We start from the raw sequence: 110,586 nt of genomic DNA on the forward strand, positions 1-110,586 counted from the left end.
TACCTCGAATCCCTGTGGATCGGCGCGGTGTACGCGTTCCCGTGGCCGACCAGCATCTGGCCCGAGGGACTGGCGATGGCGGTCCCCGTCGCGATCCTGACCGGCGGCTGCGGCGCGCTGGTCGGCATGGTGCTGACCGGACAGCGGCTCCCGAGCCGCGGGATCAGCATCGGCCTCGTCGTGCTCACGGTCCTGGCGATCGGCGGTGCCGCGGCCAACGGGCTGCGCTACGACGTGCCGCAGAACGCGTCCGCATCCGTCACCCTCACCGAGGCCCCGCCGGTCAACGGCGAACGCTTCGTGACCGCCGACGTGCGGTTCACCCCGCCGGACGTGATCAGCGAGGACCCCAACTGGGTCTCGGTGCTCGGCTGGCAGGGCGGGCTGCCCAACGACCGCGGGATGTTCCTCGACCACCTCGACGAGGTCGGCCCGGGCCACTTCCGCTCCACCGAACCCATGCCGGTGTCGGGAACGTGGAAGACGCTGCTGCGCGTGCACGACGGCAGCACGCTGACCGCCGTACCGATCTATCTGCACGGCGACCCGGGGATCGGCGCTGAGGAGGTGCCCGCCGAGGCACAGTTCACCCGGCCGTTCGTCTCGGAGATCACCATCCTGCAGCGCGAGCGCAGCCCCGACATCCCGCAGGCGCTGTGGCTGATCGGTTGCCTGGTGGTGCTGGTGTGCTCGCTGGCGATGATCGCCGGGATCACCTGGGGTGGTGGCCGGATCAACAACAGTGAGCCCTCCGGCAGCGAGGCCGAGTTCCAACCGTCCGCCCAGTCATGACCGCGTCAGCGCAGGAGGTGGTGATCCTCGCCGACCACCCCATCTGGCTGGCCGTACCGGCGTTCGCGCCGGCGCTGATCATCGCCGGCGTGATCGTCTACATCGCCGCCCGCAACCGGCGGCGTCCCGACCAGGAAAAGGAACAGTGACCCGTCTGCTCACCCTCGTCGCCGGCGTGGCCCTGCTCGCCGGCTGCGCGAGTTCCCCCGACAGCGCGACCCCCCCGAGCAGCTCCTCCGAGAGCCCGGCCGCATCCGGCGCGCACCAACCACCACCGGAGGGGCTGGTCATCGACGTCACGATCAAGGACGGCACGGTCACCCCGACCAACGAGCAACTGCGGGCCGGGCTCGACGAGCCGATCGTCATCCGCGTCGACAGCGACGCCGCCGACGAACTGCATGTGCACTCCTCACCGGAGCACAGCTTCCCGGTGGCCGTCGGGCCGGCGCAGTCGTTCGAATTCAGCGTCGCCGTGCCCGGCCGTGTCGACGTCGAACTCCACGAGACGCACACCACCATCGCGACGATCCAGGTGCAGTGACTGCGCAGATCCTCGCCCATGGTCTCGGCGGCTCCACGGACCTCCCCATCCCGTTCACCTACGCGCTGATCGGTGCCGCGTGGACGCTGACAGCCACCTTCGCGGTGGTCGCATTCGCCTGGCGCACGCCGAAGTTCGACGCCGCACGGCCCGGCCGCGCGCTGCCGCCATGGGTCACGCGGTCGGTGGACGCCCCGGCGACACGGTGGGTGCTGGCCGCGGCCGCGCTGGGGCTGACCGGATGGGTGGCCGTCGCAGCCGTCCGCGGACCGCAGACCTCGGAGAACCCGCTGCCCGGGGTGTTCTACGTCCTGCTGTGGGTCGGGGTGGTCGCGCTGTCGCTGGCGATCGGCCCGGTGTGGCGGGTGCTCTCGCCGGTGCGCGCACTGCACAGATTCCTCGGCGGCCGGAACCTGGGCCGCCGCTATCCCGACGCGCTGGGTTACTGGCCCGCTGCGGCGGGTCTGTTCGCGTTCGTCTGGCTCGAGCTCGCCAGTCCCGACCCCGGATCGCTGGGCGCGATCAAGATCTGGCTGGTCGTCTATCTCGCGGTGACGCTGGCCGGGGCGTTGTGGTGCGGACCGCGGTGGAATGCGCGGGCCGATCCGTTCGAGGTGTACAGCGTCGTCGCATCCCGCTTCTCGTTGTTCGGCCGAAACCCCGACGGCCGCATCGCGATCGGCAATCCGTTCAACCGCCTCCTGACGCTGCCGGTGCGGCCCGGCGTCGTCGCGGTGCTGTCGGTGCTGCTCGGGTCGACGGCGTTCGACAGCTTCTCGGCGATGCCGCAGATACGCCGGCTCGTCGACGAGCTGACCGACTCCGCGCTCGCCGCGACCGCGTTGCGCACCGTCGGACTGGTGCTGTTCGTGGGCATCGTCGCCGCGACGTTCACCCTGGCCGCGCGGTGCACCGGCGGAGTGGACGCGCGCACCCGCCGGGAACTGCCGGGGCTGCTTGCGCATTCGCTGATCCCGATCGTGCTCGGCTACGTGTTCGCCCACTACCTGACCTACCTGATCGAGCGGGGTCAGCAGACGGTGTACCGTCTCTTCGGGTCAGCGGACGCCGAAGTGGTGTATGTGCTTTCGATGCATCCAGGGCTGCTGGCCAGTCTTAAGGTCGGGTTCGTGCTGTTCGGCCATGTCGCAGGGGTGATCGCCGCGCACGACAGAGCGCTCGCCGTGTTGCCCCGGCAACACCAGCTCACCGGACAGCTCGCGATGATGCTCGTCATGGTCGGGTACACCTTCACCGGGTTGTACCTGCTCTTTGGCGGCTGAGGCGCCTGGGGGAGGCGGTTGTCGATGTCGACTGGGGATTCACCGGAGCGGACGGTCACCGGGAACGCGCCTGCGCGCGTCGGGTGGTTCCGGTACTACTTCGCCGATGACCGCTGGGAATGGTCGGACGAGGTCGCCATGCTGCACGGCTACGAGCCGGGCACGATCACCCCGACCACGGAGATCGTGCTCTCGCACCGGCATCCGGACGACCGCGAGGAAGTCGCGGACATGCTCGGACAGATCCAGCACACCGACGACGCCGACCGCGCCTACGCGACCCGGCACCGGATCATCGACACCCGGGGGCGCACGCACGAGATCGTGATCATCGGCGACAGGCTCCTCGACGACACCGGCCGCACGATCGGCGCGCGCGGGTTCTGCGTCGACATGACCCCCAGCGACACCCAGACGAAGGCCGCGATCTCGTCGGCGCTGGCCGAGATCACCGAGAACCGGGCAGCCATCGAGCAGGTCAAGGGCATGCTGATGCTGATCTACCGGGTCGATGACGACACGGCGTTCGAGCTGCTGCGCTGGCGGTCCCAGGAGGCGAACGTGAAGTTGCGCCTGCTCGCCGAACAGCTGATCCGCGACTACAACGAACTGGTCTACGACGAGATCCTGCCGAACCGCGCCACGTTCGATCATCTGCTGCTGACCGCCCACCAGCGGATGAGCCGCAGCGGCGATACCGTGGAGCAGTGAGCACCCCGGCGACCACTCGAGCCCTTGTCATCGTGGATGTGCAGAACGACTTCTGCGAGGGTGGATCGCTGGCGGTCGACGGCGGCGCGGCAGTCGCGCGCGGCATCAGCACCCTGCTCGGCTCCCGGGGGATCGACGGCAGCCACAGCTATAGCCATGTGGTGGCGACCAAGGATTTCCACATCGATCCGGGTGCTCATTTCTCCGACGAGCCGGACTACGTGGACTCCTGGCCCGTGCACTGCGTGGCCGGGTCCGAGGGCGCCGAGTTCCATCCCGACCTCGACACCGCGGCGGTGGACGCGGTGTTCTACAAGGGGCACTACTCGGCTGCCTACAGCGGGTTCGAGGGCACCGACGACGACGGCACCTCGCTGGCCGACTGGCTTCGTGAGCGGAACGTCGACGCGCTCGACGTCGTCGGCATCGCCACCGACCACTGTGTGAAGGCCACCGCGGCCGACGCGGTGACCGCCGGCTTCGCCACCCGTGTGCTGCTGGACCTGACCGCGGGGGTCTCGCCCTCGACGACCGGTGCCGCGATCGACGCGCTGCGCGCCGCCGGCGTGGTGATCTTGCCCTGACGTGGTTTGCGGGGTGCGTTAAACGGGCAGTTCAGCGTGCGCCCGATCAATAGGAAGGTGTCCCTTGACTACCGTCGTTCAGCCCACCACCACTCACGAACTGTGGCCCGGAAAGGCCTATCCGCTGGGGGCCACCTACGACGGCTCCGGCACCAACTTCGCCCTGTTCAGTGAAGCCGCGGAGAAGGTCGAGCTCTGCCTGTTCAGCGACGACGAATCCGGGCAGACCGTCGAGACCCGGGTGACCCTGCCCGAGGTCGACGGCTTCGTCTGGCACTGCTTCATCCCGAACATCGAGCCCGGTCAGCGTTACGGCTACCGCGTCCACGGCCCGTACGACCCGGCCAACGGGCAGCGGTGCAACCCGAACAAGCTGCTGCTGGACCCGTACTCGAAGGCCATCGACGGGAACTTCGACTGGAACCAGTCGCTGTTCTCGTACAACTTCGGCGACCCGGACAGCCGCAACGACGACGACTCGGCCGACAGCATGCCGAAGTCCGTCGTCATCAACCCGTACTTCGACTGGGGCGTGGACCGTCCTCCGGGCCACGAGTACGCCGACACCGTCATCTACGAGGCGCACGTCAAAGGGCTGACGCAGACCCATCCCGACATCCCCGAGCAGATCCGCGGCACGTACGCCGCGGTCGCGCACCCGGCGATCATCGACCATCTGACGGCGCTGGGTGTCAACGCGATCGAGCTGATGCCGGTGCACCACTTCGCCAACGACTCGACGCTGATCGACAAGGGCCTGTCGAACTACTGGGGCTACAACACGATCGGCTTCTTCGCCCCCGACTCGAAGTACAGCTCCAATGCGAACCCCGGCGGACAGGTCCAGGAGTTCAAGGCGATGGTCCGCGCGCTGCACGAGGCGGGCATCGAGGTGATCCTCGACGTGGTCTACAATCACACCGCCGAGGGCAACCACATGGGTCCGACGTTGTCGATGCGCGGTATCGACAACGCCGCGTACTACCACCTCGTCGACGACGACAAGCGGTACTACATGGACTACACCGGCACCGGCAACAGCCTCAACGTCAGCCACCCGCACTCGCTGCAGCTGTTGATGGACTCGCTGCGGTACTGGGTCACCGAGATGCACGTCGACGGGTTCCGCTTCGACCTGGCGTCCACGCTGGCGCGTGAGTTCTACGAGGTGGACCGGCTGGCGACGTTCTTCGAACTGGTGCAGCAGGACCCGACCGTCAGCCAGGTCAAGCTCATCGCCGAGCCGTGGGACGTCGGCCCGGGCGGCTATCAGGTGGGCAACTTCCCGCCGCAGTGGACGGAGTGGAACGGCAAGTACCGCGACACCGTGCGCGACTTCTGGCGCGGCGAGCCGGCGACGCTCGACGAGTTCGCGTACCGCCTGACCGGGTCGGCGGACCTCTACGAGCACACCGCGCGCCGTCCGGTCGCATCGATCAACTTCGTCATCGCCCACGACGGCTTCACGCTGCGCGACCTCGTCTCCTACAACGAGAAGCACAACGAGGACAACGGCGAGGACAACAACGACGGCGAGAGCCACAACCGGTCGTGGAACTGCGGGGTGGAGGGGCCGACCGACGACCCGGAGATCCTGGCGCTGAGGTCCCAGCAGGAACGCAACTTCCTGACCACCCTGTTGCTGTCCCAGGGCGTGCCGATGATGTGTCACGGCGACGAGCTCGGGCGCACCCAGGGCGGCAACAACAACGGGTACTGCCAGGACAACGAGATCACGTGGATCGACTGGAACAACGTCGACACCGGCCTGTTGGAGTTCACCCGCACGGTGTCGCAGCTGCGCGCCGCCCACCCGGTGTTCCGCAGGCGCCGGTTCTTCAGCGGTGAGCCGCTCGGCCGCCGCGGCCAGGAGGGCCTGCCCGACATCGCCTGGTTCACCCCGGACGGCGCGGAGATGACCGGCGAGGACTGGGGCTCGGGTTTCGCGAAGTCGGTGGGGGTCTTCCTCAACGGGCACGGCATCCCGGACATGGATCCCCGCGGCCAGCGGGTGATCGACGACTCGTTCCTGCTGTGCTTCAACGCCCACTACGAGCCGATCGACTTCACGCTGCCGGCAGCCGAATTCGGCAACGCGTGGCAGCCGGTGATCTACACGGTCGACGGAGCGGTCATGGAGGGATCGAGGCCGCTGCCCGCCGGGGCGAAGCTCACCGTCGAGGCGCGCGCGGTGATGGTGCTGCAGGCGACCACCACCTGAAAGTCGTTGTGCGGCATCATGCTTAACGGCCCGGTTACGCCCGTTTCGGCGTAACCGTGTGTTAACTTGATGACGCTGTTGCAACCGTGGCCGCCACTGGCCGGGCGGGCCGGGGCGTAGGAGCCGAAGAGCGGCGGCGACCTACCCGGGCGGTCACGGTTGCCAGCTCACGAGACGAGTCGCTGGATCGAGCGCATCGGAATCGGCAGCCACGACGGGCGGAAGCGCGCCTCGTAGGCGGCCTCGTACACGGCCTTGTCCAATTCGTAGGCGGCGAGCACGTCACCCGACGCGCGCGGATCTTCGCCCGCGACCGCGGCGTAGCCGGCGCAGAACGCGTCGACGTTGCGGTCCACCCAGGACCGGGCCCGTTCGGCCATCTGCGGGTCACCGCCGCCGGTCACCACCTGCTGGTATGCCGCGTACTCGAATGAGCGCAGCACGCCGGCGACATCGCGCAGGGGCGAGTCGGGGCGCCGGCGTTCCTCGAGCGGCTGGCCCGGTTCGCCTTCGAAGTCGATGAGCAGCCAGCTCTCGGGGGTCCGCAGCACCTGCCCGAGGTGCAGATCTCCGTGTATCCGGTGGACCCGGATCGGCCGGTCGGCGAGGCGGCGGAAGCGTTGTTCGATCTGCGGCGCGTACGGCGCCAGCTCGGGGGCAGCCCTGGTGGCCGATCGGAGTCGTTCCAGCACGGTGTCGATCGGGAACTGCGCGACGGATGTGCCGAGTGTGTCCGCGAGCGTCGCGTGGACCGACGCCACGGCCGCTCCGAGCCGACGGGATTCGTCGGCGAAGTCCCCGCCGACCTCGTTGGCGAACAGGTCGTGGACGCTGGCGGTCGCCATGTCCCAGCCCTCGGCGCTGTTGGCGGCGAACGCGGTCACCATGCCGAGCGCGCATGAGGACGTCTCGAACGAGCCGAGCAGGGTGGCGACGTGCGGGTTGCCCGCCCGCGCGAGCACCCGGTTGAGCTCGATGTCGGGGTTGACGCCCGGCGTGACGCGGCGAAAGACCTTGAGCATCGCATCTTTTCCGAAGATCACGCTGGTGTTGCTCTGCTCGGCGCCCGACACCTTCGCGGGCGCGTCGACGGGCAGCGTGACGTCGGGCTCTCTGCTGAACGTCAGTTCGCCGATCGTCTCCGACCTGTTGATCAGGCTCAGCAGCCGTCCCGCCGCTTCGGGATTGAACAGCGCGTCGTAGGCGACGCGGGTGCCGTCGGGACCGGATGCGGTGCCGATCAGCGCGGCCTCGCCGTAGCCGTCGACGGGCTCGCTCTCCCACTGGACCAGCACCTGATACCGCTCACTGGACCCGTCGGTGTAGGCGACGTCGAGGAGCACATGGTCGAGACCGCCTCCGAGTGCCGTCACGGCAGCCGGTTCGACCGAGGCGAGTTCCCGGGTGCGGCCGGCGTACCAGCGCCGGTGAATGATCCATTCGCCGAATGCCAGCGTCATGGTGTGGAACCTACCCAGGCGGGCGGGATAACAATCAGGCCAGGAAACGCTCGGCGCCGGTGGTGCGGATGAACCGGACGCTGTTGGCCTGCCGGTAGCCGATCATGCCGCCGCCCACGGTCAGGAACAGCAGGCCCGCGACGCCGGGCAGCGCGACGGCCGCGATCTCGGCGAGGGTCGCGTTCGCCGCACCCCCGCGGGCGAACAGGCCGGCGCGCGTCGACTGTCCGGCGGCCGGGCCGGACTGCAGCGGGACCGCCGCGCCGGGGGTGGACGCCACCGACCCGCGGATCGCCGGCGTGCGGACGCCGGCGACGCCGGGTTGGGTGATCGCCGGTGCCGCACCGCTCGCGGTCACCTCGGTCGGGATGCGGGTGGGTCGTCCTGCGACCGTCGTCGACCGCGGCACCGTCACCAGAGGCGCGCGGACCACGACGGGCTCGGACACCGCCGCGCCGCCACTCCCGTCGCCACCGCCGGTGGTGCCGGAGAACGCATCCGCGACGGGTGCCTCCTGCTGGGTCCGGAAAGCCGGGCCGGGCGGCGGGGGCGCGGGCAGGATGGCGACCCGTAACGCGCGCAGATACTCGCTGAGGCTCGGCACCGGAACGACCAGGGTGCCGTAGAAATTCGCCGCGCTCGGCCAACTGCCGGGGGCGATCTCGCCGGCCGCCGGCAGCCGGAACCAGGGGATTTCGATCGAATTGCTGTAGATGCTGTTCTGCGGCCCGGGTGCGAGGGGTCCGTAGCGCCCGTTGATGCGGGCGGTGGAACCCCCGCTGCGCACCGGCACGGGATCGCTGCGCTCCTCGTCGTCAGGAGTGCGTACGGGGAGCTCGTCGGGCTCTTCGTCGGTGACGCCGCCGCCGGTCTCGTCCGGGTCGGTCTCGTCAGAGCCGGTCTTCCCGGAGCCGGTCTCGTCCGGGTCGGTCTCGGCCGGGTCGGTCTCGGCCGGGTCGGTCTCGACGGAGCCGGACCCGCTGGGTTCGGATCCGGTGTCGGCGGTCGAACCGGTGTTGCCCGAGTCCTGACCCGATGTCTCAGAACCCGGATCGGCCCACACCGGGGCCGCCACGGCCGTCCCGCCGAAGACGAGCGAGAGTGCGAGCACACCGGCAACCGCAAAGGTGCGCTGTGTGGGCCCGTTCACGGTGCACTCAACTCCGGACGTTCGATGCTCGACAAGGGATGAGACCCCCAATTCTCGCACATCGGCACAAGTCCCCAGCTCTGAATGCCGACGCTTCACCTCAGCAGATAGGGTGCCGTCGTGACGACCGCAGGACCGACCCGTGACCACGGCGACCCGGGCGATGCACCCACGATCCCGCCGCCGCTGTCCGAGCCCGCGAACCCGGCACGCCCGTCGGCGGCCGAGGAGGCCCGCACCATCGCGGCCTCGACGAACAGCGGCACCCTCGCATCGCTGACGGCCGCCGGGGATCCGTGGGCGTCGTTCGTCACGTACGGCCTGTTGGGCGGTGCACCGGTGCTGTGCGTGTCCAACCTCGCCGAGCACGGCCGCAATCTCGCCGGCGACCCGCGGGCGAGCATCGCGATCGTGGCCCCGGCCATGGTGTCCAATCCATCAGCAACCGACCCGCTGGCCAACGCCCGCATCACGCTCGCCGGGCACGTCGAGGCCCCCACCGGCACGGAGCGCGACGCCGCCCGCGAGGCGCATCTGGCGGCGGTGCCGGCGGCCAGGTACTACATCGACTACAGCGACTTCACGCTGTGGGTGCTGCGGGTGTCGCGGGTGCGCTGGGTGGGCGGCTACGGCCGGATGGACTCGGCGACCGGCGAGGCGTACGCCGCGGCCGAGCCCGACCCGGTGGCCCCGGCGTCCGCGGGCGCGGTCGCCCATCTCAACGACGACCACGCCGACTCGCTGGCCGCGATGGCGCGCGCCCTCGGCGGCTACCCCGACACCGTCTCGGCCACCTGCGCGGGTGCCGACCGCTACGGACTCGATCTGCGGGTCGACACCGAGCGCGGCATGGCCTACACCCGGATCGGCTACGCCGCCCCGCTCGATTCCATCGACCAATTACGTTCGGCCGCTGTCGAGTTGACGCGTCGGGCTAGAGGAGACAACTAGGATGACCTCTGAAATGGACCATGTGCCCGACCGCCCCGACACCTGGCAGGCCGCGTTCGATCTGATCCGCACGCGCGGGCACGAACGTCGCGAGGAACCCTTCAAGCTGGCGAGCGGTCAGCTCAGCCACGACTACATCGACGGCAAGTACGCCGTCGACACCGGTGAACGGTTGACGATCGTGTCCCAGGCGGTCGCCGACCTGGCCGCGATGAAGGGCATCGAGTTCGACGCGGTCGGCGGGCTGACCATGGGCGCCGACCCACTGGCCCACGGTGTCGCGATGGTGACGGGCAAGGCGTGGTTCTCGGTGCGCAAGGAGCAGAAGAAGCGCGGCCGCGAGCAGTGGGTGGAGGGCACCCGTCTGGGACCCGGCACCCGGGTGCTCCTGGTCGACGACGTGATCAGCACGGGCGGGTCGACCGAGCTGGCGCTCGAGCGCATCGCCCCGCTCGGGGTCGTCGTCGTCGGGGTCATCCCGATGGTGGATCGCGGCGACGTCGCCGCGGCACGGTTCGCCAAGCGCAATGTCCCGTTCCACGCGCTGGTCACCTACCGCGACCTCGGCATAGAACCCGTCGCCGACGTCTAGGCCGCTAGAGGGGGCGGGTGACGAGCACCCCGCCCGGTTCGACCCCGACGGTCACCGGGTCACCGGGGGTGAGGGCGCGCGCCGCGGTGCTCGACATCTGGGCGCTGAGCAGCGATCCGTCGGGCACCGTGACGCCGACCCGGGTGATCGCGCCGAGGAACGACACGGTGGCGACCGTCGCCGTCCCGGCCGGATCGGCGGTCACGGTGACCGCTTCCGGGCGCACCATCGCCACGCCGTCACCGTCGACCGATCCGGGCAGCGCGGGCACCGAGACGCCGAGCAGGGTCGCCGTGCCGCCCGAAACAGACGCGGGCACTTTGTTGTTGAGGCCCACGAAGTCCGCGACGAACGGAGTCGCCGGGTGGGCGTAGAGGTCGGCGGGTGCGGCGAGCTGTTCGAGCCTGCCCTGGTTCATCACGCCGACCCGGTCGGCGACGGCCAGCGCCTCCTCCTGGTCGTGGGTGACGAACAGCGTCGTGGTGCCGACCTCCAGCTGCACCCGCCGGATCTCGTCACGTAACTGGGTGCGCACCTTGGCATCCAGTGCCGACAGCGGTTCGTCGAGCAGAAGCACTCGCGGCCGGATCGCCAGCGCGCGCGCCAGGGCCACGCGCTGCTGCTGACCACCCGAGAGCTCGTTGGCGTACCGGCCGCCGAGTTCGCCGAGGCCGACCAGGTCGAGCATGTCGGCGGCCCGGGACAGCCTGTCGCTCTTGCCTTTCCCGCGCATCTTCAAGCCGAACGCGACGTTGTCGAGCACGGTCAGGTGCGGGAACAGGCTGTACGCCTGGAACACCATGCCCATGTCACGCTTGTTGGCGGGCACCCTGCCGACGTCGACGCCGCCGACCGACACGGTGCCCGAGGTGGCCTCGTCCAGGCCGGCCAGGATGCGCAGCGCGGTGGTCTTCCCGCAGCCCGACGGGCCGAGCAGCGCGACCAGCTCCCCCGGCTCGATGTGCAGCGTCAACCCGTCCAGGGCCCGCGTCGCGCCGTACACCCGGGTCAGCTCGTCGAACTGCACACTGACACCCCGGTTGGTCATGTCGTCACTCCCACGTTGCGTCTTCCCCTGGTCACCAACGACAGGATCAGCAGCAGCGCGAAACCGAACAGCAGCGTCGCCAGCGAGGCCGCCACCGACGTCGGGCCGTCGCTCTTGCCGATCAGCACGATCTGCACCTGCAGCGTCTCGTAACCCGACAGCGACGCGATGGTGTACTCGCCGAGCACGACAGCGATGGAGATGAACGCGGCCGACAGGATGCCCGACCAGATGTTGGGCACCACCACGCGGGTGATGGTGGTGAACCAGCCCGCCCCCAGCGAGCGCGCGGCCTCCGACAACGTCTGCAGGTCGATCGCCGAGAGCGCCGCGTCGATCGCGCGGTAGGCGAACGGCAGCACCACGATGACGTACACGAACGTCAGCGTCAGCGCGGATTCACCGAGGAAATAGACCACCCAGAGGTAGACGTTGCGCAGCCCCACGACGATCACCAGCGCAGGGATCGTCAAGGGCAGCAGGCACAGAAACTCGACCAGACCCTTCGCCCATGGTGCGCGCAACCGCACCCAGATCATGGTCGGCACCAGCAGCACCAGCATCGCAACCACGGTCAGCACCGCGAGCAGCAGCGACACCACGATCGAGCGGTACAGCGCGTCGTCGGTGACCAGGTTGGCCCAGGCCTGCCAGGTGCGGCCGTCGGAGATCAGGTTGCGGGTGGAGAAGTCGGCCATCGCGTAGAGCGGGAACAGGAAGAACAATCCGAACATCACCCACAGGCAGCCCCGGACAAGCCTCATCACGTCAGCCACCGGGAGCTGCGGCGCACCAACAGGTTGTAGGCCACCATCACCACGGCGACCACGACGATCATCTCCAGCGCAAGCGCGTAGGCGAATCCCGCCTGCCCGAGGACCACCTCACTGACCAGTGAGGCACGGATCAGCAGCGGCAGAATCGGGCTGCCCTGGCTGACCAGCGCCGCCGCGGTCGCGTAGGCGGCGAAAGCGTTGGCGAACAACAACAGTGCCGAGCCCAGGAACGCCGGAGTCAGCAGCGGGATCGCGACCTCCCGCCAGTACGCCCACGTCGACGCGCCGAGGCTGACGGCCGCTTCCCGCCACTGCCCGCGCAGGCCTTCCAGCGCCGGGATGAACACGATCACCATCAACGGGATCTGGAAGTACGTGTAGACCAGCGTCAGACCGGCGAGGCTGTACAACCATCCCGAGCCGGCGAGGTTGAACCCGAACGCCTGCTGCACCCACAGGGTCAGCACCCCGTTGAGACCGACGGTGGCCAGGAACGCGAATGCCAGTGCGACACCGCCGAACTGGGCCAGCACGCTGCACAGCGAGAGCACCGCGCGGCGCAGCATCGACGCCGGCGGGCTGCTGACGATCAGCCACGCCATCACCGCTCCGAGGAACGCGCCGATCAGCGCGGTCGACCCGGACAGCAGCACGCTGTCGGCGAGCGCGCTGAGCGCGGTGCCGGTGAACAGCGCGGCGATACGGTCCAGTGAGAAGACCCCGTCGCTGTACACCGCGCCGATCACGACGGTGACCGTCGGGATGATCAGGAAGATCACCACGACGATCAGGAACGGCAGCAGCGGCAGCGAATCCCGCAGTCGGCGCGCCAGACTCATGGACGACACACCTCAGCCGACCGCGGACGCCCAGTTCTCGGCGAGGTACTTCGAGGCCTTCTCGGTCTGCTCGGGCGTCGGCACGGTCACGGGTCCGTCGATGACGGGCAGCGCGGCGGCCACCGCCGGATCCAGCGTGCCGTCGGTGAGCATGTTGTCGGCGCGCACCGGACGGACTCCGCCCTGGGCGTATAGGTTCTGGCCCTCGTCGCTGTAGAGGAACTCCTGCCACAGTCGCGCGGCCGCCGGATGCGGGGCGTCCTTGTTGATCGCCTGGTAGTAGTAGCCGGCCACCACGCCCTGCGGAGGCACCACGACCGTCCAGGACGGAAGCTTCCTGGTCTCGGTGGCATTCGTGTAGTTCCAGTCGATGACCACCGGGGTCTGGCCGGATTCGATGGTCGCCGGGGTCGGGTCGACCGGCAGGAAGTTGCCCGCCTCCTTGAGCTTGCGGAAGAACTCGACACCGGGGGCGATGTCGTCGGCCGAACCGCCCTGCGACAGCGCCGCCATCATGACCCCGGAGAATGCGGCTCCGGCCTGGGTCGGGTCCCCGTTGAGGGCGACCTTGCCCTGGTACTCGGGCTTGAGGAGGTCCTCGATGGTGGTGACCGGCGGCACCTTGGCCGAGTCGAAGCCGATGGACATGTAGCCGCCGTAGTCGTTGACCCAGGTGCCGTCGGGATCCTTGAACGCCTCCGGGATGTCGTCGAACTTCTCGACCTTGTACGGCGCGAACATCGAGGTGTTCGCCAGCGCCACCGACTGGCCGAGGTCGAAGACGTCGGGCGCGGTGCTGCGCCCCTTCTGCTGGTTGGCGGCGTTGATCTCGTCCTGGCTGGACGCGTCGGGCTGCGCCGAGTTCACCGTGATGCCGTACTTGTCGGAGAACGCCGAGATGATGGCCCCGTAGTTGGCCCAGTCCGGCGGCAGCGCGATGACGTTGAGCTCGCCCTCGGCCTTCGCGGCCTCGACGAGTCCTTCCATGCCGCCGAAGTCCTCGGCCGAGGTCGCCTGTGCGGCGTTGGTTCCGGACTCCGTCTCACCGCCCGAGCTGTCCTTCTCCGGCGGGGCGCACGCGACGGCGCCGAGGACGAGTAACGCGGCAGCGGTAGCGGTGAACTTCGAGGGAGTCTTTGAGGGCATGCCGAACCTTCCGATGAGCAGGAGGCTGCGCAGTGGCTCAGCGGTTACCGCCGCGCGACAGCGCAGTGAACGAATCCAACCAGCCGAGCTGACCCTACTCTGGAGGCGTGACGGATCCCGGGGCGTTCGATGCGCCGGGCGTGTTCGCCGAGGCTCCGGTGGCGATGCTGGCGACGGCGGGCACGGACGCGGTGCCGCATCTGGTTCCGGTGGTGTTCGCGCTTCCGGCGGGGCGCAGCGACGTGCTCTACACGGCGGTCGACGCGAAACCCAAGTCCACCCAGCGGCTGCGCCGGCTGCGCAACATCGAGGAGAACCCCTCCGTCAGCCTGCTGGTCGACCATTACGACGACGACTGGTCGAAACTGTGGTGGGTGCGCGCCGACGGCGTCGCGTCGATCCACCACAGCGGGGTGGAGATGGCCACCGGCTACGCGCTGCTGCGGGGCAAGTATCCGCAGTATCAGCGGGTCGAACTCGACGGCCCGGTGGTCACCGTCGAGATCCGGCGGTGGTCATCGTGGACCGGGGGTTAACCGGTAGTCCGGCGGCCGGATTTCCCGACGCAGCACGGAGGCCAGCCGGGCAGACGCGAGGTCGGCGAAGAACCAGGCTTGATTCATGCCCACCCTCCTTTTCGAACGCGATGTCATACCGCTCATCCGAGCCCTGTATCCGCACGCCTACCGGCTGACGCGCGAGCACGCCGACGCCGAGGATCTCCTCCAGGAGACCTCGGTCAAGGCGTACCGCGCATTCGGCAGCGCCGTACTCGTCGGTGAGGGAACCAACCTCGCCGGATGGCTGTACCGGATCATGCGCAACACCCACCTCAGCGCCTACCGCCGACGGCTCTGTCGTCCTGCGCTGCAGTTCACCGGTGAGGTCACCGGCGGCGTCGCGCGCTCCACCGAGGATGTCGTGCTCACCGCGGCCGGTGATCCGGCGGTCGCGGCGGCGATGCGCGCGCTGCCCGAGAAGTACCGCACCGCGGTCTACTACGCCGACGTCGAGGGCCGCACGTTCCGGGAGATCGCCGAGCTGGTCGACGTGCCGATCGGCACCGTGATGTCCCGCCTGCACCGCGGCCGCACGCGGCTTCGCGTCGCTCTCGCCGACGTCGCCAGAGACCGCGGCTACCCGCTCTTCGAGGCCGCCTGAGCCGTGCGCTGATCGGCTTCGAGCTGCTCCTCGTACGCGCCCTCCCCGCGGCCGAGGGCGACGGTCCCGGCCGCCATCGCGATGGTCGCCACCGCGATCGCGACCAGATCCCAGTGTCCTGCGTTCAGGTGCTCCCCCAGCACCACGGCCCCGAGGACCACGGCGATCACCGGCTCGAGCACGAGCATCGTCGGCACCGAGGTCTGCAGCGATCCCGCGTGGAACGCCGACTGCTGGATCAGCATCGCCACCACCCCGAGCAGGGCCAGCAGGTAGAGCACCGGTGCCGTCAGCACTGCGACGAGACCTTCGTGGACGAGCATGTGCATCACCAGCTTGGTCAGCACCGCGACGACCCCGAACAGCACACCGACGGCCACCGCGAGCAGGACCGCCCGGACCCATCCGACGAAGCGCGCGGCGACGATCACGCACGCCAGCACCGCGACCGTACAGACCACCGCGACCATGATCGACGTCGTCAGCGACGCTTCGTAGTCACCGGGGCTCGCCTTGGCCAGCACCACGAACACCGCGAGCGCGACGGTCAGCAGCACCGCCCAGGCCCACTCGCCGCGCGACACCTTGCGGTGCGCGAGCCGAGCGCTCAGCGGCAGGGCGAACAACAGCGCCGACACCAGGATCGGCTGCACGAGCAGCAACGAGCCGTTGGCCAGCGCGAGCGCCTGGAACACGAAGCCCGCGATCGCCGCCGCGGTCCCCGCCCACCACAGCGGGCGGCGGATCAGGGTCTGGAACATGACGGCGCTGATGCCGTCTTCTGCGGGGACGTCGAGCGTCGCGCGTTGCCGCACGACGATGCCCACAGCGAGAAAGACCGCGGCCAGAAACGCCAGCAGGACGGTCAGTCCGTGGCCGATCAGGACGCCGCCTCCTGACCGCGGATGACCCTCAGCCGGGGCGTGCCGGGTTCTGGAACCGGCGAGTCCGGACCGATCTTGTCGTTGACCCCCGCGACCACCGAATCGACCCTGCGGATCGCGCGATCGACCGCGGTGTCCACGTCATCGGCCGCGCTGAGCAGATGGGCGCGGACGTTGACGCGGAAGCGGTCGCCGACACGGCGCAGCCTGCGCCGCAGCCGGTCATCGATCTCGATGCTGACGTAGGGCAACACCCGGAGCTTCATCTGCGCGATTGTATGGGACCTGCGCGAGTGGCCGCCGGGCCGTTTCCCGCAGCGTCAGGACCGCGGCCAGCGAGACGGCGGCCGCCGCGATCAGATAGAACGCCGGTGCGATCGAGTTGCCGGTGGTGGCGGTCAACCAGGTGACGACGTACGGGGTCGTGCCGCCGAACACCGCGACGCAGATGTTGTAGCCGACCGAGAAGCCGCTGAAGCGCACCCGGGTCGCGAACAGTTCGACGCCGGCCGACACCGCACACGAGATGTAGACCGACTCGATCGCGGCCAGCAGGCAGTGCCCCGCGATCGCGGCAACCGGCGACCCGGAAGTGATCAGCAGAAACAGCGGATAGCCCAGCACGATGAACGCGACCGCTCCGCCGATCAGCAGCGGGCGCCGTCCGATCCGGTCCGACAGCGCGGCCAGCGGCAGGATCAGGATGAGCGCGACAAGGCAGGCCAAGGTGATCGACAGGAACGAGTAGGACTTGGTGAATCCCAGGGTCTTGATGAAATACGTTGGCAGGAACGTGAAGACGACGTAGTAGCCGATGTTGAAGACGATGAACAGGCCGACGACCTGCAGGATCTGACGCCAGGAGGTGGCGACCGCCTCGCGCAGCGGGGACTCGGCCTTCTTGTCCGCCTTGGCCAGCTCGGCGAACTGCGGGGTGTCTCCGAGGCGGAGCCGGATGTAGAGGCCGACCAGCCCCAGCGGCCCGGCGATCAGGAACGGGATGCGCCACCCGTAACTCTCCATCGCCTCCGCGGGCAGCAGTGCCTGCAGCAGCGTCACCGTAACCGATCCCAGCAGTAACCCGACGACCCCCGACCACGCCATGAACGTGATCGTCAGTCCGCGGCGCCGGTCGCTGGCGAACTCCGCGAGATAAACCGCGCCGCCGCCGTACTCGCCACCTGCCGAGAAACCCTGCAGGCAACGCAGAACCAGCAGCAGCAGCGGGGCCGCCACGCCGATCGCGTCGTAGGTCGGCAGCAACCCGATGCACAGGGTCGCGGCCGACATCAGCAGGATCACCACCGCCAGCACCTTCTGGCGGCCGATCCGGTCACCCAGCGGCCCGAAGAAGAAACCGCCCAGTGGACGCATGAAGAACGCGGCGGCGAAGATCGCGAACGTGTTCAGCAGCGCGGCGGTGTCGTTGCCCGCCGGGAAGAACTGCGCGGCGATGAACGTCGCGAGGAAACCGTAGATGGCGAAGTCGAACCACTCGACGGCGTTGCCGATCGAGGCTCCGGTGACCACCCGGCGGATGTCGGAATCCCGCTGAACTTCCATGGATCACTCCCGAAAATAAGCGTGGCGCTGAACATTTCGCTTACAAGCGGGCATCGTCACCGACGCCATGGGGACGATAGCGTGCCGCTAGCGACCCGCGGCGCGCTTGGCGGACTTCACGGCGTCCTCGGCCGCCTCCAGCGCCTGTTCGGCTTCGGCGAGCCGGCGCCGGGCGTTCTCGTGCTCGATCCTGGCTCTCGCGAGGTTGGACTGCAGTTCGGCGAGCGCCGCAATCTCTGCGGGGTCGGGCTCGGGCTTCGATCTGGGCTTGCTCACCGACGACACCGTGGCGCTGAAGCCGAAGTCCCCGAACCCCGACCACTGTTCGGCCTTGGTGAGCCTGCCCAGGCGGGCGGCGACGTCGGGATCGGCGATGGCGGCCTGCAGGGTCGCGGTGACGTCATCGTGCAGCGATGCCGACGGCGACGCCACTTCGCCCTCCCGGAAAGCAGTGCGGGTCAACCGTTCGACCAGAGTGCGCTGTTCAGCGGTCAACGCCCGGATCGCGTCCCCGTCCATGACCGAGTGCGCGTCACGGAGCCGTGATCTGAGGTCTTCCAACTCGCTACGGGCGTCTCCCGTCAGCGCCAGCCTGTTGACCAGCCACGCCGCCGTTGTCGGTTTGCGACAGTCCCGGATGCGGGGGGCCGTCTCCGCGTCGCCGTCCTTCTTGGCCGCGGCCGCGAGCTCCGCTCGCAGCGCGGTGAACTCCTCCGGCCTGGCGGTGTAGAGCTTGTCGAGGTCATCGCTTGAGATCTGCGCGCCGCCTTCGTAATTGGGGCTCCCGGCCCGGCGGTTGCTGCGGCGTGGGCAGCAGCGCCTTACGCGCCCGCACCGCGACCCGGGTGGCATCGTCGGTGGTGATCTCCAGCGGCTCGCCGGCGTGGCGGATCTCCAGTGCGCCGTGGGGTCCGTCCCGCAGCGTGTAGGTCACCGTGTCGTGGTCGGCCTCGACCGTGACGCGGAAACCCCGCCAGCGCAGGCGGAATCGTAGGCGGGTGATCCCCGTGGGCAGCTGCGGATCGAGGGAGAGGACCCCCTCGTCGTCGCGCAACCCACCGAAGCCGCCGACCAGCGCGGTCCAGGCGCCCGCCAGCGACGCCAGGTGCAGGCCGTCGCCGGTGTTGTGGTGCAGGTTGCGCAGGTCGATCAGCGCCGCTTCGTACGCATAGTCGTGACCCAGCTCGAGATGTCCGACCTCGGCGCACATCACCGCCTGTGTGCAGGCCGACAACGACGAGTCCCGGGTGGTCCGCCGTTCGTAGTAGTCGACATTGCGGGCCTTCTGCTCGTCGGTGAACGCGTGACTCTGCCACTGCATCGCCAGGACGAGATCGGCCTGCTTGACCACCTGCCTCGGATACAACCGGACGTACGGTTCGTTGAGCAGCAAGGGATATTCGGTGTTGGAATGGAAGTCCCATTCCCGCAACGTGGTGAACCCTTCGCATTGCGGGTGCACACCGAGTTCCTCGTCGTACGGGATGTGCACCGCATCGGCGGCGTCGCGCCACGCGGCGGTCTCCTCACTGTCGACCCCCATCGCTTCGGCGAGCTCGGGATGGCGTGTACACGCATCCGCCGCGTTACGCAGATTGGCGGCGGCCATCAGGTTGGTGAACACGTTGTCGCGTACGACCGCGGTGTACTCGTCGGGGCCGGTGACCCCGTCGATGCGCCAATTGCCGTGGCGGTCATGGTGACCCAGCGACAGCCACATCCGCGCGGTTTCGACGATGACCTCGAGCCCGCACTCCTTCTCCAGCGAGTCGTCCCCGGTGACCACGCGGTAGCGTTCGAACGCCATCGCGATGTCGGCGTTGACGTGGAATGCCGCGGTGCCCGCCGGCCAGTACGCCGAGCACTCCTCGCCCCTGATGGTGCGCCACGGAAAGCTCGCACCCTTCAGGTCCAGTTCGTCTGCCCGTTCGCGCGCCTTGTCGAGGGTGGAGGCCCGCCAGCGCAGCGCGTCGGCGGCGGCCCGCGGAGCGGTGTAGGTCAGCACCGGCAGGACGAAACCTTCTGTGTCCCAGAAGGCGTGGCCGTCATACCCGGTACCGGTCAGCCCCTTGCCGGCGATGGCGCGACGCTCGGCGCGGGCACTCGCCTGCAGCACGTGGAACAACCCGAAGCGCACCGCCTGCTGACAGTCCGGGTCTCCCTCGACCTCGACGTCGGCACAGTCCCAGTAGTCGTCGAGGTACTCGCGCTGGGCGTCGAGGAGCCCCTGCCAACCCGTGTACCGGGCACCGGCGATGGCGGCGGCGACCTGATCGCGCAGCGCCGGCCGCGATCGCAGGCTCGACCAGCCGTAGGCCAGATACTTGACCAGCCGAAGGCGCTCACCGGCTTTCAGCGCGCAGACGATGGTGGTCCGGGCCCAATCCTCGCCGGAGTCGCCGGAGACGTCGATGCGGCCGTCCGCCTCGACCACGTGGTCCATCGCGGCGGCCATGCTCAGCTCACTCGTGCGGGTGCGGTGGATCAGCACCGCCCCCCGTTCGCTGAGCTCGTGTTGTACCGCTTCGAGCGGATCATCGAGGGCCGAGGCCACCCGCGGATCGTCCGACGGCGTCGGTTGATCTTCGTTGGCGACGAGTTCGGACTGCACGGTCAGCAGTACGTCGTCGACCGCTTCCACGACGTACTCGATCGCGGCAAGCCCCCGCTGGGTCAGGGACACCAGCCGGGTCGAGTTGACCTTCACCCGCGTGCCCGACGGCGCCGTCCAGTCGACCTGCCGGGTGAGAACACCCGCGCGCATATCGAGAACCCTTTCATGCGAATGCAATTCGCCGTAGCGGACATCGAACGGTTCGTCGTCGACCAGCAGCCTGATGATCTTTCCGTTGGTGACGTTGACGATCGACTGCCCGTCCTCGGGGTAGCCGAATCCGGCCTCCGCATACGGCAGCGGGCGGATCTCGTAGAAGCCGTTCAGGTAGGTGCCGGGCAGGCTGTACGGCTCGCCCTCGTCGAGGTTGCCGCGCAGGCCGATGTGCCCGTTCGACAACGCGAACAGCGATTCGGTCTGGGCAAGCAGTTCGGTGCGTAAGGCGGTCTCGCGGATGCACCAGGGCTCGACGGGGAAGTCCTCGTCGGTCATCTCCATTATGTGAGCAACTCCCCCAGGTCGGTGATGACGATGTCGGCTCCTTTGTCCCGAAGTGCTTGTGCCTGCCCGGTGCGGTCCACGCCGACCACGAGTCCGAAATCTCCGGCGCGTCCCGCGGCGACACCAGAGAGCGCATCCTCGAACACCGCCGCTTCGGCGGGGTCGACGCCGAGGAGTTCGGCCGCCCTCAGGTAGGTGTCCGGGGCGGGCTTGCCGGGGAGGTTCTCCTCCCGCAGGGTGACGCCGTCCACCCGCACCTCGACGTAGCGGTCGAGGCCGGTCAGCTCCAGCACCTCCCGGGTGTTGGCGCTCGACGACACCACAGCGCGCCGGAGCCCGGCGTCGGCGGTCGCCTGCAGGTACCGGCGCGACCCGTCGAAGACCTCGATGCCGTCGGATTTCAGGGTCTTGCGGAACATCTCGTTCTTGCGGTCCCCCAGCCGGGTCACCGTCGCCTCGTCGACGTCGATCAGGCGGCTGCCGAGGAACGACCGGATGCCGTCGGCCCGCGGCTTGCCGTCGACATAGGTCTCATAGTCGGCGCCCGCGTCGAACGGGGTGTACCGGGCGTCGGGGTCCTCCGCGCCGTCGGCGATGTCGCTGAGGTATTCGTCGAACATCGCCTTCCAGGCGCGCCGGTGCACGCTCGCGGTGTCGGTCAGCACCCCGTCGAGGTCGAAAAGGCACGCGTGGATCCGGTCGGGTAGTCCCAGCATGCCCCCCTTCATACCCAGGATCAGCCCAGCCCCATCAGGGTCCGCAGTTCCGCCGTGCGCCAGACGATCAGCCCGACGAAGACGACGAGGATCGCCACCGTCGCGCCGGTCTGGACCAGGGTGCGTTGCGCGCGGGGCGCGTACACGAACGCCGCGGCGACGAGGGCTCCGGTGACCAGTCCTCCGATGTGGCCCTGCCAGCTGATGTTCTGACTGGTGAACAGCGGGATGAGGAACGTGAAGGCCAGGTTCAGCACGATGATCGCCATCACGCTGCGCACGTCCATGTTGAGCTTCCTGCCCACCACGAACGTCGCGCCGAACAAGCCGAACACCGCGCCTGACGCGCCCGCGGTGAGCGCGTTGAACGTCAGCAGGTACACCAGCACCGATCCACCGAGGGCACTGACGAGGTAGAGCGTGACGAACCGCGCCCGTCCCAGGGCGGCCTCCAGCGGCGGCCCCACGAAATACAGGGCCAGCATGTTGAACGCCAGATGCGTGAGGCCGAAATGCAGGAACGCCGACGTCAGCAGCCGGTACATCTCGCCGTCGGCGACCGCGGGTGACCACAACCCGAAGGCCCGTTGCAGTCCCGGCGAGGCCATCTGCAGGGCGAACGCCAGCAGGTTGATGCCGATCAGCGCGTAGGTCACCACCGGGGTCAGCTTCTTCACGGGCCGCACCGAGCGCATCCCCTCGCCGACGCAGTCGATGCACTGGTGCCCGACGGCCGCGTCGCGCATGCACTCGGGACAGATGAAGCGATTGCAGCGGGTGCACCGGACGTAGGTCTGCCGGTCGGGATGCCGGTAGCAGGTCGGTATCTGCTGGGCCGGGTACGGGTACGGGGAGTTCACCTCAGAGCGTCCCGAAGAGCTCGATGTGGTTGCCGTCGGGATCGGCGACGAACATCCATCCCATTCCCGGCACCGGGGCGAACTCGGTGACCGGTTCGACGACCTCGTACCCGGAGGTCTCGAAGGCCTCGCCGACCGCGCGCAGACCGTTCACCCCGATCGTGAAGTACCTCAGCCCGGCCTGGGCCCGGCCACCGCCGGGAGCGGCGGGCGCCGGCGGCGGCGTGGTGTAGGTGACGAGTTTGAGCACGCTGCCCCCGAGGGAGTAGCGCCGCTGGGTGCCGCCGTCGAACTCGATCTCACCCTGGGGTTCGAGCTCGAGGAAGTCTTCATAGAACGCGACCATCGGCGCGAGATCGGTGGTGACGAGCCCGACCTCGATGCCGGGCGAGAGCAGATCCAGTTTCACAGGCACCAAACTATCCGCAGAGCGGGCGGGCGCACCGATAACGATTACGCAACGACTCAGATCACGATCAATTAAGCATTCCCGGCAAATCCTGAGAGTCCTCACGAATGCGCCCGGGATATTTCGTTCACGGCGAACACCGGGAGTCATAGTGAGGCCGACATCACGGCCTCGGAATGTAACGTCCGCATGCTGCGGTAATTGACGCCTGCCGAGGACGTTTGAGCACGTCAGATCTCGGCTACCTTGGTTTTCGGGCGGGGAAAGCAGTAACTGATTCACCACGCGCCACAATGCGTGACGAATGCGAAGGACCAATCAATCATGAATTTCAGTGGTAACACCGTGCGCCGTTCCGTGGCTGGTGTCGGGGCGGCCTGTCTGTTCGGCGGCCTCGCCGCAGCAACCGCGATCGCTCCGGCGAGCGCACAACCGGCTCAGTGCACCGCGAGTGCGCTGACGGGCACCGTCAGCTCGGTGACCGCCGAGGCACGTCAGTACCTCGACGCCCATCCGGGCGCCAACCAGGCCGTCACCGCGGCGATGAACCAGCCGCGTCCGGAGGCCGAAGCCAACCTGCGCAACTACTTCACCGCGAACTCGGCGGAGTACTACGACCTGCGCGGAATCCTGGCACCGATCGGCAACGCCCAGCGCGATTGCAACGTCACCGTGCTGCCCGCCGACCTGCAGTCGGCGTACAACACGTTCATGGCCGGCTGATCTGTTCGGCTGAACTGATCGACGACATGACGGCGGCGGCGGGTTCACACCCGTCGCCGCTGTTTGTTGGTTCACGCCGTTTGTTGGTTCACGCCCCGGCAGGCATTTAGACTCGCTTCCTATGAGGCTGACCCGACCCGCCGCGCTCGGCGCGGCAGCAGCGGCGAGCTGCCTTCTCCTCGCCCCGGTGGCTTCGGCACAACCGGAGCCAACTCCCGCGCCTGACGCCGAGGGACCGAAGACGACGATCGACGCCAGCGGTTCGTATGCGGTCGGCACCGAGATCCTGCCCGGGGTGTACCAGTCGGCCGGGCCGGTCGACGACGGCGCCTGCTACTGGAAGCGCGTCGCGGGTGAGGAACTCGTCGACAACGCGCTGACCAAGAAGCCCGCGTTCGTGCAGATCATGCCGACGGACACGACCTTCACCACCAGTGACTGCCAGGCCTGGACGCTCACCAACGCCCCGATGCCCCCGCAGCCGTCGCCCGCATCCCTGCTGGGCGAGCTGACCAAGGCGATCGGCAGCGGCATGTTCTCCGGGGGTCCGCCGCCCTGATCGACGCGATCACCGCAACCGGCGCCGAGGATCACACCGGCGTCGAGCCGGCGGCTGTCGAACGCATCTGGCAGGCCGCCCGGCACTGGTATGCGGCGGGCATGCAACCGGCCATCCAGGTCTGTCTGCGCCGCGACGGCAGGGTGATCCTCGACCGGGCGATCGGGTACGCCGCAGACGACGTCCCGGTCAGGACCGACACACCGTTCTGCGTGTACTCGGCGGCCAAGGCGATCACCACGACCGTCACGCACATGCTCGTCGAACGCGGCGAGTTCTCCCTCGACGACCGGGTCTGCGAGTATCTGCCCGAGTACACCAGCCACGGCAAGGACCGCACGACCATCCGGCACGTGCTGACCCACAGCGCCGGCATCCCGTTCGCGACCGGACCCAAACCCGACCTCAAGCGCATGGACGACAGCGACTACACGCGCGCGATGCTGGCCCGGATGAAACCCGTGTATCGACCGGGCCTGATCCACGTCTACCACGGTGTGACGTGGGGCCCGTTGATGCGCGAGATCATCTCGGCCGCAACGGGTCGCAGCATCCGCGACATCCTCGCCGACGAGATCCTGACCCCGCTGGGTTTCCGCTGGACGAATTACGGCGTTGCGCCCGAAGATGTTCCGCTGGTCGCCCGCAGCCACGTCACCGGTAAACCGCTCCCCGCACCTGTCGCGAAAGCCTTCAAGACCGCGGTGGGCGGAACACCACAGCAGATCATCCCGTTCTCGAACACCCGGCAGTTCCTGACCGGTGTCATTCCGTCGTCGAACACGGTGTCCAACGCCCACGAACTGTCGCGCTTCGCCGAAATACTCTGTCGCGGTGGCGAGCTCGACGGGGTACGGGTGCTGTCGGCCGAGACGTTGCGAGCGGCGACGAAGGAGGCCCGCCGCCTGCGCCCCGATCTGGCGACCGGTCTGCAGCCGATGCGCTGGGGTACCGGATACATGTTGGGGTCCAAGCGCTTCGGGCCCTTCGGCCGCGATGCCGACGGCGCGTTCGGACACACGGGACTCACCGACATCGCGGTGTGGGCCGATCCGCAGCGGGCCCTGTCGGTCGCCGTGGTCAGCAGCGGCAAGCCAGGGCCGCACCGGGAGGCCAAGCGCTACCCCCGCCTGCTCGACCGCATCAACGCCGAGATCCCCCGGCTCTGACCCCGCGGTAGATCCCCCACCGCACGATCACCGGCATCAGCACGCGGTCGAAGGCCCACGCCGGGAACCGGAAGGCCCTCCCGTTGGGCGCGAAGACCTCCAGCCCGTCGGGCTGGATGCCCAACACCGATCCCCAACGCCGGGTCGGCGGACGATACGCCCGCAGCGGTTTCCCGTCGAAGAACGCGCGGATGTTGCCGGCGAGCAGGCCGTCGGCACGGTTGCGGGCCGAGCTGCGCAGCGGATCGGTGGCCGCGACGTCGCCGACGGCGAAGACCTCCGGCCGGCCCGGCACCTGCAGCTGCGGGGTGACCCGGACGAAACCGTCGGCGTCGAGCAGTTCGCCGGGCAGCCACCCGGTGTTGGGCCGGACCCGCCCGATCGCCCACAGCACGACGTCGGCGGTGGCGGGGTCCTGCCCGGTGGTCCACTGCACCGGGTCGGTGGTCAGCTCGGCGCCGGTGAATCCCGGGACCAGTTGCGCGCGGTGCCCCGGCCGCAGCACCACCCCGGCCTCGGTCAGCCTGCGCCGCACCGTCTTCCACGTGCGGGGGTGGTGTCCGGCGAGGGCGCGATCACCGGGGAAGTACAGCTCGACCCGCTTGTCCGGCCACGTGGTCGCGATCTGTGCGGCACTGCTGACGGCGGCGGCTCCGCCGCCCACGATCGCAACCGACTGTGCGGCAGAGAGCCTTTCATGCGGATTGCGCAGATCGGCATCGACCTGCTCCGAGGTCTGCAGTCCGGGGTGGCGCCAGAACCCGTTGCTGACACCGGTGGCGATGACGAGCACGTCGTAGGGCACCACCGTCGACTCGCCGTCGGCACACGACACCGCCACCGTCCGGGCGTCGAGATCCACCGCGGTCAGCGTGCCGTGCACCGTGCGGACCCTGTCGAGTCCGCGGAAGCGCGAGAACGGGATCCAGTTGTGCCGGGCCCAGTCTCCCGGCCGCGCGAGACGCCAACCGAGCTCCTGACCACTGACGAGTCCCGGTTTGGCGGAGATCCCGACGACATCGGCGTGCCGGGCGAGCTTGATCGCGGTGAGCACGCCGACGTCACCGAGACCGGCGATGACGACGCGGCGACCCTGCGTCATGCGGCGTCCAGCCGAACCCGGAACGTCTTCGGCCAGTACTTGCCCGTCACCAGGAACTCGGACCCGCCCACGTGGGCGATGCCGTTGAGAACCTGTGCGCTGGGCGGGATTCCACGCTCCCGCAACCCTGACGCGTCGACGACCAGACCGACCTCCCCGCTGCCCGGGTCGATCCGCACGATCTCGTTGGACGGCCACACGTTCGCCCACACCTGGCCGTCGACGCATTCGAGTTCGTTGAGACCCTCGACCCCGACGCCGTTGTGCGTCACCGCGACGCTGCCGGTTTCGGCCAGGTCGGCGGGATCGTGAAAGGTCAGCCGGTCGGATCCGTCGCTCTTGACCAGCCGGTTCCCGTCGTAACACAAGCCCCAGCCCTCGCCGGCCAGCGGGACTTCCCGGACCGGTGTCATCGTGGCCCTGTCCCACTCGACGGCCTTCTCGTCGCGGTAGGTCAGCTGCCAGATCCGGTCCCCCACCACGGTGATGCCCTCACCGAAGTAGTCGCCGGGCATCGCGACGGCCTGTGACACCGTGCCGGTGGCGGGGTCGAGGGTCCGCATCTGCGACGCCCCCGCCAGGCCCGTGCCCTCGTAGAGGATCCCGCCGTCGACCTCGAACCCCTGCGTGAAGGCTGCGGGGTCGTGCGGGATCTCCTCCAGCACCACCGGCTCGATCACCGGGGCCGGACCGGCCTGGGCATGCGGCGGCGTCGCGCATCCCGCGATCACCGCCAGAGTCAGCACGGCCACCAGGGGCGAGCGAGTCATACCGCGTTTCTACCGTGCGACGATGGCGGAATGAAAGCAGTCAGCTGTTTGGGTGGCGCCCTGGAGGTCGTCGACCTGCCCTCACCGCGGCCCGAGGCGGGCCAGCTGGTGCTCGACGTGCTGCGATGCGGCATCTGCGGGTCCGACATCCACGCCAAGGATCACGCCGACGAGCTGACCGAGGTGTTCGCCGAGGGCGGCTACCACGACTTCGTCCGCAGTGACACACCGGTGGTGATGGGCCACGAGTTCTGCGGTGTGGTCGCCGAGCGTGGCCGCGGGGTCGGCTCGGAGTTCAGGGAAGGCACCACCGTGGTGTCGTTCCCGCTGGTGAAGGCCGACGGCGGGGTGCATCTGACCGGCCTGTCGCCGAAGGCGCCCGGCGGGTATGCCGAGCAGGTGCTCGCCGAGGCGGCGCTGACGTTCGCGGTGCCCAACGGGCTGGATCCGGCCACCGCGGCGCTGACCGAGCCGATGGCGGTGGCCCACCACGCGGTCCGGCGCAGCGAGATCACGAACAAGGACGTCGCGATCGTGCTCGGCTGCGGACCCGTCGGTCTGGCCGTCATCTGCCATCTCAAGACCCGCGGTGTGCGCACGATCGTCGCCAGCGACTTCTCCCCCGGCCGGCGCGGGCTGGCCACCCAGTGCGGCGCCGACGTCGTCGTCGACCCGGCCGAGGAGTCGCCGTACGACGCGGTGCCCGCCAAGCAGCGGGGTCTGACGGAGCTGCCGGCACTGTACGAACTCGGCGTCGGATCGATGGAGAAGCTCCGCAGGATCCCGGGCTGGTCCCACGTGTACCGCGTCGCCGACCGTCTCGGCGGTACCGCACCGAAGCGGCCGGTGATCTTCGAGTGCGTCGGGGTGCCCGGCATGATCGACGGGGTCATCACCGCCGCACCGCTGGCGTCGCGCATCATCGTGGTCGGCGTCTGCATGGGTGACGACAAGATCCGACCGGCGATGGCGATCGGCAAGGAGGTCGATCTGCGTTTCGTGTTCGGTTACACCCCTTTGGAATTCCGGGACACCCTGCACATGCTCGCCGACGGGAAGCTCGACGCATCGGCTCTGGTGACCGGCACGGTCGGCCTCGACGGCGTCGCCGGGGCGTTCGAGGCGCTCGGCAACCCGGAGAGACACGCGAAGATCCTCATCGACCCGTCTGCGTGACGGCGAGCGAACCGAGCAGCGCCAGCGCCTCGGCGCTCACCGATCCCGCTTCGGCGTGGTAGACGACGAGCTCCTGACCCGGCGATGAGCGGACGTCGAAGGTCTGCATGGTCAGTTCCAGCGTCCCGACCTCGGGGTGACGAAACCCCTTGCTCCGCGCGGATTTGCGGCGGGCGTCGTGGCGCGTCCAGAGCTCCGCGAACTCGGGTGAGGCACCGAGCAGATCGGTCAGCACCGCGCGGATGCGCGGGTCATCGGGCGCCTGGCCGTAGCCGTGCCGGAATCCGGCCACCGCGTCCCGGGCCACCGCGGCCCAGTCGGTGTAGAAACTGCGCGCGCCGGGCTCGGTGAACACCACGTGCAGCAGGTTCTTCGAATGCTGCCACTGCGAGAACATCGCGTCCGCAATTTCATTGGAGGCGAGCACATCGTAGGCACGGTTGTAGACCAGCGCGGGGTTGTGCGGCCACATGCTCATCAGCTCCAGCAGGGCCGGGTCGACGCGCGCGCTGGTGCCGGCGTGACTGCGTGGGCTCAGACCTGCGAGCCGGAACAGATGCGCTCGGGCGTCCTCGGACAACCGAAGTGCCGCGGCCAGCGCGTCGACGACCTGGGCCGAGGGTGTGCGCTCCCTACCCTGCTCGAGACGGGTGTAGTAGTCGGCGCTCAGCCCCGCGAGCATCGCGACCTCTTCCCGCCGTAGACCGCTGACGCGCCGCAGCCCGATCGTCGGCAGCCCGGCCTCGGCAGGCGTCACCTGGCCGCGGCGTGCCCGCAGATAGTCGCCCAGCTCGGTGGCTGCCATGCCAGTGATCGTAGTGAGCAGTCGGGGTGCGTACCTGGGTGTGGCGCACCCAGGAACACCATGTCCTCCCGCGCCCGTGCCACGGTGGCGACACTGATGATCATGGACAACACACAGCGCAACGTCGCCATGGTCACCGGGGCGAGCAGTGGGATCGGCCGTGCCGTTGCGGTGCGGCTGGCGGCCGACGGATTCACCGTCGTCGCCGCCGCACGCCGTACCGACCGGCTGCGGGAACTGGCCGCAGGAACGGACGGGAGCATCGAAGCCTGCGAGCTCGACGTCACCGACGCCGATGCCGTACGTGCGGCAGCCGACGACATCGTGGCGCGCCACGGCCGGCTCGACGTCCTGGTCGCCAACGCCGGGGTGATGCCGCTGTCGCGGCTGGACACCGGACTGCTCGCCGAGTGGAACCAGATGATCGACGTGAACATCCGCGGGCTGTTGCACGGCATCCATGCCGCGCTGCCGCATTTCACCCGGCAAGAGCGCGGCCATGTGGTCACCGTGGCATCGGTCGGCGCCCACGAGGTCGTCGCCACCGGCGCGGTCTACTGCGGCACCAAACACGCCGCGTGGGCGATCACCGAAGGTCTGCGGCTCGAATCTCCGCCGTGGCTGCGGGTCACGACGATCTCGCCCGGAGTGGTGGAAAGCGAACTGGCCGACAGCATCAGCGATCCGATCGCCCGTGACGCGATGGCCGACTACCGGCGCGCAGCGATCGGTCCGGACGCCATCGCCGGTGCGGTCGCCTACGCGGTCGGCACCCCGGCGGACGTCGACGTCAACGAGATCGTCATCCGTCCCACCCGGCAGCGTTGAGCGCCCGATAGATCCGCTGCTCGCTGATCGGCCGCGCGGTGCCCAGTTGCTGGGCCCAGAGGCTCACCCGTAGCTCCTCGATCATCCAGGCGATGTCGACGACCTCCGGCGCGGCGGCGCGGGCAGGTGAGAGCGCGGCGCGCAGGTCGTCGTACGCGTCCTGCACCGCGGCGACGCGATCCATGCGCTCCCGGTCGGCGCCCAGCGCGTGCGGCAGCCGCTCGAGGCGGCGGTCGATCGCGGTCAGATAGCGGGTCAGGTCACCGAGCTTGGCCGCCCCGGTGGCGGTGACGAAACCCGTTGGCACCAGCCGCGACAGCTGCGCCCTGATGTCGGCGATCGCGTCGGCCTGCGCCGGGCTGGGCTGTTTCGGCACCGCCAGCTCGACCTCGTGCAGTGCGGCGAGCACCTTCTGTACCCGACGGACGATGTCGGCGGTCGTCTGTGCCAGGCCGGCGGCCAGCCGTTGGCGTGCCGCCGCGAACTCCTTCTTCGTCCACACCGGATCGGGCACGAGGATCTGGACCGCGGCCTGCGCGCAGTCCTCCAGCAGCGCCGACAGCGAGCCGTCCGGGTTGTTCCCCAGGAGCAGCCGGGTGCGGGTGTCGAGGCCACGCTCAACGGTTTTGGTGACCGAGGGGGCGGCGAGCAACAGCAGCCGCCGGCTCCCGCGGGCCATCACCGCATCCTGCTCGTCCTTGGTGGCGAAGACTTTGATGGCGACCGACGCGCCGGCCGGCACCAGTGCCGGATAGCCGCGCACGACGTGTCCCGAGGCGCCGGCACTCTCCACCACCCGGGGCAGCTCGTCGAGGTCGGCCGGCCAGTCGCGCAGGCCGGTGCGCTCCAGATCGCCTGCGACGGTGGCCGCCACGGCCTGCCGGGTCGGCGCCGCCAACTGCTGTTGCAGCTCGTCGAGGTTCTTACCGCGCGACACCACGGAACCGTCGGCGTCCTCGACGGCGAAGGTGACCCGCAGGTGCGGGGGCAGCTTGCTCAGATCGAAGGCATCGATCGGTACGAGAATGCCTGTGCGGCGGCGCAGTTCGCGTTGCACGGCGTCGAGCAGCGGACCGCTGTCGGGAGTGATCGCGTTCAGCAGTGCCCGTGCGGTGTCCGGTGCGGGCACGAAGTTGCGTCGCAGGTCCTTGGGCAGCGACTTGATCAGTGCGGTGAGAAGTTCTTCGCGCAGCGCGGGCACCTGCCAGGCGAAGTCGTCACCGCCGAGACGGGCCAGCACGTCGACGGGAACGTGCACGGTGACGCCGTCGTCGGACGATCCCGGATCGAACCGGTAGCTCAGCGGCAGGTTCAGGTCGCCGGCCTGCCAGGTGTCGGGCTTCTCGGTGTCGGTATGGGTATCGGAAACGTTGCGCAGCAGGTCTTCCCGGGTCAGCGTCAACAGGTCCGGGTTGCGGTGCCGCTCCTTGCGCCACCAGCCGTCGAAGTGCCGCGACGACACCACATCCGCCGGGATCCGCGCGTCGTAAAATGCGAAGATCTCGTCGTCGCCGACGAGCAGGTCGCGCCGCCGCGCCCGGTCCTCCAGGCCGGCGAGTTCCTCGCGCAGCCTGGCGTTGTCGCGGAAGAAGTGGTGCTTGGTTCTCCAGTCGCCCTCGACCAGGGCGTGCCGGATGAACAGGTCGCGCGACACCTCGGGGTCGACCTGTCCGTAGCCGATGCGGCGACGGGCCACCAGCGGCAGACCGTAGAGGGTGACCCGCTCGTAGGCCATCACGGCGCCGCGCTCGGCATCCCAGTGCGGCTCACTGTAGGTGCGCTGCAACACATGCCCGGCGACCCGCTCCACGGTGTCGGGTTCGATACGCGCGGCCGTCCTGCCGAACAGCCGACTGGTCTCGACGAGGTCGGCCACGACGACCCAGCGCGGCGGCCGCCGGGACAGCACAGACCCGGGGGCGAGCACGAACTTCGCGTTGCGGGCGCCGTCGTAGGCCCGGCCGTCGGTGTCGCGCATGCCGACATGGGACAGCAGTCCGGCGGTCAGCGCGGCGTGCACCGACCGCGGGTCCGCCGGTTCGTCCTGCTCCCTGATCCCGAGATCGCGGCAGATGCTGCGCAGCTGACCGACCAGGTCCTGCCACTCGCGGATACGCAGGTAGTGCAGGAACTCGTCGCGGCACATCCGGCGAAAGGAGCTGCCGGAGCGCTCTTTTCGCTGCTCGGTCAGGTACCACCAGAGGTTCAGGAACGAGGTGAAGTCGGAGTGCTCGTCGGCGAAGCGCGCATGCTTCTGCCGCGCGGCGTCCTCCCGGTCGGCGGGGCGCTCCCGCGGATCGGGGATCGACAGTGCGGCGGCCAGCACGAGCATCTCGCGCACGCAGCCCTCGTGGTCCGCCTGCAGGATCATGCGACCCAGCCGGGGGTCCACCGGTATCTGCGCGAGCCGACGCCCGATGTCGGTGAGCTCGCCCTGACGATCGAACGCGCCGAGTTCCTGCAGCAGCGCCACCCCGTCGCGGATGCTTCGCGCGTCGGGCGGGTCGAGGAAGCCGAAGGCCTCGATGTCGCCGAACCCGAGCGCGGCCATCTGCAGGATCACCGCGGCGAGGTTGGTGCGCAGGATCTCCGGATCGGTGTAGCGGGGCCGGGATTCGAAGTCCTGTTCGGAGTACAGCCGGATGCACACGCCGGGGGCGGTACGTCCGGACCGGCCCGCCCGCTGGGCCGCCGAGGCCTGCGAGATCGGTTCGATCGGCAGCCGCTGCACCTTGGTTCTGCGGCTGTACCGGGAGATGCGGGCGGTGCCGGGGTCGACGACGTACCGGATCCCCGGAACGGTCAGCGATGTCTCGGCGACGTTGGTGGCCAACACGATTCGCCGTGCCGCCCGGCTCGGCGAGAACACCTTCTGCTGCTCGGCCGTCGGCAGCCGCGCGTACAGCGGCAGCACCTCGGTGTGGCCCGGGTCGGTCACCGCCCTCAACGCCTCTGCGGTGTCGCGGATCTCGCGCTCGCCGGACAGGAACACCAGCACATCGCCGCGCGGTTCGCTCTCCAGTTCGGCGACGGCGTCGATGATCGCCTCGGTCGGATCGCGCAGTTCGGTGCGCACGACCTCGTGGTCCGGGTCATCGGGATCGTCGTCGTCTGCGGCTGATACGGCGACTTCCAGTGGCCGGTACCGGATCTCGACGGGGTAGGTGCGTCCCGACACCTCCACGATCGGTGCTCCGGCGCCGGATCCATGTTCGCCTCCGGCGAAGAACCGCGCGAAGCGTTCCGGTTCGATGGTCGCCGAGGTGACGATGACCTTCAGGTCGGGCCGCCGCGGCAGCAGCCGGCGCAGGTATCCGAGCAGGAAGTCGATGTTGAGGCTGCGTTCGTGCGCCTCGTCGATGATCAGCGTGTCGTAGCGCAGCAGCCGGCGGTCGCGCTGCACCTCGGCGAGCAGGATGCCGTCGGTCATCAACTTCACCAACGTGCGATCGCTCGCCTGGTCGGTGAAGCGCACGGTGTAGCCGACCGCCTCCCCCAGCGGGGTGCCCAGTTCTTCGGCGATGCGCGTCGCGACGGTGCGGGCCGCTAGCCGCCGCGGCTGGGTGTGGCCGATCGTGCCGCGGATCCCCCTGCCCATCTCGAGGCAGATCTTGGGCAGCTGGGTGGTCTTACCCGATCCGGTCTCCCCGGCCACGATGACGACCTGGTTGGCGGCGATCGCCGCCGCGATGTCGTCGCGGCGCTCCGAGACGGGAAGATCCGGATAGGTGATCTCGGGGACGGCGGCCAGCCGGGTGGCGACCAGCGCCTCGGCCGCGGTGAACCGTTCGGCGAGACGGGCGAGCGCCGCGGGGTCCGGCGTGCGCAGTTGCCGCAGCCGGCGGCCCAGCCTGGCGGCATCGCTGATCGTCAGTCCGTCGAGACGCGCGCGCAGGACGCGCACATCGGTACTGGACTGTTCAGGCACTGGGCCACGATAGGCGGGACGCCGTCATCGCGGCGCGCGGGTTCGGACGTACAGCACCGCCGCCGCGAACACGATCTCGGTGGCTGCGACCGCGGTGGCCAGCTGCATCGCCACGGCCATGTCCGTCGCCGCGGCGGTACCCGCATCGCCGTGCCGGTGGCCCGTCGCCGGCAGGTGAACGGCGATCATCGCGATGTTCATCACCGCGACCAGCAGCCAGCTGCGGATCGAGTCGAACCGCCACAGTTCGTAGGCGCAGTACAGGCAGACGGCGGCCATCACTGCCGTCAGGACCGTCGGTGACGACGCGTGCAGGACCGCCGAACTCACTGCCAGCGCCGCCCCGGCGCCGCGGACGAGGGCCATGCATCAGTAAACCGCAGATCAGGGCTTGTCGGGCGCCCAGTAGGCCAGCATCTCGGCCAGGGTCTCGAACGCGGCGGTGTTGACGCCGTAGGTGGCTTCGAAGTGCACGCTCAGCGGGAAGCCCAGATCGGCGACACCGTCGATGACCCGCTTGTACAGATCGACCATCATCTGACGGCGGGGGGCGGGCTCGGTGTCGGCCAGTCGGCGGACGAACTCCTGCTCCCGCGCGACGGCCTCGTTGCCCGGATCCTGGATGAGCCAGTTGATCAGGCCGACCCGGCTCTCCACCTTCGGCACGAAGCCGAAGGACAGCAGGATCTCGGGCCGGTGGTCGGTCTTGTCGGCGAACTCGGTGAGCATGCCGACGATCGCGTCGGAGTACAGCAGCTGAGTCATGCCGTAGGTGGCGCCGCGGTCGCACTTGAAGTTGAAGCGGCCGTGTTCGCCCTCGCGGGTGGGGATCAGGATGACGCCGCGGTTCTCGACGACGCCGTCGAAGATCGACAGCGCGTCGGTCGGGGCGACGCCGGTGCCTTCGCCGTCGTTGAGGGTGCGCGGGACGCCGACGAACGCGATGCCCTCGAAACCGCTGTCGCCGAGCAGGGCGAGCCGCCCACGCAGGGTCTCCTCGTCCATGAACGCGGTGACCTGCGTACACAGCCCTTTGACGTCGGGCAACTCGGGCTTGATCATCGACCAGAAGTCCAGGACGTCGAGCTTGGGCTTCATCTCGATCGGACGGTCACCGTCCTCCTCGATCATCCCCGGGATCATCACGTGGCGGATCCGCCCGGCCAGCCCGGCCTCGGCAGAACAGCGCAGCACCTTCTCGGCGTCCTCGAGGGCCTGCTCGCGGCCGCGCTCCACATTCGGCGGCACGAGTTCCAACGCGATGGTGTTCAGGCTCACAGCGGCACTCCACATCTGGACGACGACTTTTCCCCCGGACGACCTGCAGACGGGAAAAATCACCATACCTGGGGCGCCGCGGCACGCCTGAGTGAGCTTTCATGGGGTAGATCCCCATGACTCCTATGACTACTTCCACTCGCAGACTCGCCGCCCTGCTGACCATGATCGTCGTCCTGCTCGCCGCCTGCACCGGCGTCGAGCCCACGACCGGCTCGACGACCGGTGCGTCGGGGAGTTCGTCGGCGACCACGACGACGTCCCGCTCCCCCTTCGAGCCGACCACCACCCCGACTCCTCCCGACACCTCGATCCCGCTGCTGGCCTACCGCGCGGCCGACGAGATCGGTCTGGTCGAGGGCACCACCGTCGTCGCGTCGGTGAAGGGGTCCTTCGATCCGTCCAACGACCTGATCACCACCGAGGACGACAGGTTCGTGTTCGCCCGCACGTCCGACGGCCTGCTCGCGACGCTGGAGGTCGCCACCGGCAAAGGTGACACACGTGAGGTGCCGGTCGGGCCCAACGTGGGCACCGCGGGCGGTAGCGCGATCCTGTGGTGGGAACAGCCCAACCGGTTGATGCGTCTGGATCTCGCCGATTCAACGTCTGCGCCCGAGCTGCAGCAGGTGGTGGACCTGCCGCCGGTCGCCGGTGTCCGTCCGGGCGACCCGCGTCTGCTGATCGCGCGCGGCGGCACCGCGGTGGTGGCGCGGACGGAGGCACCGCCGTCGCCGTTCGGTGGACCGGACACCCTCTACGCGATCCGGGGGCCCGGCGCCCCGGCGCCGCTGGGCCAGGTCGACGCAAACAGCCCGGTGTCGGTCGCGCGTCTGAGCCCCGACGGCGCCCGGCTGTCCTATGCGCTCTACCAGGCCACCGACAACGCCTGCGGGACGGCCGCGGTGGTCACCTCGGATGCCGACGGTGCCCAGGAGACGTTCGACGTCGCCGGACCGGACGCCGATGCAGGGTCACGGATCACCAAGCTGTGGTGGCCCGCGACGGGCGCGCCGAAGCTGAGCCTGACCACGTGGACGTGCGGCCGGCCGCAGACGTATCCGCCGGTGGTGTGGCAGGTGTCCGGGGACCAGATCGCACAGACGAACCCGCCGACGTCGGCGCTGCAGACCGCCGAGGTGGCGCCGGGTCAGCGGGCGCTGATCCTGCCGAGCACCGCGGCGCCGGGTGAGCCCGCGGGTGCGCTGGTGGTCGAGGACAGCTCCCGGCGCATCTCGGTGAAGGGCTTGGAGCAAGGTGCTGTCGACGCCATCGCGGTGATCCCGCCGTCTCCGTAGTCTGGGTGGAGTGAGTATTGCGCTGGGAAGCCGGTTCGCCGGGGAGCTTTCGGAGCTGACGGTTCCGTGGAAGGCCGAGGAGGCTCCGCAACCGCGGCTGCTGGTGCTCAACGAGCCGCTGGCGACCGAGCTCGGACTGGACCCGGACTGGTTGCGCGGGCCCGACGGTCTCGGTCTGTTGACGGGGACGCGGGTTCCGGCGGAGGCGTCGCCGGTGGCTCAGGCCTATGCCGGGCACCAGTTCGGCGGGTTCCAGCCCCGGCTCGGCGACGGCCGGGCGTTGCTTCTCGGTGAGATCGAGGGGCCGGACGGACACCTGCACGATCTGCATCTGAAGGGCTCCGGACGGACGCCGTTCGCCCGGGGCGGCGACGGTCTCGCGGCTGTCGGACCGATGCTGCGCGAGTACGTCATCAGTGAAGCGATGCATGCCCTGGGTATTCCGACCACCCGCGCGCTGGCGGTGGTGGCGACCGGGAAGACGGTGTACCGGGAGTCGCCGCTGCCCGGTGCGGTGCTGGCCCGCGTCGCGTCCAGCCACCTGCGCGTCGGGACGTTCCAGTTCGCACCGCTGCTGATGCGCGCGAGCGGGAACACCGATCTGCTGCGGAGGCTGGCCGACCACGCGATCGCGCGTCACCACCCGGCGGCCGCGGACGCCGAGCAGCCCTACCTGGCGTTGCTGGAGGCGGTCAGCGCGGCGCAGGCCCGACTGGTGGCGCAGTGGATGTCGGTGGGCTTCATCCACGGGGTGATGAACACCGACAACATGACGATCTCGGGCGAGACCATCGATTACGGGCCGTGCGCGTTCATGGAGGCGTTCGATCCCGCCACGGTGTTCAGCTCGATCGACAGCTGGGGGCGCTACGCGTACGGCAATCAACCGTCGATCGCGCTGTGGAATCTGGCGCGCTTCGCCGAGGCCCTGCTGCCGCTGCTGGCCGACGACGCCGAGGCGGGCATCGCGGTGGCCGAGGCGTCGCTCGGCGAATTCCAGGGTCTCTACGAGGCGGCGTGGACCGACGCGATGGCCCGCAAGCTCGGTGTGGCCGGTGCGTCCGCGGACACCGTCGAGGCTCTGGTCGGGGATCTGCTGACGCAGTTGCAGCAGAGCGGGCTCGACTGGACGCTGTTCTTCCGGCGGCTGGCCGGGGCGGCGCGCGGGGACGCCGAGCCGGTGCGCGGCGAGTTCATCGACCTGGCGACGTTCGACGGCTGGTTGCAGCGCTGGCGCGATCTGGGCCCGGACGCCGACGCGATGGACCGGGTCAATCCCGTCTACATCCCGCGCAACCATCTCGTGGAGGAAGCGCTGACCGCTGCCACCGGTGGCGACCTGGGTCCGGTGGAGAAGCTGCTCGACGCGATCCGGTCGCCGTTCGACGTGCGCGCCGGTCTGGACCGGTACGCCGAACCGGGCCCACGGGAGTTCAGCGCCTCCTTCCAAACCTTCTGTGGAACATGACCGCGACGACTAGCGTGCAGCCGTGAGCGCCAACAGTGTCCGTCTCGGACTGCAAGACCTGATGTTCATCTATGGCGAGACATCGAGTTCGAAGATGCACGTCGGCGGGTTGCTGCCGTTCACTCCGCCGGCCGACGCCCCGCGCGACTACCTGCGGGGAATGATCGACGAGGCGCGTCGCCAGGAGGTCGTCGCGCCCTGGAACCGCAGGTTGGCGTATCCGCGTCTGCAGTTCAGCCCGTTGCACAGTTGGGTGACCGACGAGGACTTCGACTTCGACTACCACGTGCGTCGCTCCGCGCTCGCCAGCCCCGGTGACGAACGTGAGCTCGGCGTGCTGGTGTCCCGGTTGCACAGCAACCACCTCGATCTGACGCGGCCGCCGTGGGAACTGCACGTCATCGAGGGCCTCGAAGGCGGACGCTTCGCGTTGTACATGAAGATCCACCACGCACTGGTCGACGGTTACAGCGCGATGAGGATGCTCGGGCGCAGCCTGTCCACCGACCCGGCGTCGCGGGACACCCGGATGTTCTTCAACGTGCCGTCGCCGACGCGCAGCCGACGCGACCCGGGGGCGGCGGAGTCGTCGAACCCGTTGACGGCGACGCTGCGGGCACTCGGCGGGGTGAGTTCGGCGGTGACGGGCGGGGTCAGCTCGGCGGTCGACCTCACGAATGCGTTGGTGAACACGCAGATCCGACGCGACGGGGAGAACGCCCACATCGCGGGGTCCGTGTCCGCGCCGCACAGCATCCTCAACGCGCGGATCAGTCGCAATCGGCGCTTCGCGACGCAGCAGTACGAGTTCGATCGCCTCAAGAAGCTCAGCTCGCAGCACGGCGCGACGCTCAACGACGTGGCGCTCGCGATCATCGGTGGCGGATTGCGAAAGTTCCTGTCGGACTTCGACAAACTGCCCGACCGGTCGCTGATCGCGTTCCTGCCCGTCAATGTGCGTCCCAAAGGTGACGAGGGTGGCGGCAACGCGGTCGGTGCGATTCTGGCGCCGATGGGCACCGCCATCGAGGACCCCGTCGAGCGGCTCGACACGATCACCACGGCGACCCGCGCGGCGAAGGGACAACTGCAGTCGATGTCGCCCGCGGCGATCATCGCCTACAGCGCGGCATTGCTCGCCCCGGCCGGCAGCCAGATCGCCGGCGCCCTGACCGGTGTGCAGCCGCCGTGGCCGTACACGTTCAACCTGTGTGTGTCCAATGTTCCGGGGCCGCGGGAACCCCTGTACTTCAACGGTTCCCGCCTCGAGGCCACCTACCCGGTGTCGATCCCGATCCACGGTATGGCGCTCAACATCACCCTGCAGAGCTACGCGGACACCATGAACCTCGGGTTCGTCGGCTGCCGTGACCGCCTGCCGCATCTGCAGCGACTTGCGGTGTACACCGGCGATGCGCTCGCCGAACTCGAAGCCGCATCCCAGATCTGAGGTTCAGAACGGTGGGGGTTCATCGGGATCGGCGCGATCCTGCGGTGGCGGATGCCAGTCGGGTGGTAGGGATTCGGGTTCGAACGGGTCGTTGACGAAGCGGCCGAACGGACTCCGGCTGGGCGCGTTGTGGGCGAACTCTCCTTTGAAGAGGAGATAGCGCCCCCGGAAACCATTGCGCCAGCGTCGGTTCCGGACCTCATCCCGGGCCTGTTGATTGCGGTACCTGTTGTATGTGCTCGCGTCGCGGTGGCGGTGCAGACGCTGCCGGGCAGCGGCGACCCGCCGCCGCTCGGCGCTGTTACGCGCGCGACCCAACCCGGGGAACAGTCCCACTCCCGCAGGGACGGTGCGGTATTCGTGCCCGGTCGGCGCCGTCCAGATGATGGTGCCGTCGACGAGCTGTTGATCACGCCAGCCGGTGTCGAACGTCTTGTGGCGGTGGTGTTCCCGGCAGTAGCAGGCCAGATTCCACGGCACCGTCCACCCCCCGGCGGCGGGATCCTCCTGGTCGAACGGGGTGGTGTGGTCGATGTCGCAGCGCGTCGCGGGGACGGTGCATCCGGGGAACCGGCACGTCAGATCGCGGGCACGGACGAAGCGCGCCAGCGCATCCGACGGTCGGTAGGTCAGGGCCTGACGCTCTTCGAACCGGGGCGCCTCGACCAGCCGGCGGGTGGCGTCGCGGGCCAGCTCACGCACCAGCTCGGCGTCGATGACGCCATACCCCAGCAGATAGCCCGCAGCATTGCCGAGCCCGGTCACCGTCTCGGCCGAGGCGATCACGTTCAGCACCACCTGCCGGCCCATCGGCAGCGACTGCTGGGGCGGGGCCGCGGGAGTTGAAGCCACGGGAGATGAACCCACGGGAGTTGCAGCCACGGGAGTTGCAGCCACGGCGTCCGGGCAGTCGTTGCGGCCGCACATGCATCCGAACGGCTCTCCGAGAGTCAGTGCCTTGAACGCATCGGCGCGACGCTGGACGAGGCTTCGCGGATCGCAGGCACACACTTTCTTGGCGATCGCAGTCAGCCTGGTATCGAGCGCTGCCCCGTCCTCGGCCGACATGGTCCCGCGCACCACCGCCATACCGTCCGCTCCGGCGGCCACCGACACCCGTCGCTGATCGTAGGCGCGGGTGCGGCGCTGCTTGACCGCGTCGGCGTCCACTTCCTTGACGAGGGCATCCACCGCGTCACGAAGTTGCTTGCGGGAGAAACACGCCCACCCCCGCACGCGCTCGAGAAGCGCCGCTTCCAACTGCGCCATGACGTCCTCGTGCACCAGATCGGTGCGGTCGAGCACCATCGCCACGGTGTCGTAGTCGACCTCGCCCGCGGCCAACAGCGCCCCCAAACCGGGCAAGCGGGTGTGCAGCGCGTCGGCCTGACGCACCAGCTCGCGCGCTTTCGGCGAGGGAAGTGCCAGCGCCGCCCCCACCTCGACCGCGGTGCGATCGAACGCCGTGATCACAGAGCGCACATGCAGTGCGGCGTCCAACTCCTCAGCCGTCCGTCGGTCCAGAAGTTCGGCGATTCCAGCCAGTGACGCGGCCATCGCCGCCGCGATCTGACGATACGAGCCCTGCACCCCCGACAGGACCCGCAAATCAGACCAACCTTCGAACACGTGTTCGATCTTACATCACCCTGGTGACACTTCACAGCACCATTTCCGCTTCTGACGTCGGGGAACTACGGTTTAAGCGTGTTGAACGAAACGCTTGACGACCTGCTCCCCAACGGCCTCACGGTCGAGGCCGCCCGTGCGGAAGCCGCGCGCACCTACGAACTCGACCGCGCCCACGTCTTTCACTCGTGGTCCGCCCAGGCCGAGATCTCTCCGATGACGATCACCGCGTCGCAGGGTTGCCATGTCTGGGACGGCGACGGCAACAAGCTGCTCGATTTCTCCTCGATGTTGGTCAACACCAACATCGGGCACCAGCACCCCAAAGTGATCGCCGCGATCGCCGAACAGGCCGCCAAGCTCTGCACGGTCGCCCCGCAGTACGCCAACGACGCCCGATCCGAGGCGGCGCGGCTCATCGCCGAGCGCACGCCCGGCGAACTGAACAGGATCTTCTTCACCAACGCCGGCGCCGATGCCGTCGAGCACGCGGTCCGCATGGCGCGGCTGCACACCGGTCGCTACAAGGTGCTGGCCCGCTACCGCTCGTACCACGGCGGCACCGAGACGGCCATCAACCTCACCGGCGACCCCCGTCGCTGGCCCAACGACCACGGCAACGCCGGCGTCGTGCACTTCTTCGGGCCGTTCCTGTACCGGTCCCAGTTCCACGCCACCACCGAGGCCGAGGAATCCGAGCGCGCGCTCAGGCACCTGCACGACACCATCCGGATGGAGGGTCCGAACACCATCGCGGCCATCATCCTCGAGTCGATCCCCGGCACCGCGGGCATCATGGTGCCCCCGCCCGGCTACATCGCCGGCGTGCGGGAGATCTGCGACGAGTACGGCATCGTGTTCATCGCCGACGAGGTGATGGCCGGTTTCGGGCGCAGCGGAAAGTGGTTCTCCATCAACCACTTCGACGTCGTCCCCGATCTGCTCACCTTCGCCAAGGGTGTCAACTCCGGCTACGTGCCCCTCGGCGGCGTCGCGATCAACCCGGCGATCAGCGAGACCTTCGCCCACCGGGCATACCCCGGCGGTCTCACCTACTCGGGTCATCCCCTGGCCACCGCCGCCGCGGTCGCGACGATCAACGCGATGGCCGACGAAGGGATCGTCGAGAACGCCGCGACGATCGGCGCCGAGGTGATCGGACCCGGGCTCACGGAGATCGCCGCCAAGCACCGCAGTGTCGGCGAGGTCCGCGGTGCCGGGGTGTTCTGGGCCGTCGAGCTCGTCGCCGACCAGGCGACGCGTGAGCCGTTGGCGCCGTACGGAAGTTCCAGTGCGGCAATGAATTCAGTGATCGCCGAGTGCAAGAAGCTCGGCCTTCTGCCATTCGCGAACTACAACCGCATCCACGTCGTACCGCCCTGCACCATCACCGCCGACCTGGCCCGTGAGGGACTCGCGATCCTGGACCGCGCGCTGGACGTCGCCGATGCGGCGGTCGCCGGAAGCTAGGTGAGTTCGCCGCTGATACCGCGTTCGAGCGCGGCGCGGGCGCGCGCGGGCAGCACGATCAGCCCGTCGAGTTCGCGTCGCGCGACCCGGTAGGCGCCGGCCCGCTCCTGCCGGGTCGCCGACGCGTCCGCCGCGACGCGCAGTAGTCGCTGAGCCCGGTCGATCCGGCCCTGCTCGTCGACGGAGAAGCCGTCGCGCCGACGACGCATCGCCTCGGCCTCCGCGATGTCGAACGACGTGGTGTACTCCTGCACCGCCTCCACGTAGTCACGCGTGGCCTCGCGGTCGTCGACGAGGTCGGCGGCGCGGGCGGGGCGCAGTAGGTCTGCCCGTAGTTTCGCCCGGTGGAAGCGCTGGGTGAGCGGTTCCCGCATGTCCGTCACCATCGGATGGTCCAGCAGCGTGGCCGCGTCGAGTTCGTAGTCCAGCCAGCGGGTGTCGGTGCGATCGTGTTCGTCGACGGCCCTGTCCAGGATGCGCTGCGCGGCGCCGCGGGCCTCCCCGGACGCGCCGCCTCGGGTCGAGGTGATCGCACGCACTGTCGCATAGCCCACACCGATCAGCGGCAGCAGGATGAGCAACAGTTCGGCAAGGCGTATGACCAGACCCACACGGCCAGAGTGCCTCACCCGCGATTGAGAAAACCATCTAACTGAGTGGTTTCAACTTCGCGCAGCCCGGCAACTTCTCTGTCATGCGATACAAGACATCTGTTCTCGGAACCTTCGGACCAATGCTCTTTGCGGGCGCCGCGGCGACTGCCATCGCAACTGCGCCCCTGACCTTCGCGCAGCCGGCCCCTCCGCCGTGCTTCAACGCGGACGGCACGCCGTGCACGGCCCTCGGCACCGCCGGCCCGGGTGGAGCCGCGGGCGCGATTCCCGGTGGCCCGGCCGGTGAGGCCGGACCCGGCGGCGCATCCGGCGCCATCCCCGGTGGCCCGGCCGGTGAGGCCGGACCCGGCGGCGCATCCGGCGCAATCCCCGGTGGTCCCGCCGGTGAAGCCGGACCCGGCGGCGTCAGCGGCAGCACCAATCCCGGCGGCGTGAGCGGTGCGGCCGGTCCCGACGGCGTCTCGGGCTGTATCCCGAACGTCGGCTGCGCCACCATCCCGGTCGGCTGACCCGAAACTCCCCCTTACACCGACGACCCGAGAGGCCGGACCCACGTGGGTCCGGCCTTTCGGCGTATCTGCTCGACGGTGGGGCTACCGGGTTCCGCTGACCCGCGATACGCAGTAGTTCGCGAGAACCCTTACCAGAGGGGCGATCTCGATGAGATCCCGGTGCCCGTCGCGGGAGAAGAACTCCAACAGGTACGACGTACTGCCCGCCGGAACGCCCACCCCGAGGACGGCACGGTACCCGAGCTGCGCGACCAGCGCCTTCTCGGCCGGGTCCGAATTCTCCAGGTCGACCGCCGCTACGAACGCCGTCCCGTCGCTGACCGCGCGGGCAGAGGCCGGATAATCCGCGAGTGCGTACGACGAGGGCCCGAGATCGGTCAGCACGGACAGTCCTGAATCCTCGTGCAGCACACTGTCCACGCTGCGTAACGACCGCAACGAGTGGCGGTCCTCCCCGCATTCGGAGAGCGCCCAGGCCGCGGTGCCCAGAACCTGTTGAACCTGCACCGCAAGAACTTCCAGCGCGCCGACCGTCGTCAGGTCGGGCTGCTCGTCGAGGATCGTGACCAGGTCGCCGACGAGCTCGGTCACCCCTGCTGTCCGCTTGACGTCCCGGGCGCGGCGGTCGAGCCCGCTGTGTACCACCGGCGTGGACATCCCGGTGCTGAACCGGGCCGGACCCTGCCTCTTGGCCTCCAACAGCGCGGCATCCGCGGCGGCCAGCAGGTCACTGCCACTGCGGACCTGCGGTCCCGCCGCGGCCGCGCCCCACGACAGGGTCACGTCGAGATCCGTTGCGCTGCGCAACGCCTTGGTCGCATCCAACGCGAAAATCTGCGCGGCCACCAACGTCGCATCCGGAAGCAGCACACAGAACTCGTCGCCGCCCAGCCGGCCCGCGAAGGCGCCGTCGATCGTCTCGGTCAGCCGCTTCAGTTCCGTCGCGACCACCCGCAGCAGATCATCTCCGGCGGGATGCCCGTTACGGTCGTTGATCCGTTTGAAGTCGTCCAGGTCGCACATCAGCACGACCGGATATGTGGTGTCCCAGTCGATCTCGGCGAGACGCTGATCGATGGCGCGTCTGTTGGCGATGCCGGTGAGGGGATCCTCGAACGCGAATCGCCATACGGTGCTCAACAATTCGGACCGTCCGATCGCCAAGGCGGTCTGCGCGGCGATGGCCTGCAGCAGCAGGATGTCGCCGTCGTCGAACCGACGGCCGTCGACGCCGGTCACCCACAGCGTTCCCCACATCGACCCGCCGACCATCACCGGAGCGGCGACCTCGCTCTCCTTGCCCAGCGACGTCAGCACCTCGCGGGACTCCACGGGACAGCCCGGATCGTCGAGGGAGTTCGCATACGCGATGCCCTTCGCCAGAAGGGTGTGAATCGTGGAGTCCGGCGCGACGGGATAGAGGTCGTTCTGCGGCCAGCGCTGTTCTTGGGGGGCCAGTCTGCCCGCGTTGTGCAGAATCCGCAGGGCGCTGAGTTCGGGCTCCAACCGGCAGATCGACACCGTCGCGGCTCGAAGCGCGACCCTGGCCTGGTCGGCGATGACCTCCAGCACCTCGTCGAAATACTGCGCCCGCAACACGGCATCCGAGATGTGCAGCAGCGCCCGCAATACGGGAAGTTCAGCACCGGTGTAGCGATCCGCGCCAACACCGTCTTCCGTCGGACCCAACACCACCCCTGCACCCACCCTCGACGCGCCGGCGAGAAGGCGGCGCAATCGGTCATGCTACCGATCCACCGCCCCGATGGGTCCAGACCTGCAGATCGATTCCGGCGGGGTAGCCTCCCCTGCTGTGCAGCCGATACCCGTCATCGCCCTGACCGGCTATCTCGGGGCGGGCAAGACGACTCTCCTCAACCACGTCCTGCGCAGTCCCGATGCCCGGATTGGTGTCGTCATCAACGACTTTGGCGAACTCAACGTCGACGCGGGCCTGGTGACCGGGCAGGTCGACGAGCCCGCATCGATCGCCGGGGGATGCATCTGCTGCCTTCCCGACGAAGGCGGATTGGACGTCGCCCTCGAGCGTCTGGCCGACCCGAAACTGCGCCTCGACGCGATCATCGTCGAGGCGAGTGGGCTGGCCGATCCGGTCGCGGTGTCCCGGATCATCAGGTTCAGCGGCGTCGACGGTATCCGGCCCGGCGGGGTGGTGGATGTCCTCGACGCCGCCACCCACTTCGACACGATCGACCGCGACGACGCTCCGCCGGCCCGCTACGGCGCCGCCACCCTGGTGGTCGTCAACAAACTCGACCGGGTACCGGCCGCGGAGCGTGCCGCGACGATGGAGCGCTTCGAGAGCCGGATCCGCCCGGTGAACCCGCACGCCTACGTCGTCGGTGTCACCGCGGGACGGATCGACCCGACACTGCTGTACGACATCGCCGCCGCGACGCCCGAGAGCGGCCAGTTGTCGTTCCGCGAGTTGCTGGTCGACACCGGCGCACACGATCACGACCACACCCATGCCGACTCGGTGACCGTCGTCTCCGACGGATGCGTCGACCCGGACGCGGTCATCGACCTACTCGAGGAGCCGCCCGCCGGCGTCTACCGGATGAAGGGCACGATCGCTGTGCGCTACCGCGCGAGCACCCGCCGGTACACGGTCAACGTGGTCGGGCCGTCGGTGCACATCGCCGTCGCGCCCGCGCAGGCCCAATCCAACAGTCTGGTCGCGATCGGTATGGGCCTCGACACCGCCCAGGTGCGCGACCGGATGCGCTCCGCACTCACGTCGGTCTCGGGTCCCGCAGCGCCACAAGGCATCCGGCGTCTCCAACGCTATCGCCGGCTGAGTATCTGAATTAGCCCATACCGTCGAGGATCGACAGCATCTGCGACGTCGTGGCCCAGTTGCGGATGGTCATCAGCCGGTACTCGGGCTTGCCGACGATCCGGTTCATCATGCTCCTGGTCCGCTCGGCGCTCACACGGGTGAAGTAGACCACCCCCGGGCCGGGCCAGACCTCGTCGACGCCGTCGCGCACCTGGATCACCTCCAGTGCCCGATCGGCGGTCAGCGGCTCCTTCAGGAAGACCACATCGCGGTGGTGGTCCACGGTGCGGGCGACGAAGTCGGCGGGCGCCTCCTCGACGATGGCGCGCATCTCCGCATGGGAGCGCACCACCACGACCGGCGGACTCTGCAGCCTGTCGGCCAACAGCGTCTCGATGTCGGACTCCAGCGACGCCCGACGCCGGCCGGACTCGAAAGCGACGTTGCCGGACTGGATGTAGGTGCTGACACCGCCGAAGCCCGCCTCCGAGAACGCCGCGCGCAGGTCGGCCATCGTGATCTTGTTCCGGCCTCCGACGTTGATGCCCCGGAGCAGTGCCGCATACCGCGTCGACCCCATGATCGGCGACGCTACCCGCCACTGGGCGATACTGGTCCGATGGCGGAGCGAAACGTTCTCGGCGGGCCGTTGGACCCTTGCGGCACCGAACCTTTGACCGGGTTCTACCGGGACGGCTGTTGCAGCACCGGCGACGAGGACCGCGGCCGTCACACGATCTGCGGTGTGGTGACCGCGGATTTCCTCGCCCATCAGCGGTCGATCGGCAACGACCTGTCGACACCGATGCCGGCCTACCGGTTCCCCGGCCTCGTCCCCGGGGACCGGTGGTGCGTGACAGCGCTCAATTGGCTTCGCGCACATGAGGACGGGCATGCCTGCCCGGTCGTGCTGGCCTCGACCCACGAGCGCACCCTGGACTCGGTGCCATTGGAGGTGCTGCGGCGCTACGCCGTCGATGTCCCCGACGACCTCGCCGATCTCTAGACGTCTGCGCCTCACGACTTTACGATCTTGATCATGGTCAAGACCCTGGCGGTGTCCTGCGGCGCGGCTCTGGCACTGAGCGCGTGCTCGTTCTCGATCGGGGGTCTCGACTACGACAAACTCGAAAGCGGGATCACCGAACAGCTCAACAACTCGTACTCGTCGCTCGGACTGTCGGTCTCCAGCGTGGAGTGCCCCGAGACATCACCCGGCCCGAAGAAGGGCGAGAGCCTGGAGTGCTCGGCACAGGTGGGCGGGCAGACGGTGCGTGTCGACGCGACGGTCACCGACGACGACTACAACGTCAACTTCAAGACCATCGACACGCTCTACGATCTCCCGACCGTCGCCGACACCCTGACCGAGAGCGTGTCCGAACAGGTCGGATTCGATGTCACCGTGGACTGCGGATCGGGCCTCAAGGCGGTCGAGGTCGGCACGACGTTCGACTGCACCGCTGCCGACCCGCAGGGCGAGGAACGCACCGTGCAGGTGACGGCCGCACCGGTCGGTGAGGACGACAGCTGGGAGCTGCTCGGTTAGCGTCCCCGTATGGCTTCGGTGTTGACGGTGAACGTGGCGGCGGTTCCGATCGACCTCGGCAGGCGCCGCTCGGGGATCGACAAACGCCCCAGCGCCGAGCCGGTCGCCGTGCGTTCCCCCGGTCCGCGGAAGGGCGGGCTGGGCAGCGGCATCGCCGGCGATTCGGTCTGCGACAGCAAGTACCACGGCGGTGACGACCAGGCGGTCTACGCCTATGCGCGTGAGGACCTGGACCGCTGGGAGGGCCGGCTCGACCGTGAGCTCACCAACGGCTCGTTCGGCGAGAACCTGACCACCACCGGCGTGGACGTCACCGGTCTGCTGATCGGGGAGCGGTGGGCGGTCGGCCAGGACGGTCTCCTGCTGGAGGTCACCAGCCCCCGCACCCCGTGCCAGACGTTCGTGAAATGGCTTGGCGTCCCCGGCCTGATCAAGACGTTCACCGCCGCCGGGGAGCCCGGCGCCTACTTCCGGGTGATCGAACCGGGCACGGTGCGCGCCGACGACCGCATCGAGGTGGTGTCGCGACCCGACCACGCGGTGAGCATCGGCATGGTGTTCCGCGCGCTGATGGGCGAAACCGAGCTGCTGCGCGAGATCGCCGTCGCCGACGCACTGCCGGACAAGATCAGGAAGAAGATCGCCAAGCGCGGTTTTGGGGGCGGGTGAAGACGGGAACGCTTTCGGGACGCGTGAACAGAGTTGTCCGCGTTTCCCGCCCTGACACCCACTCCCAGGAGTTCTCCCTGTCATGGACGACACCCTCGAACTTGCCTCCGCCACGCACGTCGCCAGTGCCGCAGCGTGGATCGCCGGCGCCGGCGCCGTCGCCATCGCCTACGCCGTCGGCCTGGCCATCTCGTGGCTCCTGCAGCGGTTGGGCCGGCGCAGCACGCTGCTGCACCACGCCGCGGAGCTGACCCGCATGCCGCTGCGCGCCACGCTGGTGGTGATCGCCGCGTCTGCCGCGGTGCGCCGCACCGTCGACGCGGACACCGGTTGGCGGGGCTTCGTCGACCACCTGCTGGTCATCACGCTGATCGCCACCATCACCTGGACGATCGCGAGCCTGGTGCGCGTTGCCGAACGCCAGGCCATCTCCCGCTTCGCCGGCGGCGACGAGGGTCTGACCGACGCCGACCGGCACCGGCGCAAGATCAAGACGCAGGTGCTCACCCTGAGGCGGATCGCGGTGGCCATCATCGTGATGCTCGGTGCCGCGGCCGCGTTGATGACGTTCCCGGCGTTCAGCGACATCGGCAAGACGGTGTTCGCGTCTGCGGGCGTGTTGACCGTCGTGGCCGGCCTCGCCGCCCAGACGTCGCTCGGATCGGTGTTCGCCGGCATCCAGATCGCGTTCTCCGATGCGATCCGCGTCGGGGACGTCGTGGTACTCGAAGAGGAGTGGGGCCGGATCGAGGAGATCACCCTGACCTATGTGGTCGTACACCTGTGGGACGAGCGTCGCCTGGTCCTGCCGTGCACGTACTTCACCAGCACCCCGTTCCAGAATTGGACGCGCAACGCGACCGAACTGCTGGGCACCGCGGAGCTCGACGTCGACTTCACCGTGCCGTTCGACCAGATGCGGGCGGAGCTGGATCGCCTGCTGCGCGCGAATCCGTTGTGGGACGGACGCGTCGGCGTCCTGCAGGTGACCGACGCGGTGGAGGGCCGGGTCCGGGTGCGCATGCTGGTCAGTGCCTCCAACGCGGGCCAGTTGTTCGATCTGCGCTGCGATGTTCGCGAAGGGATGGTCGCGTGGTTGCAGCGCACCAATCCCGGGGCGATGCCCCGTACACGGATCGAGCATCGGACCGACGCCGACACAGCGCGCGGCGATGCCGCCGTGCCGGTGCCCGGACGTTCTCAGGCGGACTCCGGTCTGTTCAGTGGCAGCATCGCCGCCGATCGCCGCAATCGTGATCTGACCTGGGCACATGACGCCCGCTGAAGTCGGCGAGCGCACCCGCCGCGCGACCGGGGCCGCCGTCGACGCCGCCCGTGAGCTGGGGCTCGACGTCGAGCACCCCGTCGTTCTGCACGATGTCTTCTCCGTCGTCGTGCACCTGGCGCCGCACCCGGTGGTGGCGCGGATCCCGGTGGTCCTGACCGCCGCCGCGGACCCCGCCGGCCAGACCGCACGCCGGCAGCGCGAACTCGACGTCGCGGCGTGGCTGCACGCCCAAGGGGTGCCGGTGGTCCCGCCGTCCGCGCTTGTGCCGCGGTCTCCGATCCACCGCGACGGGTTCGTGATGACGTTCTGGGAACTGGCCGACCTGGCTGCCGACCACGAGCCCTACCGCGGGGTCGCGCTGAGGCACTCCGCGCAGCTGCACGCCGCCCTGGCGCGCTACCCGAGGGAACTACCGTTCCTCGCGCCGTTCAACGACGGTCTGCCGGCCATGATCGCCGAGTTGCACACGGTGGACCTGCTGACGGCCGACGACGTGGACCGGGCGCGAGTGGAGTTCGACAGCCTGCGGGCGATTCTCGCCGACCAGAAAGCCTTTCAGGCGGCCTTCCCCGGCGTCACGGTGCAACCGATCCAGGGAGATGCGCCGTCGCACAACGTGATCCGGACGACATCCGGGATCGTGTTCTCCGATTTCGAGGACATCTGTCGCGGCCCGGTGGAATGGGATCTGGCGATGCTGGGCGCAGCGGCGGTGGCCGAATACGACGCCGCGGCACGCGATCTGGGTATCCGCACCGTCGACCCGGAGGTATTGAGGGTGATGGAGTACGCGCGCCGCCTGCAGTTCATCGGCTGTACGACGCTCGTCTCACAATTGCGGCTGCTGGCCGACGGCCTGGGTCAGGCGCTCAGTGAGTGGAGGTCCACACCGGTGTTCGGGCCCGGTCAGGTCGGCAGGTCTCAGGTCGGCAGGTCGTAGTCCATCGGGGGCCCGTCCGGGCCGATCGACGCCGTGTCGGCGATGGCCGTGGCCACCGGGACGCCGTTCTGCACGATCCCGACGACGACGACGGTGCCGTTCGCCACCGACTGCCCGATGCGGGTGGTGTCCGGGGTGATCCGGAAGGTGGTGGACTCGCCCTGTGCGTTGACCGTCGTGAGCGAATGGGGTGAGGTCGCGGTGACCTGACCGACACGCTCGAAGTGCTGCGGTGCGGTGCCCGCCGCCGCGGGGGTGACCAGGTGGGTCGCGGGCGCGGTCGAGATCTGCGCGGTGGGTTGCGGCGGTACCGGCTCGGCGATCTGCAGGGTCACGAACCAGCCGGCGGCCCCGGCGGCACCCATGGTCAGGGTGGTGCCGAGAAGTTGCCGTGCGGTGGCGCGGATCGAAGTCATGATGACCTCCTGGCTACCCCCGCGACCGCGCGGGGAAACTCAGCGCCAGGCGAACACCGGTTGCTCGAGTTCGTTTACCGGATCGTCGCGCCCCTCCAGACACAGCCACCGCAGCTGCAACAGCACCGCGCCGGTTGGGGCGTGGATCAGGTCATTGCCGAGCGGGACCTGCACCACGGGCCGCGGGCTCTCCGGGATCGTGATGAAGCGTGGCGAGTCCTCGCGCAGCAATTGGTGTAGCCCCACCCGGTACACAGCTACCACCTCGTCCGGTGCGGGCCGGGGATCCAGCCGGCCGCCGCCCCAGAGCACCACCGGAGTGATCACATAGCCAGAACGCGTCGAATAATCGTCGAGGAGCCCGAGGAGGGCGCTCTCCGGGAGCCTGACACCGACCTCTTCGTCCAGTTCCCGCAGAGCGGCCTCCACGACCGTCTCGCCCGGATCGAGCCGTCCCCCCGGGAGCGCCCACTGCGCCGAGTGCGAGCTCAGCCGCGAGGCCCGGCGGCACAACAGGAACGCCGCCCCGCCCGACACATCGACCATCCGGCCGTCGAGGTCGTCGGGCATCGGGCGGCCCGCGATCCAGTCATCCACCGGCGCCGGATCCACCCGGTCCTCGCCCACCACCGAGTCGACGAGAACGACCGCGACGGCGGCGTGGCGCTTCGACGGGTCGGTCACCGTCCTGCGGGTGTGCTGACCGAGCCGCTGTGCGATCCGGTCGCGGAGGACGTCGTCGTAGCCGAGTGTCACCCACCGAGATTAGAACGCAACAAGGCCGGCACGGTCACCCGTGCCGGCCTCGCTGGTGTCGCGCTGTCTAGTTGTTGATCCCGACGACTTCCTGCGCGATGGCAGCGACGCGCGCCTGCGCGGCCGAGACGACGCGCTGACGGTTCTTGTGCGCCTCCTCGTAGGCGATGATCACGCGGATGTCGGACGGCTCGGTGAGCTCCTTGACCGCGTTCGCCGCATCGGTGACGGTCAGCTCGTCATAGCCGGTGATCGGCAGCTCGTCGGCGTCGAGCGTGCCTGACGCACCGCGGGCGGCATGGATCGCGTCGGCGGCGTCCTCGGCACCCTGCTCACGGGTGACACGCTCGGCGGACTCCAGGGCCCCGTCCCGCGCGCCCGAGAGGGCCTTGCCGGCGATCTCGCCGGTGCGTGCGCCGCGCTCGACCAGTCCGGAGACGGCCGGCCGCACGGACCGCACGGCCTCGGCGATGCGCTCGGCGCCGCGGGTCGACCAGGTGAACGGCATGTTCGCGAGCTTGACGGCCAGACCCGCCGCAGCCTGCACCGGAGTGCGGCGCAACGCGGCCGGACCGCCGAGGGCGTCCTCGGCCAGCACGGTGGTCAGCCACTCGACCGTCGCGGTGTGCGCGGTGATAAGCCGGGTGGCCAGGTCGGCGACGTCCTGGTGCTTGGCCGCGACGGCCAGCGCCTTCACGTAGCGCGACCGGTCCAGCAGCTGGCCTTCCAGCGCCAGATCGCCGAGCAGGGCCTCGTCGAACGGCTCGGCCTGCTCGGTGAGGGCCTTGACGGCGGCCGCTGCACGTCCCAGGAACGGGCCGATGACGTCCGGGAAGCCACCCAGGTCGCGGATGGCCTTCTCGATGGCCTCGGCGCGGATACGGGCGTTCTCGGCGTTCTGCGTGAGCTCGCGACGGACCGCATCGGTGCGGGCCTGTGCGACACGGGTTTCGGCGACCTGGATCTCGGTATGGGTCAGGTCCAGCACGGTCCGCAGCTGAGCGATCAGCGTGGCGGTGGTCGATTCGATCGAGATAGCCGTTGTGGTGGCCATAAGTCTTGTTCACCCCTTGATTGGTTGACTTCGTTGTTCAAGGCGCTCAGTTGCGCTTGAGAGTCGGTTACCCGATGCACCCCCGACCCATGGGCACATGACCGAAGTTGTGAGAATCCCTGCATCGAGGTGTAGGTACCAGGGTCTGAGGGGTACCCGGGCCTGCCGCGGCGGGAGATCGCGGACACGGTTTGGTCCGGGTACAGCCGGGTACCTACCGCCTCGTGATGCCCACGCTGGTTCAACCACCTACTCTGCCCGAACCCCGCGGTCCGATCTCGATGTCGGTGATCGACCTGCTCGCCGAACGGGCGCCGCTGCGCTACCTGGCCAAGGTCGAGACCTCCCTTGCCGACGCCGATCCGGCCGGCATCGATCTGCAGCTCGCGCTCTACACCTGCTACGAGTTGCACTACCGCGGTTTCGACAAGGTGGACTCCGGGTGGGAGTGGAACGCCGGCCTGCTGTATCTGCGCGGGCATCTCGAAGACCTGTTCCTGGCCGATGTGCGCAAGCAGGTCGGCGAGATCGAACCGGACGCGACCGCACTCGACGAGCTCGACGCGCTGTGTGTCGAGCCGGTGAACGGCGACGGTCCGTCGTACTACCTGCGTGACGAGGGCACCTGGGACCAGATGCGCGAGTACTTCGCGCACAGGTCGCTCTACCACCTCAAAGAGGGAGATCCGCACGCGTGGGCGATCCCACGTCTGACCGGGCAGGCGAAGGCCTCGTTCGTGGCGGTGGAGTTCGACGAGTTCGGTGCCGGCAAGGGCGCCCGGCTGCACCAGCAGCTGTTCGCCGACCTGATGGCCGCCGCGGATCTGGACACCACGTATCTCGGCTACCTCGACCATGTGCCCGCCGAGGCGCTGGCCGTGGTGAACCTGATGTCGATGTTCGGCCTTCACCGACGCCTGCGGGGTTGTGCGGTCGGACATTTCGCGGCCACCGAGGTGACCTCGCCTCCGGGGTCACGCCGCATGGTCCAGGCGCTCGAACGGATGGGGGCACCGACTGAATGCCGCGCGTTCTACGAGGAGCACGTGGAGGCGGACGCGGTCCACGAACAGGTGGTGCGCACCGATGTGGTGGGCGACCTGGTCCGGCGCGAACCCGATCTCGATCAGGATGTCGTGTTCGGGATCAGGGCATTCGACGCGGTCGAGAACCGACTCGCCGAGCACCTCATGAGGAGCTGGCGCGACGGCCGCTCATCCCTGCGCAGAGCTCTCGACTGATCCCTGTTCGGACTGCGCACCGCCGCCGGCTCGCTGCCGGCGGCGGTGACTGGTGTCGCAGAGCGGGTAGGTCTTGGACTTCCGGCAGGCGCAGATCGCGACCATGAACCGGTCTGATTCGACGGTGCTGCCATCGGGAAGCTCAACGCACACTGGCCCTTCCACCATCACCGGGCCACCCGGGACGACGCGGACCAGACGGGGCGGGAGATCGCTCACGGCGCGTCTGCGCGCACGACGACGATGCGTTCCTGGGTGCTGTTCGGTCCCAGCAGACCAGCCCGCCTGAGCCACGGGGCGCGGGCCGTCATCACCGGTCCGAACGGGATCAACTGCTGGGCAACGACTTCGGCCTTCATCCCCTGTGCGCGGAACGCGCGCAGCGTGCGGGTGACGCTCGAGCACTCCGAGTGCACGACGAGCATCGTGCCGCCTTCGGCGAGCAGAAGCGGCGCCGCCGCGCACATCGGATCCAGAACGACCCGCCCGTCGGGGCCGGCATCCCAGGCCCGCGACGGTCCCGCGGTGGCGGAGATCAGCCCGGAGTCGTCCATCGGCGCCTCGGGAACGTAGGGCGGATTGGCCAGCACCACGTCGAACGGCCGGAATTCGACTGCGCGGGCCCAGGACCCGCGGTGGACGTCGACCTCGACGCCGGCCGCCAGTGCCTCCTCGCGGGTGCGCTGCACCGCTTTGGGACAGATGTCGAAGGCGGTCACCGACGCTGCACCGGCGGCCGCGGCGGCGATGGCGATAACCCCACTGCCGGTGCACAAATCGGCGACCCGTGCGCCGGGCACGACGCCCGCCTCGATCATGGCGTCGATGAGAAGGTGTGAATCCTCTTGCGGGGGATAGACGTCGACGGCCAGGTCGCGGGCGTCGAAATCGGTGTATGCGCTCGTCACGGATCTTTGATGCCCACTTCGATCCCGCCCAAACGCGTTTGTCGGGTCAAGGCCTGGGAATCCGGGCGGCATGACCCTTTGCGACACCTGCGGAAACCACTATGACAAGGCCTTCACGGTCACGTTCCACGACGGCCGCACAGCCACCTTCGACAGCGTCGAGTGCGCCGCGGCCCAGTTGGCGCCCGAGTGCGGACACTGCGGCTGCCGCATTCTCGGGCACGGCATCGAGACCGACGAGGGCATCTTCTGCTGCGCGCACTGCGCACGCAAAGACACCAACGCCGATGTCAATGACCGCTACCCGGTGCCCTCCGGCGCCTAGAGTCGCCCGACCGCGTACGTCGCGCCCTCGTTGATCATCCCGTTGACGGGATAGAACGCGTGCGCGACGTTCGGCCCTGCGTCGGGTGCCCCGTCGCAGATCGTGTCACCCTGAGCACACAGCTTCAGGGTCTTGTCCGCGTACAGCGGGCCGATCGTGATCTCGGGAGCCCCGAACCTCCGCATGAACGCTTCCGACGGCGTGCCGAAGAGCACGACGGCGGCCACGTGGTCGGCCACCTCGGGCGGCAGCGGGGTCGGCGCCGCGGCAGCGGGCACCGAACTCGGGACGGTGTCGGAGGTCGTGAAGCCGGAGACGACCGCACCCTGCGAGAAGCCGCCGAGTACGATGCGGGTGTCGGGACACTCCTCGGAGACCGCGAGCACCCGGTTGCCGGCATCGCGGACACCGTCGATCACGGTGCCGGCGAACAGTTCACGATCGCCGAAGTTGCTGCCCGCCGGGTAGTTCACCGCGTACACCCCCACGGTCCGCGGTGCCGCCTGCGCGCGGACGGCATCGACGAATGCCTGACCGACACCGCCGACCCCCGGGGCTTCCGACGTGCCACGGGCGAACACGACCTCGACATCCGGGCAGGGCTGCTGCGCGGACGCGGCCGGCGTGACGCCGACTCCGACGACCGCCGAGACGGCGCCCAACACCGTGGCGCCGGCGATTCCGGCGATTCGATTGACCATTTCCATGGGTCGTCAGTACCACCGGTACCTGCAGGTCAAACAGAACCGTCGCTGGGGGTGGGACTCTGGGGCGATTCCCACTTCGACTCGAGGGTGCGCACCACGACGGTGTCGGCCGGCAGTTCGACGTCGCGGGTCTCGCCGTGGTCGCCCTCCAGCGTCATGATGACCGTCTCTCCCGACGACTCCTTGTGCACGACCTTAAATTGGCGAACAGCGGAGCCGGGGAGGGTCAACTCGATGAGGTCGCCGGGCGCGACATTGCCGAGGCGGTCGTTGTCGGACTGAGCAGTCATGGGTTCGACCGTAGAGGACAGCGGGTAACCGCGCTCCGACGGAAAGGACACCCACATGCCGAACGAAACCGACGACCGGCTCGTTGGCCGGCGCATCGCCTTCCTGGCCACCGACGGGGTCGAGAGGGTCGAGCTTGAGCAGCCGCGCGCGGCGATCCTCGACGCCGGCGGTCAGGTCGACCTGCTGTCGGTCGACGACGGGGAGATCGCCGCCCGCGACCACGACCTGGAGCCCGCGGGCACCTTCGCCGTCGACCGCGTCGTCGGCGACGCGACGATCGACGAGTACGACGGGCTGGTGCTGCCCGGTGGCACCGTCAACGCCGACAAGCTGCGCCTCGACGAGGCCGCGGTGGCGTTCGTCGGTGAGTTCGTCCGGTCCGGGAAGCCGGTCGCGGCGATCTGCCACGGACCGTGGGCGCTGGTGGAGGCCGAGGTCGCCTCGGGCCGCACGCTGACGTCGTATCCGAGCCTGCGCACCGATCTGCGCAACGCCGGGGCCACCTATGTCGACCAGGAGCTCTGCATCGACGGCAAACTGATCACCAGCCGGTCCCCGAGGGATCTGGACGCGTTCTGCCAGGCGATCACCGACCGCTTCTGAGCCGCCCGGGCGACCGCGAATAAATATGTATGTGCTATGCATATTTAGTGCCGCGTTCCCGCTACGACCAACTCGACGACCTGCTGACGCGTCTGCACGTCGCCCGGCAGCGCCCCCAGTGGCGGCGCCGTGTGCTGGGCCCCGACAGTCCCGTCGCGGGCGTCTCCACGATCCGCGTGCTGCGGGCCGTGGAGCAGTTCGAGGAGGCCGGCGGAGCATCGGTCCGCGACGTCGCCGATTTCCTGGCCGTCGAGCACTCGACGGCCAGTCGGCTGATCGCACCGGTGGTCGCCGCGGGTCTGCTGACGAAGTCGTCGGCCGCCGAGGACCAGCGTCGGCGCACCCTGGTACTCACCGAGGTGGGGCGTAAGGAACTCGCCGAGATCGCCGAGCGCCGACGCGAACTCGTCGCCGAGACCGTCGCCGACCTGCCGGACTCCGACGTCGACACGCTGGTCGCCCTGCTGGGACGCATCACCGAACGCTTCGAACGCGCCGCCCGATGACCCAGACACCAAGCCGACCTGCCCCCGTCACGCCGCTGCCCTCGCGCGGCGCGTTCGGGCTGATGTTCGACCGCGTCTTCGGGGCGCTGTTCTGGGGCAAGATGTTCGCCGTCGTCGCGGTGTGGACGCACGGCCTCGTCGCGGCGATCGTGATGTACGAGGCGACGCGTTCGGCGCTGATGGTCGGACTGGTCGGTGTGGCGCAGTTCTTCCCGCAGCTGATCCTTGCGCCCACCAGCGGCAAATGGGCCGACACCGGCAACCCGGCGCGCCAGATCCTGCTCGGCAGAGTGTTCTGCGTGATCGGCTCCGGATCGATCGCGGTGTGGATGTTCGCCGAGCCAGGACTGCAGGGCGTCGCGGTCGCGATCCCGATCCTGATCGGGACCACGCTGGTCGGCATCGGGTTCGTCGTGGGCGGGCCCGCCATGCAGTCGATCGTCCCGACGCTGATCCGCAACGGCGAACTGCCGACGGCGATGGCGCTCAACAGCCTGCCGATGACGGTGGGCCGTGTCATCGGCCCCGCAGCGGGCGCCTACCTGGCCGCGCACGTCGGACCGGCGACCGCGTTCACCGTCAGCGCGGTGCTGCACCTCGTGTTCGCGATGTTCCTGCTGGCTGTGCGCTTCCCGGCACCGCCGCAACGCAGGCCCGGCGCCGACTACCGGGTTCGCGCAGCGGTCAGGTACGTCCTGGCCGACCGGCCGCTCCTGCTGGCGTTGCTCGCGGTCACGACGGTCGGCATCGTGTCCGATCCGTCCATCACGCTGGCCCCGTCGATGGCCGACGAGCTCGGCGGCGGCGCCGCCATGGTCGGCACGCTGTCGGCGGTGTTCGGCGTCGGCGCCGCGCTGGGCATGGGGTCGCTGGCGGTGCTGCGGGGCCGGATCGCGTCGGCGTACGTGTCGTCGATCGGCATGGTCGCCCTCACGCTGGGCAGCGCCGTGCTCGCCGTCGGCATGCAGTCGTGGATCGCCTACACCGGCTTCGCACTCGCCGGTTTCGGTTTCGGGTGCGCGATGACCGGCCTGTCCACCGTGGTGCAGGAGCGCGCCCCGGAGGAGTTGCGCGGCCGGATCATGGCGCTGTGGCTCGTCGGGTTCCTCGGATCCCGACCCATCGCCGCCGCGGTGCTCGGCGGCACCGCCGACCTGACCAACGTGTTCGTCGCGTTCGCGGTCGCCTCGGGCCTCGCACTCGTCGTGACAGTGCTCTGCCGGCCGTCGAAGCTCGTCGACCTGCGCTGAGTTCCTAGCTCGGGCGGTTGCGGCCCGTCAGCTCCCGGATCGTGTTGACCTCGCCGGCGCGGTACGGGGTTCCGTCACCGTGCAGCAGGTCGTGGAACCACAGCGGCGGTTCGATCACCGGGCGCTCCCAGGAATCCCACGGCAGGAACGTCTGCGTCTTGCCGGCGACGAAGCCCCACGTGTAGGCGCCGATGTTGCGTCGCTTCATGATCGGCAGGATCGACTCGACGGTGCTGTCGAGGGTGCGCGCCATGTACTCGGTGCACAGCATCGGCCGGCCCAGCGGAGTCAGCTCGGCGAGCCGGTCCTCGAAACCCCTCGGATCGGCATAGCTGTGGAACGAGATGACGTCGGAGAGATCCAGCTGGGCTCTGACCACCGGGGTGCGCCGCGCCGGATCGCCCCACACGCCGTCCCACACTCCGCTGGTCAGCGGCTGCACCGGATCGACGGACCGCGCCCAGCCGAACACCTGGGGAAGCAGCTCGGCGACCCTGTCCACCTTGTCTCGGCGCTCGACCTCCCTGTAGACGTCGGCGGGATTGTCGGGCTCGTTCCAGAGATCCCATCCCAGGACGCGCTTGTCGTGGCGGAACTGGCTGATCACCCCGATGACGTAGTCACGCAGGACGCGCCGGTACGCCGGATCGCCGAGGTGCTCGGCGCCCGGACTCTGCACCCAGCCCGAGTTGTGCACACCCGGCACCGGGCCACGCTGCGTGCCCAGCCGCGGATGCGGATCCCAGCACGAGTCGAACAGCACGAACAACGGTTTGATCCGGTGGTGCGCGGCGATGTCGACGAACCGCGCGAGCCGGCGCTGGAATCCGGCCCGGTCCTGGACCCAGAGCAGATCGTGCAGGAACACGCGAACGGTGTTGAGCCCGAGGTGTTTTGCCATTCTCAGCTCGGTGTCGATGCGTCGCGGGTCGAAGGTACCCGGCTGGAACATCTCGAGCTGGTTGATCGCGTTGGCCGGGATGAAGTTGGCCCCGACCAGCCAGCCCTGTGCGCGATGCCAGCGATGGGCACGCTCAGGCGACCAGCGGGCCGTCTCGGCCGAGGCGCGCGGCGTCCGGCTGATCGCGAGGCCGGCACCCACCACCACCGGCACTTTGAGCACGGCGCGGCGACCGACCTCTGCATTGGGTGACAAAGTGCATTCCTTCGATCGTCAAGATCGGCCCCCCGAAAGAACCTGTACGCGTCGCGCCGTCACTCTATCGGCGTCGCGCGATCACCCGTTACACCACCATTGCCCAACGCGCAGAAACGATTTCGTTATCTGGACAGTGCGCGCTGACGTGCGCGTTGACGTTTCCGTAAGACTGCTCGGTCGACATCGGGCGCCCACCTGCCTAGAGTCGACAGACGGGCCGGACCACGTTCGGCCCCTTTGAGGAGGCAACTGAATGGGCGAGATTACTCCCCTCGACGTGGTCTCCGGGATTGACAGTGTGTGGGACTCGGTTCCCCACCCGGTGCTGGTGGTCGATCGCGGCGGAATGGTCCGCACGCTGAGCGCCTCCGCCCGGTCGGTGCTGCCGGACATCGGTCCCGGTAGCGCCGTCGAAGACTTCGTACCGTCCTGGCTGTCCGGAGACGACGACCGCGAGGCGCGCACCACCGAACTGCCCGACGGTGAGATGGCGTGGTGGCTGCTGGAGGATTCGGCGCGGTCGACCCGCCTGGCGTTGACGCTCGAACGCGAACGTTCCGAGTTCCTCGACGAGGCGTCGGCGGTGCTGATGGCGTCGTTGAACATCGACCGCTGCATGGAAGCCACGGTGCAGATGGCCGCGCGGCATCTCGCGGACGCCGCCGTGCTGGTCGCACCTGCTTCCGGCGGTGTCGTCCCGCTCGTCTTCGGCCTGCCCGACGGCACGACAGAGCACCGCAGGATCGATGCCGACCCGGCCGAGGTGGCAGGTCTCAGCGAGGCCCTACGCGGCTTCCCGCCGGTCCCGTCACGCTGGATAGACCCCGGATCACTGCCCGAATGGCTTGTCCCCCCTGGGTTTTCGGACGGAACCGGTGGCGTGGTGATCACTCCGCTGCCCGGTCACGGTGTCCCGGCCGGAGCGCTGGTGCTGTTGCGCCGGTCGTCGGAGAGCACGTTCAGCGACGGTGAAGAGGTGTTCGCCCGGCTGTTCGCCGCACGGGCCGGCGCGGCGCTGTCCGCGGCCCGGCTGTACGCCGAGCAGTCCACCATCACCCGCACCCTGATGCGCGAGCTGCTGCCACCCCAGCTGCAGCGTCTCGACGGCATCGAACTCGCGGGCGGTTACCGGGCCTCGGCGGACCACGAGACCATCGGCGGTGACTTCTACGACGTGCACCCTGCGGCCGGGCCCGACGACGAGACGCTGGTGATCCTCGGCGACGTGTGCGGCAAGGGGCTCGACGCCGCGGTGCTGACCGGCAAGATCCGTAACACGTTGCAGGCGCTGGCCCCGCTGGCCGCCGACCACACCGGGGTGCTCAAACTGCTCAACAGCGCTCTGCTGTCGATCGACGACACCCGGTTCGCGACCCTGGTGCTCGCGTCGGTGGTCCGCCGCGACGGATTCGTGCGGTTGCGACTGACCAGTGCCGGACATCTCGCACCGCTGATCGTCCGCAACGACGGCAGCGTGGAGGAGGCCGACACCGGGGGCACGCTGGTCGGTGTCATGCCGACGATCCGGGCCCGCACCGTCGACGCGGCGCTGGCGCCGGGCGAGACCTGCCTGTTGTTCACCGACGGCGTCACCGAGGCCCGCGGCGGCCCGCTGGGCGCCGACATGTTCGGCGAGGCCCGTCTCAGCGCAGCGTTGTCGCAGTGCGCGGGCCTGCCGGCCGAGGCCGTCGTCGAACGCATCATGATGTTGACCTCAGAGTGGGTACACAACCGTGCACATGACGACATCGCCGTCGTCGCGATCACGGCCCCGCGGCGCACACACCTGAGCGCCGTCGACGGCCACACCGCCGGGAGGTTCACCGCTTGAGCGCCTCTGATCTCGACTGCCTGGCGCCGCAGGAGCGGCTCTGGGCTGCGGTCATGGACGGCGACGAGTACGCCGCGTCGACCGTGGTGTTCGAGGCGCTCGACGCCGGCATCGCCCCCGAGGACGTGCTGCTCGACGTCATCGCGGTCGTGCAGCGTCGCGTCGGCACGGAATGGGCCGCCAACCGGATCACCGTGGCGCAGGAGCACGCCGCGACCGCGATCAACGACCGCGTGATCGCGGCGCTGGCACATCATCCGAAGGCGCGTCGCCGACCGGATGCCGGCCGCGTGACCGTCGCCTGCGTCGACGGTGAGTGGCATGCGCTACCCGCGCGGCTGCTCGCCGAGGTGCTGCGCCTGCGCGGCTGGCAGGTCGACTTCCTCGGCGCTCAGGTCCCCACGCCGCATCTGATCGCCCACGTCCACCAGCACGGCCCGGTAGCGGTCGCGCTGTCGTGCTCGATTCCGACCCGGCTGCCCACCGCGCACGCCGCGATCACCGCGTGCCAGGCTGCGGGCGTACCGGTGCTCGCCGGTGGCGCGGCGTTCGGGTTCGACGGCCGGTTCGCCCGGTTGCTCGGCGCCGACGCATGGGCGTCGGACGCCCGGACCGCGGCCGACCTGCTGCGCGGCGGCGTGCGGCCTGCGCAGTCGACCGCAACCCACCAGCCCATCGACGATCTGCCGCACCTGGCCGATCAGGAGTACACGATGGTGCGCAGTACTGCGACGACACTGGTCCAGACCACCGTCGAGGAACTCGAGGACCGCTACCCCGCGATGCGCGACTACAACCCGGCGCAGCGCGAACGCACCGCCGAGGACATCGCGCACATCGTGGCATTCCTCTCCACCGCGCTCTACACCGACGACGACGATCTGTTCACGGAGTTCGTCTGCTGGACCGCCGAGATCCTCGTCGCCCGGGCAGTGCCCGCCGAGTCGCTGTATCCGGCCCTGGACTCGCTGTCCGGTCAGCTGCGCGAATTCCCGCGCGCCCAACGCCTTCTCACCGCAGCCCACGCTGCATTGCACCAATCCACTACAACCAACCCCCCACTATTCGCATGAAACTCACACTCGCGCTGCACACCACCGGCCGGTCGACCTCCGTCCGGGTCGCCGGAGACCTCGATTACGGGACGACCCGACTGCTGGTCGACACCGTGTCGGACCTGTTGACCGGCGGCAAGGTTCCCGAAGAACTGCACCTCGACTTCTCCGACCTGGCGTTCTGCGACTCCGCCGGACTGTCCGGGCTCGTCATGATCCACCGCCGCACGAGTGCCGCGGGCGTGCGCCTCCATCTCGACGACCGGCCCGCCCAACTGGAGCGGATCCTGACCATCACCGGTCTGCTGGACTTCCTCACCGCGACACCCGCCGAGGCATCGGACGAGTCGGTCATCGGCTGACCCATGTCGTTGCGCGTCGCGGTCACCGGCCCCACGGGTGAGATCGGAATCTCCACGATCTCGGCGCTCGAGGCGCTGCCCGAAGTCACCGAGATCGTCGGTATGGCGCGGCGACCGTTCGACCCTGCCGCGCAGGGCTGGACCAAGACGCTCTACCGACAGGGCGACATCCTCGACCGCGACGCCGTCGAACGGCTCGTCGAGGACGCCGACGTGGTCGTCCATCTCGCGTTCATCATCATGGGTTCGCGGGAGGAGAGCGCCCGCGTCAACCTCGCCGGGACCCGCAACGTCTTCGAGGCCGTCGTCGCGGCCGCCCGCCCCCGGCGGCTCGTCTACACCTCGTCGGTGGCCGCCTACGGCTATCACGCCGACAACCCGGTGCCGATCACCGAGGACGTACCGGTCCGGGGCTCGGCCGAGCATTACTACTCCGAACAGAAGGCCGCCTGCGAGGCCGCACTGCGGGAGGTGACCGCGGGATCCGACCTCGAGGTGTACGTACTGCGCCCGTGCATCGTCGCCGGCCCCAAGGCCACCGCCCTGGCCGACGCCATGCCCTGGAATCAGCTCCCGATGCCGGTGCAGCGAGTCGCCCAGGCCCTGCCGCTGCTCAAGCCGCCGTTCCCCGATCCGGGTACGCCGCTTCAGCTCGTCCACCACGACGATGTCGCGGCGGCGATCGCGCTGGCGGTGACCACCACCACCGCGCCGCCGGGGGCCTACAACATCGCCGGTGACGGCGTGTTGTCGATGTCTGCACTCGGCGAGGCCCTCGGTGCCCGGCCGGTCCCCGTGCCCCGCGCGGCGGCGGTGGCGGCATCGGAGGTGATCGCCCGGTTGCCGTTCGTGCCGTCCAGTCTCGAGTGGCTGCACGCGGGACGCACGTCGGTGGTGATGGACACCGGCAAGGCCAGGGATCAGCTCGGATGGAGACCGAAATACAGTGCGGCCGAGACACTCTCGGCGCTGGCCGCGGCCCGGGGGCACGGCGGATGACGGCCGTCCAGTACGCACCGGGACGATCCGCCGACCTGTACGGCGACCCCGCGGACCAGACTGTGCTGCTGTGGCACGGCACGCAGACCGACGCGCGGCACACCGTGGGCACGCTCGCCGGACTACTGGTCGAGCGCGGCTTCAGTGTGGTTGTGCCGGACTGGGATTCACACAGCTCCGACGGTGGACGCTCGGACCTGCTGGCCTCCGCGGACTTCGCGCGGGACTGGACACGCAACCCGGACGGGCTCATCGTCGTCGGCTGGTCACTCGGCGCAGCCGCGGCCGCGGGACTCACCGCCGACGCAGGCCGGTATGGCCTCACCCTGGCGCACACGGTCTGTCTCGCAGGCGCGTTCATGGCCCACGATCCGATCTCGGGCGCCGACCTCACCGAGCTGACCGCCGGTGCGCAGGTACGTACCCCGTTCCTCCTGCTGCACGGAACCAGCGACGACGTCGTCGGACCCGAGGCTAGCCGCGACTTCGCCGCCCACCTCGAAGCGACGGGGTGGCCCGTCTCGCTCACCGAGCTGGACGCCGATCACGGCGACATCGCCGGCGCCCGCTACGACGCGCGAGCCGACCGGTACGAACCCGCCGACGACCCGGCCACCCGGCGGGTCGCGGGCGAGGTGGCCGACCTCATCGCGTCGGTGACGTCACTGTCCCCGTAGACGTTCCAGCGCCGCACGCACGGTCTCGGGGATCGGGACGGCGCGCCGGTGCTCCCGGTCGACGAACACGTGGACGAAGTAGCCGTGGGCGACCGGGTCGTCCCCGTCGCCGGCGAAGATCGCCACGCCGTAGGTGACCGAGCGGTTCGTCAGTTTGTCGACCCGCAGCCCGGCCCGCAGGTCGTCCGGATAGGCCACCGGCGCCAGGTACGAGCATTTCGACTCCACCACCAGCGCGATGACGGGTGAGGTGTGGATGTCGAGTCCGCCCTCCCGGATCAGGAAGTGGTTGGCGACGGTGTCGAAGTAGCTGTAGTAGGTGACGTTGTTGACGTGGCCGTACACGTCGTTGTCCATCCACCGCGTGGTGATCTGCAGGAAGTACCCGTAGTCGCTCACCAGCATCGCATCGATTGCTCGAAGGCGTTGGCCAGCAACGGTTTGTCGACGTCGATGGGGGCGTTGGCGAGCAGGCGCTGTTGCGGCCAGGCCCCGTCGGCGAGCGCGGCGGCGTCGGCGTCGGTGTATCCGACGCCGGCCAGCCCGTTGGGCATCCCGACCTGTCGCATGATCGTCATCAGGTGTTCGGCCAGTACCGTGCCGGCGTCCTCGGGCGCCGCGTCCGCGGTGTCGGCACCCAGCCGGGCGGCAGCGAACAGATGCCGGGCGGGATCGGTGTGAGCCGTGAGCCGGAATGCCGCAGGAGCATTCAGGATCACCGACATACCATGCGGCACAAGGGGTTCGGAGTCCGGATAGCCGACCGGCCGGAAGTCGCGCACCTGTCCGGCCACCGCGTAGGCCATCGCGTGCGGAAGGTGCACGCCGGCGTTGCCGAACGCGATGCCGGCCAGCGTCGCCGCCCACATGACCTGCTCGCGGGCCTCCGAATCCGACGCGTCGGCGACGGCGCGCGCCAGATACGTGCCGAGCAGACGCAGCGCCTCGCCACAGCCCAGATCGCTCCACGGGTTCGCGCCCTGACTCATCGGGCGCTGGGTCGGCCGGGCCGGTGCCGCGCGGTGCGTGTACGGCCGCGCGGTGTAGGACTCCAGCGCGTGCGACAGCACGTCGAGTCCACTGCACGCCACCACGGTGGCCGGCAGGGTGCCTGTGCAGTCGGGGTCGACGAGTGCTTCGGTCGGGCGCAGTGCCGGTGACGCGATGCCCGTCTTCGCCGCCATCGACAACAGATCGAAGATCGCGATGCCGGTCACCTCACTGCCGGTGCCCGAGGTCGTCGGACAGGCGATGTGCGGCGCCAGCGGTCCCGGGACCGGGGCGCCCGCGCCGACCGGGGCGTTGACGTACTCGAGGAAGTCGGCGGGATGGGTGGCGTACAGATTGGCCGCCTTGGCGGTGTCGATCACCGATCCGCCACCGACCGAGATGTACCCGTCGGGCGATGCCTCCGTGGCGAAAGCGGCTGCACTCCGGAAGGATTCGTCGGTCGGTTCGACGCGGACGTCGATGTAGTCCACCACGTCGATGCCGGCGGCGCGCAGCGACCGCTGCGCGGCGTCGAAGACCTCCAGCTGTGCGACGGCGGAATCGGAGAACAGCGCGGCCCGAGTGATACCCAGCGCGCGGGCGCGGTCGCCGACCTCGGCGATACAGCCCCGCCCGAACGTGACGCGGGATGCGTCGACGGTGAACGCGCCGTCCCCGTCACCGGTATGGCAGCAACTCATCACCGACGCCATGCTATCGGCTCGGGCCGCGTCTCACTGCGAAGCGAGTCGGGTCCGTTCGGTCATCGACGCGATCACGCCACCGTCGTTGAGGATGTCGGTGCCCGTCAGGTATCCGGCCTTCCGGGACGCGCAGAACGCCAGCAGATCGGCCATCTCCTCGGCGGTGCCCCAGCGCGGCACGGCCGCGTCGGCGACCATCGCGCCCGCACCCGCCTGCTCCTCGAGCCTGCCCATCTCGGTGTCGATCGAGCCGGGCGATACCGACAGGATCCGCAGCCCCTTGCCGTTGAACCGTTCCGCCTGCGCGACGCTGTACCACCGGACGAAGCTCTTGCTCAACGCGTACGCGATACCGGAGCGCGCCTCCTCGGGTGCGATCTCGCACGCTGTGAGCATCTCGGCCATGAACGTGTCGGGATCCTGCAGCGCAGCGGGAAAGACCGCGGTCGGGATCAGCTCGGCGGGCAGTATGTGAGCCGCCATCGACGCGACGTTGACGAGCGCGGCCCCCTCACCGGCGCGCGCGAAGAACTGTTCGCCGACGTTGACGGTGCCGAGAGCGTTAGTGCGCATGACGTATTCGGCGTCACCCATGCTCGGGCTCACCCCCGCGGTGTGGATCACCGACGCCAGGGTTCCCGCCACCGCCGCGCCGTCGAACAACCGGCCGACCGCGTCGCGGTCGGCGACGTCGCAGTGGACCGTCGTCGCGGAGATCCCGAGGCCGGCGAGCTCTGCCGCCGCCGCGTCGAGTCGCTCCTGCCGGACGTCACACAGCACGACGGAGTGGTCACGTCCGACCACCTTGGCCGTCGCCAGACCCATGCCGCCGGCACCGCCGGTGATTAACGAAACTGCGCTCATCTGTAAACCTCCCGGGGTTATTCAACACTGCGCGCCGACCGTGGCGGAATCCCCCGCCGGTAGTTTCGAAAGATGACTGACAAACCGGTGGAGGTCACTGCCGAGCGCTCGCGCGAGGAGCGACGGCGTCGGTCACCCCGGCGGCGGCGCTGGGTGCGCACGCTGATCGTGCTGACGATCATGCTGCTGCTGTTCGGGGTTCCGTGGTGGACGCTGGTGATGTCGGGCAACGCGTGGCCGGTGCCTGTCCTCGTCGCCGGCACCGTGGTGTTCGCGGCGGCGTTCGTGGCGTTGCCGACGACGATGCTGCTCGGTCACGGCCGGCGCAGCGACCCAGCCTCGGTCGCCGGGGACGTGCTGCTCGGCGTCGGCTGGGTGCTGTTCGTCTGGTCGGTGCTGGGTCAGCTGTTCGGGCTCGTACTGCTCGTGGGCGGCGTCGAGGACCCCGCGCGCTCCCGGATCGTCACCACCGCGGTGCTCGTCGTGTCCGTCGGACTGCTCGGGTGGGGGCATTTCGAGGCCATGCGGGTGCCGCAGATCAGGCGCCTCGACGTCACGCTGGCGCGGCTCGGCCCAGCCCTCGACGGGCTGCGCGTCGCCGTCATCACCGACACGCACTACGGCCCCATCAACCGTGCCCGATGGTCGGCGGCCGTGGTCGATCGCGTCAACGAGCTCGACGCCGACGTGGTGTGCCACGTCGGCGACATCGCCGACGGGACGACCGACATCCGGGACGCTCAGGCCGCCCCGCTCGCCATGGTGCGGGCGAAAGCCGCCCGCGTCTACGTCACCGGCAATCACGAGTACTTCAGCGAGGCGCAGGGCTGGCTGGACTACATGGAACGCATCGGGTGGGACGCGCTGCACAACCGGCACATCGTGGTCGAGCGCGGTGGCGACCGGCTCGTCGTCGCGGGCGTCGACGATGCCACCGCCGCCGGTTCCGGAGTCCGGGGGCACGGCGCGGACCTGACCGCCGCGCTCGACGGGGCCGATCCGTCGTCGCCGGTGCTGTTGCTCGCGCATCAACCCAAGCAGGTCGTCCGCGCGGCCGCCGCGGGTGTCGACCTGCAACTGTCGGGACACACGCACGGTGGGCAGATGTGGCCGTTCAATTTCCTGGTCCGTCTGGAGCAGCCGGTCGTGCAGGGACTGAGCCGGCACGGCGAACGGACCCAGCTCTACACCAGCCGCGGGACCGGTTTCTGGGGCCCGCCGTTCCGGGTGTTCGCGCCGAGCGAGATCACCCTGCTGACGCTGCGCAGAGCCCGGTAGCAGCTCAGGCAAGATACCTGCGTGTCCTCCTCGCTCGGCGACGTGCTCGCCTCCATGCAACTGCGGTCTGTCGGCGACGGCCTGTTCGCCGGCGCGCAGCTGCCCGCGCCGGCCAACCACATCCTCGGCGGTCACATCTCCGCGCAGGCCCTGCTGGCCGCCAGCCTGACCGCCCCGGGCCGCGCCCCCCACAGCGTGCACACCTACTTCCTGCGTCCGGGCGACTCCCGGCACGCGGTGACGTTCGAGGTGGTGAAACTCCAAGAGGGACGGACGTTCTCGGCGCGTCGAGTCACCGCGCGCCAGGGCGACGAGATCCTGCTGGAGGCCCTGTCGTCGTTCAAACTGCCCACCGAGGCCCCGGGTGGGGTCACGTATCAGCCGCCGTGTCCCGACGTCCCCGCGCCGGAGTCGCTGCCGGTGGTGGCGCCGCATTCCGCGGAATCCCACTCGGCGGAGGGGACGTGGGCGAGCCTGCGCTGGTTCGAACGGCGCGTCGTCGACGCCGCGACCGGCCCGCCGGCCCCGGCCCGGATCTGGCTGCGACCCGACGGCGAGGTGCCCGACGATCCGGTGCTGACCGCGTCGTTGGTGGCGTACCTGTCGGCGGTGACCCTGACCGAACCCGCTTACGCCGCCCGCAGCGGGCTGGTGATGGCGGCCCAGCGCGACCACTCGGTGTGGTTCCACGCCGCGGCCGATCTGTCCGACTGGATGCTCTACGACATGGCGTCGCCGAGCAGCGCCGACACGCTCGCGCTCGCCCGCGGCACGCTGTTCAACCGCAGCGGCGAACTCGTATGCACGGTGCGTCAGGAGATGTACTTCCCGCCGCCTCGCGGCTGAGGCTGCAGATCAACTCTCGACGAGGACCTTCAGCCGTTTGACGGTCTCGTTCATGATGCTCCCGACCTGGCGGGCGGCGACCCGGTCGGCGATCAGCCCGAGCAGTCCGCCGGGTGCTTCGTAGGCCAGGCGGAAGGTGACCTTGGTCCGTCCGTCTCCGGCGTCGCGCATCCGGAAGCGGCCGCGCAGCGTCACGCCGGTGATGCCGATCCACGCCAGGTCACGCGGCTCGTCGAACTCGACGACCTCGATGACGCCGCCGATCGGGACCGACCCCACCTTCCAGTGCACGGTGTAGCGGGAGCCGACGCCGACCGGTCCCTCGGTCACCGTCTCCCACCGCTCCAGGTGGGCCATGAACTCGGGATAGCAGCCGGGGTCGCTGATGTGCTTCCACACCAGATGCGGTTCGACGTCGACGATCACACTGCGCGAAAGCCTCATGCTCCCCTCCTACCCGAGTACCGGGAATCGCCGCTGCGCCGCCAGCCGGTCCACCCCGGACTGCAGGCTCGCCAGCACCCGGTCATTGACCGCGTCGTCATCGTCTGCCGCGATGTCATCGGCGGAGATCGGCTCCTGCACCTCGATCGCGATCTTCGTCGGCAGCGGCAGGCGCGGGATCATGTCGCTGACGGCCAGTCCCCACGGCGGAGCCAGCAGGATCGGGACGCTCTTGAGCCGGGCGATACGGTCCACGCCGAGCAGACTGGCCAGCCACTGCCCGCGGTCGAGGAACAGCGCCGCCTCCTGACCACCGACGCTAGCCACCGGGACGATCGGCACGCCTGCTTCGCGGGCGAGCTTCACATAGCCCTTGCGGCCACCGAAGTCGACCTCGTGGCGTTTCCACGACGGCCGGAACACCTCGTAGTCGCCGCCCGGGTACACCAGCAGCGCGGCGCCGGACTTCAGTGCCAGCGTCGCGTTGTCGTGGTTGGCCGCGACCGTGCCGAACTTGCGCAGCGAGCCCAAGCCCGGCATGGACACGACCAGGTTGTGGGCAAGTTGGTAGAAAGGCCGCTCGACGCCGAAGTACGAGCAGAAGGCCAGCGTGAACACGAACGTGTCGGGTGGCAGGTTCCCACCGCTGTGGTTCCCGACGAGCAACACCGGCCCGTCGGCGGGAATGCGGTCGAGGCCGCGCACGTCGGCGCGGAAGTACAGCGACGCGAGCAGCCACAGCCCCGGCAGCTGTTCCCGGATGTAGTCGGCGTCGCGCTGATCGAGGTCGGCCTTGGGCACACGCGAGGACACCTCGTGCTTGACCCATCCGAGGACATCGCCCAACCCTGCCATGGATACCGATATTGACTGCGGCAGCGATCGGCAAACCTGGCAGGCTGTTGCCGATGTCCGCTCCCCTGATCGCCGACCCCGGCGACGACCCTGACGACGTGTTCGCCGCCTTCGGGGCGTGGGCGCAGGAGAACGGCACCACGCTGTACCCGGCCCAGGAGGAGGCGCTGATCGAGCTGGTCAGCGGCTCCAACGTCATCCTCGCCACCCCGACCGGCTCCGGTAAGTCGCTGGTCGCCACCGGTGCGATCTACGCCCAGCTCGCCGCCGGGGGCGTGAGTTTCTACACCGCGCCGATCAAGGCGCTGGTCAGCGAGAAGTTCTTCGCGCTGTGCGAGGTGTTCGGTGCGGTCAACGTCGGAATGCTCACCGGCGACGCGTCGGTCAACGCGGATGCGCCGATCATCGCGTGCACCGCGGAGATCCTGGCCAACGTCGCGCTGCGGGAGGGCGGCCCAACCAGCACCGAGGCAGACATCGGATTGTGCGTGATGGACGAGTTCCACTTCTACGGCGACCCCGACCGCGGCTGGGCGTGGCAGGTGCCGCTGCTGGAACTGCCGCAGGCCCAGTTCCTGTTGATGTCGGCCACGCTCGGAGACGTCACCTTCCTGCGCGAGGACCTGACCCGGCGCACCGGCCGCCCGACGGCGCTGGTGGCCAACGCCGAGCGGCCGGTGCCGCTGTACTTCTCCTACGCGACGACGCCGATGCACGAGACCATCCAGGAGCTGATCGACACCCGACAGTCGCCGGTCTACGTCGTGCACTTCACCCAGGCCTCGGCGCTGGAGCGGGCGCAGGCGCTGATGAGCGTCAACGTCAGCAGCAAGGCGGAGAAGGCGGCGATCGCCGAGCACATCGGCGCGTTCCGTTTCTCGTCGGCGTTCGGGTCGACGCTGTCGCGTCTGGTCCGGCACGGCATCGGGGTGCACCACGCCGGGATGCTGCCCAAGTACCGCAGGCTGGTCGAACAGCTGGCCCAGGCCGGCCTGCTCAAGGTCATCTGCGGCACCGACACGTTGGGCGTCGGTATCAACGTGCCGATCCGCACCGTGGTGTTCTCGGCGCTGTCGAAGTACGACGGCACCCGCACCCGGCTGCTCAACGCCCGTGAGTTCCACCAGATCGCGGGACGGGCCGGCCGCGCCGGATACGACACCGCCGGCACCGTCGTCGTGCAGGCGCCCGACCACGAGGTGGAGAATCTCAAGCAATTCGCCAAAGTCGCCGACGATCCGAAGAAGCGACGGAAACTGGTGCGCCGCAAGGTCCCCGAGGGCATGGTCCCGTGGAGCGAGGCCACGTTGAGCAAGCTGGTCGACGCGACCCCGGAGCCGTTGACGAGCAACATGAAGGTGTCGACGGCGATGATCCTCGATGTCGTCGACCGTCCCGGGGATCCGTTCGCGGCGATGCGGCGGCTGCTGACCGACAACCACGAGCCGCGCAAGAGGCAGCTGCGGTTGATCCGCGAGGCGGTCGGTATCGCGCGGTCGCTGCTGCAGGCCGGGGTCGTCCAGAGGTTGGCCGAACCCGAAGCCGACGGCAGGCGCTACCGGCTCACCGTCGACCTGCCGCGCGACTTCGCGCTGAACCAGCCGCTGTCGACGTTCGCGCTGGCCGCCATCGGCCTGCTCGACGCGGAGTCGGATCAGTATGCGCTCGACATCGTCTCGGTCATCGAGGCGACGCTGGAGGACCCCCGCCAGATCCTGGCCGCGCAGCTGAACCGGGCCAGGGGCGAGGCCGTCGCGCAGATGAAGGCCGACGGCATCGAGTACGACGAACGCATCGAGTTGCTCGACGAGGTGACCTATCCCAAGCCGCTGGCCGAACTGCTCGGTCACGCGTATGAGGTGTATCTGCAGAGCAATCCGTGGGCGGCCGACGGAAAGCTGTCACCGAAGTCCGTGGTGCGCGAGATGTGGGAGCGCGGCATGACGTTCCGGGAGTACGTCAGCGAGTACGGGCTGACCCGTGCCGAGGGCGCCGTGCTGCGGTACCTGTCGGATGCATTCAAGGCGCTGCGCTCCGGGGTGCCCGCCGCCGCGCGCACCGAGGAGCTCACCGACATCGTGGAGTGGCTCGGCGAGCTTGTGCGGCAGGTGGATTCGAGCCTGCTCGACGAGTGGGAGCAGCTCACCAGCCCTGATCAACCGCACGACCAACCGGTCACGGTGCCCGCGAAGCCCCGCCCGCTGACCGGCAACGAGCGCGCGTTCACCGCGATGGTGCGCAACGCGCTGTTCCGGCGGGTCGAATTGTTCGCCCGCGAACGCTGGGACGAACTCGCGGCGCTCGACGGTCGCGGCGGACTGTCCGCCCAGCGGTGGCGCGAGATCGGCGACGACTATTTCGACGAGCACGACGACGTGGGGACCGGCGCCGACGCCCGCGGTCCGGCGCTGCTGATCATCGACCGGCAGCGCGACGTGTGGCGGGTGCGCCAGATCCTCGACGATCCCGCCGGCGACCACGACTGGGGATTCGAGGTCGAGGTCGACCTTGCGGCCTCCGACGAGGAGGGCGCGCCGGTGCTGCGCCTCACCGACGCGGGTCGCTTGGACTGAAACGGCACGGGGTACAACGACAGGCATGACTGCGGCGCTGAACCCTGAAGCTGAGCACGCGATCGCCGATATCGCACGGCGGCATGGACTTTCCCGGGACTCGGTGCTGGCCATGGCGGCGGCGCTGCGCAACGGCGGCGGCACGATGGCGCAGTTCTCGATCCCGGAGCTCGGGGGGTCCGGACAGTGGATGCGCGGCGGCATGACGATGGTCGGCGACATGTTCGACCATTCGCTCAAGGCCCGGGTCGACGCGCTGTGCATCGAGCTGGCTCAGTTGCTGTCCAGCACGCAGGTCTTCCCGGAGCAGACGAACTGGTGGCCGGCCGACCTGGGTGTGCCGAGTTCGACCGGGGGCCAGAACGACACCCGCTACGCCGTCTTCCCCGCGGCACGCCGGCTGGCGGTCCAGATGCGCGGCGTCACCCGGGTGTTCGACACCGCCGAGCATCGGATCGGCGGTGTCCAGCAGCAGCAGGGTGGCCCATCCGGCACGGTGCACTTCACCAGCCAGCTCGGGACCTTCGACATCTCGAGCCTGCGGGAGGTGGGCGGCGCCGCTCCCCCGACACCCGCCGCGCCGGTAGGGGATGACCCCGCGACGATCATCGCCGCGATCGAGTCGCTGGCCGGTCTGCACGCGCGCGGCATCCTGTCCGACGACGAGTTCGCGACGAAGAAGGCCGAGCTCCTGGCGCGGCTCTGACAGGGATGTGACCGCGCTCTCTGTCCGCAAAGTCACACGTCAGCGGTTTGATTTACCTGCACGTAACACGGACCATGGGAAGGGTCCGGCCGATGGGCGATCCCCGATTCGCGCCGGACCCCAAACCCAGAAACAGGAGTCGTGAAAATGTTCGCGCAGTACCGTGCCGCCCGTCAGATCTCTCGTGATCGGCGACGCCTCTACGCACGGATTGCCACGCTGCCGCACTCCACCATCCGCGAAGAGCTCGTCGCCGTGGCCCAGCGCTACGAGCGCAACGACCGCTGACCCTCATCGCTGGTCCTCACCCGATGTATCGCGCGACCTGCTCGGCGTAGTCATCGAGCAGTCGCAGCGATACGTCGCGTGACTTGGTGGGCAGCAACAGGTTCAGCTGGCCGAACCCGAGTTCCTCTGCGGCCTGCCAGTATTCGGGCTTGACGGGTGTGCCGAACTGGCACAGCGGGACGTCGCCGCCCGCACCCTCGCGGATCTGCCCGATACGTCGTGAAAGATGGTCGATGGGAAGCGGATTGGCGATCCATCCCGCGCCGTGGCGGATGATCCGCCGGACGGTGGCATCCGAGTCACCCCCGATGAGAATCGGCGGATGGGGCTTGCGCACCGGCTTGGGCCGCTGGTACGACGCATCGAAATCCACGAACCTGCCGTGATACTCGGCGGGTTCCTGGGTCCAGAGCACCTTGATGGCCTCGATGCGCTCGTCGAGCAGCGCGCCCCGGGTCTTCGGGTCGGTGCCGTGATGGCGCAACTCCTCGATGTTCCAGCCCGCGCCGACGCCGAACACGAAACGTCCGCCCGAGATCACATCGATGCTCGCCGCCTCCTTGGCGGTGATGATCGGGTCACGCTGGATCAGCAGCGCGATACCCGTGATCAGCTCGATCTCGGACGTGACCGCCGCGGCCGCTGCCAGGGTCACGAACGGGTCGAGGGTGCGGTAGTAGATCTTCGGCAGCTCACCGCCGAGCGGATACGCCGATTCCCGGCTGGCCGGGATGTGCGTGTGCTCGGCGACCGCCAGCGCAGCGAAACCGCGCTCCTCGACCGCGCGCGCCAGTGACACCGGGTCGATGGTGTCCTCGTTGGGAAACGTCGAGATGCCGAACTTCATGTCGTCTGCTCCTCTATCGGACCGGTCAGAGCGCGGCGGTGCGGTGCGCCCACGGCGCAGCCTGCTCCAGTTGGCCCGCCAACCGCAACAACAGCGCCTCCCCGGCCAGCGGGGCGACGAACTGCACGCCCAGCGGCAGACCGTCGGCCGTCCAGTGCAGCGGCAGCGAGATGGCCGGGCGGCCGGTGATGTTCGCGAGCTGCGTGTAGGGCACCCAGCCGAGATTCTGGTCCACCATGTCGTCGACGATGCCGGTGTGGCGCAGCAGTCGCGCGGTGCGGGTCTTGAGCAGCACGTCGGCGGCGCGCTGCATCACCGCCGGCATGTCGAACTCGCCGATGCGCGGGGGCGGCGTCGCCAGGGTCGGGGTCAGCAGCAGGTCGTAGGACTCGAAGAACCTCGTCAGCCGGCGGGTGTGCTCATGGCGCCGCTGCACCGCGTCGACGTAGTCCACGCTGCTGGTCGCTCGCCCCAGTGCGGCCATCACCAGGGTGTCCGTCTCGAACTGGTCGTCCCCGGCGCCGGTGAGCCGTTTGGCCTCGGCGACCTCCCAGGCCAGGGTCACGAACCAGGTGAGCAGGAAATCCCGGGCCAGCACGGCGTCGTCGTACGGCGCCTCCGCCAGCTCGGTGACCTCGTGCCCGAGGTCGGTCAGCAGACGGGTGGTCGCCTCCACCGCGGCGAACGCCTCCCGATGCGGTTGCGGCGTGATCGCCGACGGCACGCGCACGCCGATGCGGAGCGTGCCCGGATCTGTTCCGACACACGACGCGAACGACGCCTCCGGCAGCGCGGGGACGAAGGGTCCGTACGGCTCGCCGCCGCTGATCACGTCGAGCATCGCGGCGGAGTCGCGCACCGTCCGCGTCACGACACCCTGAACGGCAGCGCCGTGCATCGCCTCACCGCTCGCCGGGCCCGACGGCGTGAGGCCACGACCGGGTTTGAGGCCCACCAGACCGCAGCACGCCGCCGGGATCCTGATGGATCCGCCTCCGTCACTGGCACCCGCGCACGGGGTGATGCCGGCGGCGACCGCGGCGGCCGATCCCCCCGAGGAGCCGCCCGGGCTCCGCGTCAGGTCCCACGGATTGCGGGCCGGCCCGTAGGCCTGCGGCTCGGTGATGCCCTTGGCGCCGAACTCCGGAGTGTTCGTCTTGCCGAAGATCACCAGGCCCGCGTCGAGCCAGCGCTGCACCACCGTGGCGTGTTCACCGGCCGGTCGCGACATCAGCGACCGCGAGCCGGACGCCGTCGGCAGCCCGGCATAGTCCTGCGCCAGGTCCTTGATCAGGAACGGCACCCCGGCGAACGGGCCTCCGCGGTTCCCGCCGACGGGGGCCGGCACGTCGCGCACGATCGCGTTGATCTTCGGATTGACCGCCGCCGCCCGCTCCCGGGCCAACGTCAGCAGTTCGTCGGCGGTGACGTCACCGTCGGCGACCAGCTTCGCCAGCCCCGTCGCATCGTGGGACCGGTACTCCAGGAAATCCATGAGCCGACCGTATCGTCCGGCCGTCCCGGGGTATCCGCGCTGCCATGAGTCAGACCAGCCAGCGCGAGCTCGGCGACACCGACAGCCCGATCGAGGACGCGTTGGAGAACGCGTTCAACCGCATGCTCGACGAGGGCACCCAACGACTGCACCGCAGCTGGCACGAGGTGCTGGTGACAGGGTTCTTCGGCGGAACCGAGGTCGCGATGGGGGTTCTGGCCTACCTGTCGGTGCTGCAGGCCACCGGCAATCAGCTGCTCGCCGGCATCGCGTTCTCGATCGGGTTCCTGGCGCTGCTGCTCGGCCGCAGCGAGCTGTTCACCGAGGGCTTCCTGATCCCCGTCACCACCGTGGCCGCCAAGCGGGCGGGCATCGGCCAGCTGGCGAAGCTGTGGGGCGGCACGCTGATCGCCAACCTCGCCGGCGGCTGGCTGATCATGTGGCTCGTCATGACGGCCTATCCGAAGTTGCACGAGAAGACGACGACGTCGGCCGAACACTTCGTCAATGCGCCGTTCAACGCCGAGACTGTGGCGCTGGCGCTGCTGGGCGGAATGGTGATCACGTTGATGACCCGCATGCAGCACGGGACGGACTCGGTGCCGGGCAAGATCGCCGCAGCCGTCGCGGGAGCCTTTCTGCTGGCGGGTCTGCAGATGTTCCACTCGATCCTGGACTCGCTGCTGATCTTCGGCGCGCTCACCGCGGGTGACGCCCCGTTCGGATACCTCGACTGGCTGTCCTGGTTCGGCTACACCCTTGTGCTCAACGTCGTGGGCGGCCTGGCGCTGGTGACGTTGCTGCGGCTGATCCGCAGCAAGGACCGGTTGAAAGAGGAGCGCCGGGACGCCGAATCACCGACCGCGGAGTAAACCCGTCGTTTCCAGATCGATACCCAGGTTTGTCTCTTTTGCCACACGGGTAACTCTTGTCACAGCGCTGGGACGCCGGCGCCGCCCGAATCCCCGAGAAAGAGTCGAATGGACCAGACGAATGAACACAATTCTGTACTTCAGCGCCAGCGGCGCCGTTTATGAGACCCGCGCCTATACCGAAGCCGATATCAACACCCTGATCCAGGACCAGGGTCTGTACTGCCTGACCAGCGCGGACCGCCAGTTCGACTTCTGGTTCAGCCCCGCGACCCAGGGCTGCCAGCGTCAGGTGAACCGCGCCGCGACCGAAGTACTCCTGGCCACCACGGACTTCACCGCCAAGTCGGTCCCGCTCCTGCGTGGGTGCGTGGTGGTGGCGACCCACGATTCCGACGGTGACCTCGACGGCCTGAGCTGGCAGCAGCTCGATGAGCTCTCCGCCAAGGCCGCCACGCTGTCCCGGCGCGACGACCGAGTCCTCGACCGCCGCATCGCCGGTGACGAGCGCCGGCGCGCCCGCGAGATCGCTCCCGCAGCACCCGCGCCGGCGGCCGTCAGCTGTGCCCGCCCTCAGGCGGGTGCGAAAAGACGTGGCTCCAGCCACGCACCGTCCTTGAACCGCTGAGCGTTCTTCGCCGCGGCCAGGACGGCCAGGTCGGCCAATGGCTCGAGGACGATCACCAGTAGGTACGCGGCGCCGAACGTCGCAACGCTGGTGAGTGTCTCGACGCTGACGCCCTGTCCGTAGAGCGCCCAGAACGTCACCCAGGACACGATGCCGGCCTGGTAGGTCGCCGAGAGTGTCAGAGCCTGGCGGTATTTCAGGTCGACGTAACGCGTGTGCGGCGCGATGGTCCGCTTCGCGACGTACTGCAACGCCAGCAGCGGAGCCACGAGCGTGGTGACGTTCATCCCGTACTGCGGTAGGTCGAACGGAGCGACCAGCAACCCCTGGATCAACAGTCCGGCGGCCAGCCCCGCGGCAGCGGGCGCTGCGCCGAAGAGCAGGAACAGTGTCGATCCGAGGATCAGGTGCACCTCGGAGACCCCGACCGGGAAGTGCGGGAAGACCTCGAAGAAGAGGAGGGTCAGCGCCGTCGTGGCGGCGCTGCCGAGAATGAGCGACGCGCTTCCGCGTTCCCTGACGTGTCGCCACGCCGCGGTCAGCGCGTAGCCGCCCGCCCCGGCCGCACTGGCGTAGCTCAGTGCGATCTTGGCGCCGTCGACGATCCCAGGCTCGATGTGCATAGTCGATTCCGTTCTCTCGCTTGGTCAGTGGGGATCAGTGGTGGTGGGGTGTGTCCAGAATCCGGCGGGCCTCGACGACGTTCTCGAGTGCGGCGACCCAGTGGTCGTAGTACTCCCAGTCGCCGCGCGCCTGCTCGGGGGCGGCCTCCCAGGCGCCGATGGTGTCGATGAGGTTCTGCTGAAACTCGCTCCAGGGGTAGTGGCCGAACTCCGAGAGGGCCAGCGCGAGACCGAATGCCCTGCGTTGCCACTCGTGGTCGAAAGACGGAGCGGCCTGATCCGTGGTGCACGTGGTGTGAAGTTTCACGACGTCCGTCCCGCCAGCGCGACACCCATCATCGATTCCGTCGTGACCAGGTCCATTAGTTGCTCGTCGGTGAATTCTTCTGTACCCGCGGGCCTTTCGGGGATCACGAACCATCGGGAGTGCCCACTGGAATCCCAGACCTTGATCTCGGTGTCGTCGGGCAGGTCGACCCCCACCTCGGCGAGCACCGTCCGGGGTTCCCGTGCCGCGCGCGCCCGGAACACCGGATCCTTGTACCAGTAGGGCGGCAGCCCCAGGACCGGCCACGGAAAGCACGAACAGAGCGTGCAGATCACCAGGTTGTGCACACCGGGCTCGTTGGCGACCGCCTGCAGGTGTTCGCCCTCGGCGCCGGCCATACCCTCCGGGAGATCCAGTTCCGCGATGGCCGCCGGCGTGTCCACCACGACGCGCGCGGCGAAATCGGGGTCGGTCCAAGCCTTCACCACAATCTTCTTGCCGTTGAGCGGGGTCATCTCGGACTCGAAGTAGGACAGCACCTTGTCGACGGTCTGGCCGGTGATGACGCCCTTCTCGATGAGGAGCCGCTCGAGCGCGGCGACCCGGTCGGCACTGAGCTGCTCACGCTCGGACGGGTAGGCGAACTGGTCGGTCACTTGTCCTCCTCGATGGGTTCCAGATACGCCTCGAAAAGTTCGGCGTAGAGGGCATTGGCGCCGGGTTCCGCCCGGGGGCCCCACAGCTCCTCCGGGGTGAACTCGACGATGTAGATCGGCATCGGGTCGCCGATACCGTCCCCGGTGTGGACGAAGTATCCGTAGTCGCCCTCGAAGATGCGTTGCACCGTACCGGTTTTGGCGCGCAGGTAACCGGGCAGCCGGGTGTGCGCTCCGGCCGGGGCGTTGGTGATGAGCACCGTGTCGCCGACCTCGAACTTCGGGTGCGCCACATCCCGCCGCGGGCTGTCTCCGCGTCGCAGGTAGTCGATCACCTGCTCGTCGATCGCGGGGCTGCCGGGTCCGGCGACGGGAGGATCGGTCACGCCGAGCAGATCGGCGATCTCCTCTTCGGACACGTAGCCGTTGTCGACGAAGAACTGGCTGATACCGCCGAGCCACTTCTCGTAGTAGCGGAACTTGAAGTAGTCGAACGGATTCATCCCCTCGGCGCCGGTGCGCAGGGAGGCCCAGGTCCATTCGTCGCGGAACGTGGTCGGCACCTCGGCGATCGGATACCCGGGCAGGGCCGAGCCGAGGTGGTTACTCAGGCCCATCATCGCCACGTGGATGCCGAAGATCCGCTTCTCCCAGTCTTCGACGAAGACCTTCTTCTCGAGGTTCAGCGGTTCGGGCAACCCTTCGAGCCCGCCGAGATAGTGCTGCAGTTTCACGCCGTCACACCTTCCGTGTCGGGGCGGTCGACCGGTGCCGACCGCGTCATCAGAGTGGCCAGGTATTCAGAGGCGATGCCGAAGGTCGCACCGAGCACGCAGGCGCACGCCGCCACCAGCCCCGGATGCGAAATGCTTGTGGCGGTGACCAACTGCCCTGTCCCGGCGACCGTCGAGACCGTGGAGGCGAACCCGACGACGACCGCGGGCGTGGTGGACAGCAGCCCCACCCACGACGCCTGGACCATCACCGCGCTGCCGACGCCGACCGCGATCGCGGTGGCCGTCAGGCTTCCACCCAACAGGTGTGCCGCGTACAGGCTGGCACTGGCGATCGCGACGCCGACCAGGTTCGAGCACACCGAGCGCACCCAGCCGGCGGGCCCGCCGCCGACGAAGAAGAAGGACGCCCATGCGAGGAACACCACCCAGATGGGGACGGTGACCAGTGTGGCGGTCAACGCCACGGCTATCCCGCCGAGCACACCTATGCTCAACGTCAACGCGGACCGCGAATCCATACTGCCTCACCCTCGTTCTCGTCGACGGCTACGGCCCGTGCTCCCGGGCCCGCCAACAACGTTGGGCTCGTGGTGTTTCCGGCGTGTAACCCCGGCCTTTCGACCGGCTTCCGGACCGGACAGGTTTGTGCGCAAACGAGACATCCCCGCGCCTCGGACCGACCGACACAGACAACTCGGATGCATATCCGGACATCGGCGCACGCGCGAACAGCCCAGGGTTCACGCTGTGGCCATGAGCCGGCGCGACCCCGCACACCAGCGTCACATCGCGGTGCTGGTGTACGACGGTGTCCGCGCGCTGGACCTCGCCGGCCCGACGGAGGTCTTCGAGATCGCGCGCGAGATGGGCTGCGGGTACACGACCGGGCTCTACTCCACGGCGAACTCCCCCACGGTCCGCTGTGCGTCGGGTATGACGGTGCACGCGACTGCGGCCTCGGAGCTGACGAACGCCGATACCCTGCTCGTCCCGGGCGGCGACGATCCGGCCCGGTCCGCAGCCCCGTGGCTGTCGAAAGTGCTACGCGCCCAACTGAATGACGTGCGGCGGATCGCGGCACTCGGCACGGGTTGCTTCGCTCTGGCCGCCGCCGGGATCCTCGACGGCCGGCGCACCACCACGCACTCGCGGCACCTGGACGCCTTCGCCGCGCGCCACCCCACCGCGGTCCTCGACCGTGAATCGGCGTTCACCCGGGACGGTCCGGTGTGGACGTCGGCCGGCGCCTCCGCCGGTGTCGACCTCGCGTTGGCGCTCGTCGGCGAGGACCACGGCGCCGCGGTGGCCCAGGAGATCGCGAAGGAGTTGGTGTTGCCCGGCAGGAGGATGGAGGGTCATCCGCAGCTCTCGGTCGCCGCACGGACTCCGCGGCCCAAGCATCCCGAGATCGATCGGCTCCTCGTGACGATCTCGGTGGATCCGGCGGGTGATTACGAACTCGACTCCGTCGCAGCGCATCTCGGTATCAGCGCGCGCCATCTCGCGAGGCTGTTCAAGGCGCAGGTGGGCGTGACGCTGCGGCAGTACGTCCACGAGGTGCGGCTGGAGAACGCCGTCGGGCTGGTTCTGGCCGGCGAGTCGTTCCATGCCGCCGCCAGGCGCAGCGGACTGCACGGCGGCGCACGGGTCAGAGACCACCTGGCCGGTCGTCTACGCGTCGACGCCCGTGGTGCGGAAGCGGTTTCGGTACACGCCGGGTGAAATCCCGAGATTGCGGCGGAATGTGCGCCGCATCGTGTCCGGCGTGCCGAACCCGCTGCGGCGTGCCACGGAGTCCTGGCTGTGGTCGCCGGTGGCCAACAGCACTTTCGCGGCCTCCAGACGGGCCTGCTCGACGAACCGGGCGGGCGTCATCCCCACCTGGTCGCGGAAGACACGGACGAGGTGGCGCTCACTGACCGCGGCGCGCGACGCCATCGCCGCGAGCGAATGGTCGCCGGCCGGATCGGCGATCACCGAATCCACGACCGCACGCAGGCCGCCGGTCACCGGGAGCGCGGATTCAGCCCACACGCTGAACTGCGCCTGGCCGCCGGGACGTTGCAGGAACACCACCATCCAGCGGGCGACCCGCCGCGCCACCGCGGGTCCGAAGTCGCTTTCGACCATGGCGAGCGCCAGGTCGATCCCGGCGGTGATTCCGGCCCCCGTGATGAACGGCCCGTCCTGCACGAACAGGGAGTCCGGGTCGACCATCACCGCCGGGTACTGGCGGGCCAGGGTCTGGCAGTGTGCCCAGTGCGTGGTGGCCCGACGGCCGTCCAGCAGGCCCAGCGCGGCCAGCACGAACGACCCGGTGCACACCGAGGCGATCCTGCGGGCCCTCGGTGCGAGTCTGCGCACCATGTCGCACGCGTCGGCGACGGAATCGGGTGTCGGCTCCTCGGGGATGTCGTGCAGTCCCGGGGTGAACGAAAAGTCCGCCGGAACGCCGCCGGGTACCAACAGCGTGTCGAAGGCGTCGGGTGCGGCGTCGAGGGCCACGTCGACGTTCAGTGTCGCGAAAGCCGTCGTCCCGACCGGCCTGCCTGAGGGTGAGACGGTCAGGACCCGGTAGGACGCGCCGAAGTCGTTGGCGCGGGCGAAGATCTCCATGGGCGCCGCGACATCCTGCAGCGTCACCTTGTCGTAGAGCGCGAACACGACGGTCTTGCCGCCGGGATCGGCGTTGTGTCTGAATTCGTCTGTCACGTGTCCTTTTCCGCCCGTCGAGGGCCTCTCCCCGGCAGGCCGATTGTGCCGGTCAATGTAACGCCGGTCTGTTACCGCCGCATTGCCTGGCGCGAACTGGTCGACGCAGTGCGTTTCGGTCGGGCCGGGACGGGGAAGAAGGCACAGGCACCGTTACACATCAGCGTTGTGATGTCACGGTGCGTCCGACACGGTCCACAAACGAAAGGCACAGGCGATGACGACTCCGGAGCCCGCCGAAGAGAACGACGAGGTCTTGACCACCCCCGCCACTCCCGGCGCCGAAGCACTACCCACGGAATCCGACGACGCGGAGTAGCCGCCGCGCGATGGGCCCGACTTACAGCGCCTACAGCGTGAAGAGTCGGACAGCGTTGTCACGCAGCACTTTCCGGCACCACTCGGGACCGAGTCCCAGACGGGTGATGGATTCGACGGCGTGCTGGTAGGAATACGGGATGTTGGGATAGTCGCTCCCGAACAGCACCTTGTCGCCGAGTGCCAGCAGATCGGCGCGGGCCGACTCCGGGAACGGGTGCGTCCGCTCGGAGAAATCGGTGAACGCCATCGTCGTGTCCAGGTGCACCCCGTCGAAGCGGTGGGCGAGATCGAGGAAGTCGCGGTACTCCGGCATTCCCATGTGCGCCACGATCAGCGGGAGATGGGGACGGCTGCGCAGGATCTCGGCGACCGGGGCCGGACCCGTGAAACGCCCTGGTGCAGGACCCGATCCGGCATGGATCACCGTCGGCACCCGGTGGTGCTCCAGGATGTCCCACACCTCACCCAGCAGCGGGTCCGCCGGGGAGTAGTCGCCGACCTGGATGTGGGCCTTGAACACCCGGGCGCCGGCGTCGATCGCGCGCTGCACGTAGCCGGCTGCGCCGCGCTCGGGATAGAAGGTGGCGGTGTGCAGGCAGTCCGGTGTCGCCCGGGCGAACCCGGTGGCCCATTCGTTCAGCCACGCCGCCATGTCCGGTTTGTGCGGGTACACCAACGAGGTGAACGCGCTGACCCCGAACTCCCGAAGGCCTTCGACCCGGGTCTGTTCGTCCTGCCGATAGCTGATCGGCCATGGACGGCCCGTCAGCGGCCCCGCCGAATCGAAATACGCCCACACCTTGTCCATCACCCGCTTGGGCATGAAATGCGTGTGCACGTCGACGATCGCGTCGAGCCCCAGGTCTTCCTGCAGCGATCGGATCCGCTCCGGCTCGTCGTGCGGCACCGCCGATGAACCGTGGTCGTCGCACACGCCGTCAATGTACTAGGGAAGACAATGGACTAGGGAAGACGATGGACTAGGGAAGACGAAGCGCGGGTCTGTCGTTGCGACAGACATGAGCGTCGACCCGAGCCCCCTGACCGACGATGATCTCGAGCTGCTGCGCCGCCCGCTGTACGGGTTCTTCTCCGCGGCAGCGGCACCGTCACCGCCCCAGCCCCGCCCCGTCTGGTACGAGGTGACCCCTGCCGGTGAGATCCAGCTGTTCACCGGGCCGGACGCGGTGAAGGTACGCCGCCTCGCGCGGGACCCGCGGGCGTCGCTCGTCGTCGCCGCACCCGCCGGTGAGCGTGAGCGCTGGGTCTCGGTGACCGGCCGCACCACCGTGGCGGCCGACGGTGGTCCCGATCTGGTGACTCGTCTCGCGCGGCGGTACTGGAATCTCGACGATCCGGTGCGGGCCCGAGATCTGGAGGACCTGCTGGCCGAAAGCTGGGTGCGGATCGTCCTGCACCCCGACAGGGTCGCGCGTTACCGGATGTGAGCGCCGTCGATGATCGCGACGGCTCTCGTCCACCCCGCGGAGGCCTCGTGGACCTTCACCGGAAAGCACGACACCTGGAATCCGGTCGCCGGTAGCTGTTCCAGGTTGTGCAGCTTCTCCAGGTGGCAGTACCCGATGTCGCGACCCGCGCGATGTCCTTCCCAGATCAGTGACGCGTCGTGGGTTTCGGCGTAGCGGCGCGCGGTGTAGGAGAACGGGGCATCCCAGCTCCACGCGTCGGTGCCGGTCAACCGCACCCCCTGCTCGAGCATGTGCAGGGTGGCGTCCCGCCCGATTCCGCATCCGCGTTGCACGTAGTCGTCGTGGCCGTACCGGGTTCCGGCGCTGGTGTTGACGACGACGATTTCCAGCGGCGACAGCGTGTGCCCGATGCGGGACAACTCGGCGTCGATGTCGTCGGGGGTCACCACGTAACCGTCGTCGAGATGACGGAAATCGAGCTTCACCCCGGGCTGGAAGCACCACTCGAGCGGCACCTCGTCGATGGTGATGGCGCGCTCGCCGTTCTTCACCGAGGCCATGTTCATCGTCGACGCGAAGTGGTACGGCGCGTCGAGGTGTGTGCCGCAGTGGGTGGTCATGGAGACGCGTTCGATGGCCCAGCCCTCCCCGTCGGGGAGGTCGTCTTCGGTGGCTCCCGGGAAGAACGACAACACGTCGCCGACGGTGTCACGGTGGGTCAGGTACTCGATCTCGGGTCGCAGACCGGGTGGATCGGAGGCGATCCCGCCGCGCAGTGGTACCGAGATGTCGATCAGGGTCCGCATGGTCACCTCAACTCCGGGTCGCCGCGGCACGGATGAGCGAGTAGAGGCCCGGCGCGGTCCGCATCAGGGGCCAGGTTATCGCCGTGGTCGCCACATTCCACGCGCTGCGCGTGATCGAGCGGGGTACGCGGTCGGGGTCCATCAGATCGTTCTCCGCGAACGGGCTCACATCCGCGGAGATCATGAACTCGGTGAACTTGCGCAGCGAGCGCCCGGTGCCCCGCAGCGCGTCGACTGCGGCGACGAAGGAACCGAGACGCGCGAACTCCCGGGCGAAGGTCTCCGTCGGCACGCCGAGGTGTTCGGCGACCAGGTCGTCGCGGGTGTGCAGGATCAGTCGGCGCACGTCCTCGCGGCCGCCCGGCGTCGATTCCAGCGCCAGGTCGCACTCGCTGTCGAAGCCCAGCGACCGGTTGTTCAAATTTGACGAGCCGATGCGCAGCAGCCGGTCGTCGATGACCATCACCTTGGCGTGCACGTACACCGACTCGCCGCCCGCCACCGCGGGCCAGTAGACCCCGAGACGGTCGTGCTCGTCGGCCTCCCACAGCACCCGCAGCAGGCGTTCGCGTGCGCTGTCCATCGATTCCTGCTCGAGCCGACTCTCCGAACTGCGCGGCAGCACGATCACGATCTCGGGACCGTCGGGCTCGCGCAGCCTCGCCGCGAGCGCCTCGACCAGACTGCGCGACGCGAGGTACTGGTTCTCCAGGTAGATGACGGAGCGGGCGGCGGCGATCGCCGCCAGGTTCAGCGCCTCCACCTCACGGACCTCCTCGCTGCCGGGCAGCGCCGGAAGCGTTCGCGCGACACCGATTTCGACGTCGCACAGCGCCGGTTGCAGCATGTGGGGCCATACGGACTCGCGGGCGGTCAGCCCGGGCAGCGCTTCGCCCGTCGCCGCCTGCCACCGGTTGCGGGCCTGCTCGGAGAGGACCCGCGCGGCGGCGCCGTCGACCGCGGCGGCGACCTCGTGGCGGGGACCGTAGGGCTGACCGGCGGTCTGTCTGCCCGGATCCTCCGGTTCGTGCGCCCGGGTGTCCCACCGGCCGATCGTGAGGTCGAGTCCACCGCAGAACGCCACCGCATCGTCGATCACCACGATCTTCTGGTGGTGTACCGCGCCGGCCGGGTGTGCGCCGTCGACGGCGAAATGCATCCGGCGGGAGGTGATCTGGTTCAGAAGCGCGACCGGTGTGACCCCGAACCAGAAGCCGTCGAGCGCGGGCAGCAGACGCAGGTTGGACTTCAGCAGGTAGACCTTCAGGTCACGGTGCGCCCACAGCAGCCAGTGCAGGAACGGGCCGAGCTGGTTCGGACCCGACATCGTGGCCCCGGCGGGCTCGAACGTCGTGCGGTAGTCGAGGTCCCAGCCGATCAGCATGATCCGCCGTTGCGCCCGCAGCATCGCTGCCTTCACGTGGGTCAGATAATCGGCGCCGTCGACAATGGGCGCGAACCGGTCGGCGGTCGCCACCTGCCAGCATGTCTGGCCGGGCACCAGAAGGCCTTCCACGGACACTGCCCCTGGCTACCCGAACGCCACGATCACCAACCGGCGTTGCGGGCCAGGTCGATCGCGTACTGGGCGACGAAGGTGCCCGCACTGGGCGCACCACGGCACGCGCCGTCGGATTCTCCGGGCCGCTTGACCCACAGGAACGCGTCGACCATCGGGTTGCCCGTGTCGGTGGTGGGTCGCACGCCGAGAGCGCGGCCGCTCGGATTGCACCAGTAGAGGTCGTCGCCCTCGACCGGTCCGGCGCCGTTGCGGGACGTGTCGATGACGAACGGCTTGCCGCCGGTCATCCCGGAGATCGCGCCGCCGTAGCCCACCGACTCCTCGGTGGTGAAGAAGTTCGCGGTGTTGAGGCTGAAGCCGCGCGCCTTCGCAATCCCGACCTGGTTGAGCCGGCCCGCCATCACGTCGGCGGGCACCCAGCGCGAATGCCCGGCGTCGACGTACACCGCGGTCGCCGGGTTGCGGGTCAGCGTGTCGACCGCGTAGCCGATGAGCTCCAGGCGCTCCTGCTGCCGGCCAGGTGACAGGCAGTCGATCATCGCGAGCGCGTCCGGTTCGAGGATCACCGCGGCGGGCCCGCCGCCGATGGCGCCGGCGACTCCGTCGATCCACGCCCGGTACGACCCGGCCGATCCGAACCCGCCCGCGGCGTAGCTGCCGCAGTCGCGGTTCGGGATCCCGTAGAGGGCCAGCACCGGGGTGGTGCCGGCGGCCTGAGCGGTCGCGATGTACTTCGCGTCGACCGCCGGGGTGGAGATGTGGTCCATCCAGTACGCGGTGGGCGTGTTGACCACTGCGGCCAGCAGCGGGTCCGGGTTGCTCTGCGCCGCGCGCGTGCCCTTGGAGTTCGGGTTGACGTAAAACGGGCGCCCGACCAGCGGGTTCGCGTCGCTGACCAGCCGGACCTCCGGTGCGGTGCCGCGAGGCGCGGGTTGCGCCGCGACCGCGAAACCGGCGACGGCGGCAACCGTCAGGAAGGGGGCGATCCATCGTGCGGCTGCGCGGGCAGCGGAGGACATCACGTACCGGAACTTAACCGGGCGCCGCACCGAGCGCCAATTTCAGCCACCGGCCGATACCCGCGGGGTCGGCGATGTGGTCGGGGGTGTGGTCGGGGGTGAGGCGACGCAAGGCCGCGTTGACCGCGACGGGCGCCTCGCAGGTCGTCGGATTCTGGAGTACCACCCGTCCGCCGGCCGCTTTCACCGCCGCGCATCCGGCGGCCCCGTCCTCGTTGGCACACGACAGCAGCACCGCGATCGCCGATCCGGCGAAATCCGCGGCACCGGCGAACGTGACGTCGATGGAGGGCCGGGAGTGCGCCACCGGCGGGTCCAGCGCGAGATGCGCCCGCACCCCGGGCACCGTCTCGTACGGGGCGATGGACGCGTGCGGTTCGGCCGAGAGCCGGCGGCCCCGGCCCACCAGCAGGTGGTAGCCCGCCGGAGCGACGGTCAGCGCGCCGGGTGGGCAGGGCCACGGACTGTCGGGCGGCTCGTGGACCGGGATCGCGGTGTAGGTCCGCAGCACCTCGATCAGCGGGGAAGGGTCGGGCGGGCGGTGCATGACGACACAGACCACGCAGTCGCCGATGTCGGTGAGTGAGGTGAGGATCTCGCGCAGCGCCTTCATCCCGCCGGCGCTGCCTCCGATGACGACCAGCTCAGGGCCTGCCATGGCGGCTCTTCACGAACAGTCCCAACCGCCGGTCCAGCGGATCGAAGAGCTTTCTGCCGCCTTCGGTCAGGCTCTCACGAGGCCCGATGGCGAGGTTGCCGAACGGGGCCAGGCTTTCGCTGAATATCCGCTCCACCCGGTGCTGGAGCATGTCCTCGAAGTAGATGAAGACGTTGCGGCACAGGATCAGGTTGAACTCGCCGAAGGCGCTGTCGGTGGCGAGGTTGTGGGAGAAGAAGTCGATCCGCGACCGAAGCTCGGGGCTGAGGATGCACCGGTCGTACTTCGCGACGTACCAGTGCGAGAAGGGCCGTTCCCCGCCGCTGGCCTGATAGTTGCGGGTGGCCCGGACCATCGCGTCGGCCGGGTAGATCGCCGCCGTCGCGACCTTCAGCGACTCGGTGTCGATGTCGGTGGCGTAGATGCTCGCCCGTTCCAGCAGGCCGACCTCGTCCAGCAGGATCGCGATCGAGTACGCCTCCTCACCGGTCGCGCACCCGGCGATCCAGATCCGGATCCTCGGGTAGGTGGCCAGCCTGGGCAGGATCTCGGTGCGGATCTTGCTGAACACCAACGGATCCCGGAACATCTCGGTGACGTTGACGGTCATCGTGGCGAGCAGGTCCGCCAGCAGGGCCGGGTCCCGCAGAACCCTGCCCTGCGCCTCGGAGATACTGGCGAACCTGTGCCTGCCGACGAACGCGGCCAGCCGCCGATTGCGCGACGCGTCGCTGTAGTGGCGGAAGTCGTACCCGAGGTGTTCGAACACGGTGTAGAAGAACGCGTCGGCCTCGATGGCCTCCAGGCCCTTCACATCAGGTCTCCGGGGGTTTGCGTTGCCCGCGCGGCGCTCCGGCCAGCCAGACCCGCAGCACCGAGGTCAGCTGATCCATGTCCACGGGTTTGGTGACGTAGTCCGACGCACCCGCCTCCAGGCATTTCTGGCGGTCGCCCTTCATCGCCTTCGCGGTGAGCGCGACGATCGGCAGATGGCGCCAGCGCGGTTCGGCCCGGATCCGGCGCATCGCCTCGTAGCCGTCCATCACCGGCATCATGATGTCCATCAGGACCAGCCCGACCTCGGGATGCTCGCCGAGAGCGTCCAGGCCGGCCTGTCCGTTGCGCGCCGGCAGCACCGTGATGCCGTAGCGCTTGAGCGCACTTCCCAGAGAGAACACGTTGCGAACGTCGTCGTCGACGAGCAGCACCGTGTTGCCTTCCAGGGACTCGTCCACCCGCCGGGGGTTGGCCAGGATCTCGCGTGCCGAGTTCGGCATGTCGTCGGCGACGCGGTGCAGAAACAGCGCGGTCTCGTCCAGCAACCGTTCCGGGGACCGGGCGTTCTTCAGCACGATCGCGGCGGCCAGATTCTCCAGCCGTTCGGTCTCGACGGCGGTCAGCTCCCGGCCGGTGTGCACGATCACCGGCAGGCGCTTCTCCTTGAGCTGATCCTTGATCCGCTCGATCAGGTCGATGCCGTCGATGTCGGGCAGCCCGAGGTCGAGCACCAGGCAGTCGTAGGACGTGCCTCCCGACAGTTCGTCGAGCACCTGGGCGCCGGTGCCGACGCAGGTGATCGCGATGTCGTCGCTCTCGATCATGTGCTTGACCACCTGACGCTGGTTGGCGTCGTCCTCGGCGACCAGCACATGGCGCGGACCCGGCTTCAGGAAGTCCGCGATGGAGCTGAACATCGACCGCAGATCGGAGATTTCGGCCGGCTTGTTCACGGTCCGGATCGCGCCCATGCGCATGCCCCGCCCGTCGTCCTCGGTTCCCGAAACGACGTTGACCGGGATGTGCCGGGTCGCGAGGTCGTGCTTGAGGACGTCGAGGACGACCCAGCCGGCCATGTCGGGCAGGCCGATGTCCAGCGTGATCGCCGCCGGCTGGTGTTGTTTGGCGAGCGCCAGTGCCATCCGGCCGCTGGCGGTGATCACCGAGTCGAAACCGGCCTCGGCGGCGAGCCCGGAGAGCATCCGCGCGAAGGTCGGGTCGTCCTCGACGATCAGCAGGACCGGTTTGTCACCCTGCGGCCAGGCGACGTCCGAGGTGTCCACCGGGCCGAACCGGTCGGCCGTGTCCGTGTCCGTGTCGTCGGAGGGCGGGGCGACGGGCCGGGCGGGCGCGGGCCGCGGCGGGGCAGGGGCATCCGGCTCGGTAGGCGACTCGACGGGCAGGTAGCAGGTGAAGGTCGACCCCTCCCCCAACGCACTGCGCAGCGCGATGTCCCCGCCGAGGTGACGGGCCAGTTCACGGCTGATCGCCAGGCCCAACCCGGTGCCGCCGTACTGCTTGGCCGACCCGCGGCCGGCCTGCTGGAAGGACTCGAAGATCAGGTGGTGGTCCTTCTCGTCGATGCCGATCCCGGTGTCCACGACGGCCATAGAAAGATAGCCGTCTCCCGGACTGCCGTCGGTGTCCACGCATCCAGAGAACTTCACCGACACCGATCCGGTGTCGGTGAACTTGATCGCGTTCGCGACGAGGTTCTTCGCGATCTGTTTGACCCGGGTGTAGTCGCTGGTGATCTGCCCGGGCGCAGAGTCGTCGACCGAGACCAGGAACTCGATGCCCTTGTCACCGGCGATCGGACGGAACGTCCGCTCCAGGAACGTGACGAGTTCGGCGATCGTGATCGGTTCGTTGTCGACGTAGAGCGATCCCGATTCGACCTTGGCCAGATCGAGCACCTCGTCGATCAGGTTGAGCAGATCCTTGCCCGACTGCTGGATGGTTTCGGCGAACTCGTGCTGCTTGGCGTTGAGCGGCTCGTCGGATTCGGTCAACAGCCCGGCCAGGATCAGGATGCTGTTGAGGGGCGTGCGCAGCTCGTGCGACATGTTCGCGAGGAACTCCGACTTGTAGCGCGAGGACACCGCGAGCTCCTCGGCCTTGGCCTCCAGCGAGGCACTGAGATGCTGCAGCTCCTCGTTCTTCTCCTCCAGCGAATGAGCCTGTGCCTCAAGCCGTTCCGAGCTGGCGCGCAACTCCTCCTTCTGGGTGCGAAGTTCCTCGGTGGTCTCCTCCAGCTCCGCGTTCTGCGCCGACAGCATGTCCTCACGCTGGGTGAGCTGCTCGTTGGCGGCGCGCAGCTCCTCCTCCTGGGTTTGCAGCTCCTCGGTCTGGGCCTGCGAAACACGCAGCAGTTCACGGGTTTTCTGCGCGGACTCGATCGCACTGAGCGCGACGCCGGCCCCCAGCGCGATGCTGTCCAGCAGGTCGGTGTCCTCTTCGGAGAACAGCCGGAGGGCGGCGAGCTCGATGACGCCGACGACCTCGGACTCGAATTTGACGGGGACCAGCAGCAGCGACATCGGGCGGCTCTTGCCCAGCCCCGAGGTGATCTCGACGTAATCGTCTCCGACGTCGGTCACTTCGATGCGCACGCCCTCCAGCGCGCACTGGCCGACGAGCCCGTCGCCCAGCCCGTACGAGTTCGGCAGGCCTTTACGCCGGTGGAAGGCGTAGGACGCGGTCAGCGCGTAGCGGCCCGGATCGTCGGGCTGCTGCAGGTACAGCGCCGCGTGCTTGGCGCCGACGGCTTTGGCACTTCCCGACAGGATGATCCCGCACGCGGCCGCGATGTCGTCGACGCTCTGCACGTCGGTCATCAGCTCGGCCTGGATCTCCTTGGCCCGGCGAGCCCGTTCGTTCTGCCGTGCCGACGAGGTCACGGTGCGGTGGATGTTACGGCTGGTGATGAACATCAGGGCGCCCAGCGCCACCACGATAAGGCTGGCGAACGTCCACAGGAACGCCCTGGACGTCCGGATCGAGTCACTCGCCGCCCGGTTGACCTCGTCGACCCTGCGCGAGGTCTCCTCGTCGATCTGGTTCAGCTGGTTCTCCAGCTGGGCGACATCACCGTCGACCTGCGACATGGCCGTCGCGGCGTCCTCGGCCGTCCGGACGTTCTGAACGTCGGAGCGGAACGACCGCTGGAAGGACTCCCAGGAGGTCAGGGCCTGCTGATACTGGTTGCGGGTGTTGGCGTCGGCGGTGTCGCGGGCCGCGGACCGCAGATCCTCGTCGATCATCCGGTCCCACTCGTCGAGTTCGCTTGACAGACTGGCACGCTCGGCCGGATCGGTCTGGAACAGCATCTGGCTGTAGGTCGCCAGCAGCGCCTGCAGATCCCTCCCGACATCGAGCGCGGTGATCTGCGCCTCGCGCGCCTGCTGGCGTTGCTCGTAGAGCGCCCCGACGCGGTTGGTCTGGATGGTGTACAGCGTGTTGGCGGTGACGATCGCCACCAACGCTGTTCCGCACAGAATCGCCAGCCGGGTCGCAAGCTTCATGTCACCCTAATTCTCGTCGACGCTGCCCAGGAAGCCACCGAGGTCGGTCACCTCGAGGGGATGTGAGTACAGAAAGCCCTGTTGCAGAACGCATCCCGCGTCCCGCAGCCAATCCGCCTGCCGCTGGTTCTCGACGCCCTCGGCGATCAGACCCACCTGCATACATTCGGCGACCGCGATCTGGCTGCGGACCAGCCGCTGCGTGCGCTCGTTGTCGAGGACGTCGGCGATGAAGGACCGGTCGATCTTCAGCCAGTCCACCGGTACGTGCACCAGGTTGATCAGGCTCGCGTACTCCACGCCGAAATCATCCATGGCCAAACTGAATCCGTGGTCACGTGCGTTGCGCAGCGCGACGTGGGCCGGTTTCGGATCGCGGTGGAACGCCCGCTCGGTGAGCTCCAGGCACACGTTGCCGGCGGGGACGGAGCTGTCCCGGGTCGTGCTGAACAGGTGCTCCAGGAAGGTGCAGTCGAGGACCTGTTCGGGAGACACGTTCACGTGAAGTTTCAGATCGTCGCGGCCGAGCGACGCGTAATCGGTCAGGCTCCGCGCCAGAACCCACCGGCCCAGCGGCGCGGCCTGCCCGGCGTCCTCGGCCAGCGCGATGATCTCGCTGGCCGGGACGTCGACGCCACCGACCCGCCAGCGCAGCAGCGCCTCCACCCCGAAGGTCGTGTTGGTCTCGCAGTTCACGATCGGCTGGTAGACCATCCGGAGATCCGAGCGGGCGATGGCCTCGACCACCTCGGTGCGCAGGTTGACCTTCCCCTGCTGGCGGGAACCGATCGCGTCGGTGTAGAGCACACACACCTGTGACTGGCTCTTCTTCGCCTCGAACATCGCCATGTCGGCCTGGGTCAGCAACTCCTCCGGAGTGTGGGCCGTGGCGCCGAGGCAGGAGATGCCCATGCTGATGGAGGGTTGCAGAATCGCACTGCCGCAGTGCACGGGCTGCCCCTGCACGAGTTCGAGGATCCTGTCACCGGCGGCCACGGCCGCCGCGGACGAGAGCACGTCTTCGAGCACGATCACGAACTCGTCGCCGCCGATCCGGCAGACCAGGGTGTCCTCGCTGACCGCGGACCGCAGCCGCGTCGCGACCGCGAGCAGCAGTTCGTCACCCGTGTCGTGACCGTAGGTGTCGTTGACCGCCTTGAAGTGGTTCACGTCGACATAGACGAGCGCGACCAGCGTCGCCATGGACGTCCGGTTGCGAGCGAGGGCCGCGAGGCGGTCGGTGAGCTGGCGGCGGTTCGCCAGGTCGGTCAACGGGTCGTGGCTCGCGAGGTGCCGGATCTCGGTCTGCGCGTGCTTGATCTCGGTCAGATCGTGGACCACGACGGCGACCAGCAGGTCCACCGAATCGCCGATCGGCGACAACGTGATCATCACCTCGACGTGCCGGCCGTCGTGCGCGGCCAGCGTCATCTCCAGCGAGACCTCCTGACGTGTCGTCAGGGCGTCGTCGAGGTGTTCCTGCATGCGCCCGCGCTCCGCGTCGACGGCCAATTCGACGATGGACCTGCCGAGCAACGCGTCGGTGTCCTGGCCGGCGGTGAACAACGACGCCGCGGCCTTGTTGCAGCTTCGGATGACGCCCGAGACGTCGACGGCGAGGATCGCGTCGCCGGTGGCCTGCATGACGGCCGCGTACTCGGCCTGCACCCGGTACAGCGTCGCGTTGGAGATGGCCAGCGCCGCTGCCGCGGACGCCCCGCGGAACAACGCCGCCTCGGTCTCGGAGAACGGGGGCCCGTCCGCGCGGCCGATACAGACCACGCCGAAGCGCTGGCTCCTGGCCGTCAGCTCCTCGACCATCACCGCGTCGTAGTTCGCCGCCCGGGCGATCGCCTCGGCATCGGTGTCGGCCATCAACGCCTGCAACAGTTCGAGCGCGCCGCGAGATTCGGTGTGCGACAGCGATTCATGCCAACCGTGGTCCGGCGTGGGCAGTCGAAGTACGCATTCGGCGTCGAACATCTGACTCAACTCGGTGACGATCGTGCGTTCCAGCGAGGGCAGGTCGATGCTGGCCTCGGCGAAGATATTGGTCAGCTTCTCCCGCCGCCGCGTGATGGCCAGCTCGTCACGCTGACGGATCTCGGCGGCGCGGGCGGCCTGCAGTTGTTCCTCGTGGAGTTTCGCGGCTTCGCTGCGCAGCCGGGCGAACGACTGGTCCAACTCCAGCAGCGCTTTGACCTTCGCATAGAACACCTGGCGCCCGACGGGCTTGACCAGGAAGTCCACCGCGCCCAGGTCGTATCCCCGGTGCAGATCACCGGCCTCGGCCTGCCCGGTCAGGAAGATGATCGGCGTCGAGGCGAGTTCGTCGACGTCGCGGATCAGCTGGGCCGTCTCGAAACCGTCCATGCCCGGCATGTTGATGTCGAGGACGATGACGGCGACCTGCCGTTCCAGTAACACCGTGAGAGCTTCCTCGCCGGAACCGGCCTGCACGATGTCGCAGTCGAGCGGTGTCAGCACCGTGCAGAGCAGATCGCGCAGCCGCGCATCGTCGTCGACGATCAGAACCCGTTGCGCATCCTCGACTGCGGGGGCTTCGTCCATCAGCACAGAGATGGCCATCCGCTCCTGCGCCCCTCCCGGGACAAGCACACCGACTTCCACCCCGCTACGTCCCTCGTCCCGATGTCGAGTCGCTTCGCCGTGGCGGGATCGACTGCGTACGAAGCATAGTTCGGTCACCCCGATTCAGCAGCAAACCGCGCAGAGTCCTTAATTTTCAGCAACGTAGGTTTCGGTGCGATCCAGTTCCAGGAACGACGGTGTTTTCGGCGGGAACCGGGAACTCTACGCGGGTGGCCACCGAACGCAGCGTGACGCCGGAGACCCTCGGGGCCTGGGTCATCAAGTGCAACCCGAGCAGAACTCCCGTCGAGGCCATGCGCCGATCAGGTCTGGCCAAGGCCCGCTGGTGCATCGCCGGCAACTACCGATCGCGGCTGATCCGGCCGGGACAGCGGGTGCTGTTGTGGGTGTCGGCCCACCCTCTGTGGGGCTTCTGGGGAGCGGGCAGGATCACCGGCAGGCCTGCCACCGACGCCGGGCAGTTGAGCGTCCCGGTGCACATTCCGCTGTTCGCCGAACCGCTGACCGCCGCAGAGTTGGCCCGGTCGACCGCGCTGCGGTCGATGGAGGTGTTCCGGTCACCGCAACAGTCCAATCCTTCCTGGGTCAGTACCGCCGAGCTGGCTGTCCTGGGGCCGTTGCTACCGCACGAGGGAATACCACGACAGCCGGAGAAGTTGGAGGCGGAATGACCGAGCACGCAGAACTGAGTCCGACCGATTGGGTACGTGAGCAGACCCAGCGCATCCTCGAACAGGGCACCACCGACGGAGTCGAGATTCTCGACCGGCCGATCGTCCTCTTCACGACCGTCGGCGCGCAGTCCGGCAAGAAGCGTTACGTGCCGCTGATGCGTGTCGAGGAGAACGGCCGCTACGCGATGGTCGCCTCCAAGGGCGGCGACCCGAAGCACCCGAGCTGGTACTTCAACGTCAAGGCCAACCCGTCGGTGACCGTTCAGGATGGCGACACGGTGATCGAAGGCACTGCCCGCGAGGTCGAGGGCGACGAGCGCGCGCACTGGTGGGAGCTCGCCGTCGCGGCCTATCCGCCCTACGCCGAGTACCAGACCAAGACGGATCGCCTGATTCCGGTCTTCGTTGTGGAGTAGGTCGGACGCCACAGACCTGGTGTGGCCGGCGGTATCGCGGGTATAGGCGCGGCGTGCCCCCACACCGCGCTGTCTCCGAGGACCTCCGCCGGGTAGCCGCCGCCCACGGTGTCGCCACGGCCTACCGAAACGAACGGCGTGAACCCGTCGACGTCGACGCCGACGTGGTGATCAAGGTTCTCGGTCTGCTCGATGTCGACGCCGCCACCGAGGACGCCTGCCGAGCAGAGCTCGCCCGGCTGGCCGAACTCGACCGTGCCGGAGTCCTCGCGCCCACCGTCGCCACGCGGCTCGACGGCCGGCCCCAGCCACTGCCGGGTGCAGCGCTGCTGGTGGCCGAGGACGGCGAGCGGATCGACGTCCGCGACGAGCTGCCCGGTGATCTGAAGCCGGGCTGGTACCGAGTGCACACCCGCGACGGTCAGGAAGCGACGCTGGTCGCCGCGCCTCCCCGGGTTCCCCCGTCCCCGGTGACGTGGGGATGGATGCTGCAGCTCTACGCGCTGCGATCGGAAGACTCGTGGGGTATCGGCGATCTCGGCGATCTGCGCGCCTTCGTGGACTGGACGGCGGGCGAACACGGCGCCGGGGCGGTCCTGCTCAACCCGTTGCACGCACCCGGCCCGACGCATCCGGTGCAGCCCTCTCCGTACACGCCGTCGAGTCGGCGGTTCGCCAATCCGTTGGCGCTGCGCATCGAGGACATCGACGCCTACCGTCGCGCCGACCCCGACACCAGAGCCGAGATCGACGCGCTGCGCGTGTCGGCGACGACCCCGCGCATCGACCATGATCTGGCGTGGGCGGCCAAACGCGGTGCACTGGAACTGCTCTGGCGCGCCGACGGCAGGCCGGACCCGTTGGACGGTCCGTCGGCTTCGGGCGGGCTGCGGGATTGGGCCACCTACTGTGCGCTGGCCGAGCGGCATGGCGGCCGGTGGTCGCGCTGGCCGGAGGGCCTTCGTGACGTCGCAGGTCCCGATGTGGCCAATGCTCGCCGGGAATTGGCTCCGCGCTTGGCATTTCATGCATGGGTGCAGCAGCAGTGCGCCGAACAGCTGGGTGCGGTCCGCGCCGCCGCACGCGATGCCGGGATGCCGCTCGGCATCCTGCACGATCTTGCGGTCGGCGTGGATGCCGACGGCGCCGACGCGTGGGCGCTGTCCGACGTGCTCGCCTCCGGTGTCAGCGTCGGCGCCCCGCCCGACAACTTCACCCCGCGCGGACAGGACTGGGGGCTGCCGCCGTGGCGGCCGGACCGGTTGGCCGACACCGGATATGCCGCGCTGCGGGACATGCTGCGGGCGGTGCTCTCCCATGCCGACGGGTTGCGCATCGACCACGTCGCGGGTCTGTGGCGCCTGTGGTGGATCCCGCCGGGCGACGGACCCGACAAGGGCACCTACGTCCACTACGACGCTGACACCATGCTCGCCGTGCTGGCGCTCGAAGCCCACCGCGCCGGGGCCACCGTGGTCGGTGAGGATCTGGGCACCGTCGAACCGGAGGTCACCGAGGCGCTGGCCGACAACGAGATGCTGGGTTGCGCGGTCGCCTGGTTCACGCGCGACCAGTCGGCCCCGGGGGAGCCGCTGCTGCCGCCGCAGCGCTGGCCGTCGCGGGCCGCGGCGACCCTGTCCACCCATGATCTGCCGACAGCGGCGGGTTTCCTTCGCGGAGAACACGTCCGGGTCCGCGCCGAGCTGGAACTGCTCGACGATGTGCCGGCCGAGAAAGCCACTGCGGACCGGGAACGCGCCGAATGGCTCGCGCTGCTGCGCTCGGAGGGGCTGCTGCCCGACGACGGCTCCGAAGCCGACGAGCAGGACATCATCGTGGCGATGCACCGGTTGCTCGCCGCGACGCCGAGCCGCCTGAAATTGATCTCGCCGTATGACGTCATCGGCGACGTCCGGCAGCCGAATCTGCCTGGGACAGTGGACGAATACCCGAACTGGCGGCTGCCGTTGCCACTGACCCTGGAGGAACTGCAGGCCGATCCCAGGGTCGCAGCGATCACCGCTGCGTTTCGCTGACCTGCCCGCCGTCCACCCGCCAGTACCGGTCCAACCGGACGTTCTGCAGCATTCGGCGGTCGTGGGTCACCAGCAGCAGCGCGCCGTCGTAGGTGTCGAGTGCCGCTTCGAGCTGCTCGATCGCGGGAAGGTCGAGGTGGTTGGTCGGCTCGTCGAGGACCAGCACGTTGGTGCCGCGCGCCTGCAGCAGCGCCAAACCGGCGCGGGTGCGCTCACCGGGTGACAGCTCGTCGATGCCGCGCTCCACGTGGTCGGCGGTGAGCCCGAACTTGGCCAGCAGGGTTCGCACATCGGCGGTCGTCCAGTCGGGTACGCGTTGCTCGAAACGGTCGACGAGCCTGTCGGCACCGGTGAACTCGGCGCGCGCCTGGTCGATCTCGCCGATCGCGACGTTGGCGCCCAGGGACGCGCGCCCCTCGTCCGGTTGGCAGCGTCCGAGCAGCAGTCGCAGCAGCGTCGACTTCCCGGCCCCGTTGGGGCCGGTGATCCCGATCCGCTCGCCGGCATCGACCTGCAGGGACACCGGGCCCAACACGAAATCCGGCAATCGCACCACGGCTTTGTCCAGCGTCGCCACCACCGAACTCGACCGCGGTGCCGAACCGATGGTGAACTGCAGCTGCCACTCCTTACGGGGTTCTTCGACCTCCTCCAGCCGCGCGATCCGGCTCTCCATCTGACGTACCTTCTGCGCCTGTTTCTCGCTGGACTCCGACGCCGCGCGCCGCCGGATCTTGTCGTTGTCGGGGGCCTTGCGGATCGCATTGCGCACGCCCTGGCTCGACCACTCCCGCTGCACCCGCGCCCGGGCCACGAGATCGGCCTTCCTGTCGGCGAACTCCTCGTACTGCTCGCGGCGGTGACGGCGGTTGACCTCCCGCTCCTCCAGATAGCTCTCGTACCCGCCGCCGAAAACGGTGGTGGTGTGCTGGGCCAGATCGAGCTCCAGGACGCGGGTGACGCTGCGCGCCAAGAACTCCCGGTCGTGGCTGACCAGCACCACGCCGCCGCGCAGTTCGCGGACCAGCCGCTCGAGGCGATCCAGCCCGTCGAGATCCAGGTCGTTGGTCGGTTCGTCGAGGAGCACGATGTCGAACCGCGACAGCATCAGCGCCGCCAGGCCCACCCGCGCCGCCTGCCCTCCCGACAGTGCCGTCATCATCGTCGATTCCGGCCGCACGGCGTCGGAGTCGAGACCCAGATCCGCCAGCACCGCGGGCATACGCTCGTCGAGATCGGCGGCACCGGTGGCCAGCCAGTGCTCCAGCGCCGCGGAGTACGCGTCCGCGCCCTGCTCCGAGTCCGCGAGCTCCTCGGCGGCGGCATCCATCCGCAGCGTCGCAGCCGCGCAGCCGGTCCGCCGGGCGATGTAGGCCGCCACCGTCTCCCCCGGCACCCGCTCGTGTTCCTGCGGCAGCCACCCGACGAACGCGTCGGCCGGAGCGACGCTGACGGTGCCCTCCAAGGGCTCCAGGTCGCGGGCCAGGATCCGCAGCAGCGTGCTCTTGCCCGCGCCGTTCACCCCGACGACGCCGAGCACATCGCCCGGCGCCACCGTCAGGTCGACACCGTCGAACAGGGTGCGGTGGGCGAATCCGCCGGCCACGTTCTTGGCGACGAGCGTTGCGGTCATGGCTCCATCGTCGCACCGTGGTCGGCCCGACCCTGCGCGCGCGTTAGTGTGCAACGGTGACCGCACCAGCAGACTCGTCGCCGCTCGAAGCCCGGGTCGGCCACCACTACCAGATGGCCGGCACTTACCTCGTCGGCCGCGAGAAGGTACGGGAGTACGCGCGCGCCGTGCAGGACTACCACCCCGCGCACTGGGACGTCGCAGCAGCTCAGGCGCTCGGTTTCCCGGATGTCGTCGCTCCGCTGACCTTCACCTCGGCGCCGGGCATGCAGTGCAACCGCCGGATGTTCGAGGAGATCGTCGTCGGCTACGACACCTACCTGCAGACCGAGGAGGTCTTCGAGCAGCACCGTCCCATCGTGGCCGGTGACGAGCTGGTCATCGACGTCGAGCTGACCTCGGTGCGCCGCACGGCGGGCCGGGACTTCATCACGGTCACCAACACCTTCACCGACCCGGCCGGCGAACGGGTGCACACGCTGCACACCACGGTCGTCGGCGTCACCGCCGATGACATCGACGCCGGGGTCAAGATCGCCGTGCAGAACGCGATGATGCACGACATGAACATCCTCGACATCCCGGGAACGGACGCCGACTACGAGAAGCAGGAGCGCCCCGGCGGCGAGGTCCGCATCTCCGAGGGTGGCCTGACCCGCACACCCGGCTCGGTGTCGTTCGATGGTCTGAAGGTCGGCGACGAGATACCGGTCCACCACACCCGGCTCTCGCGCGGCGATCTGGTGAACTACGCCGGTGTCGCAGGCGACGCGAATCCGATCCACTGGGACGAGGAGATCGCCAAGTTGGCGGGACTGCCCGACGTGATCGCGCACGGGATGCTCACCATGGGCCTCGGCGCCGGCTTCGTCTCCGCCTGGTCCGGCGACCCGGGCGCGGTCACCCGCTACTCGATCCGGCTGTCACAGCCGGCCATCGTGTCGGCCAAAGAGGGTGCGGACATCGAATACAGCGGCCGGATCAAGTCTCTGGACCCCGAGACGCGCAGCGGAGTCGTCCTCGTCGGTGCGAAGTCGGCCGGCAGGAAGATCTTCGGGCTCGCCTCGCTGCACATTCGGTTCCGCTGACACCGAGACCAGGGCCGGTCACCGAACATGTCGCGGTTGGCGCTGTCTCGGCCGGCGCTGGGGGTTCTTGCCGGGTGGGCATCTCTGTCGGTGGTGCTGGCGCTGACCACGGTCGGCCCGACGGCGAACTGGGGATTGCTCGACGGCGGCGGTGATCTCGACGTGTACCGCCGGGGGCCTGGCACGTACTGTCCGGACTCCCGCTGTACGACTTCCCCGTCGACAAGAAGCTCTTCTATACCTACACACCGTTCTCGGCCCTGGTGTTCGCCCCGCTGGAACTGCTTCCTGCAGAACCGGATCGGCACATCTGGCTGGCGCTCAACCTGGCGGTCCTGATCGCGGTCGTCGTGCAGAGCTGGCGGCTGCTCGGATACCGCGTCGATCGCGCGCTGGTGGGAGTCTCGGTCCTCATGGCGTTGGGCTGCGTGTTCGTCGAACCGGTTCGGACGACGTTGTTCTTCGGCCAGATCAACCTGATCCTGATGCTGCTGATCCTCAGCGACACCGTCGGTGCGACGCGAAGCCGGCTCGCCGGCATCGGCACCGGCCTGGCGGCGGGCATCAAGCTCACCCCGCTCTACTTCGTGCTGTACTTCCTCACGCTGCGGCAGCGGCGGGTGGCTGTCACGGCGGTCGCTGTGTTCGCGGCCACCGTCGTCGTCGGTCTGATTCTGCTGCCCCGGGATTCGCTCACCTACTGGGCCGGTACCTTTCTGCGCTCGGAGCGGATCGGGGACCGGTTGGGGCATCCGTCGAACCAGTCCCTGCGGGGCATGTTGGCCCGCCTGCTGGACGACGAGCCTCCAGTCTGGCTGTGGTTGGCGCTCGCGGTGCTGATCGGTGTCGCGAGCCTGACGCTGGCGGTGTGGCTGCACCGAACCGGGGAACGGTTGCTGTCGGTGACGGTCGTCGGGCTGAGTTCGGCTGTGGTGTCGCCCTTCTCGTGGACACATCACTGGGTGTGGGTGGTGCCGCTGATGGTGTGGTTCGTGCACCGGGCGCTGACGTGCTGGCGATGGTGGCTCGCACCGGCGGCTCTGTTCGTCGCGCTCGGCGCGTGGCCGTTCTGGTTCCGCAACCTCGCCGACCCACGCATCGGTTTCTACCTGTTCCCGTACACCCATGTACCGGAAGTGTTGCTGCGCAACGCCTATCTGTGGCTGTTCGCCGTGCTGCTGATCTGGTTGGGGGTGCGCGCCGCGCGCAGCGTCGCCGGCGCGAAAGCCGCTGGCGAGGAACCTGTCCGCGCAGAAGAATAGGCTGAGCGCGGCATCGACGGCTGAGTAGCGACTGAGGCCCCAGAGGTTGGGGTGGGTTCGCCACCGTCCGGAACGGGCATGTACCGCGTACGCATTGCAGAAACGAGGAGCTGTCCATGGCGAGCCCAACCGTCAACCGCCGATCGACGTCGGATTATCTGTGGCCTGCCGCGGTCAGCCTCGCGACGGCGGCCACGCTGGTGGTCAACGGCCTGGCCAACGGTCTGCCGATCAACGGTCAGACCACCGGTGAGGTCACCCGGCGCTTCGAGGTGTACTTCGTCCCGGCCGGGTACGTGTTCTCGATCTGGAGCGTCATCTACCTCGGCCTGTTCGCCTACACCGTCTACCTGGGACTGGCGCTGGCCCGGCGACGTCCCGACGGCGGTGCGGCGCGTGCGATCGCACCCTGGTACCTGCTGACCGCGCTGGCGAACTGCTCATGGCTTTTCGCCTGGCACCACAACCTTTTTCCGCTGAGCATGGCGCTCATGGCGGTGCTGCTGGGCGCGCTGATCGTCATCTACCGACTGCAGGCGACGCTGCCGGCGACGTCGACGCTGGAGCGGTGGGCGGTGCACATCCCGTTCCGCGTGTATCTGGGCTGGGTCTCGGTGGCGACCATCGCCAATGCGACGATCACCCTCGACGACGCCGGCTGGTCCGGCTTCGGGCTCAGCGAGCCGACGTGGGGCGTCATCATGGTGCTGGTGGCCACCGCACTGGGTGCGACGATGGGTCTGCGCCACCGCGACATCGCGTACCTGCTGGTGCTCATCTGGGCGTTGATCGGTATCGCGGTCCGGCTGCACGACACCACGCCGATCCTGATCGCTGCCCTCGGTGGCGCCGCGGCGCTCGCGGTCGTACTGGCCCTGGCCGCCCGGCCCCGGCGGGGAGAGAGCGCGTGGTAGGCATATCGGGTGAGCGCCCAACCGCCACTGCTGCTTGCCCTTGACCTGGTCGGCACCTTCGCTTTCGGACTCAACGGTGCGCTGACCGCGGTCCGCGCCACCCGCCTCGACGTCATCGGCGTCCTCACCCTCGGCATGATGACGGCGTTGGGCGGCGGCGTGATTCGCGACGTGTTGATCGGTTCGGTGCCGCCCGCGACTTTTCAGGACTGGTACTACTTCGCCCTGGCCCTCGCCGGCGGGCTCATCGCATTCGCCGTTGGCCACTGGCTCCACCGCCTGGAGCTGCCGATCACCGTGCTCGACGCGGTGGGCCTGAGCGTCTTCGCGGTGATCGGCGCGAACAAAGCCATCGAATACGGGCTGGGGGCGGGCCCCGCGGTGCTTCTCGGCGTGATCACCGCGGTGGGCGGCGGCACGATCCGCGATCTGATGATCGGTCAGGTACCCACCGTGCTGCGCAGCGAGCTGTACGCGATTCCCGCGATGGTCGCGGCCGCGTTGACGGTCGCCGCGCTCGGCCTTGGTGTGTACGGCCTGCCCGCCGCGCTCGCAGCCGCGGCCGTCTGCTTCGCGATCCGGATGCTCGGTGTGCATTTCGGTCTGAACGCGCCTAGCCCGCCGGGGAGCGCCGATCAGCGACGGTAGTGCGGCAGCATCGTCGCGAGCTCGTCGAAGAGCGCCTGGTTGAGGCCGAAGGCGATCTTCACCTCACCGACCACGCGCTCGATGTCGCCGGCTTCCAGTCCGAGGCTGTCGAGGCGAGCCCGGTATCCGTCCTTGTACGGCTTGATCCGCAGTTCGAACTCGTAGAACGCCAATCCCTTTCCCCCGAGCTCGAATTCGCGGTCGAGGATGCGGGCCATCGCCTGTCCGCCGGAGAGGTCGCCGAGGTAGCGGGTGTAGTGATGGGCGACGAGCGCACCACCCCAGGGCAGTTCGGCGATCCGCGCCCTATACCTTTGCGCGGCAGGCGAATCGACCTCACTGCTGACCGACGGAGCCCAGTGCGCCAGGTCGGCATCGAGGGCCGGGATACGTTCGAGGGCAGGGTCGTACATCGCAGCGACCAGCGGATCGTCGAGGCGGCACCGGACGGCGTCCTCGAGCGCCTGGTAGACGATCCGCAACCGCAGCAGGTAGTCGGCGTAGCCGCGGCGGCTCACTCGCCCGGCAAGCAGTTCCGTCACGAACGGTGACCGCTCGGCTGCGTCGTGTTCTGCCGACGAACCCTCTCTGATCGCTACCGACAGCGGCTGCACGACCGCGGGGGTCTGCGACATCAAGCCGCCACCGCGGTGCCGCAGATGCCGCAGACCTCGAACACGCGGCGCTTCCAGCGCGCCACCGGAATGAAGAACAGCGTGAACTGCTTGAACTCGCGCATCCGGTTCCACTGGCTGCTGTTGTGGCAGCGGGGACAGGTCCTTACCTGGCCGGCTCCGAGGTACTTCTGCTTGGTGCCGTAGCCGAAGAAGAGCAACATCTTGCCAGCCTAGAGCGCCCGGCCGCCGCATCTGGTGCTCGGACGACTTCTGGAGTCCGCAGCGTGTGAAGTGGCCCGGCTATTCGGTCGCCTGGTTCGGATCGGTCGCAAGCTTGAGCGGCTCGTGTTCGACGACGGTGTCGGTTCCCGGCCGGTCGTCGTAACGGGACATGTACGTGTCGATCTCGGCGACGATCTCCGGGCCTGGAACGCCCCATCCGGGCTGGTAGCCGTATACCGCGGCCAGGGTTCGGTGCCCGCGATCGCCGTCGAGGATCTCGACGTCGGTAGGGCCGAGCATGGCCGGATGTCGGACTCCGGCCGCCTCCGAAACCTTCAACAGGTCCCGGCGCAACGTCTGGACGTAGTTGGCGAGCCGATGCGATTTCTGCTCTGGGTCCAATCCGCGGGCCAGCCAAGGGTTCTGGGTGGCAACGCCGGTCGGGCAGTGATCGGTGTGGCACTTCTGCGCCTGGATGCAGCCGATCGCGAGCATCGCCTCCCGCGCGACATTGAGCAGATCGACGCCGAGGGCGAACGCGACGATCGCGTTGGCGGGCAGGCCGAGCTTGCCCGACCCGATCCAGGTGACCCGATCGGTCAAACCCGCTTGCGCGAACAACCCGTAGACCCGCGTGAAGCCGATCCTGAACGGAAAGGACACGTGGTCGGCGAAGACCAGGGGTGCGGCACCGGTGCCCCCCTCACCCCCGTCGATCGCGATGAAGTCCACACCGCGCTGCCCGTCGGCCATCCGGTCGGCCAGCTCCTGCCAGAAGCCCATCTCCCCCACCGCCGACTTGATGCCGACGGGCAGTCCCGTGGCGTCGGCGATCCGCTCCACGACATCGAGCATCTCGTCGACGTTGCGGAACGCCGTGTGCCGGGACGGACTGACGACGTCCTTGCCCCGCTCGACGCCCCGGACGCGGGCTATCTCCGCATTGACCTTCGCTCCCGGAAGATGGCCTCCCAGACCCGGTTTCGCGCCTTGACTGAGCTTGATCTCGATCGCCCGCACCGGGGCTGCACCGACGACGTCGACGAGCCGGGCGAGGTCGAAGTCGCCGTGCTCATCCCGGCACCCGAAGTAACCGGTACCGATTTGATAGATCAACTCGCCGCCCTGACGGTGGTGATCGGACAGGCCGCCCTCACCGACGTTGTGGAGAAAGTCGGCGATCTTCGCGCCCTTGTTGATCGCTTCGATCGCCTGCGGGCTGAGTGAGCCGAACGACATCGCCGACACATTCACCACAGATGCCGGCCTGAAGGCGTGGCGGCGCCCGCGGGGCGCGCCGAGCACCTTCGCCCCGGGCACCTCGATGTCACGGAGATGGATCGGGGAGGCCGGCACGACATCTGAGAACGTCGCCTGTTTGATGATCGGATATGCGGCGTTCTCGACGTCGTTGTCGGTGCCGAACGCGAAGTAGTTGTTCTCCTTCTTCGCCGACGTGTACACCCAGCGCCGCTGGTCCCGGCTGAACGGCCGCTCGGCGTCGTTGCTGGTGATGATGTACTGGCGCAACTCCGGGCCGATCGACTCCAGCAGATACCTCGCCCGCGCCACGAGCGGGAAGTTGCGGCGCAGCGCGTGCTCCTTCTGCAGCAGGTCCTGCACCGCGATGCCCGCCGCCGCGGCGGCGGGAACCAGTGCGGCGAGCGTCCGCTTCTTCATGCGGCCAACACTGCCACACTCGGCATGACACGGGCAGTGATCGTCGAAAAGCGCCGAGGTGTGACAAGCAGGGTGCGCCAGACACTTTCACGCCTGTGCGGCGGCCCTCCGGGCGTTGATCTTGGCCCGCACCTCGGCCATGTCCAGTGTCTTGACGCGGCCGATCAGGTCCTCCAGTGCGGCGGGAGGCATCGCGCCGGCCTGCCGGTAGACGAGCACGCCGTCCCGGAAGGCCATCACGGTCGGGATCGAGGTGATTTCCAGCGTGGCCGCCAGGTCGCGTTCGTGCTGGGTGTCGACCTTCGCGTGCACGACCTCCGGGTGGGCCTCCGACGATCGCTCGTAGACAGGGCCGAACGCGCGGCACGGGCCGCACCACGACGCCCAGAAGTCGACCAGCACGATCGAGTTGCCGGTGATCGTGGACTCGAAGTCGTCGTAGGTCAGGTTCTTCGTAGCCATGTCACGCCAGTCCTTTCAACATCAGATTCCAATACATGAACGGCAGTCCGTACTTCTTCAGGTACCAGTAGCCGCGGTGCGGCTTGGTCGGGTCGAGCAGCGGGAACGACGGCGTCATGTTCAGGTCGTAGTCGAACTCCGCCAGCAGCATCTCGTGTGACGACGTGACGATCGGACATGACCCGTAGCCGTTGTAGGACGCGGTCAGCGGTCGCCCCGTCAGCAGCGCATCGATGTTCTCGACCACCACCGGGGCTTGCTTGCGAATTGCGGCCCCGGTCTTGGAGTTGGGGGACGACCCGGCATCGCCGAGGCTGAACACGTTGGGATAGCGCACGTGCTGCATGGTGTGCTTGTCGATCTCGACGTATCCGTTTGCATCCCCGGTCGACAGCGGGCCGGACTTGATCCAGTCCGGGGCCGATTGCCGCGGTACGGCGTGGAGGACATCGTAAGCAAGCACGGTGTCGGCTCCGCCGCCGGCGGGAGTCACGCCCACCTTGTGCGCCGCGGCGTCGATCGAGGTCACCTCCGCATCGGTGTGCACGGTGATGCCGTAGCCGGCGGCGATGGTATCGAGGGTGTCGGCGATCGCCGGGATACCGAACAGGCGTGGCGTCGGCACCACCAGATGCACGTCGATGTTGTCGAGCACACCCTGTGAACGCCAGTAGTCGCTGGCCAGATACGCGATCTTCTGCGGGGCGCCGGCGCACTTGATCGGCCCCGACGGCATCGCGAAGACCGCTGTGCCCGAACGTAGGTCGCGGATGAACTCCCAGGTCCGCGGGGCCAGGTCGAAACGATAGTTCGAGGACACCCCGTCCTTGCCGAGCGCGTCGGCCAATCCCTCGGTGCGGTTCCAGTCCAGCTGGATGCCGGGGGCGACGACTAGCACGTCGTACTCGTAGACCGCACCGTCGGCGCAGGTGACCGTGTTGTTGTCGGGGTCGACCGCCGCCGCGGCGTTCTTGATCCAGGTGGCGCCGGCCGGCATCACCGAGGACTCGGGCCGGGCGGTCGTCGCCGCCTTGGCCTGCCCGCCACCGACGAGCGTCCACAGGGGTTGGTAGTAGTGCACGCTGGACGGTTCGATGACGGCGACGTCGGAGTAGCCGTTGCGCAGCAGGCGGGCCGCCACCGAGATCCCGGCGGTACCACCGCCGACGATGACGATCTGATGCTTGTCCTTGATCATGAATCCTCCTGCCACTCAGGCGTTCTGATGGGTTTCTTCCCAGGCGCCGAAGCCGCCCAGGATGTCACTGACGTCGGTGAAACCGTTGCCCCGCAACAGGCTTGCGGCCACCGAGGACCGGTAACCGCCGGCGCAGTACACGACGGTCGGCTTGGCCGGATCGAGTTCGCCCAACCGGGCGGGCAGCTGGCCCACCGGGATGGTGATCGCGTTCGGAATGGTTCCGGCGGCCACCTCACCCGGGTTGCGCACATCGACGATCTGCAGGTCCGCCACTTCCGCGGCACGCTGATCGAACGCCTTGGCGGTCAGCCGGGACGCCATCTGGACGTCTCCGGGGTGGGTGAACATCACCTCGAACGGCCGGTCCAGGTAGCCGACCACCCGGTCGAAACCGATACGGGCGAGCCGGTTCTTGCCTTCGAGCTCCTGACCCGGTTCGGTGAACAGCACGATGTCGACGTCGGTGGGGACGACCGAACCGGCGAACTCGGCGTAGCGGCCAGCCAGCCCGATGTTGACGGCACCGCGCAGGTGGCCTGTGGCGAACTCTTCCGGGCCACGGCCGTCGACCAGGATCGCCCCGGCGGCCATCGCGTCGCGGACCTGTTCATAGGTCATCGCGGCGGGCATCTTGGTCTGGTCGAGCAGTTCCCGGTCCTTGCGGTTGAGGATCGCGTCGTAGACGAAGTAGCTCGGTGCGGGGGGCTGACCCTCGGTGACCAGCGCCATGAAGGTCGCTTTGTCCGGCGCGCGCAGCGCGTAGTTGGTCTCCTTCTGCTCGCCCATCGTCGACCACAGGTCGGTCGACAGGTTCTTGCCGCAGGCCGAGCCCGCGCCGTGGGCCGGGTACACCCGGGTGGCGTCGGGCAGTGTCATCAGCTTGTTGTGCAGCGAGTCGTAGAGCTTCTCGGCCAGCTCTTCGCGGGTGAATCCGATCGAGGCCAACAGGTCCGGCCTGCCGACGTCACCGATGAACAGCGCATCGCCGGTCAGCACCCCGTAGGGCACCTGGTCGTCGGCGTGCTCGTAGACCACGATGCTCATCGACTCCGGCGTGTGGCCGGGGGTGTGGCGGAACTCCAGCGTCACGTCGCCCAGCGAGTAGCGCTCACCGTCGGCGACTCCCATCGACTCGAACTCGGTCTCGGCGACGGAGGAGTACACGATCTTGGCGCCTGTCGCCTCGGCCAGCTCCAGATGACCTGACAGGAAGTCGGCGTGGAAGTGCGTCTCGATGACGAGCTCGATGGTGTAGCCGAACTCCTCGGCATCGGACAGGTACTCGGCCACATCCCGCTGCGGGTCGACAACGACTGCGCGCCCGGTGGTTTCGTCGGCAATCAGGTACGACGCATGCGACAGGCAGTCCAGGTAGTACTGGATGAACTTCATGGCGGTGGTCCTCTCGTTCGGTAGGTGGGTCCGGCCTTCTGCGTCTCAGACTGCCGATACCCCTCGGGTATGTCAAGTACCCTAGGGGGTATAAAAATTCCTTGTTGCGGTTACCCCCGGGGGTATGTCTATCATGAGGGAGACGATACCCCCTGAGGTATCTACCCTCCAGGGACTTTCGTCATCAGCCCAGTCACCGGAAAGGACTCACTTCAATGACCGCACCCGTCACCATCGACTCCCACGACCTGAGCCAGATGCTCGGTTCCCCCACCCCGCCCCGGGTGCTGGACGTGCGTACCCCCGGCGAAT

The 110,586-nt window shown here is 68.8% G+C and carries 114 protein-coding genes (2 of these 114 cut by a window edge); 54 read left to right on the top strand and 60 right to left on the bottom strand.

What is annotated here, in order from left to right; translation table 11 throughout:
• The 7 genes from DYE23_RS27010 to glgX all read left to right on the top strand — a co-directional run.
• Positions 1-792 carry the end of a hypothetical protein gene (locus DYE23_RS27010; RefSeq protein WP_115328626.1) on the top strand. The gene continues 1,053 nt to the left of window position 1, outside the view, so only the last 792 of its 1,845 coding nucleotides appear in the window; its start codon lies off the left edge, out of view; the stop codon is at positions 790-792.
• Entirely contained in the window at positions 789-941 is a 153-nt protein-coding gene (locus DYE23_RS30965) for a hypothetical protein (protein ID WP_011891992.1), read from the top strand. Before DYE23_RS27010 ends, DYE23_RS30965 begins: the two co-directional genes overlap by 4 nt.
• Positions 938-1,336 carry a hypothetical protein gene (locus DYE23_RS27015; protein ID WP_115328627.1) on the top strand — a complete coding sequence of 133 codons (399 nt, stop codon included), beginning with the start codon at positions 938-940 and terminating at the stop codon, positions 1,334-1,336. Before DYE23_RS30965 ends, DYE23_RS27015 begins: the two co-directional genes overlap by 4 nt.
• Positions 1,333-2,619, top strand: coding sequence for a hypothetical protein (locus DYE23_RS27020; protein WP_115328628.1), 1,287 nt, complete (start codon positions 1,333-1,335; stop codon positions 2,617-2,619). Before DYE23_RS27015 ends, DYE23_RS27020 begins: the two co-directional genes overlap by 4 nt.
• Positions 2,620-2,643: 24 nt before the next feature.
• A complete protein-coding gene (locus tag DYE23_RS27025; RefSeq protein ID WP_011891989.1) occupies positions 2,644-3,330 on the top strand; it encodes a PAS and ANTAR domain-containing protein in 687 nt (228 codons plus the stop codon).
• Positions 3,327-3,914, top strand: coding sequence for a nicotinamidase (locus DYE23_RS27030; protein ID WP_115328629.1), 588 nt, complete (start codon positions 3,327-3,329; stop codon positions 3,912-3,914). The genes DYE23_RS27025 and DYE23_RS27030 overlap by 4 nt, the downstream gene beginning before the upstream one ends.
• 64 nt (positions 3,915-3,978) lie before the next feature.
• Entirely contained in the window at positions 3,979-6,135 is a 2,157-nt protein-coding gene (gene glgX, locus DYE23_RS27035) for a glycogen debranching protein GlgX (protein ID WP_115328630.1), read from the top strand.
• Between the two features lie 167 nt (positions 6,136-6,302).
• Here glgX and DYE23_RS27040 read toward each other — a convergent pair whose 3' ends face one another.
• Both DYE23_RS27040 and DYE23_RS27045 read right to left on the bottom strand, forming a co-directional pair.
• Positions 6,303-7,595 (bottom strand): maltokinase N-terminal cap-like domain-containing protein, encoded by a 1,293-nt coding sequence (locus DYE23_RS27040; protein ID WP_115328631.1) that lies wholly within the window; start codon positions 7,593-7,595, stop codon positions 6,303-6,305.
• Positions 7,596-7,629: 34 nt separating this feature from the next.
• A complete protein-coding gene (locus DYE23_RS27045; RefSeq protein WP_235660499.1) occupies positions 7,630-8,706 on the bottom strand; it encodes an ICP22 family protein in 1,077 nt (358 codons plus the stop codon).
• Between the two features lie 159 nt (positions 8,707-8,865).
• Between DYE23_RS27045 and DYE23_RS27050 the strand changes: the two genes are divergently transcribed.
• Both DYE23_RS27050 and DYE23_RS27055 read left to right on the top strand, forming a co-directional pair.
• Positions 8,866-9,696 carry a HugZ family pyridoxamine 5'-phosphate oxidase gene (locus tag DYE23_RS27050; RefSeq protein WP_099962111.1) on the top strand — a complete coding sequence of 277 codons (831 nt, stop codon included), beginning with the start codon at positions 8,866-8,868 and terminating at the stop codon, positions 9,694-9,696.
• Between the two features lies 1 nt (position 9,697).
• Positions 9,698-10,288 (top strand): orotate phosphoribosyltransferase, encoded by a 591-nt coding sequence (locus DYE23_RS27055; RefSeq protein WP_013473108.1) that lies wholly within the window; start codon positions 9,698-9,700, stop codon positions 10,286-10,288.
• Positions 10,289-10,292: 4 nt separating this feature from the next.
• On the opposite strand, the gene DYE23_RS27060 is transcribed toward DYE23_RS27055, so the two are convergent.
• From DYE23_RS27060 to DYE23_RS27075, 4 genes are read right to left on the bottom strand one after another with little or no spacing between them, the layout of a single operon-like run.
• Positions 10,293-11,336, bottom strand: coding sequence for an ABC transporter ATP-binding protein (locus DYE23_RS27060; protein WP_099962112.1), 1,044 nt, complete (start codon positions 11,334-11,336; stop codon positions 10,293-10,295).
• Positions 11,333-12,100: an ABC transporter permease gene (locus DYE23_RS27065; protein WP_013473110.1), complete on the bottom strand. Its 768-nt coding sequence runs from the start codon at positions 12,098-12,100 to the stop codon at positions 11,333-11,335. The genes DYE23_RS27060 and DYE23_RS27065 overlap by 4 nt, the downstream gene beginning before the upstream one ends.
• Entirely contained in the window at positions 12,100-12,951 is an 852-nt protein-coding gene (locus DYE23_RS27070; protein WP_013473111.1) for an ABC transporter permease, read from the bottom strand. The genes DYE23_RS27065 and DYE23_RS27070 overlap by 1 nt, the downstream gene beginning before the upstream one ends.
• Positions 12,952-12,963: 12 nt before the next feature.
• A complete protein-coding gene (locus tag DYE23_RS27075) occupies positions 12,964-14,097 on the bottom strand; it encodes an ABC transporter substrate-binding protein (protein WP_115328633.1) in 1,134 nt (377 codons plus the stop codon).
• 107 nt (positions 14,098-14,204) lie between these two features.
• Here DYE23_RS27075 and DYE23_RS27080 point away from each other — a divergent pair, with 107 nt between their 5' ends.
• Together DYE23_RS27080 and DYE23_RS27085 are read left to right on the top strand one after the other, a co-directional pair.
• Positions 14,205-14,633 (top strand): TIGR03668 family PPOX class F420-dependent oxidoreductase, encoded by a 429-nt coding sequence (locus DYE23_RS27080; RefSeq protein ID WP_013473113.1) that lies wholly within the window; start codon positions 14,205-14,207, stop codon positions 14,631-14,633.
• 85 nt (positions 14,634-14,718) lie between these two features.
• Positions 14,719-15,258 (top strand): sigma-70 family RNA polymerase sigma factor, encoded by a 540-nt coding sequence (locus tag DYE23_RS27085; protein ID WP_115328634.1) that lies wholly within the window; start codon positions 14,719-14,721, stop codon positions 15,256-15,258.
• Here the strand turns inward: DYE23_RS27085 and DYE23_RS27090 are convergent.
• From DYE23_RS27090 to DYE23_RS27125, 8 genes are all read right to left on the bottom strand, one after another.
• Positions 15,234-16,142, bottom strand: a complete 909-nt coding sequence (locus tag DYE23_RS27090) for a DMT family transporter (protein ID WP_172527952.1) — start codon at positions 16,140-16,142, stop codon at positions 15,234-15,236. The genes DYE23_RS27085 and DYE23_RS27090 overlap by 25 nt on opposite strands.
• Positions 16,139-16,408, bottom strand: a complete 270-nt coding sequence (locus tag DYE23_RS27095) for a hypothetical protein (RefSeq protein ID WP_013473115.1) — start codon at positions 16,406-16,408, stop codon at positions 16,139-16,141. The genes DYE23_RS27090 and DYE23_RS27095 overlap by 4 nt, the downstream gene beginning before the upstream one ends.
• Positions 16,365-17,705, bottom strand: a complete 1,341-nt coding sequence (locus tag DYE23_RS27100) for an MFS transporter (protein WP_115328635.1) — start codon at positions 17,703-17,705, stop codon at positions 16,365-16,367. Before DYE23_RS27100 ends, DYE23_RS27095 begins: the two co-directional genes overlap by 44 nt.
• A gap of 87 nt (positions 17,706-17,792) precedes the next feature.
• Positions 17,793-18,557 carry a hypothetical protein gene (locus DYE23_RS27105; RefSeq protein ID WP_235660500.1) on the bottom strand — a complete coding sequence of 255 codons (765 nt, stop codon included), beginning with the start codon at positions 18,555-18,557 and terminating at the stop codon, positions 17,793-17,795.
• A complete protein-coding gene (locus DYE23_RS27110) occupies positions 18,448-20,817 on the bottom strand; it encodes a glycoside hydrolase family 65 protein (RefSeq protein WP_115328636.1) in 2,370 nt (789 codons plus the stop codon). The genes DYE23_RS27105 and DYE23_RS27110 overlap by 110 nt, the downstream gene beginning before the upstream one ends.
• Positions 20,817-21,536 (bottom strand): beta-phosphoglucomutase family hydrolase, encoded by a 720-nt coding sequence (locus DYE23_RS27115; protein WP_013473118.1) that lies wholly within the window; start codon positions 21,534-21,536, stop codon positions 20,817-20,819. Before DYE23_RS27115 ends, DYE23_RS27110 begins: the two co-directional genes overlap by 1 nt.
• A gap of 20 nt (positions 21,537-21,556) precedes the next feature.
• Positions 21,557-22,396: a rhomboid family intramembrane serine protease gene (locus DYE23_RS27120; RefSeq protein WP_013473119.1), complete on the bottom strand. Its 840-nt coding sequence runs from the start codon at positions 22,394-22,396 to the stop codon at positions 21,557-21,559.
• 1 nt (position 22,397) lies between these two features.
• Positions 22,398-22,811, bottom strand: coding sequence for a VOC family protein (locus DYE23_RS27125; RefSeq protein ID WP_013473120.1), 414 nt, complete (start codon positions 22,809-22,811; stop codon positions 22,398-22,400).
• A gap of 318 nt (positions 22,812-23,129) precedes the next feature.
• On the opposite strand from DYE23_RS27125, the gene DYE23_RS27130 reads away from it, so the two are divergent.
• The 3 genes from DYE23_RS27130 (at position 23,130) to lipE (ending at position 25,256) form a co-directional block, all read left to right on the top strand.
• Positions 23,130-23,528, top strand: coding sequence for a heme-binding protein (locus DYE23_RS27130; RefSeq protein ID WP_011891968.1), 399 nt, complete (start codon positions 23,130-23,132; stop codon positions 23,526-23,528).
• Between the two features lie 121 nt (positions 23,529-23,649).
• Positions 23,650-24,087, top strand: coding sequence for an Rv1352/Rv1906c domain-containing protein (locus DYE23_RS27135; RefSeq protein WP_011891967.1), 438 nt, complete (start codon positions 23,650-23,652; stop codon positions 24,085-24,087).
• Positions 24,087-25,256 (top strand): lipase LipE, encoded by a 1,170-nt coding sequence (gene lipE, locus DYE23_RS27140; RefSeq protein WP_172527953.1) that lies wholly within the window; start codon positions 24,087-24,089, stop codon positions 25,254-25,256. The genes DYE23_RS27135 and lipE overlap by 1 nt, the downstream gene beginning before the upstream one ends.
• Here lipE and DYE23_RS27145 read toward each other — a convergent pair.
• Both DYE23_RS27145 and DYE23_RS27150 read right to left on the bottom strand, forming a co-directional pair.
• Complete coding sequence (locus DYE23_RS27145) at positions 25,231-26,358, bottom strand: FAD-dependent oxidoreductase (RefSeq protein WP_115328638.1); 1,128 nt, start codon at positions 26,356-26,358, stop codon at positions 25,231-25,233. The two genes, lipE and DYE23_RS27145, sit on opposite strands and share 26 nt — an antisense overlap.
• On the bottom strand, positions 26,355-27,128 hold the full coding sequence (locus DYE23_RS27150; RefSeq protein ID WP_011891964.1) for a glutaminyl-peptide cyclotransferase: 774 nt from the start codon (positions 27,126-27,128) through the stop codon (positions 26,355-26,357). The genes DYE23_RS27145 and DYE23_RS27150 overlap by 4 nt, the downstream gene beginning before the upstream one ends.
• 30 nt (positions 27,129-27,158) lie before the next feature.
• Between DYE23_RS27150 and DYE23_RS27155 the strand changes: the two genes are divergently transcribed.
• Positions 27,159-28,304: a zinc-binding dehydrogenase gene (locus DYE23_RS27155; protein WP_115328639.1), complete on the top strand. Its 1,146-nt coding sequence runs from the start codon at positions 27,159-27,161 to the stop codon at positions 28,302-28,304.
• On the opposite strand, the gene DYE23_RS27160 is transcribed toward DYE23_RS27155, so the two are convergent.
• Complete coding sequence (locus tag DYE23_RS27160; RefSeq protein ID WP_115328640.1) at positions 28,285-29,109, bottom strand: helix-turn-helix transcriptional regulator; 825 nt, start codon at positions 29,107-29,109, stop codon at positions 28,285-28,287. The two genes, DYE23_RS27155 and DYE23_RS27160, sit on opposite strands and share 20 nt — an antisense overlap.
• Before the next feature lie 102 nt (positions 29,110-29,211).
• Between DYE23_RS27160 and DYE23_RS27165 the strand changes: the two genes are divergently transcribed.
• Positions 29,212-29,937 (top strand): SDR family oxidoreductase, encoded by a 726-nt coding sequence (locus tag DYE23_RS27165; protein ID WP_115329123.1) that lies wholly within the window; start codon positions 29,212-29,214, stop codon positions 29,935-29,937.
• Here DYE23_RS27165 and hrpA read toward each other — a convergent pair.
• Genes hrpA through DYE23_RS27180 form a run of 3 tightly spaced genes read right to left on the bottom strand, consistent with a single transcriptional unit; the run spans position 29,912 to position 35,143 of the window.
• Entirely contained in the window at positions 29,912-33,865 is a 3,954-nt protein-coding gene (hrpA, locus tag DYE23_RS27170) for an ATP-dependent RNA helicase HrpA (protein ID WP_115328641.1), read from the bottom strand. The two genes, DYE23_RS27165 and hrpA, sit on opposite strands and share 26 nt — an antisense overlap.
• Before the next feature lie 24 nt (positions 33,866-33,889).
• Positions 33,890-34,231, bottom strand: a complete 342-nt coding sequence (locus tag DYE23_RS27175) for a hypothetical protein (RefSeq protein ID WP_013473127.1) — start codon at positions 34,229-34,231, stop codon at positions 33,890-33,892.
• Positions 34,232-34,249: 18 nt separating this feature from the next.
• Positions 34,250-35,143: a mycobacterial-type methylenetetrahydrofolate reductase gene (locus DYE23_RS27180; RefSeq protein WP_041799832.1), complete on the bottom strand. Its 894-nt coding sequence runs from the start codon at positions 35,141-35,143 to the stop codon at positions 34,250-34,252.
• A gap of 125 nt (positions 35,144-35,268) precedes the next feature.
• On the opposite strand from DYE23_RS27180, the gene DYE23_RS27185 reads away from it, so the two are divergent.
• The 3 genes from DYE23_RS27185 to DYE23_RS27195 are packed head-to-tail and all read left to right on the top strand — an operon-like array spanning position 35,269 to position 39,359.
• Complete coding sequence (locus DYE23_RS27185) at positions 35,269-36,441, top strand: hypothetical protein (protein WP_235660501.1); 1,173 nt, start codon at positions 35,269-35,271, stop codon at positions 36,439-36,441.
• A gap of 10 nt (positions 36,442-36,451) precedes the next feature.
• The gene (locus DYE23_RS27190; RefSeq protein ID WP_011891959.1) at positions 36,452-37,909 is read left to right on the top strand and encodes a protein adenylyltransferase SelO; all 1,458 of its coding nucleotides are present in this window, start codon (positions 36,452-36,454) and stop codon (positions 37,907-37,909) included.
• Positions 37,910-37,931: 22 nt separating this feature from the next.
• Complete coding sequence (locus tag DYE23_RS27195; RefSeq protein ID WP_115328643.1) at positions 37,932-39,359, top strand: WS/DGAT/MGAT family O-acyltransferase; 1,428 nt, start codon at positions 37,932-37,934, stop codon at positions 39,357-39,359.
• Between the two features lie 3 nt (positions 39,360-39,362).
• Here DYE23_RS27195 and DYE23_RS27200 read toward each other — a convergent pair whose 3' ends face one another.
• Complete coding sequence (locus DYE23_RS27200; protein WP_115328644.1) at positions 39,363-40,988, bottom strand: HNH endonuclease signature motif containing protein; 1,626 nt, start codon at positions 40,986-40,988, stop codon at positions 39,363-39,365.
• A gap of 78 nt (positions 40,989-41,066) precedes the next feature.
• On the opposite strand from DYE23_RS27200, the gene DYE23_RS27205 reads away from it, so the two are divergent.
• Positions 41,067-42,458 (top strand): aspartate aminotransferase family protein, encoded by a 1,392-nt coding sequence (locus tag DYE23_RS27205; RefSeq protein ID WP_011891955.1) that lies wholly within the window; start codon positions 41,067-41,069, stop codon positions 42,456-42,458.
• On the opposite strand, the gene DYE23_RS27210 is transcribed toward DYE23_RS27205, so the two are convergent.
• Positions 42,455-43,069 (bottom strand): hypothetical protein, encoded by a 615-nt coding sequence (locus tag DYE23_RS27210; RefSeq protein WP_099962122.1) that lies wholly within the window; start codon positions 43,067-43,069, stop codon positions 42,455-42,457. The genes DYE23_RS27205 and DYE23_RS27210 overlap by 4 nt on opposite strands.
• Positions 43,070-43,191: 122 nt before the next feature.
• On the opposite strand from DYE23_RS27210, the gene DYE23_RS27215 reads away from it, so the two are divergent.
• Positions 43,192-43,581, top strand: a complete 390-nt coding sequence (locus tag DYE23_RS27215) for a hypothetical protein (protein ID WP_049777205.1) — start codon at positions 43,192-43,194, stop codon at positions 43,579-43,581.
• 84 nt (positions 43,582-43,665) lie between these two features.
• On the opposite strand, the gene DYE23_RS27220 is transcribed toward DYE23_RS27215, so the two are convergent.
• On the bottom strand, positions 43,666-45,321 hold the full coding sequence (locus DYE23_RS27220; RefSeq protein ID WP_235660502.1) for a diguanylate cyclase domain-containing protein: 1,656 nt from the start codon (positions 45,319-45,321) through the stop codon (positions 43,666-43,668).
• 76 nt (positions 45,322-45,397) lie between these two features.
• Here DYE23_RS27220 and DYE23_RS27225 point away from each other — a divergent pair, with 76 nt between their 5' ends.
• Entirely contained in the window at positions 45,398-46,414 is a 1,017-nt protein-coding gene (locus tag DYE23_RS27225) for a CobW family GTP-binding protein (protein WP_099962123.1), read from the top strand.
• A gap of 1 nt (position 46,415) precedes the next feature.
• Here the strand turns inward: DYE23_RS27225 and DYE23_RS27230 are convergent, their stop codons facing one another.
• Complete coding sequence (locus DYE23_RS27230) at positions 46,416-46,967, bottom strand: DUF1697 domain-containing protein (RefSeq protein WP_115328645.1); 552 nt, start codon at positions 46,965-46,967, stop codon at positions 46,416-46,418.
• A 39-nt stretch (positions 46,968-47,006) separates the two neighbouring features.
• On the opposite strand from DYE23_RS27230, the gene DYE23_RS27235 reads away from it, so the two are divergent.
• The 5 genes from DYE23_RS27235 (at position 47,007) to DYE23_RS27255 (ending at position 50,833) form a co-directional block, all read left to right on the top strand.
• Entirely contained in the window at positions 47,007-47,393 is a 387-nt protein-coding gene (locus tag DYE23_RS27235) for a DUF2237 family protein (RefSeq protein ID WP_011891949.1), read from the top strand.
• Between the two features lie 33 nt (positions 47,394-47,426).
• Entirely contained in the window at positions 47,427-47,936 is a 510-nt protein-coding gene (locus DYE23_RS27240; RefSeq protein ID WP_011891948.1) for a DUF4333 domain-containing protein, read from the top strand.
• A gap of 9 nt (positions 47,937-47,945) precedes the next feature.
• Positions 47,946-48,605, top strand: a complete 660-nt coding sequence (locus DYE23_RS27245) for an MOSC domain-containing protein (RefSeq protein ID WP_011891947.1) — start codon at positions 47,946-47,948, stop codon at positions 48,603-48,605.
• Positions 48,606-48,687: 82 nt separating this feature from the next.
• On the top strand, positions 48,688-49,890 hold the full coding sequence (locus tag DYE23_RS27250) for a mechanosensitive ion channel family protein (protein ID WP_115328646.1): 1,203 nt from the start codon (positions 48,688-48,690) through the stop codon (positions 49,888-49,890).
• Positions 49,877-50,833, top strand: coding sequence for a phosphotransferase (locus DYE23_RS27255; RefSeq protein WP_115328647.1), 957 nt, complete (start codon positions 49,877-49,879; stop codon positions 50,831-50,833). Before DYE23_RS27250 ends, DYE23_RS27255 begins: the two co-directional genes overlap by 14 nt.
• Here DYE23_RS27255 and DYE23_RS27260 read toward each other — a convergent pair.
• The 3 genes from DYE23_RS27260 to DYE23_RS27270 form a co-directional block, all read right to left on the bottom strand.
• A complete protein-coding gene (locus tag DYE23_RS27260; RefSeq protein ID WP_115328648.1) occupies positions 50,815-51,249 on the bottom strand; it encodes a hypothetical protein in 435 nt (144 codons plus the stop codon). The genes DYE23_RS27255 and DYE23_RS27260 overlap by 19 nt on opposite strands.
• A 39-nt stretch (positions 51,250-51,288) precedes the next feature.
• Positions 51,289-52,005: an NUDIX hydrolase gene (locus DYE23_RS27265; protein WP_011891943.1), complete on the bottom strand. Its 717-nt coding sequence runs from the start codon at positions 52,003-52,005 to the stop codon at positions 51,289-51,291.
• 67 nt (positions 52,006-52,072) lie between these two features.
• Positions 52,073-53,059 (bottom strand): hypothetical protein, encoded by a 987-nt coding sequence (locus DYE23_RS27270; protein ID WP_011891942.1) that lies wholly within the window; start codon positions 53,057-53,059, stop codon positions 52,073-52,075.
• 227 nt (positions 53,060-53,286) lie between these two features.
• Here DYE23_RS27270 and DYE23_RS27275 point away from each other — a divergent pair, with 227 nt between their 5' ends.
• Positions 53,287-54,300, top strand: coding sequence for an iron-containing redox enzyme family protein (locus DYE23_RS27275; RefSeq protein WP_013473145.1), 1,014 nt, complete (start codon positions 53,287-53,289; stop codon positions 54,298-54,300).
• On the opposite strand, the gene DYE23_RS27280 is transcribed toward DYE23_RS27275, so the two are convergent.
• Positions 54,274-54,519: a CDGSH iron-sulfur domain-containing protein gene (locus DYE23_RS27280; protein WP_011891940.1), complete on the bottom strand. Its 246-nt coding sequence runs from the start codon at positions 54,517-54,519 to the stop codon at positions 54,274-54,276. The two genes, DYE23_RS27275 and DYE23_RS27280, sit on opposite strands and share 27 nt — an antisense overlap.
• Entirely contained in the window at positions 54,516-55,208 is a 693-nt protein-coding gene (locus tag DYE23_RS27285) for a HemK2/MTQ2 family protein methyltransferase (RefSeq protein WP_011891939.1), read from the bottom strand. The genes DYE23_RS27280 and DYE23_RS27285 overlap by 4 nt, the downstream gene beginning before the upstream one ends.
• A gap of 70 nt (positions 55,209-55,278) precedes the next feature.
• Between DYE23_RS27285 and DYE23_RS27290 the strand changes: the two genes are divergently transcribed.
• Entirely contained in the window at positions 55,279-55,533 is a 255-nt protein-coding gene (locus DYE23_RS27290; RefSeq protein ID WP_011891938.1) for a metallothionein, read from the top strand.
• On the opposite strand, the gene DYE23_RS27295 is transcribed toward DYE23_RS27290, so the two are convergent.
• Positions 55,530-56,240, bottom strand: a complete 711-nt coding sequence (locus tag DYE23_RS27295; RefSeq protein WP_013473149.1) for a cutinase family protein — start codon at positions 56,238-56,240, stop codon at positions 55,530-55,532. The two genes, DYE23_RS27290 and DYE23_RS27295, sit on opposite strands and share 4 nt — an antisense overlap.
• A gap of 29 nt (positions 56,241-56,269) precedes the next feature.
• Complete coding sequence (locus DYE23_RS27300; protein WP_011891936.1) at positions 56,270-56,530, bottom strand: hypothetical protein; 261 nt, start codon at positions 56,528-56,530, stop codon at positions 56,270-56,272.
• 55 nt (positions 56,531-56,585) lie between these two features.
• On the opposite strand from DYE23_RS27300, the gene DYE23_RS27305 reads away from it, so the two are divergent.
• Genes DYE23_RS27305 through DYE23_RS27315 form a run of 3 tightly spaced genes read left to right on the top strand, consistent with a single transcriptional unit; the run spans position 56,586 to position 58,890 of the window.
• Positions 56,586-57,134, top strand: coding sequence for a type 1 glutamine amidotransferase domain-containing protein (locus DYE23_RS27305; protein ID WP_115328649.1), 549 nt, complete (start codon positions 56,586-56,588; stop codon positions 57,132-57,134).
• A 29-nt stretch (positions 57,135-57,163) separates the two neighbouring features.
• Entirely contained in the window at positions 57,164-57,640 is a 477-nt protein-coding gene (locus DYE23_RS27310; RefSeq protein WP_115328650.1) for a MarR family winged helix-turn-helix transcriptional regulator, read from the top strand.
• Positions 57,637-58,890, top strand: a complete 1,254-nt coding sequence (locus DYE23_RS27315; protein WP_115328651.1) for an MFS transporter — start codon at positions 57,637-57,639, stop codon at positions 58,888-58,890. The genes DYE23_RS27310 and DYE23_RS27315 overlap by 4 nt, the downstream gene beginning before the upstream one ends.
• A 4-nt stretch (positions 58,891-58,894) precedes the next feature.
• Here the strand turns inward: DYE23_RS27315 and DYE23_RS27320 are convergent, their stop codons facing one another.
• Positions 58,895-60,046, bottom strand: coding sequence for a glycoside hydrolase 5 family protein (locus tag DYE23_RS27320; protein ID WP_011891932.1), 1,152 nt, complete (start codon positions 60,044-60,046; stop codon positions 58,895-58,897).
• Positions 60,047-60,302: 256 nt separating this feature from the next.
• Here DYE23_RS27320 and DYE23_RS27325 point away from each other — a divergent pair, with 256 nt between their 5' ends.
• From DYE23_RS27325 to DYE23_RS27345, 5 genes are read left to right on the top strand one after another with little or no spacing between them, the layout of a single operon-like run.
• Positions 60,303-61,880, top strand: a complete 1,578-nt coding sequence (locus DYE23_RS27325; RefSeq protein WP_011891931.1) for a PP2C family protein-serine/threonine phosphatase — start codon at positions 60,303-60,305, stop codon at positions 61,878-61,880.
• Positions 61,877-62,953 (top strand): cobalamin B12-binding domain-containing protein, encoded by a 1,077-nt coding sequence (locus tag DYE23_RS27330; protein WP_115328652.1) that lies wholly within the window; start codon positions 61,877-61,879, stop codon positions 62,951-62,953. The genes DYE23_RS27325 and DYE23_RS27330 overlap by 4 nt, the downstream gene beginning before the upstream one ends.
• On the top strand, positions 62,950-63,297 hold the full coding sequence (locus DYE23_RS27335) for an STAS domain-containing protein (RefSeq protein WP_011891929.1): 348 nt from the start codon (positions 62,950-62,952) through the stop codon (positions 63,295-63,297). The genes DYE23_RS27330 and DYE23_RS27335 overlap by 4 nt, the downstream gene beginning before the upstream one ends.
• Positions 63,298-63,300: 3 nt before the next feature.
• Positions 63,301-64,296, top strand: a complete 996-nt coding sequence (locus tag DYE23_RS27340; RefSeq protein WP_011891928.1) for an NAD-dependent epimerase/dehydratase family protein — start codon at positions 63,301-63,303, stop codon at positions 64,294-64,296.
• The gene (locus DYE23_RS27345) at positions 64,293-64,973 is read left to right on the top strand and encodes an alpha/beta hydrolase (RefSeq protein WP_011891927.1); all 681 of its coding nucleotides are present in this window, start codon (positions 64,293-64,295) and stop codon (positions 64,971-64,973) included. The genes DYE23_RS27340 and DYE23_RS27345 overlap by 4 nt, the downstream gene beginning before the upstream one ends.
• Here the strand turns inward: DYE23_RS27345 and DYE23_RS27350 are convergent.
• The 3 genes from DYE23_RS27350 to DYE23_RS27360 are packed head-to-tail and all read right to left on the bottom strand — an operon-like array spanning position 64,959 to position 67,531.
• The gene (locus tag DYE23_RS27350; protein ID WP_172527849.1) at positions 64,959-65,378 is read right to left on the bottom strand and encodes an acyl-CoA thioesterase; all 420 of its coding nucleotides are present in this window, start codon (positions 65,376-65,378) and stop codon (positions 64,959-64,961) included. The two genes, DYE23_RS27345 and DYE23_RS27350, sit on opposite strands and share 15 nt — an antisense overlap.
• Positions 65,369-66,664: a hydroxyacid-oxoacid transhydrogenase gene (locus tag DYE23_RS27355; RefSeq protein WP_115329124.1), complete on the bottom strand. Its 1,296-nt coding sequence runs from the start codon at positions 66,662-66,664 to the stop codon at positions 65,369-65,371. The genes DYE23_RS27350 and DYE23_RS27355 overlap by 10 nt, the downstream gene beginning before the upstream one ends.
• Positions 66,665-66,697: 33 nt before the next feature.
• Positions 66,698-67,531, bottom strand: coding sequence for an SDR family oxidoreductase (locus tag DYE23_RS27360; protein ID WP_115328653.1), 834 nt, complete (start codon positions 67,529-67,531; stop codon positions 66,698-66,700).
• 72 nt (positions 67,532-67,603) lie between these two features.
• Between DYE23_RS27360 and DYE23_RS27365 the strand changes: the two genes are divergently transcribed.
• Both DYE23_RS27365 and DYE23_RS27370 read left to right on the top strand, forming a co-directional pair.
• Complete coding sequence (locus tag DYE23_RS27365) at positions 67,604-68,809, top strand: metallophosphoesterase (RefSeq protein ID WP_011891923.1); 1,206 nt, start codon at positions 67,604-67,606, stop codon at positions 68,807-68,809.
• Between the two features lie 21 nt (positions 68,810-68,830).
• A complete protein-coding gene (locus DYE23_RS27370; protein ID WP_011891922.1) occupies positions 68,831-69,655 on the top strand; it encodes an acyl-CoA thioesterase in 825 nt (274 codons plus the stop codon).
• 9 nt (positions 69,656-69,664) lie between these two features.
• Here DYE23_RS27370 and DYE23_RS27375 read toward each other — a convergent pair whose 3' ends face one another.
• On the bottom strand, positions 69,665-70,099 hold the full coding sequence (locus DYE23_RS27375; protein ID WP_011891921.1) for an SRPBCC family protein: 435 nt from the start codon (positions 70,097-70,099) through the stop codon (positions 69,665-69,667).
• A gap of 9 nt (positions 70,100-70,108) precedes the next feature.
• On the bottom strand, positions 70,109-70,954 hold the full coding sequence (locus DYE23_RS27380; protein ID WP_011891920.1) for a lysophospholipid acyltransferase family protein: 846 nt from the start codon (positions 70,952-70,954) through the stop codon (positions 70,109-70,111).
• A 53-nt stretch (positions 70,955-71,007) separates the two neighbouring features.
• Here DYE23_RS27380 and DYE23_RS27385 point away from each other — a divergent pair, with 53 nt between their 5' ends.
• From DYE23_RS27385 to DYE23_RS30970, 3 genes are all read left to right on the top strand, one after another.
• Positions 71,008-73,527 carry a DEAD/DEAH box helicase gene (locus DYE23_RS27385; RefSeq protein ID WP_115328654.1) on the top strand — a complete coding sequence of 840 codons (2,520 nt, stop codon included), beginning with the start codon at positions 71,008-71,010 and terminating at the stop codon, positions 73,525-73,527.
• 25 nt (positions 73,528-73,552) lie between these two features.
• Complete coding sequence (locus tag DYE23_RS27390; RefSeq protein ID WP_115328655.1) at positions 73,553-74,233, top strand: SHOCT domain-containing protein; 681 nt, start codon at positions 73,553-73,555, stop codon at positions 74,231-74,233.
• Between the two features lie 147 nt (positions 74,234-74,380).
• A complete protein-coding gene (locus DYE23_RS30970; RefSeq protein ID WP_013473160.1) occupies positions 74,381-74,521 on the top strand; it encodes a hypothetical protein in 141 nt (46 codons plus the stop codon).
• A 16-nt stretch (positions 74,522-74,537) separates the two neighbouring features.
• Here the strand turns inward: DYE23_RS30970 and DYE23_RS27395 are convergent, their stop codons facing one another.
• Complete coding sequence (locus tag DYE23_RS27395; protein WP_115328656.1) at positions 74,538-75,368, bottom strand: LLM class F420-dependent oxidoreductase; 831 nt, start codon at positions 75,366-75,368, stop codon at positions 74,538-74,540.
• 25 nt (positions 75,369-75,393) lie between these two features.
• Positions 75,394-76,863 (bottom strand): amidase, encoded by a 1,470-nt coding sequence (locus DYE23_RS27400; RefSeq protein WP_011891916.1) that lies wholly within the window; start codon positions 76,861-76,863, stop codon positions 75,394-75,396.
• 44 nt (positions 76,864-76,907) lie between these two features.
• On the opposite strand from DYE23_RS27400, the gene DYE23_RS27405 reads away from it, so the two are divergent.
• Both DYE23_RS27405 and DYE23_RS27410 read left to right on the top strand, forming a co-directional pair.
• Positions 76,908-77,735: a formate/nitrite transporter family protein gene (locus DYE23_RS27405; RefSeq protein WP_011891915.1), complete on the top strand. Its 828-nt coding sequence runs from the start codon at positions 76,908-76,910 to the stop codon at positions 77,733-77,735.
• 121 nt (positions 77,736-77,856) lie between these two features.
• Positions 77,857-78,363, top strand: coding sequence for a hypothetical protein (locus DYE23_RS27410; protein WP_013473163.1), 507 nt, complete (start codon positions 77,857-77,859; stop codon positions 78,361-78,363).
• Here the strand turns inward: DYE23_RS27410 and DYE23_RS27415 are convergent.
• Genes DYE23_RS27415 through DYE23_RS27435 form a run of 5 tightly spaced genes read right to left on the bottom strand, consistent with a single transcriptional unit; the run spans position 78,309 to position 81,165 of the window.
• Positions 78,309-78,986: an energy-coupling factor ABC transporter permease gene (locus tag DYE23_RS27415; RefSeq protein ID WP_011891913.1), complete on the bottom strand. Its 678-nt coding sequence runs from the start codon at positions 78,984-78,986 to the stop codon at positions 78,309-78,311. The two genes, DYE23_RS27410 and DYE23_RS27415, sit on opposite strands and share 55 nt — an antisense overlap.
• A gap of 34 nt (positions 78,987-79,020) precedes the next feature.
• Complete coding sequence (locus tag DYE23_RS27420) at positions 79,021-79,293, bottom strand: nitrile hydratase accessory protein (protein WP_011891912.1); 273 nt, start codon at positions 79,291-79,293, stop codon at positions 79,021-79,023.
• Positions 79,290-79,910: a nitrile hydratase subunit alpha gene (nthA, locus tag DYE23_RS27425; RefSeq protein ID WP_011891911.1), complete on the bottom strand. Its 621-nt coding sequence runs from the start codon at positions 79,908-79,910 to the stop codon at positions 79,290-79,292. The genes DYE23_RS27420 and nthA overlap by 4 nt, the downstream gene beginning before the upstream one ends.
• Positions 79,907-80,644, bottom strand: a complete 738-nt coding sequence (gene nthB / locus DYE23_RS27430) for a nitrile hydratase subunit beta (RefSeq protein WP_011891910.1) — start codon at positions 80,642-80,644, stop codon at positions 79,907-79,909. Before nthB ends, nthA begins: the two co-directional genes overlap by 4 nt.
• Positions 80,641-81,165, bottom strand: coding sequence for a DUF1097 domain-containing protein (locus DYE23_RS27435; protein ID WP_041799825.1), 525 nt, complete (start codon positions 81,163-81,165; stop codon positions 80,641-80,643). The genes nthB and DYE23_RS27435 overlap by 4 nt, the downstream gene beginning before the upstream one ends.
• A gap of 235 nt (positions 81,166-81,400) precedes the next feature.
• On the opposite strand from DYE23_RS27435, the gene DYE23_RS27440 reads away from it, so the two are divergent.
• Positions 81,401-82,369 (top strand): GlxA family transcriptional regulator, encoded by a 969-nt coding sequence (locus DYE23_RS27440; RefSeq protein WP_115329125.1) that lies wholly within the window; start codon positions 81,401-81,403, stop codon positions 82,367-82,369.
• Here DYE23_RS27440 and DYE23_RS27445 read toward each other — a convergent pair.
• Together DYE23_RS27445 and DYE23_RS27450 are read right to left on the bottom strand one after the other, a co-directional pair.
• Positions 82,319-83,359: a GlxA family transcriptional regulator gene (locus tag DYE23_RS27445; protein WP_011891908.1), complete on the bottom strand. Its 1,041-nt coding sequence runs from the start codon at positions 83,357-83,359 to the stop codon at positions 82,319-82,321. The two genes, DYE23_RS27440 and DYE23_RS27445, sit on opposite strands and share 51 nt — an antisense overlap.
• A 349-nt stretch (positions 83,360-83,708) precedes the next feature.
• Positions 83,709-84,614: an amidohydrolase family protein gene (locus tag DYE23_RS27450; protein ID WP_041788254.1), complete on the bottom strand. Its 906-nt coding sequence runs from the start codon at positions 84,612-84,614 to the stop codon at positions 83,709-83,711.
• 85 nt (positions 84,615-84,699) lie between these two features.
• Between DYE23_RS27450 and DYE23_RS27455 the strand changes: the two genes are divergently transcribed.
• The gene (locus tag DYE23_RS27455; protein ID WP_099962130.1) at positions 84,700-85,128 is read left to right on the top strand and encodes a pyridoxamine 5'-phosphate oxidase family protein; all 429 of its coding nucleotides are present in this window, start codon (positions 84,700-84,702) and stop codon (positions 85,126-85,128) included.
• Here DYE23_RS27455 and DYE23_RS27460 read toward each other — a convergent pair.
• Genes DYE23_RS27460 through DYE23_RS27490 form a run of 7 tightly spaced genes read right to left on the bottom strand, consistent with a single transcriptional unit; the run spans position 85,116 to position 96,005 of the window.
• Positions 85,116-85,916, bottom strand: coding sequence for a cyclase family protein (locus DYE23_RS27460; RefSeq protein WP_011891905.1), 801 nt, complete (start codon positions 85,914-85,916; stop codon positions 85,116-85,118). The genes DYE23_RS27455 and DYE23_RS27460 overlap by 13 nt on opposite strands.
• 7 nt (positions 85,917-85,923) lie before the next feature.
• Entirely contained in the window at positions 85,924-87,432 is a 1,509-nt protein-coding gene (locus DYE23_RS27465) for a phospholipase D-like domain-containing protein (protein WP_115328657.1), read from the bottom strand.
• 32 nt (positions 87,433-87,464) lie between these two features.
• Positions 87,465-88,457, bottom strand: coding sequence for a glycoside hydrolase family 6 protein (locus DYE23_RS27470; RefSeq protein WP_115329126.1), 993 nt, complete (start codon positions 88,455-88,457; stop codon positions 87,465-87,467).
• A 13-nt stretch (positions 88,458-88,470) separates the two neighbouring features.
• The gene (locus DYE23_RS27475) at positions 88,471-89,115 is read right to left on the bottom strand and encodes a chemotaxis protein CheB (protein ID WP_115328658.1); all 645 of its coding nucleotides are present in this window, start codon (positions 89,113-89,115) and stop codon (positions 88,471-88,473) included.
• Positions 89,102-89,929, bottom strand: a complete 828-nt coding sequence (locus DYE23_RS27480; protein WP_011891901.1) for a CheR family methyltransferase — start codon at positions 89,927-89,929, stop codon at positions 89,102-89,104. The genes DYE23_RS27475 and DYE23_RS27480 overlap by 14 nt, the downstream gene beginning before the upstream one ends.
• Before the next feature lies 1 nt (position 89,930).
• On the bottom strand, positions 89,931-93,416 hold the full coding sequence (locus DYE23_RS27485) for a response regulator (RefSeq protein WP_115328659.1): 3,486 nt from the start codon (positions 93,414-93,416) through the stop codon (positions 89,931-89,933).
• A gap of 6 nt (positions 93,417-93,422) precedes the next feature.
• Complete coding sequence (locus tag DYE23_RS27490) at positions 93,423-96,005, bottom strand: two-component system response regulator (protein WP_235660503.1); 2,583 nt, start codon at positions 96,003-96,005, stop codon at positions 93,423-93,425.
• Between the two features lie 233 nt (positions 96,006-96,238).
• On the opposite strand from DYE23_RS27490, the gene DYE23_RS27495 reads away from it, so the two are divergent.
• From DYE23_RS27495 to malQ, 3 genes are read left to right on the top strand one after another with little or no spacing between them, the layout of a single operon-like run.
• The gene (locus DYE23_RS27495; protein WP_041799822.1) at positions 96,239-96,700 is read left to right on the top strand and encodes a hypothetical protein; all 462 of its coding nucleotides are present in this window, start codon (positions 96,239-96,241) and stop codon (positions 96,698-96,700) included.
• On the top strand, positions 96,697-97,119 hold the full coding sequence (locus tag DYE23_RS27500) for a nitroreductase family deazaflavin-dependent oxidoreductase (RefSeq protein ID WP_011891897.1): 423 nt from the start codon (positions 96,697-96,699) through the stop codon (positions 97,117-97,119). The genes DYE23_RS27495 and DYE23_RS27500 overlap by 4 nt, the downstream gene beginning before the upstream one ends.
• A gap of 53 nt (positions 97,120-97,172) precedes the next feature.
• Positions 97,173-99,155, top strand: a complete 1,983-nt coding sequence (malQ, locus tag DYE23_RS27505; RefSeq protein ID WP_115328660.1) for a 4-alpha-glucanotransferase — start codon at positions 97,173-97,175, stop codon at positions 99,153-99,155.
• Here the strand turns inward: malQ and abc-f are convergent.
• Positions 99,136-100,788 carry a ribosomal protection-like ABC-F family protein gene (gene abc-f, locus DYE23_RS27510; protein WP_115328661.1) on the bottom strand — a complete coding sequence of 551 codons (1,653 nt, stop codon included), beginning with the start codon at positions 100,786-100,788 and terminating at the stop codon, positions 99,136-99,138. The two genes, malQ and abc-f, sit on opposite strands and share 20 nt — an antisense overlap.
• A 56-nt stretch (positions 100,789-100,844) precedes the next feature.
• Between abc-f and DYE23_RS27515 the strand changes: the two genes are divergently transcribed.
• From DYE23_RS27515 to DYE23_RS27530, 4 genes are all read left to right on the top strand, one after another.
• Entirely contained in the window at positions 100,845-101,876 is a 1,032-nt protein-coding gene (locus DYE23_RS27515; RefSeq protein ID WP_011891894.1) for a fused (3R)-hydroxyacyl-ACP dehydratase subunits HadA/HadB, read from the top strand.
• A 263-nt stretch (positions 101,877-102,139) separates the two neighbouring features.
• Positions 102,140-103,138: a glycosyltransferase 87 family protein gene (locus DYE23_RS27520; protein WP_235660504.1), complete on the top strand. Its 999-nt coding sequence runs from the start codon at positions 102,140-102,142 to the stop codon at positions 103,136-103,138.
• 116 nt (positions 103,139-103,254) lie between these two features.
• Positions 103,255-104,052: a TspO-related membrane protein gene (locus DYE23_RS27525; protein WP_011891892.1), complete on the top strand. Its 798-nt coding sequence runs from the start codon at positions 103,255-103,257 to the stop codon at positions 104,050-104,052.
• 9 nt (positions 104,053-104,061) lie between these two features.
• Complete coding sequence (locus DYE23_RS27530; RefSeq protein WP_011891891.1) at positions 104,062-104,700, top strand: trimeric intracellular cation channel family protein; 639 nt, start codon at positions 104,062-104,064, stop codon at positions 104,698-104,700.
• On the opposite strand, the gene DYE23_RS27535 is transcribed toward DYE23_RS27530, so the two are convergent.
• The 6 genes from DYE23_RS27535 to DYE23_RS27560 form a co-directional block, all read right to left on the bottom strand.
• Positions 104,688-105,338, bottom strand: a complete 651-nt coding sequence (locus tag DYE23_RS27535) for a biliverdin-producing heme oxygenase (protein ID WP_372516198.1) — start codon at positions 105,336-105,338, stop codon at positions 104,688-104,690. The two genes, DYE23_RS27530 and DYE23_RS27535, sit on opposite strands and share 13 nt — an antisense overlap.
• Positions 105,335-105,538: a zinc-ribbon domain-containing protein gene (locus DYE23_RS27540; RefSeq protein WP_011891889.1), complete on the bottom strand. Its 204-nt coding sequence runs from the start codon at positions 105,536-105,538 to the stop codon at positions 105,335-105,337. Before DYE23_RS27540 ends, DYE23_RS27535 begins: the two co-directional genes overlap by 4 nt.
• 79 nt (positions 105,539-105,617) lie before the next feature.
• Entirely contained in the window at positions 105,618-107,219 is a 1,602-nt protein-coding gene (locus DYE23_RS27545; RefSeq protein ID WP_011891888.1) for an FMN-binding glutamate synthase family protein, read from the bottom strand.
• Between the two features lie 87 nt (positions 107,220-107,306).
• The gene (gene trxA / locus DYE23_RS27550) at positions 107,307-107,681 is read right to left on the bottom strand and encodes a thioredoxin (RefSeq protein ID WP_011891887.1); all 375 of its coding nucleotides are present in this window, start codon (positions 107,679-107,681) and stop codon (positions 107,307-107,309) included.
• 1 nt (position 107,682) lies between these two features.
• Complete coding sequence (locus tag DYE23_RS27555) at positions 107,683-108,879, bottom strand: NAD(P)/FAD-dependent oxidoreductase (protein WP_011891886.1); 1,197 nt, start codon at positions 108,877-108,879, stop codon at positions 107,683-107,685.
• Positions 108,880-108,894: 15 nt separating this feature from the next.
• Positions 108,895-110,274: an MBL fold metallo-hydrolase gene (locus tag DYE23_RS27560; RefSeq protein ID WP_011891885.1), complete on the bottom strand. Its 1,380-nt coding sequence runs from the start codon at positions 110,272-110,274 to the stop codon at positions 108,895-108,897.
• Between the two features lie 215 nt (positions 110,275-110,489).
• Between DYE23_RS27560 and DYE23_RS27565 the strand changes: the two genes are divergently transcribed.
• On the top strand, positions 110,490-110,586 hold the start of the coding sequence (locus tag DYE23_RS27565; protein WP_011891884.1) for a rhodanese-like domain-containing protein. It continues 482 nt past the right edge of the window; only the first 97 of its 579 coding nucleotides appear in the window; the start codon lies at positions 110,490-110,492; its stop codon lies beyond the right edge, outside the window.

Source organism: Mycolicibacterium gilvum (assembly GCF_900454025.1).
Lineage (GTDB): Bacteria > Actinomycetota > Actinomycetes > Mycobacteriales > Mycobacteriaceae > Mycobacterium > Mycobacterium gilvum.

What these genes read in the sequence shown, in the direction of transcription:
- DYE23_RS27325 (WP_011891931.1), top strand. Translation starts at nt 60,303, where the DNA reads ATGGGCGAGATTACTCCCCTCGACGTGGTCTCCGGGATTGACAGTGTG.
- DYE23_RS27135 (WP_011891967.1), top strand. Translation starts at nt 23,650, where the DNA reads ATGAGGCTGACCCGACCCGCCGCGCTCGGCGCGGCAGCAGCGGCGAGC.
- DYE23_RS27545 (WP_011891888.1), bottom strand. Translation starts at nt 107,219, where the DNA reads ATGAAGAAGCGGACGCTCGCCGCACTGGTTCCCGCCGCCGCGGCGGCG.
- DYE23_RS27385 (WP_115328654.1), top strand. Translation starts at nt 71,008, where the DNA reads ATGTCCGCTCCCCTGATCGCCGACCCCGGCGACGACCCTGACGACGTG.
- DYE23_RS27365 (WP_011891923.1), top strand. Translation starts at nt 67,604, where the DNA reads ATGACTGACAAACCGGTGGAGGTCACTGCCGAGCGCTCGCGCGAGGAG.
- DYE23_RS27065 (WP_013473110.1), bottom strand. Translation starts at nt 12,100, where the DNA reads ATGAGGCTTGTCCGGGGCTGCCTGTGGGTGATGTTCGGATTGTTCTTC.
- DYE23_RS27275 (WP_013473145.1), top strand. Translation starts at nt 53,287, where the DNA reads ATGCCCACGCTGGTTCAACCACCTACTCTGCCCGAACCCCGCGGTCCG.
- DYE23_RS27470 (WP_115329126.1), bottom strand. Translation starts at nt 88,457, where the DNA reads ATGTCCTCCGCTGCCCGCGCAGCCGCACGATGGATCGCCCCCTTCCTG.
- DYE23_RS27270 (WP_011891942.1), bottom strand. Translation starts at nt 53,059, where the DNA reads ATGGCCACCACAACGGCTATCTCGATCGAATCGACCACCGCCACGCTG.
- DYE23_RS27255 (WP_115328647.1), top strand. Translation starts at nt 49,877, where the DNA reads ATGACGCCCGCTGAAGTCGGCGAGCGCACCCGCCGCGCGACCGGGGCC.
- DYE23_RS27540 (WP_011891889.1), bottom strand. Translation starts at nt 105,538, where the DNA reads ATGTTGCTCTTCTTCGGCTACGGCACCAAGCAGAAGTACCTCGGAGCC.
- DYE23_RS27115 (WP_013473118.1), bottom strand. Translation starts at nt 21,536, where the DNA reads ATGCTGGGACTACCCGACCGGATCCACGCGTGCCTTTTCGACCTCGAC.
- DYE23_RS27145 (WP_115328638.1), bottom strand. Translation starts at nt 26,358, where the DNA reads ATGACGCAGGGTCGCCGCGTCGTCATCGCCGGTCTCGGTGACGTCGGC.
- DYE23_RS27260 (WP_115328648.1), bottom strand. Translation starts at nt 51,249, where the DNA reads ATGACTTCGATCCGCGCCACCGCACGGCAACTTCTCGGCACCACCCTG.
- DYE23_RS27215 (WP_049777205.1), top strand. Translation starts at nt 43,192, where the DNA reads ATGCTCTTTGCGGGCGCCGCGGCGACTGCCATCGCAACTGCGCCCCTG.
- DYE23_RS27405 (WP_011891915.1), top strand. Translation starts at nt 76,908, where the DNA reads ATGAGTCAGACCAGCCAGCGCGAGCTCGGCGACACCGACAGCCCGATC.
- DYE23_RS27075 (WP_115328633.1), bottom strand. Translation starts at nt 14,097, where the DNA reads ATGCCCTCAAAGACTCCCTCGAAGTTCACCGCTACCGCTGCCGCGTTA.
- DYE23_RS27105 (WP_235660500.1), bottom strand. Translation starts at nt 18,557, where the DNA reads ATGCCACCCGGGTCGCGGTGCGGGCGCGTAAGGCGCTGCTGCCCACGC.
- DYE23_RS27130 (WP_011891968.1), top strand. Translation starts at nt 23,130, where the DNA reads ATGAATTTCAGTGGTAACACCGTGCGCCGTTCCGTGGCTGGTGTCGGG.
- DYE23_RS27525 (WP_011891892.1), top strand. Translation starts at nt 103,255, where the DNA reads ATGGCGAGCCCAACCGTCAACCGCCGATCGACGTCGGATTATCTGTGG.
- DYE23_RS27360 (WP_115328653.1), bottom strand. Translation starts at nt 67,531, where the DNA reads ATGAGCGCAGTTTCGTTAATCACCGGCGGTGCCGGCGGCATGGGTCTG.
- DYE23_RS27235 (WP_011891949.1), top strand. Translation starts at nt 47,007, where the DNA reads ATGGCGGAGCGAAACGTTCTCGGCGGGCCGTTGGACCCTTGCGGCACC.
- DYE23_RS27485 (WP_115328659.1), bottom strand. Translation starts at nt 93,416, where the DNA reads ATGAAGCTTGCGACCCGGCTGGCGATTCTGTGCGGAACAGCGTTGGTG.
- DYE23_RS27040 (WP_115328631.1), bottom strand. Translation starts at nt 7,595, where the DNA reads ATGACGCTGGCATTCGGCGAATGGATCATTCACCGGCGCTGGTACGCC.
- DYE23_RS27245 (WP_011891947.1), top strand. Translation starts at nt 47,946, where the DNA reads ATGGCTTCGGTGTTGACGGTGAACGTGGCGGCGGTTCCGATCGACCTC.
- DYE23_RS27165 (WP_115329123.1), top strand. Translation starts at nt 29,212, where the DNA reads ATGGACAACACACAGCGCAACGTCGCCATGGTCACCGGGGCGAGCAGT.
- DYE23_RS27085 (WP_115328634.1), top strand. Translation starts at nt 14,719, where the DNA reads ATGCCCACCCTCCTTTTCGAACGCGATGTCATACCGCTCATCCGAGCC.
- DYE23_RS27340 (WP_011891928.1), top strand. Translation starts at nt 63,301, where the DNA reads ATGTCGTTGCGCGTCGCGGTCACCGGCCCCACGGGTGAGATCGGAATC.
- DYE23_RS27560 (WP_011891885.1), bottom strand. Translation starts at nt 110,274, where the DNA reads ATGAAGTTCATCCAGTACTACCTGGACTGCCTGTCGCATGCGTCGTAC.
- DYE23_RS27355 (WP_115329124.1), bottom strand. Translation starts at nt 66,664, where the DNA reads ATGAGTTGCTGCCATACCGGTGACGGGGACGGCGCGTTCACCGTCGAC.
- DYE23_RS27390 (WP_115328655.1), top strand. Translation starts at nt 73,553, where the DNA reads ATGACTGCGGCGCTGAACCCTGAAGCTGAGCACGCGATCGCCGATATC.
- DYE23_RS27395 (WP_115328656.1), bottom strand. Translation starts at nt 75,368, where the DNA reads ATGAAGTTCGGCATCTCGACGTTTCCCAACGAGGACACCATCGACCCG.
- DYE23_RS27310 (WP_115328650.1), top strand. Translation starts at nt 57,164, where the DNA reads ATGTGCTATGCATATTTAGTGCCGCGTTCCCGCTACGACCAACTCGAC.
- DYE23_RS27185 (WP_235660501.1), top strand. Translation starts at nt 35,269, where the DNA reads ATGACTACTTCCACTCGCAGACTCGCCGCCCTGCTGACCATGATCGTC.
- DYE23_RS27375 (WP_011891921.1), bottom strand. Translation starts at nt 70,099, where the DNA reads ATGAGGCTTTCGCGCAGTGTGATCGTCGACGTCGAACCGCATCTGGTG.
- DYE23_RS27415 (WP_011891913.1), bottom strand. Translation starts at nt 78,986, where the DNA reads ATGCACATCGAGCCTGGGATCGTCGACGGCGCCAAGATCGCACTGAGC.
- DYE23_RS27305 (WP_115328649.1), top strand. Translation starts at nt 56,586, where the DNA reads ATGCCGAACGAAACCGACGACCGGCTCGTTGGCCGGCGCATCGCCTTC.
- DYE23_RS27410 (WP_013473163.1), top strand. Translation starts at nt 77,857, where the DNA reads ATGAACACAATTCTGTACTTCAGCGCCAGCGGCGCCGTTTATGAGACC.
- DYE23_RS27240 (WP_011891948.1), top strand. Translation starts at nt 47,427, where the DNA reads ATGGTCAAGACCCTGGCGGTGTCCTGCGGCGCGGCTCTGGCACTGAGC.
- DYE23_RS27060 (WP_099962112.1), bottom strand. Translation starts at nt 11,336, where the DNA reads ATGACCAACCGGGGTGTCAGTGTGCAGTTCGACGAGCTGACCCGGGTG.
- DYE23_RS27025 (WP_011891989.1), top strand. Translation starts at nt 2,644, where the DNA reads ATGTCGACTGGGGATTCACCGGAGCGGACGGTCACCGGGAACGCGCCT.
- DYE23_RS27380 (WP_011891920.1), bottom strand. Translation starts at nt 70,954, where the DNA reads ATGGCAGGGTTGGGCGATGTCCTCGGATGGGTCAAGCACGAGGTGTCC.
- DYE23_RS27555 (WP_011891886.1), bottom strand. Translation starts at nt 108,879, where the DNA reads ATGATCAAGGACAAGCATCAGATCGTCATCGTCGGCGGTGGTACCGCC.
- DYE23_RS27250 (WP_115328646.1), top strand. Translation starts at nt 48,688, where the DNA reads ATGGACGACACCCTCGAACTTGCCTCCGCCACGCACGTCGCCAGTGCC.
- DYE23_RS27460 (WP_011891905.1), bottom strand. Translation starts at nt 85,916, where the DNA reads ATGCGGACCCTGATCGACATCTCGGTACCACTGCGCGGCGGGATCGCC.
- DYE23_RS27295 (WP_013473149.1), bottom strand. Translation starts at nt 56,240, where the DNA reads ATGGAAATGGTCAATCGAATCGCCGGAATCGCCGGCGCCACGGTGTTG.
- DYE23_RS27070 (WP_013473111.1), bottom strand. Translation starts at nt 12,951, where the DNA reads ATGAGTCTGGCGCGCCGACTGCGGGATTCGCTGCCGCTGCTGCCGTTC.
- DYE23_RS27455 (WP_099962130.1), top strand. Translation starts at nt 84,700, where the DNA reads ATGAGCGTCGACCCGAGCCCCCTGACCGACGATGATCTCGAGCTGCTG.
- DYE23_RS27490 (WP_235660503.1), bottom strand. Translation starts at nt 96,005, where the DNA reads ATGGCCATCTCTGTGCTGATGGACGAAGCCCCCGCAGTCGAGGATGCG.
- DYE23_RS27150 (WP_011891964.1), bottom strand. Translation starts at nt 27,128, where the DNA reads ATGACTCGCTCGCCCCTGGTGGCCGTGCTGACTCTGGCGGTGATCGCG.
- DYE23_RS27100 (WP_115328635.1), bottom strand. Translation starts at nt 17,705, where the DNA reads ATGGAAGTTCAGCGGGATTCCGACATCCGCCGGGTGGTCACCGGAGCC.
- DYE23_RS30965 (WP_011891992.1), top strand. Translation starts at nt 789, where the DNA reads ATGACCGCGTCAGCGCAGGAGGTGGTGATCCTCGCCGACCACCCCATC.
- DYE23_RS27400 (WP_011891916.1), bottom strand. Translation starts at nt 76,863, where the DNA reads ATGGATTTCCTGGAGTACCGGTCCCACGATGCGACGGGGCTGGCGAAG.
- DYE23_RS27345 (WP_011891927.1), top strand. Translation starts at nt 64,293, where the DNA reads ATGACGGCCGTCCAGTACGCACCGGGACGATCCGCCGACCTGTACGGC.
- DYE23_RS27110 (WP_115328636.1), bottom strand. Translation starts at nt 20,817, where the DNA reads ATGGAGATGACCGACGAGGACTTCCCCGTCGAGCCCTGGTGCATCCGC.
- DYE23_RS27315 (WP_115328651.1), top strand. Translation starts at nt 57,637, where the DNA reads ATGACCCAGACACCAAGCCGACCTGCCCCCGTCACGCCGCTGCCCTCG.
- DYE23_RS27475 (WP_115328658.1), bottom strand. Translation starts at nt 89,115, where the DNA reads ATGGCAGGCCCTGAGCTGGTCGTCATCGGAGGCAGCGCCGGCGGGATG.
- DYE23_RS27300 (WP_011891936.1), bottom strand. Translation starts at nt 56,530, where the DNA reads ATGACTGCTCAGTCCGACAACGACCGCCTCGGCAATGTCGCGCCCGGC.
- abc-f (WP_115328661.1), bottom strand. Translation starts at nt 100,788, where the DNA reads ATGACCGCAACGCTCGTCGCCAAGAACGTGGCCGGCGGATTCGCCCAC.
- DYE23_RS27435 (WP_041799825.1), bottom strand. Translation starts at nt 81,165, where the DNA reads ATGGATTCGCGGTCCGCGTTGACGTTGAGCATAGGTGTGCTCGGCGGG.
- DYE23_RS27350 (WP_172527849.1), bottom strand. Translation starts at nt 65,378, where the DNA reads ATGCTGGTGAGCGACTACGGGTACTTCCTGCAGATCACCACGCGGTGG.
- DYE23_RS30970 (WP_013473160.1), top strand. Translation starts at nt 74,381, where the DNA reads ATGTTCGCGCAGTACCGTGCCGCCCGTCAGATCTCTCGTGATCGGCGA.
- DYE23_RS27290 (WP_011891938.1), top strand. Translation starts at nt 55,279, where the DNA reads ATGACCCTTTGCGACACCTGCGGAAACCACTATGACAAGGCCTTCACG.
- DYE23_RS27440 (WP_115329125.1), top strand. Translation starts at nt 81,401, where the DNA reads ATGAGCCGGCGCGACCCCGCACACCAGCGTCACATCGCGGTGCTGGTG.
- DYE23_RS27335 (WP_011891929.1), top strand. Translation starts at nt 62,950, where the DNA reads ATGAAACTCACACTCGCGCTGCACACCACCGGCCGGTCGACCTCCGTC.
- DYE23_RS27160 (WP_115328640.1), bottom strand. Translation starts at nt 29,109, where the DNA reads ATGGCAGCCACCGAGCTGGGCGACTATCTGCGGGCACGCCGCGGCCAG.
- DYE23_RS27230 (WP_115328645.1), bottom strand. Translation starts at nt 46,967, where the DNA reads ATGGGGTCGACGCGGTATGCGGCACTGCTCCGGGGCATCAACGTCGGA.
- trxA (WP_011891887.1), bottom strand. Translation starts at nt 107,681, where the DNA reads ATGGCTACGAAGAACCTGACCTACGACGACTTCGAGTCCACGATCACC.
- DYE23_RS27500 (WP_011891897.1), top strand. Translation starts at nt 96,697, where the DNA reads ATGACCGAGCACGCAGAACTGAGTCCGACCGATTGGGTACGTGAGCAG.
- DYE23_RS27175 (WP_013473127.1), bottom strand. Translation starts at nt 34,231, where the DNA reads ATGGCCCTCGTCCGCGGCGCCGGGGCGGCGCTGGCAGTGAGTTCGGCG.
- DYE23_RS27055 (WP_013473108.1), top strand. Translation starts at nt 9,698, where the DNA reads ATGACCTCTGAAATGGACCATGTGCCCGACCGCCCCGACACCTGGCAG.
- DYE23_RS27155 (WP_115328639.1), top strand. Translation starts at nt 27,159, where the DNA reads ATGAAAGCAGTCAGCTGTTTGGGTGGCGCCCTGGAGGTCGTCGACCTG.
- DYE23_RS27095 (WP_013473115.1), bottom strand. Translation starts at nt 16,408, where the DNA reads ATGAAGCTCCGGGTGTTGCCCTACGTCAGCATCGAGATCGATGACCGG.